Here is a 113,400-nt window from a genome sequence, read left to right on the forward strand (position 1 = left end):
AGCCTTTCGCGATCAAGGACTTGACCGCACTGGACCCCGGATCAAGTCCGGGGTGACGGAGTGTGTATATCGCCCTCTGTCACCAATCCCACATGCAAATAACCACCCTCAATGCCCCACCGTCTTCGAAAACACATTCACAATCACCACGCCGGTGATGATGAAGCCGAGGCCGACCACGGCGGCGAGATCAAGCGTCTGGCGGAAAACAAAATACCCGATGCCGGAAATCAGCACGATGCCGAGCCCGCTCCAGATCGCATAGGCCACACCGACCGGCAGCGCCCGCAGCGTGAATGACAGCAGATAAAAGGCCGCACCGTAAAACAGCGCCATCAGCACTGTCGGCAGCAACCGGGTGAATTGCTGCGACTGCTGCAGGAAAGAGGTGGCGATGACCTCGCAGACAATGGCCGCGACGAGCGCCCCATAGGTGAAGATTGCCGCGTTCATCGTTCCATTTCCTTCTTCGTCTGGGCGATCATCCGGGCCTTGAGAGCCGCCCTGTCGCCACCTGCCCTGCCGTCATCGGCCAGAAGATCGGCAAACCAGATGCCGTCAGCTGCAAGCCTTACGAGCTCCAATACCACCCCCTCATCCGTTTCCTTGTGACGGATGAGACGTCCTTCGTACCAGCTGGTCCACATGCGCCGAAGCGACGGTTCACCGACCATCGATACCGATAGCGCAGCCCACTGCCTGCCCGATTCCCGGTCGCGATCGGCAAAAACCGCGTTCACATAGGCCCGGGTGAAGCATCCATGGGCTTCACGATCCTGTGAGATGAGCACGTCGATTTCCGCATCCAGCGCCGAAAGAAGGTCCGCCATGACAGCTTCCAGCAACGCCTGCTTGGAGGCGAAATGGTGAAACAGCCCACCCTTCGTCACCCCCGCCGCGTCCGCCACCGCCTGCACGGAAAGCGCCGCAACACCTTGGTCAGCAGCAAGTTTCGCCGCGCAATCGAGAAGATTGCGGCGCACGATCTCAGGCTGCTTTTTGCGTTCATGTGCATTTGTCATGGCGATAAACATACCGGATGGTTGGTTTCTTTTCAAGAAAATTGTGAGGGCAGCCATCGGGTTGAATTTCATACTTAATTAAGCATGAAAGCGATCTCTAAAGTTTTAGCGGTTTTGTTGCCGGAAAGTGTCAGTAGAACTTCGCTCATTGCGGCGATCGAACAAAAGGGGTGGATTATGTCGGGAACGGTCAAACGGGGAATGGCGGGTGCATGGGTCTTCGCACTCACCTTCTTTTGCGCGATCCTCTCATTGCAGGCATCGCCTGCGCAGGCCGGCTATGCCCATTTCATCATGGACGCCAATACCGGCAAGGTTCTGGCCGCCCGCAATGCCGATGTGCTGAACCACCCGGCATCACTCACCAAGATGATGACGCTTTACATGACCTTCGAGGCGCTGCACGCCGGGCGGCTTCGCTGGGACCAGAAGATAACGATGTCCAAGAATGGTGCAGCCGTTATCCCCTCGAAGCTCTATGTGCGACAGGGCAAGACCTTCACCGTGCGCGAGGCCGTTTATGGTATGATCGTCAAATCCGCCAATGACATGGCCGAAGGTATGGGCGATCACCTCGGCGGCTCCGAAGCGCGGTTCGCCGAGATGATGACCCGCAAGGCCCGCCAGCTCGGCATGACGAAGACGGTGTTCCGCAACGCCTCCGGCCTGCCCAGCAAATCGCAGGTGACGACTGCGCGCGACATGGCCAAGCTCGGCCTTGCGCTGCAGCGCGACTTTCCCAAGGAATACGGCCTCTTCGCCATGGAATCCTTCAGTTTCCGGGGAAAACGCATCCGTGGCCACAACAATCTGATGTATCGTTATCAGGGCATGGACGGCATCAAGACCGGTTATACCAATGCATCAGGTTTCAACCTCGTCAGCGCCATCAATCACAATGGCCGCCGCGTCGTCGGCGTCGTGCTGGGCGGCAAGACCGCGCGCAGTCGCGATGCGCAGATGGCCGCCCTTCTCGACAAGGCCGTGCCGCAGGCATCGAGAAGCCGCAATACCGAACAGCTCGTCGCCAGCGCCAGTGTCAGCCGCACCTTCGATGTGCCGCCCGCAGCCGTGCCGCTCCCCATGTTCGCCGAACGCCGCTCCGACCCGGTCGCCATGCAGATCGCCACGGCCAACAACCAGATGGCCGACATGATCCAGGTCTCCGCCATTCCGAAACCCGCACCCGCCGCTGCCATTGGCCAGCCCACGGGCCAGAGAAGCCGCTGGGAAGTGCAGATTGCCGCAACCGACAGCGAAGCCGCCGCACGCTCGCTGCTCGCCAATGCCCGTTCCAACATCGGCAGCTATGCCGGGATCGCTCCCTATACCGAAGCAGTACAAAGCGGATCGGCGACGCTCTACCGCGCCCGGTTCACCGGCTTCGAAGATCAGTCTTCGGCCGTTTCCGCCTGCAAGGAACTGAAGGCGCAATCCTACGCCTGCGTGGTGATGACCAGCGAGGGGTGATGCCTAGCGCTTCAGCCAGCCGTTCTCCAGTGCATCAGCCAGATAGGGAATGCCGTTGACCCGCGCCATTTCGGACATGGCCAGATTGTCGTAACGGATATTCCGGAAATAGACCTGCCAACCGCGCCCGGTCTCTTCCAGCACGGCATAGGTGGCGAGCGGATGACCGGCCTCGACGTGATGGTCGAAAGGCGTGTCGTCCTTCCAGCCGGGGCAGCCGACGCTGCCGGGATTGACGATCAGCCGGCCATCGGAAAGCTGCACGGCACGGGGAATATGCGTGTGGCCGCACAGCATCAGCGGCTGGGTGATACCATCAGCCATGGCTTCGATTTCGGCGAGCGGCCGCAATTTCAAAACGCCTTCCGGCGAAAGCGTCTCGAGCCAATATTCCAGATCGCCGCGCGGTGAGCCGTGGCAGCAATAGGCGACGTCCTTGAACACCATGCTGAACGGCAGCGTTTGCAGCCAGTCCATATGGGCTGGGCTCAGCTGCGCGTGCGCTGGCCTTTCCCAGCTCCCCATCTCCTCCGGCGCGCGCTCGATCAGCTCGCGATCATGATTGCCGCGAATGCTGGGTATCCAGTTGCCAACAAGCACATCGCCGGTAAATCCCGCTTCCAGCGGACCGCTGAAACAATCACCGAGATTGACGATATCCTTGATGCCAAGCCTGGCGATATCCTCCAGCACGGCTTCGAGTGCGGCGCAGTTTCCGTGAATATCGGCAATGGCGGCAAAGATCATGGCGATCAGCTTCCTCGATAGGTCGAATAGCTATAGGGCGAAAGCAAAAGCGGCACATGGTAATGGCCGCTCTCATCGGCAATGCCGAAACGGATCGGGATAATATCGAGAAAGGCCGGCTCCGGAAGCGCGATGCCCTTGCCGCGCAGATAATCACCGGCATGGAAAAGCAGTTCATATTCGCCGGCCTTGAAACTGTCGCCGACAAGCAGCGGCCCGCCATCGACACGGCCGTCGTTATTGGTCTTCACCGTCTTCAGCTTCTCGCGGCGATCACCGGAGAGCCGGTAAAGCTCGATCACCAGCCCTTCGGCGGGTGTGCCATGGGCGGCATCGAGGACATGGGTTGTCAAACCGGTCATAGGCTGGGCTCCGCGATCATATAGGGCTTATCGAAAAAATACTCTTCCAGATTGTTGCCCGGTCCCTCGCGGTCGGCAACCAGAAAATCCGAAACCGCCTGCAACGGCATCAGCGGATAATGCCAGACATTGCGGCGGTAATTCACGCCCTGATCGCCCCGCGCCAGAAACACCTGCGGCCGCGCCGGACGGCCTCCGTCATCTTCCGCAACGACGACGAGGAAAGGCCTGCTGGACAGCGGCGAAAAACTCTGGCTGCCGAGCGGATGCCGCTCCATCATCTCGATGTTATGCGGGAACACCCGCGGCTGCCCCCGGAAGATGTTGAGGATGATGCGTGCGCCCTCGCCCGCCGCCTCGGGTGCGGCAAGCGCATGATGCCGTTCGGTCTGGCCGCCATTGATGGCCCGCATGGAGGAAGGCGTGATTTCGATCACATCGCCGAAGGATGCGAAAGCCTCTTTGGTGAGAGGTTCTATGTCGAGAAAATCAGTCAAATGTCATTCACCTTGGGCATGCCAGTTTTGCAGAAGTAAGAGTCTGTCCAGAAGATCCGGTATAGCCGTCTGTGTCGTATCCCAAACGGTTTCCAGATTGATGCTCAGATATCCGTACGCGATCCTGTTCCGCATGCCGCGCATCTTGACCCACGGGATATCCGGAAAATCCGCCACGAAAGCCGGAAACTCGTCCATTATCCGCGCCGTCGTTTCGCCGATAATCAGAAGGTTCATCGCCACCGCCCGTTGACGGACCAGGTCAGCCAGAAATTCGTCCTTTGTCTTCAATCGAACGAAGTCGATGGTTTCCGAAGCAATCTGTCTGATGTCCTGAAGATAAACATGCAGTCGCTCGGCGCTCATACGGGCTTCGCTTCCTGCAGAACCTTCACACGAACACGCTCGGGAAAATCCCCTGGCGTCAATAGATGAATTTCTGTGCCGCGCATGATGGCTGATAGCTCTTCCAACAAGCCGCCCAGATCAAACAAGGTGGCACCCGGCAATGCATCCACCAGAATATCGAGATCGCTGTCCGGCCGGTCCTCACCGCGGGCGACGGAGCCGAACACGCGCGGGTTCGCCGCGTTGAAGCGCTTCGTCGCTTCGCGGATCGCTTCCCTGTTCTTTTCCAGCACCTCGGAAGGTCTCATGATCTCCATCTCCAGTCAGCGCGATTCTAACAGAACGACCCCAACTCGCCAATTCAGCCTTCCGGCAGCATCGCGGAAAGACGCAGCCAGGCGATCTTTTCCACCTGCGCCGTCGCAGTCTCAAATTCTTCGGCCGCATCATTGCCGATACGTGTCTCGAACGCCGAGAGAATATCGTGCCTGTTCAGCCCCTTGACCGCGATGATGAAGGGAAAGCCGAATTTTTCGGTATAGGCGCTGTTCAATTCGGTAAAACGGGCATGTTCTTCCGGGGTAAGACGGTCCAGCCCCGCACCGGCCTGTTCGTTGCGGCTGTCGGCTGTCAACTCGCCCGCGATCGCCAGCTTGCCGGCCAGATCGGGATGCGCCCGCAACACGCCGAGCCTTTCCGCCTCGGAAGCGGCGCGAAACTGCGCACAAAGCGCGGCATGAACCGCCTTCGCCGTCAGTTCCAGGCCCGCTCCGCCGGCATCGTAGGCCCGTTCGGCGATGAAGGACGAATGTTCAAACACGCCGCCGAAGCGGGCGACAAATTCCTCACGGGTCACCATCAGAGCGCCTCCGGCTTATGATGTTCGTGCCAGTGACGGGCGATCTCGATGCGCTGCGGGATCCACACTTTCTCGTGGCCGAGCACATATTCGATGAAACGGCGAAGCGCCGCCGCACGGCCGGGGCGGCCGACAAGACGGCAATGCAGGCCGACGCTCATCATCTTCGGCGCGCCTTCAATACCTTCCTGATAAAGCACGTCGAAAGCATCTTTCAGATAAGTGAAGAACTGGTCGCCGGAATTGAAACCCTGCGGCGTGGCGAAACGCATATCGTTGGTTTCAAGCGTATAGGGAATGATCAGGAAAGGCTCGTCCTTCACGCCCTTCACCCAATATGGCAGATCGTCGGCATAGGAGTCCGACGAATAGAGGAAACCGCCATCTTCCATGACAAGACGCAGCGTGTTGTCCGAGGGCTTGCCCTGATACATGCCATAGGGACGCTCGCCGGTAACCTCCGTGTGCAGACGCACGGCCTCGACTATATGCTTGCGCTCTTCCTCTTCGGAAAAATCCTTGTATTCCAGCCAGCGGTAACCGTGGCTGGCGATTTCCCATCCCGCTTCCTTCATCGCCGCAACGGCTTCGGGGTTGCGGGCCATGGCTGCCGTCACGCCATAAACGGTGGTGGTGACGCCGAGACCGGTGAACATGCGCCACAGCCGCCAGAAGCCGGCGCGCGAGCCATATTCATAGATCGATTCCATGTTCAGGTTGCGCTGGCCGGGCCAGGGCTGCGCACCGACGATTTCCGACAGCAGCGATTCCGACGCCTTGTCATTATCGAGAATGCAGCTCTCGCCGCCCTCCTCGTAATTGATGACGAACTGCACGGCGATGCGCGCACCGCCCGGCCATTTCGGATCGGGAACATTGCGGCCGTAGCCCACCAGATTACGGGAGTAATTTTCGGAAATCATGCAGCCACCCAGAACATCTCTCCCAAAGCGGAAACCGATTAGGGAGACATAAAACAGACCTCCAAAACGCGACGACCCGGAAAGGGCACAACAGACGCTTCAGATATGCGATATCCGAACGGTAGCATCCGCATCCGGAATGTCGAGATCAATCTTGCCGACATTCCGATGCTTTTTTGTATACGATTACCGCAATGTGCTCTTCAGGCAATCTTCCGGGCGGAAACGCGGCCCATGGGGTGAAGCGAGTGTACGCGGAAAGGCGCGCCCGGTTCATCCTCGATGAAGAGCGCAAGGCTGGAGAATTGCAGGGACCGGGTCAGCAACGGCTCGAAAACCTTGCGCACGGCCCGTTCGATCCTCTGGCTGCTGGAAGCTTCCACACCGCCCGTCAGCGACATCTGGAACCGGAACTCGTCCATCACATGCGGGCTGCCCCAGCGATGCAGATTGGTGAGCTGTGAGGCCGAAAGCCGGTCCGGATCCGCCCGCTCGATTTCCGCCTCGGAAAGCGGCGCACGGTAGCGGTCGAATTCCTGCACCACGCGGGCGGCAAAAAAATGCAGCACTTCGCAGGGACGCTCGGGAACAAGACTGAAGACATTATCGTGCCTTGCCACCACCAGTTGTGGCAACGTGAAAGGATCCTGCCTGCCGGAAAAATACATCAGGTCCCGCAAAAGCGCTGCTTCGGAATGGCCTTCGGCAAGGCGGAAAGGAGCCTTGATCGTGCCATGGAAACCATACCGGCGCGGCAGGGCCGTATGGTAGGAAATCTCCTGCATGCCGAGGTCGATCGTGCCGGGAGGCTCCACCGCCTGACCGGAATAGACATCGCGCCCCAACCACGCGGCGGCCGCCTGCGTCAGGGGGTCATTGGGGGAAGGCGTGAAATGAATGGCGTATCGCATGCGCTGTCACCTCGCCGCAAATGCGGACAAACCGGCCTCTTTGCAGGCCAGCAGATAAGTGATTTGCGTGACAGATTAACGACGTGGGCGGCCTGATCAGAACTTTCTAAAGTCCGCGACGGCAATACTCACGTGTTCTTGAAGGTGAAAGCCCGAGGGGATGACAGGCGTGTGACCACACACGGTCTGCAATGCCGCATCGGCAAGAAAATGTGCAAGACCGAAGCTGACCTTGAAGCCGCCGGTCAGCGCAACGATCCTCGGATGGCCGGGGATCGCGCCCACCATCGGGTCCCTCCCCACCGCCTTCGGCCGCAGCCCGGCCCAGCGTTCCAGCACCGGCGCGCCGGTAAGCGAGGGAACAACGGCAGACGCGTCGGCAAGCAGTTTTTCAAGCTTTTCATCGGTACTTAAGGGATCGGAAAAACAATCTTCGCTGGTACTGCCGATCGCAACGGTGCCGTCTTCATGCGGCACGATATAAAGACCGTTCAGAAACACGACCGGCATCGCCGGGTCGGCCGCCGCGTCGAGAAGCGCTGCCTGTCCCTTCACCGCCTGCCCGAGCGTAACGCCCGCCTCCAGACCGAGAGCATCGCGGATCAAGGGGAAAGAATCATGTCCGTTGGCAACGATGACATGGCCGAAAGAGACCTCGTCGCCCGACGACAGCACCGCCCGCCCGGCTTCAGCGTCAAGCGAAAGGACGCGGCAACCCTGCGCCAGCCGCACATGCCGCGTCTTGCCAAGAAAAGCCGAAAGAAGGGCGATCATCGCACGCGGCGAGACCCGCGCCGCCAGCGTATCGAACACGAAACCCGCCTCACCCGCCGCGTCATCCACCCAGCCCGCAACCGAAGGGCTGTCGCCGACATGCCAATGGAACCGGCGCTCACCCGACACCCAGTTCTCCAGCGCATCCAGTTCATGCCGCTCGGCAATGGCGCGCAGATGCGGCTTCGGCAGTGGAATGATCCGGCCTGAGCGGCGGTAGCCGGCGGAAAGCCCGGTCTCCGCTTCCAGCCCGGCGATCTCTTTTTCCAGCGCAACGAGGGCATCGAACTGGAACTGCTTCTTGTCCGACCAGCGATCCGGCATATGCGGCATCAACGCGCCCAGCAGCCCGCCGCTGGCGCCGCCGCCGGGGCGACCCGCCTCCACCAGCAATGTATCGATGCCGAGCCTTTCCGCCTTGACGGCGGCCCACAGCCCCATGATGCCGCCGCCGACGATGAGGAGCGGCACGGAAGCCGGCAATCTTGGAGATTGACCCTGTTCGAAAGCGGGATTATCGGCTTTAGCCATGAAACATTCCAACGACACTTTCACAGATACTGGCACAGATACTGGCACAGATACTGGCCCAGAAACTGGCGCTGCGACCGGCTCACCGGCCGGAGAAACCCCCACGGCGCTCGACTGGCGTGACGGGGATATGCCCTATTCACTGGCCTTTGACGACCATTTTTATTGCCAGACGGACGGCAGGCTGGAATGCGGCCATGTGTTCCTCTCCGGAAACGGCCTGCCAGAACGTTGGCTCGAACGGGAGGGTGTCTTCCGCATCGGCGAACTCGGCTTCGGCACCGGGCTTAACCTCTGCGAGACATGGCGCCAATGGAAAGAGGCCCGCAACGGCCGCTCCAGGCTGCATTTCATCTCCTTCGAACTCTACCCGATGAAGGCGGAGGAAATCGACCGGGCGCTTTCCCGCTGGCCGGAAGTGGATGCCGAACGCAAGGCGCTCACCGCCCTCTGGCCTGCCGAGCCGAAAGGCCGGGTCGAGATCCAGCTCGATGACGAAACGCAGCTGACGGTGGTTTGCGGCGAGGCGCTCGCCGGCATTTCCGCAAGCGCGGAAAGTTTCGACGCCTGGTTTCTCGATGGCTTCGCACCCGCGCGCAATCCGGACATGTGGTCGCTGGAGATCATGCAGGCGCTTTTCGCAAAGACGACGCCGGGAGGCACATTCGCCACCTATGCCGCCGCCGGATTCGTTCGCCGCAACCTCATCGCCGCCGGTTTTGAGCTGGAGCGCCGGAAAGGATTTGCCGGGAAGCGCGAGATGCTCTGCGGCACCAAGCCCTTCGGCTGACGCCAGGCAGAAGCATATTCTAGTCGGAAACTCAGACGCCCGGCGCGTCGCGGCGCGGCATGTTTTCGCCCAGCCATTGCGCGATCTTGTCTTCAAGCGTTTCCGGGCTGATGGGCTTCGACAGATAATCATCCATGCCCGCCTCCAGGCATAGTTCCCGATCCGCCTCCTGCGTATGGGCGGTAACGCCGATGATCGGTACATGCCTGCCGTCGGCGGCGGTCTGTTCGGCCGCGCGGATGGCCTGCGTCGCCTGATGCCCGTTCATGACCGGCATCGAGACATCCATCAGGATGATGGCAGGATTTTTCTCCTGCCACGCCTGTACGGCTTTCTTGCCATTACCGACGATCAGAAAACGCAGACCCGCCTGCTGCAATATCTGGGTGAAAACAATCTGGTTGACGTCATTGTCCTCGGCCACCAGCACATCGACAAGGCTGGGCCGATGCCGCGCCGGCACCGCCGTTGATATATCAGCCCGCTGTTTCCTTTCGACGGCGCCGTTTTCCGGCCGGATGGCGCCCTCACCGCGGCCTGCCTCACGCGGGGACGGAGCCTGCCGGGCGCGTTTCAGCCGCACATCCCGCACCACATCGAACAGAGTGGAGCGCAGGAGCCGCGCCCGCGCCGGCTTCATCAGATGCGCCTGCACGTTGAGATCGGTAAAGAGCGTCTCGTCACCGACAACATCCATGGAGGTCAGGAAAACAATGGCGATGTCGTCAAAGCGCGCATCCGCCCGGATGCGCTCCACCACATCCAACCCGTTCATGACGGGCATATGATAATCGAGAATGATGGCGTCGAGGGAAAATCCGAGCGAGGCTGCCTCCTGCAGCACGGCGATGCCGGAAGGCCCGTCTTCCACCGCATGGCCGTCTACGCCCCAGCTTCTCAGCTGCTCCGTCAATATACGGCGATTGACATCGTTGTCGTCAATGACGAGCACACGGATATCGTCGATCGCCACGGAAAGAAGCGGGAGGTCGCGCTGTCTCTCGGTCACCTGAAACGGAATATTGACCTCGAAGGCCGATCCCTTGCCGACGTCGCTGACGACATTGATCGCGCCATCGAAAAGACCGACGAGGCCGACCGTGATCGCCAGCCCCAGTCCCGTTCCTTCGTGCCGACGCGTCGCGGAGCCATCAACCTGGCTGAACTTGTCAAAGATGGTTTCGAGCTTGTCTGCCGGAATGCCGATGCCGCTGTCTTCGACGCGCAATGACAGAATGGCCTCGGACGCTTCCGCCGACCGCGCCGAAAGCTCGACCAGCACATGCCCCGTTTCCGTAAACTTGACGGCGTTTCCAACGATATTGGTGACGATCTGCCGAAAGCGTCCGGCATCGCCGATGACCTTGCCGAAGACAGAAGCATCGATCCGGACGATCAGCTCGATGTCCTTTTCCAGCGCCGCCGAGGACAGCAGCGACACCACATCCTCGACCGCCTCCGCCGGATCGAAAGGCACGCTGCGCAGCTTCATCTGCCCGGCCTCGATCTTCGAGAAATCGAGAATATCATTGATGATCGTCAGAAGCGCATTGCCTGACTTGACGATGATATCGGTAAAGGTCTTCTGCCGCGTATCGAGATTGGACTTGGCCAGAAGCTCCGCCATGCCGAGAACGCCATTCATCGGCGTGCGGATTTCATGGCTCATATTGGCCAGGAATTCCGATTTGGCCCGATCGGCCGCTTCCGCGCGTGACAGCAGCCGCTGTAATTCCTCTTCACGCAGCTTCATCTCGGTCACATCGGTAACGATGATGAGCCAGTAATTGCCGGAACTGTTGGTGGCTTCCAGATTGAGCCAGCTTTTGCCGGCGACATGGATGAGCCAAGAAAACGGCCGGTTGGCGGCGATATTCTCCCTCCAGGCGGCAAGCGTCCCGGCCGCTTCGTCAGCCGTGCCGAAATCCCCGCGCCCGGCGCAATGGGCGAAGAAACCCGACCAGTTGCAGCCCTTTTCCAGGAGATGCGGCGGCACGTCGAACATGCGCGCCATCGCCTCGTTGGACATGATGATCGTGCCCTGCTCGACCAGCACCAGCCCCTGCGCCATGGCGCGCGTGGCGCCCTGCATATATTCGCCGACCCGCTCCAGTTCGGCCTTTGCCTTGCTGATCTCAACATCGCGCATGCGCACATCGGTGACATCGGCATAGGTGCTGAGGATTTTCCCGCCTTCGAGCCGGGTTTTCGAAATGACGGTAACCTTGCCGCTTTTGCTGCGCACCTCACGTGGCGCAAAGACCTCCTCCTGCAGAAGCCGCTGCACCCGCTCGCCATAGACCTCATCGAAAGGTCTGTCGCCATAGTCATAAAGGCCGCTGTCGAAATTCATCTCCATGAATTCGCGATAGCTTTTGCCGACCAGCGACTTCTCGCCGCCGATCTCGCCCCAGACCTCATAGAAGAACGGATTGACATATTCGATGACGAGATCGGCGCTAAGCAGCAGCACGCCCACCGGCAGGGCATGGAGAACCGCTTCGAGCTGGCGGTGCAGCGCCTCAGCCTCGGCCTGCGCCGCGATCAGCGCCTTTTCCCGGTCCTGCAACAGGCTGGCATCGGTGACCGAGCCCACCAGATAATATTCATCGTCAGGCGTCGCCACCCGGCCGAGCCTTGTGATGACGGGAACGACCCTGCCATCCGAAAGCGGAACGCTTCCCGTCTTTTCAACGGCCTCTCCGGTTCGCAGAATATGCTCGTTTTCCCGCTGGAACTGCAGGCCTTCCTCCGGAAACATCTCGCATTCGGTCTTGCCGATATGGTCGGCGAGGCTGCCGCCCAGATATTTCTCATAGGCCGCATTGGCAAAGGTCAGCCGCCTGTCCTGATCCCTCAGGAACACGCCGACCGGCAATTGCTCCAGTGCGGCGCGCAGAAGCCAGGTCTCGCGAATCTGCGTGCTCAGAAGCGTCTCATGCGCCTTGAACTCGGTGACATCCACCCGCAGCCCGACAAGCATGCCGTTTTCCAGCCGCTTGTTGACCATGCGCACCCAGCGGCCATCGGCAAACTGCTCCACCCTTTCGAGATAGGGCAGGGAAAACTCCCGCAACTGCTCCTGCATCCACCCTTCGAATGCCGGATCGTCTTCTTTCGCGTCGCGGTAGCCGCTCGAAAAATAAATGGCCCTCATCAGCGTCTCGAGCGGGACGCCGGCCTTCAGTTCGACACCGAGGGCGCTGTAGAACTCCCTGAACCGGGCGTTGCAGTAGACCAGCCGGTTTTCGCGGTCATAAATGACGATACCCGCATCAACGAGATCGATCACGCCGCTGTCAAACAGCAGGTCCGAAGCGCTGCCGGCGTCAGGAAAAATCTCCACGACGGCGGACGGCATGTCCTCGAACACCTCGAACAGGAACAGATTGCCGTCGTCACCGGTGAAACGTTCGCAACGAAGCGTATATGGCCCGGACGAATCCGCGCCATGGCAGGCGATCATCTCATCCGTGGCGAAGACCAGCGAGCGGCGCTCCCTGTCCTCCCGCTCGGCATCGCGAATATCGGCGGAAAGGGAAAGGCTGGTGTATCCTTTGAACGCTCCGGACGGGCGTCCCATGACCCGGCCATAGGCGGCGTTGACCGCGACATAGCGCAGCTCGCTGTCCTTGATGCACGCGGGCAGGTCCAGGGCGGCCACAGCCCTGCAAGCCTTTTCCAGCAACCCGCAGCCTTCGGTCAATCGATACTCCACACCCTGCAGTCCATTCTTGTCGAATCAAATAGTTCTGGACGCCGTCGCAAAAACGTTATGTGAGAAAATCGATCTTTGCTATGTATCCGACGGTGCCGTTACCCTTTTTTAACCATAATTCTTCGCCTGCGCCTGTGCCGTCACGGTATTCGCCGGCCACCGAGATGCATGGCTGCCATGCGCCCTCCTGCGGCCGTGTTACAAAACTATTGCTTGACTTTGACGCACAAAACGCCCACATGCCCCTCAAGCTTTCACCTTTGGCAGCCGCGTGAGCTGCAGCGTATGACCAGAAAAACTTCCTTAAAAAAGGAATCTGGCCCGCATGAAGGAAAAGCGCAAAGAATACAGAAGACGGCATGTGCCGCACTGATGCGCAGAAAGTTATTCCAACCCACAAGTTCCCAATTCACGCGGGGTTCTTGACGCCGAGACCACCGGACAGCAGCCCTGCTCCGGATGAGTTTGTTTTGGCGCCCCGAAAGGCATTATATTGACCAGTTTTAGCGAACTCGGCCTCTCCGAAAAGATCGTGGCCAGCGTTACCCAGCTTGGCTATACGACCCCTACTCCCATTCAGGCAAAGGCCATTCCGCTGCTGCTCGAAGGCCGCGACCTGATCGGCCTCGCACAGACCGGCACCGGCAAGACCGCCGCTTTCGGCCTGCCCATCATCGAAATGCTGATGAAGCAGGCGGACCGCCCGGCAAACCGCACCTGCCGCACCCTTATCCTCGCCCCGACGCGCGAGCTGGTGAACCAGATCGGTGAAAACCTGCGCTCCTTCGTGAAGAAGACGCCGCTGCGCATCAACCAGGTGGTCGGCGGCGCATCGATCAACAAGCAGCAGCTCCAGCTCGAAAAGGGCACGGACATTCTGGTGGCGACCCCCGGCCGCCTGCTTGATCTCATCGCCCGCAACGCCATCTCGCTCTCCAAGGTCACCTATCTGGTGCTTGATGAAGCGGACCAGATGCTCGATCTCGGCTTCATCCACGACCTGCGCAAGATTTCCAAGATGGTCCCGGCCAAGCGCCAGACGCTTCTGTTCTCGGCCACCATGCCGAAGGCGATCGCCGATCTGTCGCATAACTACCTGACCGATCCGGTCAAGGTCGAAGTGACGCCTCCGGGCAAGGCTGCCGACAAGGTCGAGCAGTACGTGCATTTCGTGGCCGGCAAGAACGACAAGACCGATCTCCTGAAGAAGTCGCTCAACGAGAACCCTGATGGCCGCGCCATCGTGTTCCTGCGCACCAAGCACGGCGCCGAGAAGCTCTACAAGCATCTCGAACATATCGGCTTCAAGGTCGCCTCCATCCACGGCAACAAGAGCCAGGGCCAGCGCGAGCGGGCACTGAAGGGCTTCAAGGATGGTGAGATCAAGGTACTGGTCGCAACCGACGTCGCTGCCCGCGGCATCGACATTCCGGCCGTAACGCATGTCTTCAACTATGACCTGCCGGAAGTGCCTGACGCCTATGTCCACCGCATCGGCCGTACCGCCCGCGCCGGCCGCGACGGCATCGCCATCGCATTTTGCGCACCGGACGAAACCCGTCTGCTGCATGACATCGAAAAGCTGATGAAGATCGATATTCCGGTCGCATCCGGCGAACGTCCGGCCGGTCTCGCCAGCCCGACGCGCCCCAACAACAACCGCGGCGGCCGCAACAACAATGGTGGCCAGCAGCGCGGCCCGCGTGAAGGCGGACGTCACAATGGCGAATCCCGCCCGTCCCGCCACCATGCACCGCGCGATGCCGACAACGATCTGGAAGTCACCTCGGACTTCAAGCGCGTAAAGCAGGCCGAAGGCGATGCAGGCCGCCCGGCCGGCCCGCGCAAGCAACGCCGCCCGGCCCGCAAGCCCGGCGGCAGCGGCGCCAACCGCCACGCCCCTGCTGGCGGCAACGGCCAGGAAAAGCGCGCTTCCGGCAACGGCCATCGCGGCCGCAACCGCTAAGTTGCACGGAGTGGATTGAGGACGCGCGGCATTGCCGGGCGTTCTTCTCCCCGACGGGGAGAAGGTGGCCCGAAGGGTCGGATGAGGGGGTAACGTTGCCGTATCTCACCACCCTTGCCCCCTCATCCCGCTGCCGCGACCTTCTCCCCGGCGGGGAGAAGAAACAAGCGGCACGCACTCGCCAATAATCTAGCCCCGCAGCCACAGCCGACCAGCGGATCTTTGCTTTACCCTCACCCGCCCTGCGCGACCGGACGACGCCTTGACGGCAGGGTCATGGCCAGCACACCGGCAATGACGCAGACAAGACCCACCCACATGGCAGGCGTCGGCATTTCCCCCAGAAACGCCATGCCGATGGCGACGCCGACAGGCACCCTGAGATAGGCCTGCGAGGTGGTGCCGACCGAACCGAGCGTTTGCATCAGCCGGAAATAGATCATGAAGGCGAGCGCAGTCGAAAAGACGCTAAGGCACACCAGCGCGGTCAGTGACGCCGCCGAAGGCGACAATGTCCAGGGCCGGTCGACAATCAGGCTCACGGGCAACAGCAGGACAGCACCGCAGATAAGCGAGCCGGCGGCTGGCATGATCGGATCAAGCCCTTTGAAATTTTTACTGAAAATGGCCGCGCAGGCATAGGAAAAAGCGGCCGTCAGCACGGCGAGCTGGCTCCATATCGCCTCCCCCGCACCGCTTAAGGCCTCTACGCCGATGATGAGGCACACACCCGTCATGCCAGCGATGGTGCCAAACAGCTTGCGCCCGCTGACCGGCTCATGCCGGATGACGAGCGCCGTGAGAAGAAAGGTGAAGATCGGCGTCGTCGCATTGAGAATGACGGCGAGACCGGCATCGATGCTCTGCTCCGCCCAGGCAATCAGCGTGAAGGGCAGAACGCTGTTAATGCAGGCCTGAATGAAGAACAGCCGCCACGTCGCAAAATCCGTGGGCAGGCGCAGCCCACGCAGCCGGATCACCACGTAGAGCAGCAGACCGGCAATCAGCGTGCGCAATGCGATGAAGGTGATGGGCGGTATCGTCTCCACCCCGATCTTGATGAAAGTGTAGGATGCGGCCCACAGCGTGGACAGCAGGGCGAGAAGCAGCAATTCGCGGGTGATGGTGTTCTGAGGGGTCACGGATCGATTTTCCTACTGCGTTCAGGATGGCGCGTTCTAACCCGAAAACAAGCTTCGATGCTTCGGCCGCGGCCGAAGTTTCAATCCTTTTCAAAAAAAGAAGCTCCGCATGGCGTGACCATGCGGAGCTTCGGCAAAAGAGATCGATGACAGTTCGGGCAGATCAGGCCCGGCGCTCATCCACCGAGAAAGCACCCGGACCGGCAACAAACAGATAGAGGAAGATGAAGCAGAACAAGATGGCGGCATCACCACCGTTCAGGGCCGGGAAGAAGTTGCTCGGCGCGTGCGCCATGAAATAGGCGACCGCCATCTGGCCGGACAGGATGAAGGCGACCGGGCGCGTGAACAGGCCGATCAGCACGAGAATGCCGCCGATGAGTTCCAGAAGCGCCGCCACCAGCAGCATCGTCGGCAGGGAGCCATCCATCTGCGATGCCGGAAAACCGAACAGCTTCTGCGTTCCATGCGCAATGAAAAGCAGCGCCGTCATGATGCGCAGCGCCCCGAGTGCCTGCGGGCGATAGCGGGAGAGAGAGTCGAAAGTTGCCATGGTCATGTGTCCCCGTTGAAGTGATGCCGCGCTCGATACAGCGCATTTAAGCCTTTATGGATACACGTCTCGAACACCGGAAATCACGTTTCCGATATAGCAGAACTCCCTTAAATACCTAAAGGGAGGCATTCTACACATGGTTGATTTTCCAGCATAAAATTGGCCTTCCGCCGAAAAAATCAACTCAAGGGTACAGGCATTTTCTTGCGTGGAAAAGGCGGAAAAATCCGCCTTTACGTCACGCCTGCAAGACGACGACCTTCGAACCCACCGGCACGCGGCTGTAGAGATCGATGATATCGTGGTTCAGCATGCGGATGCAGCCGCTCGACATGGCGTGGCCGATGGATTGCGGCTGGTTGGTGCCATGCAGACGGAACATGGTGTCGTTGCCGCCGCGATAGAGGTACAGCGCGCGCGCGCCGAGCGGATTGCTGGGGCCACCGGGCATGCCGGCGGCGAATTTCAGATTGCGCGGATCACGGCGCATCATATTGGCGGTCGGCGTCCAGGACGGCCATTCCGCCTTGCGGCCGATATAGGCATCGCCCTTCAGCGCAAGGCCCTGACGACCGACACCGACGCCGTAGCGCATGGCGCGACCATCGCCCAGAACGTAATAGAGCCGCCGCGCCGGCGTATCCACCACAACCGTTCCGGCCGGGTGTCTGGTGTCGTAAGTGACTTCCTGCCGGCGGAGCTCCGGCTTGACCTTATCGAGATGCATGGCGGGAAGCGGGAATTTCTCTTCCGGCTTTGCCCCATAATTCAGCCTTTGCTGGCCAATACCCGTATTGGCGCAGCCGGCCAGAAACAGCGGCAATCCGAACAGAACACCACGACGTGAAATAGACATGTAACCCCCGCCAAATCTTTGGATTAACGAGAGGTATAATTTTATGGTTAACAAACCCCTAATATGCGGTTGTAGTAATTAACGTACAACAACCGTTGCGGCAGGTTTGCGGTTGGCGAGATAGACCCCCGTCACCGCCAAAACAGTGCCGGCAATCATGGCTGGTGTCAGTGTTTCGCCGAAAAGCAGCGCGGCTTCCACGGCCGCAAGCGGCGGCACGAGATAGATCAGCGAAGCGGCCCGCGAGACCTGCCCGCGCCGGATCAGATAAAGAAGCAGCGCCACGGCGCCAATGGAGATCGCACCCACGGACCAGGCGAGCGTGGCAGCAAGGCCGAGGCTCCAGTCCACATGCCCATCCTCCAGCAAAAGCGCGAAGGGAACCGTCACCAGCAGCGCACCGACATATTGCAGCGTTGCCACCGCCATGATGTTTCCGCCATGGACATATTTCTTCTGGTAGAGGGTGCCATAGGTAACCGACGTCATGCCCAGCACATTCACCGCCACGGCAGAAAGCGGCACGGAGAGGCCAAATGCGCCCGTCGCCATGACCTTCGGCAGCACGGCAATGGCGATGCCCACAAATCCAAGCAATAGGCCCGCGCGCTGCAAGGGCGAGATTTTCTCGCCGATCATATAGCGGGCAGCCACCGCCGTCATCAGCGGCTGCAGACCGGCGATGATGCCGCCGATCGCCGCCGGCACGCCCTGCCCGATCGCCCACCAGATCATGCCGAGATAAAGACCGTGCAGGAAGACGCCGGACAAGATCGCCCGGAAAAGGTCGACGCGCCGCTGCGGCCACTGGATGGAGGAAAAACGGCAGATCGCCCACAGCAGCGCTCCCGCCAGAAGATAGCGCAGACAGAGAAAGGTCAGCGGCCCGGTATAATAGACCGCATATTTGGCGGTGACCCAGCCGGTCGACCAGAGAAAGACGAAGATGGCCGGAGCCAGACGGTCGAGCGACATGGGAACATCCACTGTGCCGCATGATGCCGTAACCGGGACAGGCGGCGAATTGATATTTCTGCGGCTTCACGCAAACCGGCGAGTGATCGAACCGGGTGTTCAGCATGGCGGTATCCGCATCCCGACCCAAGGTCAAAGGTGTTTTCGTGATCGCATCTTTCAGATTTTCTGATGTGATGCCGGATATTCATCAACCGAAAGCGAACGAACAAAATTTATGCATTCGCCCACGGCGCACACAGCGCCACCACGCCATTACACCCCTCGTCACCGCGCAACCAATTTGCCGATGCCGCATTTATAGGCTGAAACCGAAAAAACGCTTCTTTTTTAAAACTCTAGGGCGGTAAAAAATCTTCTCGGGGAGGCCTGCATAGTTCTTGCATTGCATTTGGCGTTGTATTCATATGGCAAAAAAGGGGACATCGAAGTTGGCATTTGACGAAATGATAAATGCGGACGACACGCCGCGAAGCCCATATGAAAACTATAACGAGTGGTACAGCCGACAGGACAGGGCTCACCTGATCCAGAAATCAAAAGACGCGGAAAACATCTTTCGGAAAACCGGTATTACTTTCGCAGTCTATGGCCATGCCGATAGTTCAGAAAAACTGATCCCCTTCGATATCATCCCGCGCATCATCTCCGGCCGCGAGTGGCGCAAACTGGCCCAGGGCATCGAACAGCGCGTTCTCGCCCTCAATGCTTTCCTCGACGATATCTACCACAAGCAGGAAATCATCCGCGCCGGGCGCATTCCCCGCGAAATCATCGAGAAAAACGAAGCCTTCCTGCCGGAAATGATCGGCTTCACTCCGCCCGGCGGCGTCTACACCCATATTGTCGGCACTGACATTGTCCGCACTGGCGAAGACCAGTTCTACGTTCTGGAAGACAATGCCCGCACCCCCTCCGGTGTCAGCTACATGCTGGAAAACCGCGAGACGATGATGCAGATGTTCCCGGAACTCTTCCACGAAAACCGCGTGCGCCGGGTGGAGGATTACCCCTATCTGCTGCGCCAGTCGCTCGCTTCGCTCGCACCGCCCGGCTGTTCCGGCAAGCCGCGCGTCGCGGTGCTGACGCCCGGCATCTATAATTCCGCCTATTACGAGCACTCCTTCCTCGCCGACATGATGGGCGTGGAACTGGTGGAAGGCTCCGACCTGCGCGTCATGGACGGCAAGGTCAAGATGCGCACCACGCGCGGCTACGAAGCGATCGACGTGCTCTACCGCCGCGTCGATGATGATTTCCTCGATCCGCTGACCTTCCGGCCGGATTCGGCGCTCGGCGTGCCCGGCATCATGGATGTCTATCGCGCCGGCAACATCACCATCGCCAATGCGCCCGGCACCGGCATTTCCGATGACAAGGCTATCTATTCCTACATGCCCGAGATCGTCGAATTCTATACCGGCCGCAAGCCGCTGCTGGAAAACGTGCCGACCTGGCGCTGTTCGGAGCCGGACAGCCTGAAATACGTTCTCGACAACCTTGCCGATCTCGTCGTCAAGGAGGTCCACGGTTCGGGCGGTTACGGCATGCTCGTCGGCCCCACCGCATCGAAAAAGGAACGGGCGCTTTTTGCCGAAAAGCTGAAAGCACGCCCCTCCAATTACATTGCGCAGCCAACACTGTCGCTCTCCACCGTGCCGATCATGGTGAAAAACGGCATCGCGCCGCGCCATGTCGATCTGCGTCCCTATGTGCTTGTCTCGGACAAGGTTCAGATCATTCCCGGCGGCCTGACCCGTGTTGCCCTCAAGCAGGGCTCACTCGTGGTCAATTCCAGCCAGGGCGGCGGCACCAAGGATACATGGGTACTGGAGGATTAAGCCATGCTGGGCAGAACGGCAAACGGGCTCTACTGGATGTTCCGGTATATCGAGCGCGCTGAAAACATCGCCCGGCTGATCGATGCGGGCCTGCGCGTTTCACTGACGCGCAGCGGCAGCGGCGATGAGGACTGGGACGGCGTGTTGCAAAGCGCCGGCGTGCACGACGAATTTCTCGAAACGCGCGAGAAGGTGACGGCGGCGAATGCGATCGATTATCTGTTGCGGGACAAGGCCAACCCCTCCAGCGTCATGTCGTGCATCGAGGCGGGCCGTAACAATGCTCGCATGGTACGCACGGCGCTGACGCGCGAGACATGGGAAGCCACCAACGAATTCTGGATCGAGCTGAAGAACATCCTCGGCCGCAAGCTCAGCCACGCCGAGCTGCCGCAGACCATCGATGTCATCAAACATCGCGCCGGTCTGGTGCGCGGGGCTTTCCACGGCTCGATGCTGCGCAACGATCTCTATAATTTCTCCCGTATAGGCACCTTCATCGAGCGCGCTGACAACACCGCCCGCATTCTGGACGTGAAATATTACGTGCTGCTGCCGGCGGTGGCGCATGTCGGCTCCTCGCTCGACAATGCGCAGTGGGAATCCATCCTGCGCTCGGTCTCGGCGCACCGCTCCTATGGCTGGGTTTATGACGCGGAATACAAGCCGTCCAATATTGCCGACTTCCTCATTCTCAACGGCCGCATGCCGCGCTCGCTTGCCTATTGTTATGAAAAGATCGCCAGCAACCTCAACTACATCGCCGAGGACTACAGCGAGAGGCACAAGGCGCATGACACGGCCGAGAGCATTCGCGACAGCCTGCGCACGACCACCATCGGCCGGGTGATGGATGAGGGCTTGCACGAATTTCTGGAGAGATTTGTCAACCGCAACGGACAATTGGGACAGGAAATCACGGAAGGCTACCGCTTCTATCAATAAGCGCGTGGACGGGGACAGCTTATGCGTCTGAAAATCACCCATACGACGGAATATGTCTATGACGAGCCGATGCCCTATGCATTGCAGCGGCTGCGCCTGACACCGCAGACCGGCCCGAGCCAGACGGTGGAGGACTGGGATGTCTCGGTCGATGGCGCCACCGTCGAAGTGACCTATGACGACCATTTCGGCAACCGTGTCGCGCTGGTGGAAACCGAAGGCCCGCAAAAGCGGGTGAAGGTCGTGGCAAGCGGCACGGTGAGCACGCAGGACAAGGCCGGCGTTGTCGGGCACCACATCGGCAATGCACCGCTCTGGCTGTTCCTGCGGGAAACACCGCGCACGAAACCGGGAAAGCTTGTGCGCGAACTGGTGAAGGTGAGCGTGGGCGAAACCGAGCTTGCCCGGCTGCATAACCTCATGGAGAATATTCACGACAAGGTGGACTATGTTCCCGGCTCGACCGACATCGAAACCACGGCGGAAACGGCGCTGGAAGCGGGCAAGGGCGTCTGCCAGGACCATGCCCATATCCTGATTTCCGCCGCCCGGCTGATGGGCCTGCCCGCGCGTTATATTTCCGGTTATCTGATGATGGAAGAGGTAGAGGAACAGACCGCCACCCACGCCTGGGCCGAGGTGCATCTTCAGGGGCTGGGCTGGGTGGGCTTCGACGCCGCCAACAATATCTGCCCCGACGACCGTTATGTGCGCATCGCATCCGGTCTCTGCTACCGCGACTGCGCGCCGATATCAGGCATGCGCATCGGCCCGGCGGGCGAGACGCTGAGCGTTTCGGTCACCGTGCAGCAGTCGCAGAGCCAGTCACAGAGCTGAGATGATGGCCGGCAAGGACGACGATACAATCGGCTTTTATACTGATAACGCCGCGGCCTATACATCACGGGGACAGGCGGCGGACCGCCCGCATCTGGAGACATTTCTGGCGCGCTTGCCAGAGGGCGCAAGCATTCTCGAACTGGGATGCGGCGGTGGTCAGGACAGCGAATTCATGCTGGCCGCCGGTTTCGACGTTCATCCCACCGATGGAACGCCTGACATCGCGAAAGCGGCGGAAATCCGGCTCGGCATTCCCGTCAGGACATTGCTGTTCGAGAATATCGATGAGCGTGAGCGATATGACGGTGTCTGGGCCAATGCCTGCCTGCTGCATGTGCCCCGTCCCGCCCTGCCGGGCATTATCGGCCGCATCCACACGGCGCTGAAACAGGTCGGCGTTTTTTATGCCAGCTTCAAGGCGGGAGAGACGGAAGGACGCGACATGTTCGGCCGTTACTACAATTATCCTTCGAAGCCTTGGCTGAAAGACGTTTACGGACAGTTTGACTGGACGGCGGTGGAGATTGAGGCGCGGCAGGGCAGCGGTTACGACAATCTCCCGACCGCATGGCTGCATGTGACGGCAACGAAATCCTGATCCGGCGCGACAAGTTGGCGGTTGCGAAACCCCTTCCTACCCGGTTTAATCTCCGCATCGATTTGAAAGCATGATCCGGCTTCCGCCCGCGGGAGGAAAGCCGGCCAGGAGACGGCCTTGTACAGCATTTCCGACTATCGCGACTGCCAGTCGCATGGACCCGTCATCGCCGAGCGGGTCTGGACGGCATGGTGGCAGGATAGCGGTCTTCAGGTGGGCGACGTCGCCGAGCACCTGAAAGACATGACCAACCCCCATACGCTGCCCACCGGTTTCGTTGCCCATGACGGCGACGACTATGTCGGCTCCGCCTTCCTCATCCATTGCGATCTGGAAGAGCGGCCGCAATATCTTCCCTGGGTCGCCGCCCTTTGGGTGGAGGAAGATCGCCGGCGCTCAGGCGTGGCCCGGGCGCTCATGCAGGCGGCAACACAAAGGGCCGCCGAACTCGGCCACGAGACCAGCTATCTCTGCTGCCAGCGCGGTCTGGAAACTTATTACACCGGTTGCGGCTGGACCGTTCTGGAACGTGGTGTCGGCAAACACGATCTGACGGTGCTCACCTACAGCGCGAAAATTTAAAGCCGTCTGTCCCCGCGCCGGACAGCCCATGGACTACCGGAGGAAACCATGCGCCCACCAGCCGCCCTTATGGAAACCGCGATTTACGCCGATGATCTCGATGCCACCGAGGCCTTTTATCGGGATGTCTTCGGGCTGGAGGTGGTGCGCAGGCTGCCCGGGCAATTCATCTTCTTCAGATGCGGGCAGCAGATGCTGCTGATCTTCGACCCGCAGCAATCCCGCCGGGCCGACCCCGACAATCCGATCCCCCGCCACGGTGCGGTGGGGCAAGGCCATTTCTGTTTTTACGCGAAGGACAAGTCGGAAGTGGACGGCTGGAAGGCTCGTTTCGAAGCGCTTGGAATTCCCGTCGAGCACTATCACCGCTGGCCGAATGACAGCTATTCCGTCTATATCCGCGATCCCGCGGGCAATTCGGTGGAGGTGGGTGAAGGCAAGCTATGGGGGATTGGGTGAGCCCAACTAATACGCGGAAGAAGCGCTATGAAGAACATTTTTGTCGTCACGCACACTCAGTCCGTCCACCATGTCGAGAACAAGGTCGGGGGCTGGTATGATACCGAACTGACACCCAAGGGCAGGGCCGATGCGGAAGCGACAGCCGCCAGACTTGTGGCCTTGATCGACAGCGCCTCAATCGAAATCTTCAGTTCCGATCTTCTCCGGGCCTCCCAGACTGCGGCAATCCTTGCTGAACACCTCAAGCGCCCTTTTGAAACCACACCTGACCTACGGGAAATCAGCTACGGTTCGGCCGGCGGCATGCCACAGGAATGGCTCGACGCCCGTCAAATACCCGCCCCTGAGCACAACCGGATGGATCACCGCGGCGGAATTGCTGATGGCGAAACGAGACGTGAGGTGGCGGAAAGAGTGTATCGCTCTGTAAACACCATTATATCGCGGCCATGCCCCACGCAGGTCATCGTTACCCATGGCTTCGCTCTTACCTTCGTCATCGCGGCATGGATCAAGATGCCAATAGAAAGCGTCGGCTATGCCAGCTTTCCGGCGCGTTCTGGCTGCATTACGCACCTAAGACAAGACGACTACTGGCAAAGTCGCTCCGTTGTTGCTTTAGCGGATGTTTCGCACCTGAAGGCAAGCTGTGGGAGTTCGGCTAAGGCAAGCGCTTGAAAGTTGCGAACGGGATAATGCTATGAAAAAGCTCTCATCAAGTGTCATCTTCGGGCTTGACCCGAGGATCTATCCACGTCGCGTAAAATCGATCGGATGTGGATCCTCGGGTCAAGCCCGAGGATGACGCCGAGGGAGAGCAAGGCGCCCCCTCGACCAACTTCACGTAACGCGCAGATCAAATCTGCCGAACAGTGATCTCTTCTTCCGCATCAACCGCAAGCGGGTTCTTCAGCGGCAAGCCGAAACCGGCGGCCTCGATTTCGAAGACATCGCCCGCTTCCGGCTTGATGCCTTCGGCAAAAGAGAGCGTCGCGGTGCCGAACATGTGCACATGCACATCGCCCGGTGCACGGAACAGGCCGTATTTGAAGTGGTGATATTCAAGGTTCGCGAAGGTGTGGGACATGTTGTCCTCACCCGAAACGAACGGCTTTTCGAAAATCACCTTGTCGCCGCGGCGGATGCGCGAGGTGCCGCGAATATCGGACGGCGGAGCACCGACGCGGATTTCCGGGCCGAAGCTTGCCGGGCGCAGCTTGGAATGGGCGAGGTAGAGATAGTTGATCCGCTCGGTGACGTGATCGGAAAACTCGTTCGAGACGGCAAAGCCGATGCGCACCGCCTCACCCTTGTCCGAGATCACGTAGATGCCGGCCATTTCCGGCTCTTCGCCGCCATCGAGCGCAAAGGACGGAGAGGTGAGAGCCGCGCCGGGCGCCGCCGCCACATGGCCGTTGCCCTTGTAGAACCATTCGGGCTGAACGCCCTTTTCGCCGGCCTTGGGCTTGCCGTTTTCGAGACCCATGCGGAACATCTTCATGGAGTCCGTCAGGCTTTCCTCGGCGGCTTCCGTGGTCTTCTTGTGCATGCTGTCACGGGTCGCAGCCGAACCGAGATGGGTAAGGCCAGTACCGGTCAGATGCAGGTGCGCCGGATCGGGATGGGTGATCGGCGGCAGGAAGCGACCTTCGGCGTAGGCCTTTTCAAGATCGACAGCATCGCCCAGACCATGGGCGGAAATGACATCGGCAAGGCTCTTGCCGCCATTGGCGGCTTCCATGGCGAGTGCGTAAACCGACTCCGCACCTTTGACGGCGTGCGCCTGCCCGCCCTCTTCGCGAACCGCTACGGTGATTTTGCCACTGGCATCTTTGATCTGTGAAATGAGCACGGGATTTCCTTCCTCCGGCGCAAAGCGCCTTGTCTCTTCTACGCGGCGCATAACGCCTGCATCTTATGAAAGTGGCCGGAAACCGGCCACTTTTTTGACTGCGATAGGGTTGGGGCCGATCAGCCCTTGTTCTTGTTGTAGACGTCGAAGAACACGGCGGCGAGCAGCACGAGGCCCTTGACCATCTGCTGGAAATCGATGCCGAGGCCGACAATCGACATGCCGTTGTTCATGACGCCCATAATGAAAGCGCCGATAACCGCGCCGGTAATCTTGCCAACGCCGCCGGAAGCCGAAGCACCGCCGATGAAGCAGGCCGCGATCACATCGAGCTCGAAGCCCACGCCAGCCTTCGGCGTTGCCGAATTGAGGCGTGTCGCGATGATCATGCCGGCAAGACCGGCCAGCACGCCCATGTTGACGAAGGTCAGGAAGCTCAGGCGTTCGGTGTTGATACCGGAAAGTTTAGTCGCCTTTTCATTGCCGCCCATGGCGTAAACGCGGCGGCCGATGGTCGTGCGGCGCGTCACGAAGCTGTAGAGCGCAATCAGAACCAGCATCACGATCAGAACGTTCGGCAGGCCGCGATAGGTGGACAGCTGGTAACCCAGGAACAGGATAGCACCTGAGATCAGCAGATTCTGCACAATGAAGAAACCGAACGGCTCGACGTCGATGCCATGCTTCACATTCACCACGCGACGGCGCCAGGCCAGATAGAACAGCACGACCGTAATCAGCAATGTCAGGATCATCGAGGTGGTGTTCAGACCTTCGATACCACCGATATCAGGCAGGAAGCCGGTGCTGATGATCTGGAAATCGGTGGGGAACGGGCCAATGTTCTTGCCACCCAGCACGAACAGCGTCAGGCCGCGGAACACCAGCATGCCCGCCAGCGTCACGATGAAAGACGGAATGCGGTGATAGGCGATCCAGTAACCCTGGGCAGCACCGATGATGCCGCCGATAACGAGACAAATCAGCGCCGCAAGAAACGGGTTCATGCCCCATTGCACGGTCAATATGGCCGCGATCGCACCGACGAAGGCGACGATGGAACCGACCGAAAGGTCGATATGCCCGGCCACGATGACGAGCAGCATGCCCAGCGCCATGATGACGATGAACGAGTTCTGCAGGATGAGGTTGGTCAGGTTCACAGGGCGGAACAGGATGCCGCCGGTGTAGAACTGGAAGAAAACCATGATAGCGACGAGCGCGATCAGCATGCCGTATTCGCGGATATTGGAGCGAATATACGACCCGACCGAGATGACGTTGCTTTCTTCGTTTGTGGTGTTTGCCGAACTCATGAGTTCTTCTCCCCTGAGCGCATGATAGCGCGCATGATGCTTTCCTGGCTCGCCTCTCCCTTCGGCAATTCAGCGACGATGCGGCCTTCGTTCATGACGTAGATGCGGTCGCAATTGCCGAGCAGTTCGGGCATTTCCGATGAGATCATCAGAACGCCTTTGCCGTCGGCAGCGAGCTGGTTGATGATGGTGTAGATTTCGTATTTCGCGCCGACATCGATACCGCGGGTCGGTTCATCGAGGATCAGCACGTCAGGATTGGAGAACAGCCACTTGGAGAGCACAACCTTCTGCTGGTTGCCGCCCGAAAGATTGACCGTTTCCTGGAAGATGCCTGAAGACCGGATGCGAAGACGCGTGCGGAAATCGCTCGCCACCTTCATTTCCTTGATATCGTCGATGATGCTGGCATTCGATACGCCGGCCAGATTGGCGAGCGTGGTATTGTGCAGGATGTTGTCGTTGAGCACGAGACCGAGATGCTTGCGGTCTTCCGTCACATAGGCGAGACCGGCATCGATCGCCTTGCGCACGGTGCTGACGTCAACGGGCTTGCCGTCGATCAGCACTTCGCCGCTGATCTTGTGGCCATAGGACTTGCCGAAAACGCTCATCGCAAATTCGGTTCGCCCTGCCCCCATCAGACCGGCAATGCCAACCACTTCGCCCTTGCGCACGGTGACATTGATATCATGCAGAACCTGACGGTCGCGATGCTGCTGGTGATAGGCGTTCCAGTTCTTGACTTCGAGAATGGTCTCGCCGATCGGCACATCGCGCGGCGGATAACGATCTTCGAGATCGCGCCCCACCATGTTGCGGATGATGACATCCTCGCTGATTTCTTCCTCGTGACAGTCGAGCGTCTTCACCGTCATGCCGTCGCGCAGCACGGTGATCTGGTCGGCCACCTTGCGCACTTCGTTGAGCTTGTGGGTGATGATGATCGAGGTCATGCCCTGCTTGCGGAATTCCATCAACAGGTTCAGCAGCGCCTCGGAATCGCTTTCGTTGAGCGAAGCCGTCGGTTCATCGAGGATGAGCAGCTTCACGCTCTTTGACAGCGCCTTGGCGATTTCGACCAGCTGCTGCTTGCCAACGCCGATATCGGTGATCAGCGTCTCCGGCGATTCCTTCAGACCCACCTTCTTCAGAAGTTCGCGGGTACGGTTGAAGGTCTGCTGCCAGCTGATGACGCCGTTCGAGGCGACCTCGTTACCAAGGAAGATGTTTTCCGCAATCGACAGAAGCGGCACGAGCGCCAGCTCCTGGTGAATGATGATGATACCAATATCTTCACTGTCGTTGATGGCGCGAAAATTCCGCACTGCGCCTTCATAGTGGATTTCGCCCTCATAGGTGCCGGCGGGGTAAACACCGGAAAGGACCTTCATCAAGGTCGACTTCCCCGCGCCGTTCTCACCGACGAGTGCGTGGATCTCACCCTCCTTAACCTTGAGGTTGACGTTCTCAAGCGCTTTCACGCCCGGAAACGTCTTGGTGATGTTCCGCATTTCGAGAATGGTATTGGCCATATCGCAATCCAGCGCCCGATTAATTCCGGCGTTTTTATTTTTATGGAAAAACGGGGATGACGCCAAGTCATCCCCGCATGTGTCTTCAGCTTATTTCAGCTGGTCTTCCTTGTAGTAACCGCCATCGACGAGAACCTGCTTGTAGTTCTCCTTGGTAACGGCAACCGGCTTCAGGAGGTAGGACGGAACGACCTTGACGCCATTTTCATAGGTCTTGGTGTCGTTCACTTCCGGCTCCTTGCCCTGCAGAACAGCGTTGACCATGTTCACGGTCACCTTGGCGAGTTCGCGGGTGTCCTTGAAGATGGTGGAATACTGTTCGCCTGCAATGATCGACTTGACGGAGGGAACTTCAGCGTCCTGACCGGAAACGACCGGCAGCGGCTGGTCCTTCGTGCCATAACCAACGCCCTTCAGCGAGGAGATGATGCCGATGGAGAGACCGTCGTAAGGCGACAGAACAGCGTCAACCTTGGCGTCGGTGTAATAAGCGGAAAGAAGGTTGTCCATGCGGGCCTGGGCCGTTGCCGGATCCCAACGCAGCGTACCGACCTTGTCCATGCCGGTCTGGCCGGACTTCACGACGAGCTTGCCGCTGTCGATGTAAGGCTGGAGAACCGACATTGCGCCGTCATAGAAGAAGAACGCATTGTTGTCGTCAGGAGAGCCGCCGAACAACTCGATGTTGAACGGGCCCTTGCCGTCCTTCACGCCAAGCTTGTCGACAATCGAAGTCGCCTGCAGAACGCCAACCTGGAAGTTGTCAAAGGTTGCGTAGTAGCTGACATCGCCGCTGTTGCGGATCAGGCGGTCATAAGCGATGACCTTGATGCCCTGCTCGCCAGCCTGCTTCAGGACGTCCGACAGCGTCGTGCCGTCGATCGATGCGATCACGAGGACCTTGACGCCCTTGGTGACCATGTTTTCGATCTGGGAAAGCTGGTTCGGAATATCGTCATCGGCATACTGCAGGTCGGTCGTGTAACCGGCTTCCTGAAGCTGCTTCACGATGTTGTTGCCGTCGTCGATCCAGCGTGCGGACGACTTGGTCGGCATGGCGATACCAACGGAACCCTTGTCCTGTGCAAAAGCCGGCACTGCGAAAGAAGCAGCACCGATGGCACAAGCCGCCATCAGCGAAATAATGGACTTCATTAACTCTCTCCCTTGAGCCCTTCTCTGGAGCCCGCATGTTGCGGTGCACCATGAAATTCATGCCGTCAGAGGAAGAAGCCGCGTTGCGCTCACCCCGATTTCGCAATTGCGAAATGGAACAGCTGCCGCTCCTCCCCGGCATTCCGCAAATTGTTCTGAATCCATATAACTGTCAAATAGAATAAATCAGTTTCCATATATCAATTATGATATATTAAATCGATACAAAAACCGATGAGGGGTATAAAACCACGAATGAACAACCAAAAAGTGTATGAGCAGGCGCAAACAACAGAGGCCCTTTTCGTCTTTGAGGACAACCCTTTGCTGCGGGCCGGATTGAAGATGAGCCACCTGCGCATGCTGGTCATGATCGAGGAGCACGGGCAGGTCAGCGCAGCGGCGGCCGCCATGAACATGACGCAGCCAGCAGCCTCGCGCATGCTCGCGGAAATGGAGGCGATCGTCAAATCACCCCTTTGTCAGCGGGCCTCGCGCGGGGTGGTGCTGACGAAATTCGGCGAGGCGCTGGCGCGCCGGGCCCGCACCATCTTGTTGGAACTGCGCGAGGCGAGCCGTGAACTGAACCAGATGAAGTCGGGCAGCGGCGGCTCGGTCTATATCGGCGCCGTCACCGCGCCTGCCATCAGCCTCGTGGTTCCCGCCATAAGGCGCGCCATGGACACCTATCCCGGCATTGAAATCAACGTGCAGGTGGAAAGCAGCAACGTGCTGGCGCGCGAACTGCTGGCCGCGCGCCACGATTTCATCATCGGCCGCATTCCCGATGATTTCGACCCCGGCCTCTTCTCCATCCATGAAATCGGCATCGAGCGCGCCTGTCTTGTCGTGCGCGAAGGCCACCCCCTGCTGCGCGGCGAGCCCGTGACCCTGCAGGATCTCTCCGGTTACGACTGGGTTTTCCAGCCGCCCGGCGCGCTTTTGCGCAGAACCATGGAGGATGTCTTTCTGACCCACGGCGTCACCATGCCGCGCAACATCATCAACACGCCCTCCATGCTTTTGACGCTCGCCCTGATCTGCAACACCGATGCTATTGCGCCGATCGCCCAGGACATGGCCGAATTCGTTGCCGGCCAGCAGGCGGATATCGGCCGAACCCGCATATTGCCGACGGATTTCGAACTCGTCGTGAAGCCCTACAGCATCATCACCACCAAGGGCCGGGTTTTGCCGCCCAGCGCCCGCCTGCTCTACGATCTGGTTCTGGATGAGAGCCGCAAATTGACCGGCCCGTGAGGGCGGCAAGCCAGACACCACCTTCATGATCCATAAAGGCCGGATAGTCAGACCGGCGAGGGAAAAGCCGCATGCTCTTCGGACAATCCGTTTTCCAATCGGTCGTCGAAAGGCTGAAACAGGAAAAAGAAGAGGAAGGCGTGGAACCGCCACCGCCCGCCAGTCACCGCATTGCCGGTTTCAGCTCGGGCTTTGTCATCGATACGCATATTGAAACGCCGCCACCGGCGAACGGCAATCTCGATGCCTATCTCGCCTTCATGGCTGAACCCGCGCCACCCGCGGAACCTCAACCGGAGCCCGAGCCGGAAGCGATGCCGGCCCACCTCGAAAAGACCTCGCTTGCCGATGTCTCCGCGGAACTGGCGATCCACGACACCGACACGGCCGCAACGCTTGCGGAAAAGCGCCGCGCCTTTGCCCGCCTCAATCATCCCGACCGGGTGAAGCCGCAATTCCGGCATAATGCGACGCTGCGCATGACGGCGGCCAATCTCCTGATCGACCAGGCGATCCGGATGTTGCGGATGCGGGAGCATTTCCGGTGAAAATGCCGGGCCATCTTATCTCGGGAAATATATAAAACGGAAGATAGGCGGCGCTTCAGCCCGCATCGTTCTTATCGGTGGGCGCGCTTTCGGCGGCGGGCTCATCCGTGCCATTTCCGCTTTTGGCGGCATCGCTTGCGGGTTTGAACTTCAGCAGCAATTCATAGGCCGCATAAGCCCCGATGCCGGCTACGATGGTTCCCCAGAAAAACTCGCGATTGACGAATTCGATGACGGCCCATGCGGCGCAAAAGCCGACAATGAGCAACCGGACCCACAGGGGGCGATAAAGCGGATGACTCGTATCGATATTCAGCATGGCGTTCCCGTCCCGGGCCTTTCCAGTCGATCGCATGATTGCGGCTCCGCGCCACAAGACGTGAAGATGCTTATGCGTCTTGGCGGTTTCACAGAAAAATTGCAACGCAATTCGGCCCGCCGCCGCTCAGGCTGCCGTGAAAGACCAGCGGGAAGAAGATGGTGCCGATGTCGCAGACAATGGACGACAGGCGCAGGCCGCACCCCGCAGCCGCCCGGCACTACTCTGATTGCCCGACGCTCTCTTCGACGGTTCAGTCGCGCAGGCGTCCAAGCAGAGCCAGAAGCTGATCGCGGGCCTTCTTGCCGCCGATCCGGTCGATCAGCTTTTCCTCACGGTCCCGCCAGGTATTGGAAAGCCGGTCGAGAAGGCTGCTGCCTTCCTCCGTCATGTCGAGGAAATGAACGCGCCTGTCCTCTTCCGATTTGCGGCGGACAAGCAGCCCCTTCTCTTCCATGCTGTCGACGATCGCGACGAAATTGGCCCGCTGTATGCCGAGCGCTTCAGCCACATCGCTCTGTTTGAGGCCCGGATTACCGCCGACGATGACGAGCACGGAAAAATCGGCGGGCCGCAATCCCTGCTCGGCCAGCACATCGGCAAAGCCATTTGCCACGGCAAGTTGCGAGTGCCGCAAATGATAGCTGATCGCAGTCGTCAGCAACCCATAGTCGATCGCCGTGATGTGCGCCGCTTCCGCGCTGCCGCTTTCGGCCTTTTCCGTCCGCGGCCCGTTGCTGTGTGCCAATCGCAAAGCCATCCGATCCCCCGCCTGATTCGTTCCTTTACCTTGCCGAAATCATAACCGACAACGTTGCGAAACTGTATCCCAAATAAATGTAGATGATACTAATATTGTATAATAATTTGACAGTTAATCGCCGGCGAAGCAACCACGGACTCCGGATCGCGGTTGGCAAAACAGAAAAAGTATGACTATTTACCCACCAATTTTGAGGGGCTAAAATCGACTCCCGCGCCGTGTTTGAAAGGCATTGCAGCAATCCGGCCGCCACTTCGATAATAGGGCAGGACAACGGTCTGGCTCGGCGATAACATACTACTTATAAGGGAAAATCTATTCCGGTAAAAACACAATACGTCAAACGACGTAACGCCCCGCCGCCACGGAAAAGCGTGCGATGACCTCACAACACGCCCTCACGCCCGGCCCCGCCCGAAAACAGGCTAACTTTCGCAAATCTTTGATTTTTAGACGTTGATGCGGAAACAAAGCTGGGGTATGAACCAACCGCTGCACGCGATTCAAGCGTGACTGCTGCACCCGTAGCTCAGCTGGATAGAGTGTTGGATTCCGATTCCAAAGGTCACAGGTTCGAATCCTGTCGGGTGCGCCATTTATCTTACCCTGACATCGTTTATGGCAATCCTCCACTTAGAAGGCTGCATAAAGCTTGTGCCTGCCTTCCAAAGCGACAAGCCCCTTCGGCGCCGGTTCTGTGAACATATTCCTGTAATCACCCGGATGTATTTGCCGCAATATGGCTGCAATACTCCTGGTCGACGGGTCTGGCTGGGGTGCTCCAGCATGAGCCATCTGGCGGGGTAAAAGGGAAAATTAATCCATGAAAATCAAGGCAATTATTGCTGTATCTGTATCAGTTCTCATCCTTTCAGGGTGCCAGACGAACCCCAATTTCGAAAGGGATCAGGAAGTCATAGGGGGAAGTCCTGCCGTCAAACGCAGGGCGGTTCAAAATTGCTATGAAACGACAAAGAAAAAGTCCAAGAGTTCCAAGATTGCCGTGGCTGAAGCCATGAACGTCAGCCCGAACAGCAACGTCGACATGATCTTCTGCACGCGATTAATCGACGCCATCGCAAGTAAAAGAATTACATACAGTGATTTGAATAGCGGAAGCCCGGCCTTTATTCGCGCCATGCAGGCCAGATAATTTCCGATCCGGCAAATCTTGCGGATAGGAACGGCGGTCTGCGGAAAGTAAATAATTCCGACATGTCGCGCGCAAAAAATGCCGCACGGGAGATCAGGCCCGTGCGGCATTTTTCGTTCTCAGGCGGGCGGGCGATATCAGGCCCGCCAACCCCAGTCATACATAACCCGGCGCCAGGACCATGGAAGCGCCCTGAAATAGCGATCAGAACTCCTGCCAGTCGCCCTTTGTATCGACAGCGGCGTTGCCCGAAAACGCCGAGGCAATCTTGCGACCCAGCGCGCGGACGGGGGATGCCACATATTTGTCGTTGCCGGCGGCGCTGCGAACCGGAGCAGGCTGGCTTTTTTGCTGATAAGCGCCATCGGCGAGCCTGAACTGGGAGAGCAGCTGGTTGAGCGACGCCACTTCCTTGGCCAGGCTGTGGCTCGCGGCATTGGTTTCTTCCACCATCGCCGCGTTCTTCTGCGTGTCCTGGTCCATCTGGTTCACGGCCGTATTGATCTGCTGCAGGCCGGAGGATTGTTCCTGCGCAGCCTCCACGATGGAGACGACGTGCCGGTTGATTTCCTGCACTTCAGAAACGATGGTCTCCAGCGCCTTTCCGGTGTCACCGACCAGCTGCACGCCCTGCTGCACCTGGTCGTTCGATGTGGTGATCAGGGCCTTGATCTCCTTCGCCGCGTTGGCGGAGCGCTGGGCAAGCTCACGCACCTCCTGCGCCACCACGGCAAAGCCCTTGCCGGCCTCGCCCGCACGGGCGGCTTCCACACCGGCATTCAGCGCAAGCAGGTTGGTCTGGAAGGCGATCTCGTCGATCACGCCGATGATGTTGCTGATCTCATTGGCCGATTTGGCGATCTGCTCCATGGCGACCACGGCGCGGCGCACAACCTGGCCGGATTGTTCGGCGCCCGCCTTGGCGCGGCTGACGATCTGGCCCGCCTCCTGCGCGCGTTTGGTGGAATCCCTGACCGTCGTGGTGATTTCTTCAAGCGCAGCGGCTGTTTCCTCCACGGCTGCGGCCTGCTGCTCGGTGCGCTTGGCCAGATCGTCGGCGGCAGACTTGATCTCGTTTGCGCCCGCACCGATGCCGCTGGCGTTCTGCGCCACCTTGGTCAATGCCGCCTGCAGCTTTTCGGCGGACGTGTTGAAATCGTTGCGAACGCCATCCAGCGTCGCGGTAAAAGGCTGGCCGATGCGATAGGAAACATCGCCTTCCGAAAGCTTCGAGAGGCCGGCTGCGAGATTGTCGACGGCGAATTTGACATCGGCCGCCTCCGTTGCCTTCTGCTGCTCCCGCTCGATCCGGTCTTTCTCCGAGAGGCTGCGATTGGCTTCGGTTTCCTGCTCGAGACGAATGCGCTCGACGGCGTTTTCGCGGAACACCTGAACGGCTTTCGCCATCTGGCCCACTTCATCCCGGCGCGCCGTGCCGTCAATCTCCGAGGCCGTTTCACCACCGGCAAGCGACACCATGCGCTCGCGCAGACGGGCGATCGGCGTTGTGATGCCACGAGACGCCACGAACAGCGCCAGAATGATGCCGATCGCAAAAGCAATGCCGACAACCACCAGGGAAGTGAAGATGGTCGAATTGGTCTTGTCGGTCAGATCGTCGCTTCCCTTGACAACACCCTTGGCAAGCTTGTCCAGAAGGGCAGAGATTTCATTCCCGGTCGAGCGGATCAAAGCGTCGGCCTTCATAAGTTCAGCGGCAGATTCCTTGTTGCGATCGGTCGAACCGAATTCCACGGCTTTGTCGGTCGAGGTGATTATGCCCTGAGCCTGGCCCAACAGCTTGTCCAGCGCCGCAGCTTCCTCCGGAAAAATGGTTTTGACATGGTTGAGGCGCGATATCAAAGCCACCTTGTCTGTCTCGTATTCGTGCTTGACGATCTTGAAGTCAGGAATGTTGGTGTCGTAAGCCATGACCTGATAGGCGCCATAAGCCATGGCCTGCAGGTTGCGGTTTGCCCGCGAAAGCTCCACCAGAGCGGCGTTGTCGTTGGCAATAAAATACGAATAGGCCGTGTCCGTCCGCTTGTAGTGCATGGACATGAAGGCTGTGGCGCCAAGGCCGACAATGCAGAGCGGGAGAATGAGCGACAGGATTTTGATGCGGATACTGGCGTTTTGAAGAAAAGACACGGGAACCTCAGGTCATTGAAAAACCGCTCCTTCCCCGTGCCGGAGGTGTTCGGCGAGACTGACATTGCACGTCAAGCGCCTCGATCATCGAAGCTCCGCTAGCCGTATCATCGGCTCTCAACGCATCTGCTTCATGCATGCGCCGGGAAAGCCGCCTGTCCCTTCAAATACGGACAGGCCGCGCCGCCCTAGATGGCATGGCGGCTCCGCAAGCAAAGCGGAAACGCCACGCCGAATTTCGAGGAAGGGAATGAAATCAACCGGTTCTTCAGCCGGCGCGCCTTCCGTTTGTTTTCCAGAAAAATGATTATAGTCAAAAACTTTATAATTCCTTCACGACGACCAGTGTCAGCGGCTCGAGGCAAAAGAACGCGATCTTCGTGCGTCGCTCCGTCGCTGGAAGATCAGGGCGACAAGGGCAAGCCCGGCCATGGCGGCGAATATCATGGCGATGTCGCGATAGGCGCCTGCAAAACCGAAGCGGGCAATCCACGGCTGGCTTGCCAGCGGCGAGATGAAATGCCCGAGAAACATCGAAGCGGTGACGATGCCGGCGATACGCCCGCGCAGGCTGAGCGGCGCCAGCATGATGGTCGTGGACATGATGCCCGGCATCACCACACCGAGGCCAAACCCCACCACCGCAAGCGATGACAGCATGGCAACCAGCCCCTCGGCCATGGCAAGCAGCGCAAAACCCGCCGCCATCAACACCAGCCCGGCGGCAATGATGGCGGTCACGCTGACCCTTGCCCGCAATCGCCCGAAATTGAGCGCCGCCAGCGCCCCGGCCAGATTGAAAATGCCGATGGCGTATCCCGCAATGCTGCCGGAAAACACCCCAAGCTCCCGCAGGAAAAACGGCAGCTGCGAGGGGATGGTGTAAAACAGGGCATTGACGAGAAATACTGCCAACGCCAGCACACCCACCAGCAGCCAGTTGACCGCAAACTCCTGTTCGCCGCCGGCTTTGATCCCGCCATCGTTCCTCACCGGCTCCGTCAGAAAAAACACGGCCGCCGGCAGAATGAGCAGGGCGACGGCATAGACCGCGAAGGGCGCGCGCCAGTGCAGATCCGCCAGCAAACCGCCCGCCACCACAAAAACCACGCCGCCGATCTGGGTAAAGGCCTGTTGCAGGCCGAGATAGCGCTCCCGCGCCGGACCTTCGAAATAATCACCCACCAGCGCCGTGCCGATCGTCATGATGGCGCCGATCGCCAGACCGAGAAAGGCACGCCCCACAAGCAGGCCGGCAAGACTTTCGGCAAAAAGGCCGGACATGCCGGAAAGGCTGTAAAGCAGGATAGCGCCAAGCAGCAGCCGCTTGCGGCCGAAGCGATCCGCCAGCACACCGGCAATGGGCGCGCAGAAAGCCACGAAAACCGAGGGCAATGTCAGCACCATGCGGCTCATGATATCCACATGCGGCGTCGACAGGAAAGTCTGCTCGATGGCCGGCAGCGAAGGTGCGACCGTGGTTCCGGCCATGATGGTGAGCGTGGCGACGAACAGGAGCGTCACTTTCAACGCGAAGGATTTTTCGGTCATTCTCACGCCCCCTTGTAAGGTGTTGCGGACCGCGCCTGTTTCAGCGCCCGCGCCCACCAGCCAAGCTTGTTCATCATCGTCTCCAGCGCGCCTGCCGCCGCCGCGCCGGCATCGAGCTGGCCGGCGGCATCGACACGATCCCAGGGATTGGCGAAGCTGACGACATCGCGGATCGTTACCGCATGCAGTTCCGCAAAGACGGGGCGAAGCTGCTCGGTGGCGCGCAGGCCGCCGGAAATCCCGCCATAGGACACGAAGGCCACCGGCTTGGCGCCCCATTCGTCATAGGCGGAATCGATCAGCACCTTCAGCGCGCCGGGGTAACTGCGGTTATATTCCGGGGTGACGACGATGAAGGTATCGGCGCCATCGAGGCTTTGCCGAAGCTGCCGCACCGAGGCGCGCTCGGGTTCGTGGTCCTGCGGCAGATCGAGTTCGCGCGGGTCGATGACCGCCAGCTCCAGTCCCGGCAGAGCCCTCAGCTGGTCAAGCAGCCATTGGCCGACAACATCGCAGAAGCGCGGGTTGCGGGCGCTGCCAAATATGATCCGTATGGAAAGTGTATCATCGCTCATGGAACGTCCTTCAACAGTGTTCCATGTCCTGATAATTCCTCAACTATAGTTGAGGTCAATAGCCGCGTACAAAAAAAGCGGCAGGTTTTGAAACTGCCGCTTTGATTTATGATGGTGGCGTTGAAAAGCGACGCCGGGCTTCAGGCCGCCGCGCGCCGCAACGCTGTGGCAACCTTGTGGATATGCGCCGCACCAATGCCGCAGCAGCCGCCGATCATGGTCGCGCCCGCATCCGCCCAGGAGCAGGCAAAACGGGAATAAACATCGTCTGTCAGATCGGCGCGCGTGTCATGCAGCCCTTCATTGGCGGCGGAATCACCCTGCTCGCCTTCAAAGGCATTGGCATAAACGCCGATTTCCAGTGACACACCCTTTTCCGCGAAGACGGCGGCGGCCGTCTCAACCGCGGCTTTCATGACTTCCGGCTTGCTGCAATTGAACAGAAGGGCGGCCGCGCCCGATTGCGCCGCCCATTCGGCGGCCGCCTTGACCGTTTCACCGGAGCGAAGCGCAGGCTCGCCGCCGGTCGCAGCCGCATCATCATTGAGCGTGAAGGAAATCCAGAACGGTTTGCCAGTCGCGGCAACGGCTTCACGCACCGCCTCGCCCTCGGCGATCAGGCTGAGCGTCTCGCCGAGCCAGACGTCGACATGAGGCGCGAGATTGTCGACCAGCACCGTCAGATAGGCCTGCACCCGGCCCGCATCGAAATTCTGCGGCTCATAGGAACCGAAGATCGGCGGCAGCGAACCCGCCACCAGCACCTTGCGGCCGGAGGCATCCACCGCTTCGCGCGCCAGCTTACCCGAAAGGGCGATCAGCGATGCGCCGTCCTTCTGGAAACGCTCTTCGCCGATGTGGAAGGGCACCAGCGCATAGGAATTGGTGGTGACGACATCGGCACCGGCTTCGATGAATTCCTGGTGCACCTGCCGCACGATCTCAGGCGCGTCGATAAGCGCCAGCGCAGACCATTCCGGCTGTTTCAGCACGGCGCCGAGCCGCTGCAATTCGCGGCTCATGCCGCCGTCGAGGATACGGATTGTGCTCATGGTCATAACTCCCTGAATATTTATCGCCGGACGGGCACCTGCTGTTCGATAAGACCGAAACAGCGGGCGATGATGGCGGTGAGAATGAGATAAAAGACGGTGACGACGATCAGCGGCTCATAGACGAGCAGCGTGTCCTGCCGCACCTTGTAGGCGACGGCGTAGAGATCCATGACAGTCACGGTGAAAGCAAGCGGCGTCGCCTTCAGCTGCATCACCACCTCGCCGGCAATGGTCGGTAGCGCAATGCGGATGGCGCGCGGCAGCCAGATGCGGCGAATGAGGGTGAAACGGCCCATGCCGAAAGCCCTGCCCGCCTCCAGCTCGCCTTTCGGCACGGCCAGCAGCGCGCCGCGCAGAACTTCCGCCTCATAAGCCGCATAATTCAGCGTGAAGCTGACGGCCGCGAAGAAGAACCCTTCACGCAGCACCGGCCACATGAAGCTTTGCCTGATGCCGGGGATCATCGGCAGAAGCGAGCCGACGCCGTAATAAAGCAGCCAGAGCTGGATAAGCAGCGGCGTGCCCCGGAAGAAGGTGCAATAGGCCCGCGCCAGGATTTTCGTCGTCCGCCCGCCGCTCACCTGCGCAAAGGCGAGCCCGATGGCCAGAAGAAACCCGATGCTGACGGAGATGACAAGCAGCGCCACCGTCTGCCATGCACCCGAAAGAAGAAGCGGCCAATATTTCGCGACCCATGAAAAATCCATGCCGTCCCCTCCTCAGGCCAGGGCCGGCTGGCCGCGCCGCACACGGCGTTCGACCAGCGAAAAAACGAGGTTCGAAACAAGCGTGATGGCAAGGTAAAGCAGGGCGGCGGCAAGGAAGAACAGGAAATATTGCTTGGTGCTGGCCCCGGCCAGCCGCGTCGCGAGCGCCAGTTCCTGATAACCGACGACCGCCACCAAGGCGCTGTCCTTGGTCACCGCAAGCCAGAGATTGCCAAGCCCCGGCAAGGCGTTGGGCAAAAGCGCTGGCAAGACCACCCGGCGGAACCGCAAGGCTGGCGACATGCCGAAGGCGCGCGCCGCCTCGATCTGCCCGCTCGGAATGGCAAGGATCGCACCGCGCAGCACCTCGGTCATATAGGCGCCCTGCACGAAGCCCAGAACCGCAACGGCGGCAACGAAACCGTTGACCTCCAGCGGCGGCATACCAGCCAGCAGCAGCAGCCGGTTGAGACCGTCAGTACCGGCATAATAAAGCCCGACGATGAGGATCAGCTCGGGAACTGCGCGGATCGCGGTGGTGTAGAGGCTGAGCAGCAGGCCAAGCGGCCTGTTGCCCGAAAGCTTGCCGAGCGCCCCCGCCATGCCGATGGCAAGGCCGATCAGATAGGCGCCGGCGGAAATGGCAAGCGTCGACGCCGCACCCTTCAACAGGGTGCCGCCCCATCCCGGAGGATAGGGAGACAGAAGTTGCAACGTGGTTTCAAGGCTTGCCATATGCGTGACCGATCAGATCGAATTACTGCCCGTAAATATTGAAGCTGAAGTACTTCTTGCTGATCTCGTCATATTTGCCGCTGGCGCGTACGGCGGCGATTGCCGCATTCAGCTTGGCCTTGAGTTCGGTGTCTTCCTTGCGCAGGCCACCCGAAACGCCGAGACCGAGGATTTCCTTGTCGTCGGCGACATCGCCCATGTCGGCGCAGCAATCCTTGCCCGCATCGCTCTTCACGAAAGCGTCGAGGACGATGGAATCGCCGAAGACATAGTCGATACGGCCAGCCGCGAGATCCTGAAACGCCTCGTCCAGCGTCTGGTAGGTCTTCTCATCGGCGACACCGGCGAAGTACTTCTTGTAATATTCAGACTGGATCGTGGCCACCTGAATGCCGATGGTCTTGCCCTTGACGTCCTCGGCCGTCGCACCCGCCTTTTCGCCCTTGGCGCCGATCAGCTTGCTCGGCGTGTTGTAATATTTATCGGTGAAATCGATGATCTTCTGACGCTCTTCCGTGTTCGACATGGAGGACCAGATGACGTCGAATTTCTTCGTCTGCAGCGCCGGGATGAGACCATCCCAGGACAGTTCCACGATCGAGCATTTTTCCTTCATTTCGGCGCAGACGGCGTCCATGAGGTCGATTTCCCAGCCCTGCCACTTGCCGCTGGCGTCCTTGGCGAAGAAGGGCGGATAGGCCTCGTTCATGATGCCGAAGCGCACATCGGCGCTGGCGGTGAAGGCGGAAAACGCAAATGCCGTTCCGGCAAGCAGCGTGGCGAAGAATTTCATTCAAGTCTCTCCTGTTAAAACGGACTGTCAGGCAAAAGGGTCAATTGGCCAGCGCGCCGGTGAATTCCCGGCAGCGGGCGCTCGTGGGGTTGCCGAACACCTGCGCCGGCGGCCCCACCTCCTCCACCCGGCCCTGATGCAGAAACACGACCTGGGAGGACACATCGCGCGCAAAGCGCATCTCGTGGGTGACGAGCAACATGGTGCGGCCTTCCTCGGCCAGATCGCGGATGACCTTCAGAACCTCTCCCACCAGTTCCGGATCAAGCGCCGAGGTGGGTTCGTCGAACAGCATCACCGCCGGTTCCATGCAGAGAGCACGCGCAATGGCGGCGCGCTGCTGCTGTCCGCCGGACAGGAATGCCGGATAGGCGTTTTTCTTGTCGTAGAGCCCGACCTTGTTCAGCAGGGCTTCGGCCTTTTCAACCGCCTCCTGCCGCTTGACGCCGAGAACATGAACGGGCGCCTCGATGACGTTTTCCAGAACGGTGCGATGGGCCCAGAGATTGAAATTCTGGAACACCATGCCGAGACCGGTGCGCAATTTTTCCACCTGCCGCCAGCTTTTCGGCACGGCCTTGCCGTCGCGGCCGGTTTTTGTGGCGATTTCCTCGCCATTGATGATGACACGGCCGCGATCCGGCGTTTCGAGAAAATTCATGCAGCGCAGAAAGGTGCTTTTGCCGGAACCGGAAGACCCGATGATCGAGATGACATCGCCCTTATGGGCCTGCAACGAAACGCCCTTCAAAACTTCATGCGTGCCGAAGCTCTTGTGGATGTCATCCGCTTCGAGCGCGCAGGCGCCTGTATCTGCCATCGATTGACCTAGCCGATCCGTTTTTTAGTGCCGCCGCGTCGATACCCCCGGGGGTTGCGATGCGACTTGCACAATAACAAAGACTTGAGCCGCGCATGTTTAGCGAAAATAGCTGCAGACGCGCGCAACAATCGGCTCTTTTACATATTCGCAACGAAAAATCATTTCAAAATATCACCTGGAACGAACAACCGGGGAAACCTGCCGCCGTTGGGGTATCGGGGCCGCCCCAGTTCTGTCCGGCTCCCCCTCCGCCTCGTCCTCCACGAGGCTGGCATTGGCCTGCAGATGCAGGCCCATCACCGCCACGATGAGGAAGAACCAGACGAACCCGGTGCTGAGGAAAAACAGCGTTTCCAGAAAGCCGTAGAGCAGCACGTAAAGCCATACACCGACATAAAGCCGCGTCAGCGGACTGTTGCGCGTGGCGTCATTCATTTTGCCGAGATACTGCAGCGGCAGGAGATAGATCCACACCATCACCAGCATCAGACCCGGCACGCCGCCGGCCAGCAGAAGGTCGAAATAACCATTGTGCGAATCCGGCGCGGTCGTCGCCCAGGTATTGTTCTCGGTAAAACTCGACATCAGGGCGTCGCTGCGCCAGAAGGCCTGATAGCCATATCCGAGGAGCGGGCTTTGCCTGATATAGTCGATGGCGACGGTCCAGATATCCCTTCTGCCGGTAAAGCTGGCATCAAGCCCCAGCTTCGTCAGCATCTGCGAAAAGACAGGATCGACGGTGGTACCGACGGTCACCAGCGCGAAGACCGCCAGAAACAGGGTTACGACCGGGTAGCGCCAGCGGGGCCAGCGCAGGATGAACCAGCCTGTCGCAATGATGATCGGCATCAGCCCAAGCGCGGTCTTGCCGCCGGACTTGACCAGAAAGACCAGCGACAGCAACAGCACCGACAGCCCGCCGATGAAAGACCAGCGCTTGCTGAGATAAATGCCGACGATGATCAACACCGCCATGACCGAGGCGGCCTCGTTCTTGTGGCGGAAAACCCCGCGCCAGTCTCCCGCCAGAAGCGGTTCCAGCGCATCGCTTGCCTGGTGGATCGAGCGCGAGGGCAACACGGTGATTCCGAAATAGCACAGGAACAATATGATCAGCGCGCATGTGGCGAGCAGCGTCGTGAAATGCCGCTCCGTGCGCGGCAATTGCAGGAAACCGCCGGCAAGCACACAGATAATGGCGCACATGACAAGCCGCCTGAGCGAAAACAGCGGCGCTTCGCCCGCCACCGAAGTCAGGACAAACCAGCCGAAAATCGCCGCCATCAGCAGGCGCGGCATGAAGAGGATGGAAAACGACCGCTCCTTCGCCATGAAGGCCAGGAAACTGAAAAACAGGATGATCGCCGTCAACTGGTTGAGCAGGTTGGACCCGGCCGCCATGGCGGAGCCCTGATAGGTCGATGAGAGCGAGATATAGGGCGAAAAGCCGACCGTGAAATACAGGAAAGTCACGTAAAACAACGCGTCCCGCCAATAGCCCCGCCGCTGTTCTTCATGCGCTGCATCCATAAGGGGTTTTTCTCTCCCTCTTTCCTGAAGCCACCCGCATTAAAACTCGTGCTTCTCATATTCGATAATACGAATATCCCCCGCAAATCCTATTTTTTAGTTATCCGTGATGCACGGGCAAATAGCACCGCGATCGTCCGCTTTTTTCTCAGGAAACCGAAAGCGGGAGGCAAAGGACAAGACAGTCATTTTTAAAAGTTAAACTTCAAAACCCAAAAAAGCGTCCGCGAAAATTGGTCCATATTTCATCCTTCGGTTGCTTAACTAAGTATATTTTGTTAACCTCAAATGAGGCAGGGCCAGCAAAGTAACAGGCTGATATAATAACATTTTATCTTAATACGAACATTTCCGGACCAAGTGGATTGCCGGTTTTATATCTATATTAATACATTCAAATATACGCTTCCTATGGTTGATTTCATCAATGCGCGAAAGCTGGAGGCCGAGGGTGGACGTTCCGATACACACCAATATGGGCGATGGCGATAGTGGGCAGTCGCCACAACGCCCGGTTCAGCCAGGTGTCTCCGGTGTTCGCCCCATGCGCAGGGACGACGTTCCCGCAGTCGAGGCCGTGCTCAACAGCGCTTTCAAGAAGAACGGGCAAGAACGGAACTTCAATTTCCGCTCCTATATCGAGAAACTGTTTTTCGGCAGTCCCGCCTTCAGCCCGGAGAACGGCAGCGTTGTCTACGACGCCGGGGAGAACAGGGTCACAAGCGTCATCCTCGCCGTGCCCATGCGTTTCGTCGCGAACGGGAAAACCATTACCGCAAGGCTGCTCTGCGCCTTCGCATCTGATGGGAAACAGGGTGCGCTCGGCGCGGCGCGCCTGTCTCGGGGCATGCGGGCATCCAAACACGACATGCTGTTCTCGGACACGGCTTCACCCGTTAGCGCCGATCACTGGGTGGCGACCGGGGGCAACATGTTGCCGATTGAAAGCCTGCAATGGCACAAGGCGCTCAAGCCCTTCTGCACCATTGCCCTGCGCATGCCGCGCCGTTCCAAACTGGCCAAAACCACACTTGCCCTGACCACGCTCGGTTTTGTGGATGGAATCCTCAGACGCTGGAAAAAAGGTCTGAGACCGCAGGAGGCGGCCGGCGCCACGGTAAAAACCGTTGACTACGAAACCTTCCGCCGCAGGGCGCTCACCATGATCGAGCGTTTTTCCATTCGCCCGGAATGGTCTCACGAGGAATTCCACTGGCTGATAGAGATGAGCAGGGCCAATGAAAGCCTCGGTGAACTGAAGGGCGTGATGATCGAGAATGCCGAAGGCCATGCCATGGGCGCCGCGCTGTTTTTCGGCCAGCGGGGACGAACGGCCTATGTGCTCAATCTCGTCTGCGATGCCGGCTGCGAAAACGATGTGCTCAACACCCTGTTCCGCCATTTCGATGACGCGAACTATGCCCATGTCACCGGCATGTCGCAGCCGTTTCTCATCAATGCGCTTTACCGCCAGAACCACATGAGCTTCCGCCATGACGGTTATTTCTGCATGGCGACCCGGGATGACGAGCTGAGGGAAAAAGCGCTGGCCGGCGATATCTATATTGGCGGGCTGTGCTCTGAAAGCTGGAGCAAGCTCATAACAGACTATTGAGGCCTCCACCCGGCAACGGGACGGAGCGCCGACCGGGCACCCTCAAGCCTAGCTGAACCGCCCGACATTGGCCGAGATGAGATGGCGCAGCGCTTTCGCATAACGTTTGGAGCGCGTCTTGGCAGCCAGCGCGCTGGTCCAGTCCACCATCGACCCGTTGATATCGAAATCGCCGAGCTGTCCCTCGGGAATATCGCCCTTTTCGATGCGCTCGACGATGGACGCGAGTGCCGCATAAAATTCCGGCGAGCGATAGGGCGGATGCAGCGAATACATGCCCTTGCCCGTGCCGAGAAAATCGAGCCGGTGGACGCCGCTGCGCATCATGTTGGTGCTCAGCACTTCCTCGGCGGGCATGGAGACCGGCTGCTGGTTATAGGCATAGGAGCGGATGCGCCGTTTGACATCGGGCCGCAGCAACTCCAGCGAACCGATCCGCTTCGCAAAACGATCCATGTCGATCAAGAAAAGGCGGGTGGACACCGTGGCGAAACGCCAGGTGGGAATGCGTGACGGCAACTTGCGCGGCTCAGGGATGTTCTTCACGCCGGGCATGCCGACATGGCGGGAAATATCGAGATCGCCGCGCACCGTCGGCGGCCCCGAAAAGGGCGTGATGCACAGCGCATCCGGATTGGCCTTCTGCAGCGCGATCGCCTCGGCGAACCAGCTCTGGCTGCCGCCGCCGAACATCATGTCGCTGTCCATATGCAGCACATAACGGGCATTGGCGCGTTTGATACCATGGAAATAGACATGGAAAGGCCCGCCGTCGAAAGCCTTGGCGGGATAGGGAATGGGTGAGCGGGAAAAGAAGGTCTGCGTCACCGCGCTGCGCGCCGCATCGCTGTAATCGACGATATCCACATGCAGATGCGGATAGTTGGTCTGCATTTCCTCCAGCATGTCGAAGAGACGCTGGCGCGCCGCATCAAAACCGTTGCCCTTGTAGCGGCCTGCCCCCACCTGGCCCGTATCGACGGTCAGGAGAATGCGATCCACCTGTCCGCCCCAGACCCTGAGCTGATGCGGCAGGGTCAGGGCCGCATGCGGAGCATCGAAGGGATGGAGGTTGATTTGCAGCGCCTTTTGCACGGGAGGAAGCGGCATTTCAGCATTCATAGTCATGCACCACGGTTCCGGAATTCATTGATGACGGCCATCATGGGTTTTTCGTTGAAACTCCAGTCGAGCGGCAGCGGCCGGTTGGCGGTGCCGTCGCGGCGCGGATAGGCCCAGCGGATCCAGCTATATTGATCCGAGATGCCCCATGTGGTGATGGAGGAAAGCGGGCCGCCTGCAGAAGCTGCTTCCAGAAACTCGCGGACCTGGCCGGTGATCAGCATGTCGCGCTCGGCCTCCGGCGCCGGCAGCGTCTGGTCCATCACGTCAAGTTCCGTCACCAGAACGGCAAGACCATAACTGCGCATTTCCGTCGTGAAGGCGGCAAGCTCGTCCTTGGCGATCGGCCAGCCGCCGCGCAAATGCCCCTGGAGGCCGATCGCGTTGATCGGCGCGCCCTTTTCGAGCAGTTCGAGGATGAGATTGCGGAAAGCGGCGCGTTTGGCCGGCGATTTCTCGGCGGCAAATTCGACGTCATATTCGTTGAGCACGAGCTGCGCCTTCGGATCGACCGCATGGGCGATCTCGAAAGCCTTCTTGATGGCATCAGGCCCCGCGCCATAATACCAGGCATCACGCCGCGCACGCACATTGCCCGGCACGTCGGGGATCGGTTCGTTGACCACGTCCCAGCTGTGGATCACGTCCTTGTATCGCTCCATCACGGTAACGATATGGGTCTCCATCAGCTTTTCGACCTTCATGCCGCCGCCGATGCTCGCAAGCCAGGGCGCGTTGGAGGCATACCAGATCAGCGGATGGCCATGCATGGAAAGCTTGTGCTGACGCGCGAAGTTGGCGATTGCATCCGCAGCGGTGAAATCGAACGCTTCAGCCGAAGGCCGCAGAACCTCCCATTTCATTTCGGTGACGGGGGTGATGCGCGAGCAATATTTCACCACCGCCTCGCCGATGCGGCTATCGGCGGTGAGGTCAGGCAGGTAGACGGCCGCGCCATATGGGGCGGTTTTGATCGTGGCTTTCTTCTGCGCGGCAAAGGCCGGGCCGGCCACGGCATGCAGCAGGCCAGCGCTTGCCGCACCACCCAGAAAATTCCGCCGCCCGATCCGCATCAACCCGCCTCCGCAACCCCGGCGCATCGGCGTCCGGAAGGACGCACCGCGCTTTCATTCTCAAAACATAACATTCCAATCATGCCAAAAGGATATTAAAGATTTGCAAGGTTAACCGACGCTATACCACGTCATAATTGGTGAGCCCCGCTTAATGCGGTAGTAACTTCACTGTGAGAATGCTTGGGCCGCGCCTCATGGAGTTGAAAAGCTTGGTCTCCGTTTCGATTGTCATTCCCGTTCGCAATGGCGAGCGTTACATCGTGGAAGCGATCGAAAGCGTGTTGCTGCAGGGCGAGACCATCCGCGAAGTGCTTGTTGTCGATGACGGCTCCACCGACACCACCGCGCAAAAGGTGGAAGGTTTTTCCGATCCGCGCGTGAAACTTCTGGCCCGGCCGCAGGGAAGACAGGGTGTTTCCGCCGTGCGTAATTTCGGCCTGTCGCAGGCGCGCGGCGAATGGACGATGTTTCTCGATGCCGACGACCGTCTGAAACCGGGCGCCATCGCAGCGCTTTGCGCCGGCATTTCCGGGCAGGATGTCGTCGCCGTCTATGGCGATTACGAGCGCATCGATGAAAACGGCGTCAAGATCGGCCGGCGCAATCTCATTCGCCGCCGGGAAAAGCCTGACGGTTTTATTCTCCAGCCGCTGCTCGGCGGAAACTTCATCGTCAACGGCGGCATCATGCTGGTCAGGACCCGCATCTTTCAGGACTTTGGCGGTTTCGACGAGACGTTGCGTTATGCGGAAGACTGGTACGGCTGGTGCAGGCTCGCCGCCGCCGGCCGTTTTGTCTATCTGCCCGGCCGCCATGTGCTCGACTACCGGGTGCACAGGACGAGCGTGATGATGAACAGGCTTTTGACCTTCCGGGATTGTGAACCGGCCATCGAAGCCGTGTTTTCCGATCCCGCCATCATCGCAGCCGTCTCCCCGCAGGAACTGCGACGGCTTCGCCGCAAGTCCGAAAACCACATGAATGCCTATACCGTGGCGCAGGCCTTTCGCGCCCGCCGCTACCGCGAGGCCTTTTCGGCGCTTGCCGATACCTTCCTCAACCGCCCGCGCCAGAGCCTCAGGGCCGTCGTTTTTTCCGCCGCCGCACTTGCCGGAATTTAGGAGTTTCCATGTCCGAGATCATGCCGGAAGCGGTGGTGTGCATTCCAAGTTTCCGCCGGCCGGAAGGCCTGAAAAAGACGCTCGCATCGCTCGCAGCCCAGAAGGTCGATTTTCCCTTCGCCGTCGTCGTTGTCGATAATGATGGCGCAGGCCAGCAGGGTCTCGCCGTCGCGCGCGCCTTTTTCGCCGAGAGCGGCATGGCCGGTCAGGCGCTGGTGGAACCGACGCAGGGCAATTGTTACGCCATCAACACGGCCTTCCGTACCGCCCGGCAGACTTATCCTTCGGCTGAGTGGTTGCTGATGATCGATGACGACGAGGCCGCCTCCCCCCAATGGCTTGCCGAAATGGTTTCGGCTGCAAAGTCCTTCGGCGTCGATATCGTCGGCGGACCGGTCAACCGCGAATTCGACGCCCCGGCTTCGAAGGCGGTTTTATCGCATCCACTGTTCGGCTCCATCGAAGCGCCGACCGGCCGGGTCGAGCAAATCCACGGATCGGGCAATTGCCTGATCTCCCGGCGGGTGTTCGAAACCCTGCCGAAACCGGAATTCGACGTGCAGTTCAACTTCCTCGGCGGCGGCGACATGGACTTCTTTACCCGCTGCCGCAAGGCCGGTTTTAAATTCGCCTGGAATGCGCAAGCCGTCATTATCGAATATGTGCCGGAAAGCCGCATGGCGCCGCGCTGGATCATGGAGCGCTCGCTCCGCACCGGCATCATCAATTACAGCATCGACCGCGCCCGCCGCCCCGGCCTGAAAGGCGGACTGCAGCTTGCCGCCAAAAACGCCGTCAGCCTGTGCCTGTCGCTGGTGCGCGCCGTTTCCGCCGGGTTGAAAACCGGCGCACTGCTGCCCGCCACCCATCCGCCGCTGATGTCCATCGGCCGGGTGATGGCAAGCCTCGGCATCACGCTTACGCCTTACAAGGCGCCGGCGAAGAAGACCTGAAGTCTCCAATCACTCCAGCCGTGGTTAGCTCAGGGTCTTTTCCCTGCCGAGCGAGATTGTATTTATAAGCCGTTTCTGCAAACCGAACGACGAAAAGGCCGTCGCAAGGACGAGCAGCGGCACGAGCACCGGCCAGAAGAAACAAAGGACAATGCCGGTTACCCGATAAAAATCCCAGCTCTTATCGCGGCGGGCGCCTTCGATATAGGTCATGGCGAGAGAGGTAACGGTGCCAATTCCATATATGAAAAGAGAAATGGACGTAATCACCATTGGCGGCCTCGAAATATCTCTGATTCGAATAAATTTATAATATTTGTGCAGTGTAGCGCACCCGTTCGCAGTTGCAACGGGTTTCGGCGGCGAAGCGCATCGATTCAATATGTTAGAGAAATCTCAAATTATCGGGCGGGAGAGGCGCAATGCTCTAGCGATTTTGCCCCGACGCCCCGAAGCGGTACTTCAGCAGCGAATATATGGCGATCGGATTGGTCAGCAGGTAACGTTTTCCAAGACGCTTCGGCTCAAGCATCGCCCGGTAGAGCCATTCCAGCCCCATATCCTGCATCCATTGCGGCGCCCGGCTGTTCTTGCCGGCGAGAAAATCGAAAAGGCCGCCGCAGGTCTTGATGACAGCGATGCCGGAAAGCCTGTCCAGATTGCGCGAAACGAAACGCTGCTCCAGCGGTATGCCGAAACCAACCCAGAGAATATCGGTCCCGGATGCGGCGATATCGGCGAGGATCGCCTCTTCCTCGGCCCGGCTGAAATAACCGTTGCGCCGCCCGGAAAAGACGAGGCGCGGATAGAGCCTCTGCATTTCCTCGACCGCCGCACGGTTCACCTCTTCGGAGCCGCCGAGGAAATAAAACCGGCTGCCCGTCTCTTCGGCGCGCTTCGCCACCGCATGGACGAGATCAGTCGTCGCGACCCGTTCCCTCAATGCCCTCGGGCAGAATTTGCGGGAGAAGATCACCAGCGACATGCCATCGGCGTGGATCTGGTCCGCCTGCCGCAGCATGGCGTCGAATTCCCGATCGTGATGGCAGAGCGCAATGACCTGGCCGTTCGCCGACGTCGAATAAAACGGCCTTGCACCGGCGGCGCGCGCCGTCGTCGCACGCAGGATGAAATCCCGCGCCGTTTCATCGATGGTCGCGTCAGTGATGGGCAACGCCGCAAGCGGAATAACCGGCCAGACCTGACCAGTCCCCTCCGCATCCGGCATCTCTCTCCCTGTCATGATCTGTCCGGTGTCCAATATAGGCATCGTTTCATTGTTATATTCACGCTTATGCATAGGGTATAAGGCTTCAAACACTACGAAGAACTATCATTAATATTTTTATAAATCCCCGTATGCGGCAGGCATTTTACACGCCTGAAGGTTGTGCGCCACATTTTCTGCCTATTCCGGTTTTCCAGCCGATGGGTTAAGGGACGCGGAAATCAAACCACGGAAGGGCTCCGGCCATGGAAACAATCTCGATCGACAATCGCGGCGATTTCGGCCTCTGGGCGATAGAACGGGCAAAAGAAATCGTGGCCAACGAGGCCTCCGATCTTGCGATTTCGGTTCGCGACGGTGACGAGGCCGGCATTCGCGATGCCGGCAATGCGCTGGGTGCTGCCATCGCCGCCGCCCTGCTCGAAGTTTATGACGGTCTTATCTCGGAAGAATAACTCGGCACGAGCCGCCTTACGGCTTAACGCGCCACGGCTTCCGCATGATCGTCCCGGCGCAGATAACCCCAGAGGCCGAGAGCCACGGCAATTCCGAGACCGAGGAACAGGCCCCCGACGCCACCGGCAATCAGGAAGGTCAGCTTGCCGGGCGGCCAGCTTCTGGAATTGGGTGCGACCGGCTGCGAAATCACCCGCACATTGGTGGAATCGATCGACTGCTGTTCGGCCAGCTGGCGCGAGCGGGTCAGATAGGTCTCGTAGATCGCCGCCGCCGAGCGGGCGTCGCGATCAAGATCACGCAGCCGCACCTGGGCGTCATTGTCGGTAAAGACATTGGCGCGTTCCGCCACGGCCTTCAGCCTCAGCGCATCCAGCGAGGAGCGCGCTTCGGCGACATTGATCTTGGCCGCCTGCAGGATGCGCCGCGCCTCGTCCGCCATGCCGCGTTCCAGCATTGCCCGCTCCGCACCTGCGGTTGCAAGACGCGGATGGCGGGCGCCATAGGTCAGCGTCATCGCGCCGATCTGCTGCTGCAGGGTGCTGTATTGCGCGCGGATGGTGTTCATGGTCTGGCTGTCGAAGATGGCGTCGCTCTGGGTGCGGTTCTGGGCAATCGCCGCCTCCATCTGCTTGAGACGCGATTCTTCCTGAATGAGCCGCTGCTGGGTCGCAAGCACCTGCGCATTCAGCTCGCCGGATGCGAGATTGCTGACGAGCTGGCCATTGTTTTCCTGCAGGCCGTTCTCGCGACGGAAATCGGCCACGCGCTTTTCGGCGATGGTGACATTCTCGCGCATTTCCTCGAGCCGCTTCTTGAGATCGTCGACGACGCGCTGGCTGCTGTCGGAGGTCGTCTGGAACAACTCGCTTTCGAAGGCCTTCACGATGGCCTTGGAAACCGTCACGGATTTTTCCGCATCATTGGTCCAGACCGAAAGCGTCACGACAAAGGAACGCGGATCGCGTTCCGCCGCCACCCTGTCGCCAAGCGAGCGAAGCGCACCGACCCGGTTGTCGCCATCGTCAGGCGCGGAAGAGAACATCGCCTTCAACCGGGCAAGCAGTGGTGGCGTTATGAATTCACGGTCCTGATCGAGCTTCAACTCGTCCACCACCCGCGCCAGCACGTTGCGTGAGGTGATGGTGCGCAGCTTGCTTTCCACCTCGAGGATCTGCGTGTCGCGCTGCTGGTTGGGTGAAAACACCCCGTCATTGACGACATTCAGATTGGAGGGATTAACGACGATATCCGTATAGGCCTTGTAGCGCGGCGGCGTCATATAGGCGTAGGTGAGTGCGCCGGCGACGCAGAGAACAATCGCCAGCACAATCCAGATGATGCCTTTGCGAAGCCAGAGGATGACGTCATCCACACCGATCCTGTCGATATGTTTCAGGCCGGGCAGCGCAGCCGCCAGGCTGCCGCTCGGCGAAGCCGTCTTCACCGGCGTCTCGGCCGGAGCCGGCTCGGCAGCAGTCGCCGCCGGTTTCGGCTCAAGATGCTCCTTCAGCACCGTGCGCTCGAAAACCTCATCCTCATCCACCAGATCGTCCAGCAGGGAACCATGGGGTTTCGCGGCGGGCGCCGTTTTTTCATCGAGCGGACGTGCCTGCTTATGTCCCGCCTTTTGAAGCCTGTACATCAGCCAATCCAACTCGAACGAACCACAAAAAAGGCCGGCAACACATGGTTCTCATCGTCGCCAGAGCCGCTATCGACAGACAAGTTTAAATATGACGGGTGAATTTTAGGTTACCCGCATCATTCCCCGCCATCATCGCCTATTCGCGGCCGCCATGAAAGGGATGATTGACTTGAATGGATCGATACGGTTCTTTCAGGCGTTATATTTTTACATTATCCATTTGACCCTCAAAAGATTTTATCGAAACGGAGTTTGGCATGAGCCTGAAATTTGGAACGAGCGGCCTTCGCGGCCTCTCCGTCGATCTGAAAGGAAAGGCCTCGGCCGTCTATGCCACGGCATTTGCAAGGCATCTTCTCACATCGGGCCAGGCAAAGGCGGGTGATCCCATTCTCGTCGGCCGCGATTTCCGTGATTCGAGCCCGGATGTTTCCGCCACCTGCATCGCTGCGCTGAAAAAAGCCGGCCTGACGCCGTTCGATTGCGGTGCGGTGCCGACACCGGCGCTTGCGCTTTACGGCATGTCGCTGAAGGCAGGCGCGCTGATGATAACAGGCTCGCATATCCCGGCCGACCGCAACGGCATCAAGTTCTACCGCCCGGACGGCGAAATCGACAAGCAGGACGAGACGGCGATTGCCGCTCTCGCTGCCGAAATCGAAGCGGAGGGCGTAAGCGACGAGGCGGCGACGGCGGAGGACCATTCCGGCACCGCAGCCGAACTTTTCTACGAGCGCAACATTGCGCTGCTGCCGGAAAAGGCGCTCTCCGGCCTCAAGATCGGTGTTTACCAGCACAGCACCGTGGCGCGCGATCTCTTTGTCGACGTCCTTGCCCATTATGGCGCTGATGTCGTTCCGCTCGGCCGCTCCGAAACCTTCATCCCCGTCGATACCGAAGCGGTCTCGACGGAAACGCTGGCCCTTCTCAAGAAATGGTCGCCGGAGCATGGTCTCGATGCCATCGTTTCCGCCGATGGCGACGGCGACCGTCCGCTGCTGACCGATGAAAACGGCGTGCCGCTGCGCGGCGACCTCATTGGCCTGATCACCGCCAACTTCCTAGGCGCCGGCGTGGTCGTCACCCCCGTCACCTCCAATTCGGGCATCGAGGCAAGCGGCTCCTTCGACGTTATCCGCACCAAAGTCGGCTCCCCCTTCGTCATCGCCGGCATGACTGAGGCGCTCGCCGCCGGCAGGAACGGCGTCATGGGTTTTGAAGCCAATGGCGGCCTGCTGACGGCCTCGGCCTTCACACTCAACGGCAGGCCGCTTTCACCATTACCGACGCGGGACAGCTTCCTGCCGATCCTCGCCGTGCTGCTTCTCTCGGCAGAACAGAAAAAGCCGCTGTCGCAGATCGCCGCCGCCTATAAGCTGCCGGTCGCCGCCGCCGATCGTCTGGAAAATTTCGCGCAGGAAAAGAGCGCCGCCCTGATGACGCATCTGCGCGCCTCGCGGACCAATCTCGACGCCTTCCTCGCCCCGGTCGGCACCGTCAAAGCGCTGAGCGACATTGACGGCCTGCGCGTGGCGCTCACCGACGGCAGCACCATCCACTTCCGCCCTTCCGGAAATGCTCCGGAAATGCGCTGCTACGTCGAGGCCGCCAATCAGGATGAGGCCGAAACGCTTTTGAACAAGGGGCTCGATCTCATCCGTAATTTCGGGTGATGTTTTGCATGATGCCGGGCTTGCCCGGCATCTGTCCTCTTTGACCTGTCGCAAATGTCGCACCCCGCCAGTGCCCTGTTGCTCTTCCGGCTCTGCGGAGCGATAAGGACCGGAGGGCCACGAGAGGCGGATTATGAGCGGCGAGACCATTACCCTTTATGAAGCGATCGGCGGCGATGCGACCGTCAGGGCGCTCACCCGGCGCTTCTACGAATTGATGGATACCCTGCCGGAGGCAGCGCGCTGCCGCGCCATCCACCCTGCCGATCTCTCCGGCAGCGAGGCGAAGTTCTACGATTATCTGACGGGATATCTTGGCGGACCGCCCGTCTATGTCGAGAAACACGGCCATCCGATGTTGCGACGACGCCATTTCGTCGCCCCCATCGGCCCCGCCGAGCGGGATGAATGGTTGCTCTGCTTCCGCCGCGCCATGGACGAAACCATCGAGAACGTGAAGCTGCGCGAGATCATCTGGACGCCGGTGGAACGGCTGGCCTTTCACATGCAGAACCAGGAGGCAGACAGCCAATGACCACGCAGAGCGCGACCATCGCAAGCGTTCCCCGTGAAAGATTGCGGGCCTTCATTCTGTTGCTGGGCGGCCTGCTGGGCGCGGCCGGGGTCATGCTTGCAGCCGCAGCCACCCATACCGGCGAAACCTATATGCTCGGCAATGCCTCGGCGATGGCGCTGGCCCATGCGCCGGTGCTGGTGGCGCTGCATATCGGTGCGGGTCGCATCAGAACCGCCATTCCGGCGGGCCTGATCCTCGGCCTCGGCACGGCGATCTTTGTCGGCGATCTCGTTGTCAGGCATTTTTCCGGCCACAGCCTGTTTCCCTACGCTGCACCCACGGGCGGCCTCGGCATGATCGTCGGGTGGCTGGTACTCTGCGCGGGAGCGTTTCTGAAGCCGAAGGGCTAGCTTTCAGCCCTAACGCCGCTTCCAGCGAAACGATAGAATATTGCGGCCCTCTTCAGCCGCCGCGCCGATCTCGAAGGACGGTGTTTCACCCGGCTGGCGGGTGCGCAGATGGGGAAAGGTCACAACATTGCCGCCGCTTCTGGCAACACGGTTGCGTCTTTCCCGTTCACCGACGATTTCATAGATGTCCGTCAGGACGGGGTCGCCGGCCTGCTCGGCCATCTTGTGCAGTTCCACACGGCAGGCTTCCGCTACCGCGGGATCTTCATCGTGGAAATTACTGCGCTCGTCGCTCATCGCTGGAGGTCCGTTCATTCATCGTCTGCAGCGCCCGCTCCAGACTGGATTTGCTGCCATTGCGCAGCGGAATGAACGTCTTGCCGAATTTCTTGCAACCCGACTTCACCCGCAGACACGCATCGTGGCTGATACAGTCGATCGGGCAGAAAACGCAGTCGACGGAGGGAAGGACGGTATCGATGCGGGAGACGGCCTCGCGCAGGCCGCCATCATGATGAATGAGTTCCGCACCGAAATTGCTGGCGATCTGGCGAAGATGCGCAACCTGACAGTCACGGCCGCCGACATAAAGAAAGCTTTTCGGACCGGAAAGCTGCTGTTCGGCCACGTCCTTTTCGGTCTGTGGCGCGCCCTTGCCCTGCTTGCCGCCGCGTTCGGCCTTCTTCTTTTCCTTGCGTGCCATTCCCTCACCTGCCGGTTGATTTTTCAATGCCCCGGACGTTCGGGATGCCGGCACCATAATAAAGATGAGTTTTGGAGTAAAGTATAAAGGTGATAATTTTCCTCATGTTTTGACATAAAGAATCGATCACATATTCGCGAGAACGGTCCCGTTCAGCCGTTTATCCGCAATCCGCCCATGAAAAGCTGCTCCAGATGCCGGGCCGCATCTTCGAAACGGCCTTCGCCGCCATTCTTGTCACCCAGCACCGCCCGCACCTGCACATCAAAATCCGCATAATGCTGCGTGGTCGACCAGATCGAGAAAATCAGGTGATAAGGGTCGCATTTGGCCATCCGCCCGGCCTTCACCCAGGCGCGGATGACCTCAGCCTTCTCATCCACCAGTTGTTTCAGCGGTCCTTTCAGCTCGTCCTCAATATGCGGCGCGCCCTGCAGGATCTCATTGGCGAACAGGCGGCTCTCACGCGGAAAATCGCGCGACATTTCCAGTTTGCGGCGAATATAGGAGCGGATTTCGCTTTCAGGATTGCCCTCGGCATCAAAAGCCCTGAGCGGATCCAGCCAGGTATCCAGCACCCGCTCGATCAGCGTGCGATGCATCGCCTCCTTGGTGCGGAAATAATAAAGCACGTTCGGTTTCGACATGCCGGCCGCCTCGGCAATCTGGTCGATGGTGGAGCCGCGAAACCCGTTCGTGGAAAAAACACTGAGCGCAGCTTCAAGAATCGCTTCCTGCTTTTCTTCCTGAATGCGGGTCCGCTTCTGTGTTTTCGCTGCTCGCGGTATGGCCATTCTCAGCTCTCTGTTTCTTTTCAATGCAATTGCCGTTACAGTATGCTTAAAAAATAATCGCCGCGTACAGTTTAGGCAAAATTAGTGCGATTCGTCACGAAAATCCCTTGCTGACGCCATGGCGAATTTGCAATGTTTACCAGCCGGTCAATTTATCCCCCATCGCCATCACAAGGCAATGGCTGTTATCTTAACCGGCAAAAAAGGGAACGGCACAAGCTTTGCTTCGATAAAAACAAAACAGGTGAGGACGACACTGCATGACGGCGGGTAAAAACTTGACGGTCAATGGCGACCGTCTGTGGGACAGTCTGATGGACATGGCGAAAATCGGCCCCGGCATCGCCGGCGGCAATAATCGCCGCACGTTGACGGATGAGGATGCGGAAGGCCGCCGCCTGTTCCAGCGCTGGTGCGAGGCGGCGGGCCTGACAATGGGCGTCGACCGCATGGGCACCATGTTCGCCACGCGCCCCGGCGAGGACCCGGAGGCTTTGCCGGTCTATATCGGCAGCCATCTCGACACCCAGCCGACCGGCGGCAAGTTCGACGGCGTGCTCGGCGTGCTGGCCGGGCTGGAAGTGGTGCGCAGCCTGAACGATCTGAACATCAAGACCAAACACCCGATCGTCGTCACCAACTGGTCCAATGAGGAAGGCGCGCGCTTCGCGCCCGCCATGCTGGCCTCCGGCGTCTTTGCCGGCATTCACGATCTCGATTACGCCTATAGCCGCACCGATACCGACGGCAAGACCTATGGCAACGAACTGAAACGCATCGGCTGGCTGGGCGAAGAAGAGGTGGGCGCACGCAGGATGCACGCCTATTTCGAATATCATATTGAACAGGGGCCTATCCTCGAAGCGGAAGGCAAACAGATCGGTGTCGTCACCCATGGTCAGGGCCTGTGGTGGCTGGAAGTTACGTTGACCGGCAAGGAGGCGCATACCGGCTCGACGCCGATGGCGATGCGCGTCAATGCCGGCCTAGCTGCCGCCCGCATCCTCGAAAAGGTGCAGGAAGTGGCGATGGCCCACCAGCCGGGCGCTGTCGCCGGCGTCGGCCAGATGATCTTCACGCCCAATTCCCGCAACGTGCTGCCCGGCAAGGTAGTCTTCACCATCGACCTCAGAACGCCTTCACAGGCGAAACTCGACAGCATGCGCGCCATCTTCGAACGCGAGGTGCCCGCAATCGCCGAAGAACTCGGCGTCGGCTGCTCGATCGAAGCCATCGGCCATTTCGATCCCGTCACTTTCGACGCCGTTCTGGTCGGCCGCGTGCGCGCCGCCGCCGAAAGACTGGGCTACAGCCACATGGATATCATCTCCGGCGCCGGCCACGATGCCTGCTGGACGGCAAGGGTCGCCCCTTCCACCATGATCTTCTGCCCCTGCGTGGACGGGCTCTCCCACAACGAGGCGGAGGAGATTTCGCCGGAATGGGCAGCAGCCGGCTGCGATGTGCTGCTGCATGCGGTGCTGGAGACTGCGGAGATCGTACAATGACCGCCACCATCATCAAGAACGGTATCATCGTCACCGCCGACCTCACCTACAAGGCCGATGTGAAGATCGAAGGCGGCAGGATCACCGAGATCGGGCCCGATCTGACCGGCGGTACGGTGCTCGATGCCACGGGATGTTACGTCATGCCCGGCGGCATCGATCCGCATGTGCATCTGGAAATGCCCTTCATGGGCACCTATTCCGCCGATGATTTCGAGAGCGGCACGCGGGCGGCCCTTGCCGGCGGCACAACCATGGTGGTGGATTTCTGCCTGCCCGAGCCCGGCCAGTCGCTTCTGGACGCGCTGGCGCGATGGGACAACAAGGCGACCCGCGCCAATTGCGATTATTCCTTCCACATGGCCGTCACCTGGTGGGGCGAACAGGTCTTCGACGAAATGAAGACGGTGGTCCGGGAAAAGGGCATAAACTCCTTCAAACACTTCATGGCCTATAAAGGCGCGCTGATGGTGAATGACGACGAGATGTTCGCCTCCTTCTCGCGCTGCGCCGAGCTTGGCGCCATTCCCTTCGTGCATGCGGAAAACGGCGATATCGTCGCGCAGATGCAGGAAAAGCTGATGGCGGAAGGCAATGTCGGGCCGGAAGCGCATGCCTATTCCCGCCCGCCCTCGGTGGAGGGCGAGGCCACCAACCGCGCCATCATCATTGCCGATATGGCGGGCGCGCCGCTTTATGTCGTCCACACCTCCTGCGAGCAGGCGCATGAAGCGATCCGCCGCGCCCGCCAGAACGGCATGCGGGTCTATGGCGAACCGCTGATCCAGCACCTGATCCTCGATGAAAGCGAATATGCCAACCCCGACTGGGATCACGCCGCCCGCCGCGTGATGTCGCCGCCCTTCCGCAACCGGCAGCATCAGGACAGCCTCTGGGCGGGTCTGGCTTCCGGCTCGCTGCAATGCGTGGCGACCGACCATTGCGCCTTCACCACCGAGCAGAAACGCTTCGGCCTCGGCGATTTCCGCAAGATACCGAACGGCACCGGCGGGCTGGAAGATCGCATGCCGCTGCTCTGGACCCATGGCGTAACCACCGGCCGCCTGACGATGAACGAATTCGTCGCCGTCACCTCCACCAACATCGCCAAGATCCTCAACATCTATCCGAAAAAGGGCGCGATCCTCGTCGGCAGCGATGCGGATATCGTCGTCTGGGATCCGCAGCTGGAAAGGACCATCAGTGCGGCAAGCCAGCAATCGGCCATCGATTACAATGTATTCGAAGGGCGGAAGGTCAAAGGCCTGCCGCGCTACACCCTGTCGCGCGGTCTCGTCAGCATCGAGGAGGCAACCATCGAAACGCAGCCGGGCCACGGCCAGTTCATTGCCCGCGACGCTTATCCAGCCGTCAGCCGGGCGCTTTCCACCTGGAAGGAGCTCGTTTCGCCGCGCAAGGTGGAACGCACAGGCATTCCGGCATCGGGTGTATGACCGTGAACACTGAGCCCAAACGCGAAATCGTCATCGCCGCAGCCGTTCTCCTCAACGAGCGGCGGCAGATGCTTGTCGTGCGCAAGCGCGGCACCACGCAGTTCATGCAGCCGGGCGGCAAGATCGATCCTGGCGAAACGCCGGAACAGGCGCTTCACCGCGAACTTGCCGAGGAAATCGGCCTGACGCTTCCCGAAAATGCCGTGCGTTATGAGGGCGTCTTTCGCGAGGAAGCCGCCAATGAGACCGGCGCCGACGTCGTCGCCCATGCCTTCATCGCAAGGCTTTATGCCGATGTCACACCGCAGGCGGAGATAGAGGAAGTGCGCTGGCTCGATCTCGACCGCCACCCGGGCGTGGTGATCGCCAGGCTTACGGAAACCCAAATGCTGCCGCTGGCGCGCGCGGCGCTCACGGAAAGCGACAATCAGCCAAGATGAACCAGGCCTCTCCCTATTCCGTCGTTTCCGCCAGAAAACTGGGCCTCACCTTCGAAACGGGGGATGGCCCGGTCCACGCCTTGTCTGATGTCGATCTGGATGTGGGAAAGGGCGATTTCGTCTCCTTCATCGGCCCTTCCGGCTGCGGCAAGACCACTTTCCTGCGGGTCATCGCCGATCTTGAAAAACACACGTCAGGAGAAATCACCGTCAACGGCACGACACCGGAAAACGCCCGCAAGGACCGCTCCTATGGCTATGTCTTTCAGGCCGCCGCGCTTTATCCCTGGCGCAGCATCGAAAAAAACATCGCCCTGCCGCTTGAAATCATGGGTTACAGCAAGGCGGAACAGCGCGAGCGCATCGACCGCACGCTCGATCTCGTCAACCTCAACGGTTTCGGCAAGAAATACCCCTGGCAGCTCTCGGGCGGCATGCAGCAGCGCGCCTCCATCGCCCGCGCGCTCGCCTTCGATGCCGACCTGCTGCTGATGGACGAGCCTTTCGGGGCGCTGGATGAGATCGTCCGCGATCACCTGAACGAACAGCTGCTGAAGCTGTGGGACAGGACCGGCAAGACCATCTGTTTCGTCACCCACTCCATTCCCGAAGCGGTCTATCTCTCGACGAAAATCGTCGTCATGTCGCCTCGGCCGGGGAGAGTGACTGACGTGATCGAATCCACCCTGCCGCGGGAAAGGCCGCTGGAGATCAGGGAGACGCCAGAGTTTCTGGCAATTGCGCACCGCGTGCGTGAAGGGTTGAAGGCGGGGCATGGCTATGAGGGGTGAGGTCAGCGCCAGCATTGCCCCCCTCTGCCCTGCCGGGCATCTCCCCCACGAGGAGGGCGATCGGCAGGAGGCTCGATCACCGCTTCATTCGCAAACATTGAGATGGTTGAGACCCAACCGCGAGTCGATCTCCCCCCTTGAGGGGGAGATGCCCGGCAGGGCAGAGGGGGATAAGCCGCACCCACGGAGTAAGCGTAAATCCCACCCACAGAGGGCTCCCCAATGACCCTCCTCCGCCACCGCATCCTCCCCATCCTCACCGTCCTCCTCGCCATCCTCATCCTCTGGCACCTCGCCGTCATCTACCTCAACATGCCCTTTGCCCGCGACCAGGCCACCCGCGCCGGTCAAACGCCAAGCTTCTCCGAACTCCTGCCGCAAACCTTCGCGCAGGAACGTCCGGTCCTTCCCGCCCCGCACCAGATCGTCGCGGAACTCTGGGACACCACCGTCAACAAGGCCATCACCTCCAAGCGCAGCCTGATCTACCACGCCGGCGTCACGCTCTCCGCCACCCTGCTGGGTTTCGCCATCGGCGCTGTCCTCGGCATCCTGCTCGCCGTCGCGATCATTCATAACCGCGCCATGGACCGCTCCGTCATGCCGTGGATCATCGCCAGCCAGACCATCCCGATCCTCGCCATCGCGCCGATGATCATCGTCGTCCTGAATTCCATCGGCATTTCCGGGCTGTTGCCCAAGGCGCTGATCTCCACCTACCTTTCCTTCTTCCCCATCGTCGTCGGCATGGTGAAGGGCCTCAGAAGCCCGGAAACCCTCCAGCTCGACCTGATGCACACCTATAATGCCTCACCGGCGCAGATCTTCTGGAAGCTGCGCTGGCCCTCGGCGCTGCCCTATCTCTTCACCTCGCTGAAGATCGCCATCGCCATTGCGCTGGTCGGCGCCATCGTCGGCGAATTACCGACCGGGGCTGTCGCCGGGCTCGGGGCGCGCCTGCTTTCCGGCTCCTATTACGGCCAGACGGTGCAGATATGGGCGGCGCTGTTCATGGCAGCCGGCGTCGCGGCCCTGCTGGTGTCGATCATCGGCATCGCCCACGCCGCCGTCCTCAAGAGAATGGGAGCCCGGCCATGACGAATCCCTTCTGGTTTTCTGGCGCGATCCTGTTCTGGCTTGCCGCCTGGGCCTTCAATGAATGGCTGGTGCGCCACAGCTTCTCGTCACCGGCGGCAAAGCGCATGAGCCGCATGGCAGTACCGCTCCTCTTCGGGCTGGCCATTCTCGCCTTGTGGGAAGGCGTGGTGCGCGGTTTTGCCGTACCGCCAATCCTCTTGCCGGCACCGAGCGCCATTCTTGCCCGCCTTCTCACATCCCTGCCGATCCTCTGGGCCGATTTCCGCCAGACCTTCCTCAAATCGGTGCTGACAGGCTATGTGCTCGGCTGCGGTCTTGGCTTCATCGTCGCCATCCTCATCGACCGGTCTCCCTTCCTCCAGCGTGGGCTGCTGCCGATCGGCAATTTCGTCTCCGCTCTGCCTGTTGTCGGCATCGCGCCGATCATGGTCATGTGGTTCGGTTTCGACTGGCAGTCGAAAGTGGCCGTCGTCGTCATCATGACTTTCTTCCCCATGCTGGTGAACACGGTCCAGGGGCTTGCCGCTTCCAGCCACATGGAACGCGACCTGATGCGCACCTATGCCGCCGGCTGGGGACAGACGTTGATAAAACTGCGCCTGCCCGCCGCCTGGCCTTTCATCTTCAACGCGCTGAAGATCAATTCCACGCTGGCGCTGATCGGCGCCATCGTCGCGGAATTCTTCGGCACGCCGATCGTCGGCATGGGTTTCCGCATCTCGGCGGAAATGGGCCGCAGCAATGTCGATATGGTCTGGGCCGAAATCGCGGTCGCCGCGCTTGCAGGCTCCGGCTTTTACGGTCTGGTGGCGCTCGCGGAGCGTGCCGTCACCTTCTGGCATCCGTCCGTCCGTGGGGGACGAACGTAAATAACGAAAAAGGGAACAGCGATGAAAATGAAACTTGCATCCATGCTTCTTGCCGGCGCGTCACTTCTGACGGCGGTGAGCGCCGAGGCCGCCGACAAGATCACCCTGCAGCTGAAATGGGTCACCCAGGCGCAATTTGCCGGTTATTACGTCGCCAAGGACAAAGGATTTTATGAAGCCGAAGGCCTCGATGTCGATATCAAGCCCGGCGGCCCTGATATTGCGCCGGCGCAGGTTCTGGCCGGCGGTGGCGCGGATGTCATCGTCGACTGGATGCCCTCGGCACTTGCCACCCGCGAAAAGGGTGTTCCGCTCGTCAACATCGCCCAGCCGTTCAAATCGTCAGGCATGATGCTGACCTGCCTGAAAGAAACCGGCATCACCAAGCCGGAAGATTTCAAGGGCAAGACGCTCGGCGTCTGGTTCTTCGGCAACGAATACCCGTTCCTGTCGTGGATGGCGCACCTGAAAATCCCGACCACCGGCAGTGCGGATGGCGTCACGGTTTTGAAGCAGGGCTTCAACGTCGATCCGCTGCTGCAAAAGCAGGCCGCCTGCATTTCCACCATGACCTATAATGAATATTGGCAGGTCATCGATGCCGGCATCAAGCCGGAGGAACTCGTCACCTTCAAATACGAGGCGGAAGGCGTGGCAACGCTGGAGGACGGGCTTTACGTTCTCGAAGACAAGCTCAAGGACGCCAAATTCAAGGAAGACATGGTCAAATTTGTCCGCGCTTCCATGAAGGGCTGGAAATGGGCGGAAGAAAACCCAGACGATGCCGCCGATATCGTTCTCGAAAACGACGCCTCCGGCGCCCAGACCGAAAAGCACCAGAAGCGCATGATGGGCGAAGTCGCCAAGCTGACGGCCGGCTCGAAAGGCGCGCTGGACAAGGCGGATTACGAGCGCACCGTCAAGACGCTGCTCGGCGGCGGCTCCGATCCTGTCATCACCAAGGAGCCGACAGGCGCCTACACCACCGAAATCACCGATGCGGCGCTGAAGTAGTCGAATTTACCCTGGATGCATGGAACGCGCGGCACCGTCCGCGCGTTTTTTTCACTGGTAACCCTTTTGATGAATTACAATATCCCGACCTATACAAAAATGTATATCAACCATCGCGGCTATGCGGATTGATTTGTACGACAACAAGAATTACAGTCCCGCCCACAAGACTGCCAAATTTGATCTTGTAAAGAAAGCACTCGGCAAAGGTGCTTGAGATTCGCGTTGAGGGGCGTTTGAATCGGGAGGATCGAAAAGGAAGTATTGTGATCCCTTGTTTCACATTCGCTATCGCATGACCTTCTAATATACGCCGCAAGGCTGCAGGACATGCGATCGAATATTGCGCGAGCCAAGACACATGCAGCATAAAGTCACGTTTAACCGCTTTGTATTCCTTCTTCTTTCCGCAACGGCGCTCCCCCTTTCCGCAGCAGCCGAGGGAGAGGCGCAGGCACCGGTCAAACAGCAGAACCTGCCTTCCATCGTCGTCGCACATGCCGCAAAACGCGATCTCGTGGACCGTATCATCGCGACAGGCACGATCCGCCCCGTGGACGAAATCTACGTCCAGCCGCTGGTCGATGGCCTGTCGATCGACACGCTGAACGTTGATATCGGCGACAGGGTGGAAGCGAATGCGGTTCTGGCCGTGCTTTCTTCCGACAGCCTCATCCTGCAGAAAAGCCAGCTGGAAGCCAACAAGGCAAAGGCAGAAGCTGCCGTCGCCCAGGCCAAGGCGCAGGTGCTGGAAGCCGAAGCGAGCGCGAGCGACGCGAACCGCCAGCGCGACCGCGCCGCAAAGCTCGGCCAGAGCGGCTCCGGTTCGGTTTCGCAGGTGGAACAGACCCAGGCACAGGCCGAAGTGGCCGCCGCCAAGCTCAACGCCGCCCGCCAGGCCGTCTCCGCCGGCGAGGCCGACATCAAGGTGGTTGACGCCCAGATCGCCGACATTGATCTGAAGCTGACGCGCACCGGTGTAAAAACCCCGGTCACCGGTATCGTCTCGGCCAAGAACGCCAAGGTCGGCGCGATTGCCAGCGGCGCCGGAAACCCGCTTTTCACCGTCATCAAGGACGGCGCGATCGAACTCGTCGCCGATCTGTCCGAGACCGATATCCAGAAGGTGAAGGTCGGCCAGAAAGCTTATTTGACGGTTGCCGGCGGAGCTGAGAAAATAGAGGGCAAGGTGCGCCTCGTTTCGCCCACCGTCGATCCGACGACGCGCCTCGGTTCCGTGCATGTCGTTCTGCCCGAAAACAGCCCGGCGCGCTCGGGCATGTATGCCAGCGCGGCGATCATCGTCGAGGAGACGAATGCGCTCGCTTTGCCGCTGTCGGCCGTCACCTCCGGGCGCGAAGGCTCGACCACCCGCAAGGTGGAAGGCGATATCGTCAAGCAGGTGAAGATCGAGACCGGCATTGAAGACGGCGGTTTTATCGAGATTGTCAGCGGTCTTGCCGCTGGAGACAAGGTTGTCGAGAAAGCTGGAGCATTCGTGCGTGATGGTGACCGGATAAGACCGGTGGAAGCCCCTGCGGCTGTGTCCAACTGACTGAGGGAATGAAATGAACTTCTCCGCATGGTCAATCCGTAACCCGATTGCGCCGCTGCTTGGCTTCGCGCTTTTGATGATCCTCGGCATGCAGGCGTTCAACACCCTGCCGATCACCCGTTTTCCGAACATCGACGTTCCCGTCGTGGCCGTCACCGTGACCCAGAGCGGCGCTTCGCCCTCCGAGCTGGAAATGCAGGTGACGAAGGAGATCGAGGATGCCGTCGCCGCCATCAGCGGCGTCGACGAAATCCAGTCCACCGTGGTCGACGGCCAGTCGACGACGACAGTTGTCTTCCGCATCGAAAAGCCGACGGAAGAAGCGGTTCAGGACACCAAGGACGCCATCGACAAGATCCGCAGCGATCTGCCTTCCGATATCGAAGTGCCCGTCGTCAGCAAGATCGACGTCGAGGGACAGGCGATCCAGACCTTTGCCGTCTCCTCACCGAACATGACGCTGGAAGAACTGTCCTGGTTTGTGGATGACACGATCAAGCGCTCGCTGCAGGGCCAGTCCGGCATCGGCAAGGTCGACCGCTATGGCGGCGCCGACCGCGAGGTGCGCGTTTCGCTGAGCCCCGAAAAGCTCGACGCCTATGGCATCACCGCAACCGAGGTGAACAGCCAGCTGCGCGGCACCAATATCGACCTCGGCTCCGGCCGCGGCCAGGTCGGTGGCAACGAGCAGACCATCCGCACGCTCGGCGACACACGCGATGTGAGCCAGCTTGCCAACACCACGATTGCGCTTTCCAACGGCCGTTTCGTCAAGCTTTCCGAGCTCGGCACGGTCACAGACACCTATGAGGAGCAGAAGTCCTTCTCGCGGTTCAACGGCAACCCCGCCGTCACCTTCGCGGTGTTCCGCTCCAAGGGCGCCAGCGAGGTCTCGGTCGCCGAAACCGTGGCGGCAAGCCTCGATCAGGTGCGCAAGAACCATCCTGATGTCTCGATCGAAATGGTCGATGACGCCGTCTATTTCACCTATGGCAACTACAAGGCGGCGCTCGACACGCTGATCGAAGGCGCTATCCTCGCCGTCATCGTGGTCCTGCTCTTCCTCCGCAACTGGCGCGCAACCCTGATTGCCGCCGTGGCGCTGCCGCTCTCCGCGATCCCGACCTTCTGGATCATGGATATCATGGGCTTCTCGCTCAACCTCGTCAGCTTCCTCGCGCTCACGCTCGCCACGGGTATTCTCGTGGACGACGCCATCGTGGAAATCGAGAACATTGCCCGCCACATCAAGATGGGCAAGACGCCCTATCGCGCGGCACTGGAAGCGGCGGACGAAATCGGCCTCGCCGTCATCGCCACCAGCTTCACCATCATTGCCGTCTTCGTGCCTGTCTCGTTCATGCCCGGCATTCCGGGCCAGTACTTCATCCAGTTCGGCCTGACGGTCGCCTTCTCGGTGTTCTTTTCGCTCGCGGTCGCCCGTCTCATCACGCCGCTGATGGCGGCCTATCTGATGCGCGCCGAAGACGCGATGGACGATCACCACGACAATGACAGCCGGCTGATGAAGGCCTATACGCGCATGGTGACCGCCACCACCCGCAAGTGGTGGGCGCGGTATCTGACGCTGCTCGGCGCGATCGCGTTTCTCGTCGCCTCCGTCATGCTGTTGAGCCAGGTACCCGGCAGCTTCCTGCCGCCGGACGACGCCTCACGCGTAACGCTTTCGGTGGAACTGCCGCCCAATGCGACGCTTGACGAGACAGATCGGACGACGACGCAGATCTATCACGCGCTGCGGGACATCAACGGCGTGGAAAGCGTCTTCATCCTTGGCGGCGCGTCGCCCAAGGGGGACCTGGAGCTTCGCCGCGCCACCGTTAACGTCATTCTGCAGCATATCGACCATTCGCTGCTCAAGCTGGTGGTCAACAAGGGGCTCGGCTCCATTCCGCTCATCGGCCAATATCTGCCGAAGGTGGAGGAAAAGGGCCGCGTACGTCCGCAATGGGATGTGGAACGGGATATTTTCGCGCAGGTTCGCGGCATTCCGGATGTCCGCATCATCAAGCTGAACGACCGTGCGGAACGCGAACTCTCCTTCAACTTCCTCTCCACCAATGAGAAGGACCTGAACGACGCCGTCGGCATTCTCGAAAGCCGCCTGCGCGCCTCGCCCATCCTTGCCAATGTCAGCTCGGAAGGTGCATTGCCCCGCCCCGAACTGCAGATCCGCCCGCGCAAGGACGAAATCGCCCGCCTCGGCATCACGCCGCAGCAGATTTCGCAGACGGTGCGTGTCGCCACCATCGGTGATATCGACGCCCAGCTGACGAAGATTTCGCTTGATGACCGGCAGATCCCGATCCGCGTGCAGGCCTCGCTCGATACACGTCGTGATCTCGCCACCATCCGCGCGCTGAAGATCAAGACCGCCTCCGGGTCGCTGGTGCCGCTCTATAGCGTTGCCGATATCGACTATTCGGAAGGTCCAAGCTCGATCAAGCGCAACGACCGCAACCGCGTGGTCTCCATCGGCTCCGACGTCCCGTTTGGCACGGCGCTCGATACCTCGACGGCTGAGTTCAAGCGCATCGTCTCGGAAACCGACCTGCCGGCAAGTGTTCGCCTTGCCGAAAGCGGCGACGCCAAGGTGCAGGGCGAAATGCAGCAGGGCTTCGTAAACGCCATGCTGCTTGGCCTGATGCTGGTGCTGGTCGTGCTCATCCTGCTGTTCAAGGATGTCATCCAGCCCTTCACCATCCTGTTCTCGCTGCCGCTTGCCATCGGCGGCGTGGCCGTCGCACTCATCATCACGCAGAACGCGCTCTCCATGCCCGTTCTCATCGGCATCCTGATGCTGATGGGCATCGTGACGAAGAACGCCATCCTGCTGGTGGATTTCGCCATCGAAATGCGCCGACACGGCATGGAACGGGTGCATGCCATGGTGGAGGCCGGCCGCAAGCGCGCCCGCCCGATCATCATGACCTCCATCGCCATGTCCGCGGGCATGTTGCCCTCGGCGCTCGGCGTCGGCGAAGGCGGTTCGTTCCGCGCGCCGATGGCGATTGCGGTGATCGGCGGCATCATCGTTTCGACGGTGCTGTCCCTGATCGTGGTCCCAGCCTTCTTCCTGATCATGGACGACCTGTCGCGCCTGCTCGCCCACCTCTTCGGCCGCTTCGTCGGCAAGAAGGAAGAGGAGGAAGAAGCGCTCTCCAACGAGAAACTCTCGGAGATCGCCCGCGAAAACAGCCTCGCTCTCTCTTCGCTGGAGGCACGGGTGGCCGGCATGGAAAAGGGCAGCGGCGACAAGGCCGGTGACAAGGGCAGCAATATATTGCGGTTGCCGCCGCTTGCTGCGGAGTGAAGTTTGCAGCGTAACGATTGAGACGCCGGGCCATGTGCCCGGCGTTTCTTTTTGGGTGGACGTTTAAGGGCAAAGCGCCGCCGCTTGTTTCTTCTCCCCGGCGGGGAGAAGAAATATGTGGCACTCGCTCGCTCCATATTCCTCCTCACATTCTTGAGCAGGAATGGCCTCGCCGCATTCCCGCTGTCCCAAATGACAACTCAAATCCTGTTTGATCGAAATCAATTCGCTTTCCAGGTGAACTGCTAATCTCCCTCGCATCGGGAATTGCCGGTCGAGGGATAATGCGATGAGTTCTGTGCAGATAGGCGTGAGGGAGAAGGAACTTCCCCGGTTTCGTATCGCTTCGGACAGCCCGGCAAAAGGTTTGAGCGGGAGCCGAATGGACGTGAACAAGACCGTGAAGCTGAGCAACAGGGACAGGAACATTCTGCTGCGCGCGCCCTTGATCGGGATAGCGGATGATGCAGCGGCGCTGAAGCTGATGGAAGCGGCGACCATCACCAATGTGAACGCCCGCCATGTGCTCTTCAAGGAAGGCGAGGCCGCGCAGCATTTCTACTGCGTGCTGTCGGGTTACATCAGGCTTTACCGGCTGGACAGGCACGGGCGCGAGGCGGATGTGCGCGTCAGCGGGCCCGGCGATACCTTCAACGAATGCCTGATTTTCGGCAGCGATACCTATCGTTACAGCGCGCAGGCGGCGGAAAGCTGCACCGTGGCGCGGTTCGAACTCACAAGAATCCGCAGCCTGATCGATCAGGAACCGGCAATCGCCAAGGCCGTCATGCGCTGCCTGTCCAACAGCCTGCTGGCCACCATGGACTGCATCGCCAATGACCGGTTGCAGACAGCGCCGCAGCGTGTCGCCCATTACCTCATCAATCAGGGACCGCGCGACGCCACATCCTTTTCGCTGCGGCTGCCGTTCCAGAAAAGCCTGCTTGCCGGCAAGCTTGGCCTTGCACCGGAAGCGCTCTCACGCGCCTTCTCGGCACTGAAGAAAGCTGGCGTCACCGTGCGCGGCCGCATCGTGCAGGTCAATGATGTTGCGGCGCTGAAGCAGATCTGAAGACACCGGGAGAGGACGAAGGGCGGGATGCCTTAGGGTATTCCGCCCTTCTGCATGTCCGAAATCGAAAAATCAGTCCGGCTGCGACACAAAGCGAAAGCTGTCACCCTGCCGCTCGACACGGAAAAATCCGCCGAGATGACCGCCGGAAACCAGCCAGCCGTGATCGGCGGCCTCGGCCAGCGCCTCAAGGCGTGTTTGGTAAGCAAGCGCAGAATCGATATCGTAGACGAAACCGACACCGGGGTCCTTCACCTGCAAGTCGCTCACATGCAGCACATCGCCCCATAATAACAGCCGCTCATCACCATTGCCGATCAGATAACCGGTATGTCCCGGCGTATGGCCGGGCATGGCGATGGCTTCCACGTCCTCGGCAATCCTGCCTGTCGGGATCGGCCGCAACATCGGGCCACAAATGTCGAGCAGCCGCGCGGCAAGATCGAAGCCGCCCTGCCGGGCCGGCGGCAGGGTCTTGCGCGCCTCCGCACTGCTGAAAAATCCGAGATCGGCCTCGGGCACCCAGATATCGGCATTGGGAAAATAAGGCCGGTCGCCATCGATGAGGCCAAGCGCATGATCGCCATGAATATGGGTGAGGATGACACGCCCTACATCGGCCGGCTGAATACCGGCGGCAATCATCGCCGCGCGGGCATAGCCATAAGCAGCACCCCAGGCGGTGCCGCAACCGGCATCGATCAGCCAGATGCCCTCAGGCCCGGACAATGCGAAACAGTTGACGTCCATATCCACCGTTTCGCCCTGATGGCCGGCAAGGGCAGCGGCCAGCGCTTCGGCACCCTGACGGTGGATGAGATGGCCGACCGGCGCCTTGTAGACACCGTCGACAAAACGGGAAACCTCATAAGCGCCGAACCGGCGGGACATTGCCATATTTCAGAGACCGCCCTGCTCTTTCAGGAAACCGACGATACGCTCCACGCCATCGCCGCGTTTCATATCGGTGAAGACGAAAGGCATGGCGTTGCGCATGCGGGTCGCATCGCTGTCCATGACGGACAGATCGGCCCCGACATAGGGCGCTAGGTCCTTCTTGTTGATGACCAGCAGGTCCGAGCGGGTGATGCCCGGCCCGCCCTTGCGCGGAATTTCCTCGCCCTGACAGACGGAGATGACATAGATGGTGATATCGGCAAGGTCGGGCGAAAAGGTCGCGGCGAGATTGTCGCCGCCGGATTCGATGAAGACCACGTCGAGATCGGGAAAGCGCGCATTAAGCCCGGCAATCGCCTGCAGATTGATCGTCGCATCCTCGCGGATGGCCGTATGCGGGCAACCGCCCGTTTCCACGCCGACGATACGCTCGGAAGGCAGCGCCTGCAGGCGCACCAGCGCCTCCGCATCTTCCTTGGTATAGATATCATTGGTGACAACCGCGACGGAATAATCGGCGCTCATCGCCTTGCAGAGCTTTTCCGTCAGCGCCGTCTTGCCCGAACCGACCGGCCCGCCAATACCGACGCGCAGCGGGCCATTGCCCGATTTCATGCCCGATTTCACCACTCTGTTCCCTTCGATATGCTTTGGTATTATTTCACAATAGTCCGCCAGCCGGACGCTTCAAGATATGCAAGGATCGTGCCGCTTGTTTCTTCTCCCCGCCGGGGAGAAGAAACTCGTGGCGCCCGCTCGCTCTTCAGGACCGGAAAAGCCGGGTGCCCTGCGTTTCATGCCGCATGGCCGCCGTGTCAGCGATGATCGTCGCACTGCCGAGATCGTCGAGCGTGGATTGCATCGCCCGCGCCGCCATCTCCGCGATGATCGCTTCACTTGCGGCCAGAATGGCGACACCATCCTTCTGTCCCGCGACCCCGAGGCGGATGCTCGCCGACACGATCTGCGAGACGCCGGCATGCAAAAAGGCGGCAATCGTGTCCCTGAGCGGCACCGCATGACCGGCGGCAACTGCCCCGACAGCGATGGGATAGGGAACGTCTTTGGGCAACGCCTCCAGAACCACATGCGGCCAGGCGCCGGCGGCGGCAACGAAGGCATCGCCCAGAAGCACCGTCTCGCGGTATCGCTCCGCCGAACCGGCCAGCGCTCGCGCCAGATCGGCCGTTTCGCTCAAGACGGCGGCGTCCTCGGCATTGCACCAGGCATGTGCCAGAAACACCGCATCGTTCCACAGGCTGCCGCAGCGCAGAAGCGTTTCGAGCCAGTCGCGCAGAGCCGCCGCATCCCCGACGCGCCGATCCTCCACCGCCTTTTCAAGTCCACCGGAATAGGAAAAACCGCCAACCGGAAAGGCAGGCGACATCCAGGCCATGAGCCGCAGCAGCGCGGCAACGCCGCGATCTTCGCTCACGGCTCAGCCGTGATCGTGATGGCTGTGGCCGTGATCATGGCCGTGGGAATGACCGCCATGGGCATGATAAGCGCCGCGCGCCGGCTGGAAAGGCTCTTCGACATCACGCACGGTGGCGCCAAGACCTTCCAGCATGGCGCGGATGACGTGGTCACGCAGGATGAGAATACGCTCCTCCTCGATCTGCGCGGAAAGATGCCGGTTGCCCAGATGCCAGGCAAGCTCGATCAGGTGAAGGCGATCCTTCGCCTTGATTTCGAAGAGCTTTTCGTCAGCCGCGCGGACCTCGATCAGGTCGCCGTTTTCCACCACGAGAAGATCGCCATGGGCAAAAAGCACGGCTTCCTTCAGGTCGAGCATTACCATCTCGTCATTCTGCAGATGCAGCAGCTTGCGGCGAAGATGCCGCTGGTCATGCGCAAGAGTGACATAACCGGAAGGTTCGTCGGCGGGGGTTCCGGCCGGATGATAGGAGGTGACGCGCAGCATGGGATGATCCGTTTCAGAAACAGTCTTGGGGTTACGATTTTTGACGGATAGACGGGGGGATTTCAAGGCACGATTTTGGGACACATGGCCGCCAGAACGACAAAGCCCGGCGTTGCTGCCGGGCCAAGCGTAAACCTTTCTCCGCCTTCGACGTCATCCTCGGGCGCTTATGGATCCTCGCCTCAACGGCGAGGATAACGGAGGAGAGATTTTCGCCTCCTGCCGATAGCCCGAAGACACGACATCGCTGCCGGGCCTGCGCAAACCCACAATCAGGCCGCAGCGCGGCTCTTGAGGTTTTCCAGAATGTTCTGCGGCGCGGAAACGCCATAGGGGTCGGATTCGCAATTGTCCTGATAGCCCTCTTCCTCGAACCACTGCTCGACGACGCCATCATTGACGACGGCGGCGTAACGCCAGGAGCGCATGCCGAAACCGAGATTGTCCTTGGCGACCAGCATGCCCATCTTGCGGGTGAACTCGCCCGAGCCGTCAGGAATGACCTTGACGTTTTCGAGGTTCTGGCCCTTGGCCCAGGCATTCATGACAAAGGCGTCGTTGACCGACAGGCAATAGATTTCATCAACGCCGAGCGCGCGGAATTCCGGCGCCAGCTTTTCGAAATCGGGGAGCTGGTAGGTCGAGCATGTCGGCGTGAAAGCGCCGGGCAGCGAAAACAGAACGACCTTCTTGCCCTTGAAATAATCGTCGGAGGTCATGTCCTGCCAACGGAAGGGGTTCGGGCCACCAACGGCCTCATCACGAACGCGCGTGCGGAAGGTAACGGCGGGCACTTTTTTGCCGAGCATGTCTTGTCTCCTGTTCTGGCGTTTTACAGGGATCACTTGGGATCGATCCCTGCATAATTCTTTTGCCGTTTCCATAACGCAAGACGCGCTGCGGTGCAGCATAAAAATAGGCTTTGCCAGAGGAAAACCACGGCTTGCGAGGATCAATCATGCAGCGCCACCGACCAGCGCAGAAACGGCGGCAATGGTGTCCACCAGCCGGTGCGAATGCCGGCCTCACGCAACATGGCAGCCGACCATGTATTGCAGCCGACAAGGGCATTGAACCGGCCATTCGCCTCGAAAAACGCATCCGTCAGGCCATAAGCGACACCCGGTATCAGCCGCACCTTGCCATTGTCGCGCGAAAAGCTGGCACGAATGGCCGCCACGAGGCGCTGATACCCGGCTTCGGAAATGCGAAGGCGCTTTACCCCGGCAAGATCGGCGGGAAAATCTCCCGTCACATCCACATGCATGACCGACTGGTCAAGCGTCAGCGAGCGCAAGACCGGCATGGGCTTCAGATCGGCCCAGGTGGGTGTCTCGGTATAAAACGACCGGCCGCCCCAGCCGAACACCAGATGGGCGGCCGCCGGGTGGTTGACGGCAATGCCGTCCTCCTGCAATTCGGAAAAGACCCGCCGCAGATCGTCATCGATCGGCAGAGCAATATCGGTGTGGATCGGGTTGGATAACAGCAGGATTTCGCGGTCTGTCACGCCCCCGCTCACCTCATCGGCGAAAAACGGGCGCGGCAGGACAGTACCGAGCAGAAGGAGCAGGAGGATCAGCAGCATGCCGCCGCCGATCCACCTTGTGATAAATCTCACCATGAAATGCCGTTAGAACAGGAAATAACGCTGCGCCATCGGCAGCACCGTGGCCGGCTCGCAGGTCAAAAGCTCGCCATCCGCCCTCACCTCATAGGTTTCCGGATCAACCTCGATATGCGGCGTCAGCGAATTATGGATCATCGACGCCTTGGAAATGCCGCCGCGTACATTCTTCACCGGCAGCAGCTTTTTCGCCACGCCGAGACGCTGGGCAAGACCGGCATCGAGCGACGCCTGCGAAACGAATGTGACCGAGGAATTGGTGCGCAGCTTGCCATAGGCGGCAAACATCGGCCGGTAGTGCATCGGCTGCGGTGTGGGAATGGAGGCGTTCGGATCGCCCATCGGGGCCGCGGCAATGGAGCCGCCGAGCAGCACCATCTCCGGCTTCACGCCGAAAAAGGCCGGGTTCCACAATACCAGATCGGCGCGCTTGCCGACTTCGATCGAGCCGATCTCATGGCTGACGCCCTGGGCGATGGCCGGGTTGATGGTATATTTGGCGATGTAACGGCGGACACGGAAATTGTCGTTTTCGCCGGTCTCTTCCTTCAGGCGGCCGCGCTGGCGCTTCATCTTGTCGGCTGTCTGCCAGGTACGGATCGCCACCTCGCCGACACGGCCCATGGCCTGACTGTCGGACGAAATGATCGAAAACGCGCCGATATCGTGGAGAATATCCTCCGCCGCAATGGTTTCCTTGCGGATGCGGCTTTCGGCAAAGGCAATGTCTTCAGGGATTGACGGCGACAGGTGGTGGCACACCATCAGCATGTCGAGATGTTCGGCCAGCGTATTGACGGTATAGGGCCGCGTCGGATTGGTGGAGGACGGAATGACGTTCGGGTTGCCGCAGACCTTGATGATATCAGGCGCATGGCCGCCGCCCGCACCTTCTGTATGGAAGGCATGGATGGTGCGACCTCTGATGGCGGCGACAGTGTCTTCCACGAAACCGCTTTCGTTCAGCGTATCGGTGTGGATCATCACCTGCACGTCGTATTCATCGGCCACCGTCAGGCAATTGTCGATGGCGGCAGGCGTCGTGCCCCAGTCCTCATGCAATTTCAGCGAGGAAGCGCCGGCAAGGATCATCTCTTCCAGAGGCGCTGGCAGCGAGGCATTGCCCTTGCCGGCGAGCGCGAGATTCATCGGGAAGGCATCGAAGCTCTCGATCATGCGCTCGATATGCCATGCGCCGGTGCAGGTGGTGGCGAGCGTGCCGTGCGCCGGGCCGGAACCGCCACCGAGCATGCAGGTGACGCCGCTCATCAGCGCCTCTTCGATCTGCTGCGGGCAGATGAAGTGAATATGCGCATCCATGCCGCCGGCGGTCAGGATCTTGCCTTCACCGGCAATCGCCTCCGTCGAGGGACCGACGATGATCGTCACGCCCGGCTGCGTATCGGGGTTTCCCGCCTTGCCGATGGCGTGAATGCGGCCGTTCTTCAGGCCCACATCCGCCTTGTAGATGCCGCTATGGTCGACGATCACCACATTGGTGATGACGGTATCGACCGCCCCTTCGGCCCGCGTCGCCTGACTCTGGCCCATGCCGTCGCGAATGACCTTGCCGCCGCCGAATTTCACTTCCTCGCCATAGGTCGTGTGGTCCTTCTCGATCTCGATGAAGAGTTCGGTATCGGCAAGGCGCACCTTGTCGCCCACGGTCGGGCCAAACATGCCGGCATAGGCGGCGCGGGAAATCTTGTAAGGCATGGGCTCAGGCTCCTTCGGACGCGGAGAAAATCGATGTGGGAGAAATTCGTGTGAGCTGGCCCTCGCCCGCAAGGGCTTCTACCAGCTGTTGTTCGGCAGCAAATGGATGGCCGCTCCAGCCCTGATGGCCGAAACCGGCAATCGCCACTTCGTCACCATCGCCGCTCACGTTCTCAAGAACATGGGCAATGGTGACAAGGCCTGTGCTGGGGCAGACATAGGGCGCGGGCGCATAGGCTTCTAGCGCAACATCGAGCCTTTCATGCACGCCGCGCGGAATGACGATGTGGCTCTTGCCGGTCTCGCGGGCGATGGCGGCAAAGCCTTCGGTGTAATCGGCGCAGAAATCTGTCAGTTCCGGCCAGCGTGCGCGTATGTCCGGTTCCATTTCTGAAAATTTTGCGGGATCCCGCACGGACCAGATGGCAGCGGCCTGCCGCACACCGTCGCTCTCGCGCCATTCGGTGCCCTCGGTCATCTCGAGGCCCGGCCGCCCGGTGTTGCATACGGCCACCACATCGGTGCGCGTACCGCCCAGCCCCAGCGACCGGCAATCATTGAAGCGGATGACGATGTCGGAACGGTCGATGAAATCAGCCACGCCCGGCGGCAGTTCCCCGTTTCCGACGATCGTGATCCGCCGCCCCATGCGTTCAGAAACCTTCCGACAGCTGACGCAGTTCTTCCGCCCGCTTGCCGCTCATATCGGCGAGGCAGGAGGAAATCAGCATCGGTTCCATCGAGCCGCCACGCGCCTGAAAGCCTGAAAGTGCGCAATTGGAGTCACGAAACGCCACCCAGGCGCGCTGGGCGGCCACCAGAGCGTCGGTTGCACCCTTGCCGTCCGCATCGACTGTCTTGTCGCGCTCCGCGAGCAGCTTGCGCAGCTTCTGATATTCGGCGTTCAACTGCTTGTCGGCCTTTTCGTAATCCTTGCCGGCGCAGATGGTCATGTCCGCCTGCGTCTGCGGCGCCTTGCAGTCCGGCTCGCTCTGCGCTGCGGCCGGCATGGAAAATCCGGCGGTCGCGCTGAGAAGCACGGCCGCCATGAAGACGTTGTTTCGGCTCATCTCCATCGCTCAGGCCGCCGCGCCATCGAAAGCCTGTGGCTTCAGCGCCCGGGGATCAACACCATCGAGACAATTGGCGTTCACTGCCACCATCGGCGTTCCATCCGGCCCGTCGGCATAAGCAAAGCTCTCGATGCCGCAGGTGGAGCAGAAAAGATGATGGATCTTGTGTTTGTTGAAGAGATATTCCGCCAGCTTGTCCTTGCCGGAAAGCAGCGTGAACTTGTCACGCGGCGCGAAAGCGAGCGTGGAGCCAAGACGCTTGCAGCGCGAGCAATTGCAGACAACAGTGTGATCGAGATCGGCATCGACCTCGAAGCTGACGCTGCCGCACTGGCAGCTTCCATGATAATGCGCCGTCGCCATTTCATAACCTCCCCATGACCTGTTGACGGAAACCATAAACCTCACGCTTGCCGGAAAGCGGCACCAGCGTCACTTCCCGCTTCTGGCCGGGTTCGAAACGAACCGCCGTGCCCGCGGGAATATCGAGACGCATGCCGCGCGCCCTGTCGCGGTCGAAGATGAGACCCGCATTGGTCTCGAAGAAATGATAATGGCTGCCCACCTGCACCGGCCGGTCGCCCGAATTGGCCACCTCGATCGTCACGGTCGGCTGGCCGGCATTGAGTTCGATGGTGCCTTCTGCGGCAATGATTTCGCCTGGTTTCATGGTGCTCCCCTTGTCTTTCTCACGCGGCCGTGGCTGCCGCGCAGCCTTCCGCTTTCAGCACCCGCTTCGTCGATGCCGGGTTGTTGATGAGCCTGGCCGCCGGACGAACGGGCCTGCGAACCATCTCACCACCGCAATTCGGGCAGGCGCCATCAAGCACGCCCGTCACGCAGTCGACGCAGAAAGTGCATTCGAACGAGCAGATCATCTCATCCCTGTTATCGGGCGCAAGATCGCGGTCGCAGCATTCGCAATTGGGCCGAAGTTCCAGCGCCATATCAACCCCTCAACGGATCGGTTCGTGAACGGTCACCAGCTTGGTGCCGTCAGGAAAGGTCGCTTCCACCTGCACATCATGGATCATCTCGGCGATACCATCCATCACCTGATCGCGGGTAATGACATGCGCGCCGGCTTCCATCAGGTCGGCCACAGCGCGACCATCGCGGGCGCCCTCGACCACGAAATCGGTAATCAGCGCAATCGCTTCGGGATAGTTGAGCTTCACGCCGCGTTCCAGCCGGCGGCGCGCCACCATGGCGGCCATGGAAATCAGCAGCTTGTCTTTTTCTCTTGGGCTAAGGTTCATCGTGGTCCCGCAGCTTGGCGCCTGCCCCGCAAACAGCGCGATTGCGGCAGGCAGATCCGACGTGTTGACAGACCCCGAAGGACGCCTGTCGCGGGGCAACCTTAAGGGTTTACAGATTCCAGACTTTCGGCACTGGCGCGCCGTTTCGCAAGAGCGAAATGATCGGAAAAAGCAATTTTCTCAAGGAGAAACCATCTTCGGCAGAGACGCGAACGACAAGCTTGCCCTGCCATTCGCTGGCGCCGCCGCTTTCACCGGCAATAGCCCGGATTTTAGGCAGAAGCGCCTCAGCCAGCGGCCCGATATAAAGAAGCGTGGCAAAGGCCACCTGACCAGCCAGAACCGCCGGTTTCGCCGTCAGCGCCGCCACCTCGCCCTGAAGCACAAGTTCTTCCGCATGCACCAGCCTGCCCCCATGGCGAATACGCCAGCGGTCACGAAAGAGACCATGCGTCATCGCCTCGCCCATGGCCTTACGGCCGAGCAGCACGGCTTCGACAGCGATGAATTCGGAGGATTGGTCGAGATCGGCTTCCAGCCGGCGGGTCAAGGAAGCACGGTCGAAGAGGATGGTCTCCTGCGGCAGCCAATGCAGCTTCGCACCCGGCCCGGCGGAAACGCGGGCGGTCACGGCGGCGGTGCCTGATGATGCCTTATAGACCTTTTCGCAGGCCTGCGTGGTCACAACAAGCGAGGTGCCGGCGCCGGCCGTGGCCTGCCATTCGATTTCGTCTCCGCCGGTCAGGCCGCCGGAGGAATTGATGAGGATGGCTTCCGCTTCGTTTGAGAAGGTTTCCGGCAGGCGGATTTTCGCGCAGCCTTCCTGGAACAGTTCGTCCAGCCGGCTGCGGCCTTCAACAGCCTTTGTTACAATGCGTCCTCTGCCACGGGCGCGTTGCTGCCGGACAGGTTGAGCGTCTTGGCGACCGGAAGGGCCGATGGCTTGCTGTTGCTGCTGCACGCGGTCTCCGAAACGGTTGCGGAAGCGGACGAGGTCTTGGCGCCGCAATCCTTCTTGACGACGGCATCCACGACAAGCTGCCCTTCCGTATTGCGGAAGAAATCCCACATTCTTTCGGCCGCATCAACCGTGCGTGTCACTTCGCCTGTGGGCATCTTGCGCTCCACGGCCGGTTCCGCCTTCGGTGTCTGCTCGCCGCCCGGCTTGCGGGTGACGACGGCGTTAGCGGCCAGAACCTCGGCCTTCATGGTGGCGCGCGGCCAGGCATGGTCCCAGTCGTTGATGACATAGGACTGGATGCGTGCGCCAGCCTTGCAGACATCATAGGAATTGACGGTGAAGCTTTCGCCCACCTTGCTTTTGGCAGCGCCCTTGCAGCCATCCATTTCGGCCCAGCGCTTCAACGCCGTTTCGCCGCCATATTGCCAATAGGACTTGCCGCCGCCCTGATAGGGATTGGCCGGGTCTTTCAGCCCGGCAAAGGCGATGATCGACATTGGCCGCACAGGCTGGCAGCTTGCCGCATCCGGTCCCCACTTGCCTTCCGTCTCCAGCGGATAACCGGCGCGCAGCGAAGCAACGAAGCCGGCAGCGTTAAAATCCGCGTTGCCGCTGCAGATGAATTGCGACAGCATGCGCCCGCCGCCGGAATAACCGGAGCCATAAAAACGCTCCTCATCCACGCAGAACTTGCCCTTCACCATGGTGATGGCATCGCGGATGAAACCGACTTCATCGAGCCCGCCCGGCCGCTTGGTGACGCCGGGAACATTCCAGGCATGGGTGCCCGGCAATTCGCCGCTCAGGCTGCCGGCCAGCGCCACGACCATGAGACCGTCACGCTCGGCAAGCTTGTCCCAGCCGCTGCGGTTCAGCTGACCATGCGGATTGCTGTTGGAGCCATGGAAATCGAACACGACCGGCAGCGGCTTATTTCCATCATAGGCCGATGGAACAAAATAGACGCCGTCGCGTTTTTCACCGTTGGAGAGAATGGAAAAATCGTGCCGACCCGATTCCATGCCGGGGCCAATACCCTGACCGCAGGTCGATGCCGACGCTGCGGCCCCTGCGCTTGCGCTGATCACCAGCCCGAGGAACAGGCTGCGTGCGGAACGCACCAACCGGGAAGCCCGGCCCACTGCAAAGTCTTGAATCATTGACACGCCTTTATTGGCACAGTTTCCCGACGATACGTCGAGCGTGCGGGAAATGTAAGGGATCAACAGTCGCGGCGTGCGAATAGACTTCTTCTGTGTCTCGCATGCAGCATTTCATGCGCCCAATACCATAGGCTTTTACTTAATGAAACGCTAAAATTACGCATGAAAGCCATGCACAGGCGCATAGACTTTCAAAATATTAATCGGCCGTTTTTATGCCGTGATCGGCGCACGCAACATTACACCGTCAGATGCCGCCGCGCTTCCGGCGTATCCAGCGTTTCGGCCAGCCCCTCATGCACGATTTCACCGCGGTCCATGATGTAGACGTAATCGGCAAGCTCGCGGCAGAAATCCAGATATTGCTCGACCAGCAGGATCGCCATACCGGTGGAGTCGCGCAGATATTTGATCGCCCGGCCGATATCCTTGATGATCGACGGCTGGATGCCTTCCGTCGGCTCGTCGAGGACGAGGATTTTCGGCCGTGTCACCAGCGCCCGGCCAATCGCAAGCTGCTGCTGCTGGCCACCCGAGAGATCGCCGCCGCGCCGCGACAGCATGGTTTGCAGCACCGGAAACAGGCTGAAAATATCGTCCGGGATGAAACGCTCCCTGCGCGGCAGCGGCGCATAACCGCTCTCCAGATTTTCCTGCACGCTGAGCAGCGGAAAGATTTCCCGTCCCTGCGGCACGTAACCCACCCCGCGCTTAGCCCGCTGGTAAGGTGCGAGCCCGTCGAGCGCCGCATCGCCGAAACGGATGGTGCCGGCGCTGGTGGCCTGCTGGCCGGTGACGGCACGCAAGAGCGAACTTTTGCCGACGCCGTTGCGGCCGAGAACACAGGTGATCTTGCCCATCTCCGCTTTCAGCGACACGCCGCGCAGGGCCTGCGCCGCGCCATAGTGGAGGTTGATGTTTTCGACTGTCAGCATGATAAAACTCCATTGGCGGTATGGTGGGCGGCGTTACCCCCCTCTGCCCTGCCGGGCATCTCCCCCTCAAGGGGGGAGATCAGATGCCGTTCCCGCTCATCCCATCGCCTACTGGTCATGAGGCAGGGTGTTAGCCGCTTGCCGATCTCCCCCCTTGAGGGGGAGATGCCCGGCAGGGCAAAGGGGGGTAACGCCGCAAACACCACCATCACCGCCCCAGATAATTCTCGATCACCTTCGGATCGCTGGACACAAAATCGATCGACCCTTCGGCCAGCACCGAGCCTTCGGCAAGACACGTCACTTTCACGCCCAGCTCGCGGATGAAGCCCATATCGTGCTCCACCACCACAACCGAACGGGTCTTCGCGATCTCCTTCAAAAGCACGGCGGTTTCCGCCGTTTCCGCATCCGTCATGCCGGCGACAGGCTCGTCCACCAGCAGCAGCTTCGGTTCCTGCGCGAGCAGCATGCCGATTTCCAGCCACTGTTTCTGGCCATGCGAAAGGTTGGCGGCGAGATCGCCGCGGCGGTGGCCGAGACGCACGGTGGCGAGGATTTCCTCGATGCGCACCTTGTCCTCCTCCGTCAGCCGATAGAACAGCGTGGCGAAGACGCCGCGCTTGCGGTTCAGCGCCAGTTCCAGATTGTCCCAGACGGTATGGCTTTCAAACACCGTCGGCTTCTGGAACTTCCGCCCGATGCCGAGCTGGGCGATATCCGCCTCATCCTTTTTCGTGAGGTCGATACTGTCTTCAAACAGCACCCTGCCCGTGTCCGGCCGCGTCTTGCCGGTGATGATATCCATCATCGTCGTCTTGCCCGCGCCATTCGGGCCGATGATGGCGCGGAGTTCACCCGGCTCCACCACGAAGGAGAGCGAGTTGAGCGCCTTGAAACCATCGAAAGAAACGGAAACGCCATCAAGATAAAGCAGGCTTTTGGTTCTGTTTTCGGAAACCGTGTTCATGGGCTTACTCCGCCGCCTGTTGCGCAACCGCGCTGTCGTTGCCGGGCTGCTGAGCAGCGCCTGCCGCACGCGCGACCCGCTTTTCACGCCGCCCGACGAGATAATGCTGCACGGTGCCGACAATGCCCTTCGGGAAGAACAGCGTCACCGCGATGAAAAGGCCCCCCAGCGCAAACAGCCAGAATTCGGGGAAAGCGCCGGTGAAATAGCTCTTGCCGCCATTGACCAGAACAGCGCCGATGATCGGCCCGATCAGCGTGCCGCGTCCGCCCACCGCCGTCCACACCACCACTTCGATGGAGTTGGCGGGGGAGAATTCGCCGGGGTTGATGATGCCCACCTGCGGCACGAACAGCGCCCCGGCAATGCCCGCCATCATGGCTGACACGACGAAGGTGAAGAGCTTGATGTTCTCCACCCTAAACCCAAGGAAGCGCACCCGGCTTTCGGCATCACGCACGCCCACCAGCACCTTGCCGAATTTGGAATTGACGATGCCGGATGCAATCAGCAGCGATATCGCCAGCATCACGGCCGTCATCGCAAACAGCACGGCACGCGTGCCATCCGCCTGCACGGAAAAGCCGAGGATATCCTTGAAATCGGTGAGGCCATTATTGCCGCCAAAACCCATATCGTTGCGGAAGAAGGCGAGCAACAGGGCATAGGTCATGGCCTGGGTGATGATCGAGAGATAAACACCATTGACGCGCGAGCGGAAGGCGAACCAGCCGAACACGAAGGCGAGCAGGCCCGGTACGACAAGCACCATCAACGCCGCAAACCAGAACATGTCGAAGCCGTGCCAGAACCACGGCAGTTCCTTCCAGTTGAGGAAGACCATGAAGTCAGGCAGCACGGGATGGCCATAGACCCCGCGCGTACCGATCTGCCGCATCAGATACATGCCCATGGCATAACCGCCGAGCGCGAAGAAGGCGGCGTGGCCAAGCGAGAGAATGCCGCAATAACCCCAGACAAGATCAAGCGCCAGCGCCAGCAGCGCATAGGAGAGATATTTGCCCAGCATCGACATGATGTAGGTCGGGATGCGGAACGCGCTATCTGCTGGCAAAAGCAGGTTGGAGGCGGGCACCAGCACGGCGATGGCCAGGATGATGCCGATGGCGATGGAAATGCGGCGATCGAGCGCGCGCAGGAGGAAGCCGGTAATCATGCTTCGATCGCCCTTCCCTTGAGTGCGAAGAGACCACGCGGCCGCTTCTGGATGAACAGGATGATGAGGACGAGCACAAGGATCTTGCCAAGCACGGCGCCCACCGTCGGTTCAAGGAACTTGTTGAGCACGCCGAGCGAGAGCGCCCCCACCAGCGTTCCCCAGAGATTGCCGACACCGCCGAACACCACCACCATGAAACTGTCGATGATGTAGCTCTGGCCGAGATTGGGAGAGACATTGTCGATCTGCGAAAGCGCCACACCCGCAAGACCGGCGACGCCGGAACCGAGCGCGAAGGTGAAGGCATCCACCCAGGGTGTGCGGATGCCCATGGAAGAGGCCATGCGGCGGTTCTGGGTCACGGCGCGCATCTGCAACCCGAAGGAGGAGCGCTTCAAAAGTACCAGCAGCGCGAAGAAGACCGAGAGCGAGAAACAGACAATCCAGACCCGGTTCCAGGTGAAATTGAGATAACCGACGCTGAAGGAGCCGGACATCCAGCCGGGGCTGCCGACTTCCCGGTTGGTCGGGCCGAAGATGGAGCGCACGCCCTGTTGCAGGATGAGTGAAATGCCCCAGGTGGCCAGCAGCGTTTCCAGCGGCCGCCCGTAAAGGAAGCGGATGACGCCACGCTCCATGATGAGCCCGACGAAGGCCGTCACCAGAAAAGCAGCTGGCAGTGCGATGGCGAGCGACCAGTCGAACAGGCCGGGGAAATGGCTGCGGATCAGCTCCTGCACCATGAAGGTGGAGTAAGCGCCGATCATCACCATCTCGCCATGCGCCATATTGATGATGCCCATGACGCCGAAGGTGATGGCAAGACCGATGGCGGCCAGCAGCAGCACGGAACCGAGCGACAGGCCGTACCATACATTCTGTGCGTAATCCCAGAAGGCGAGCGCGCTTTCGATGCTCGCAATGGCGTTGTCGATATCCGGCTTCAGGCTCTGATCCACCGACGAGGACGCCGCCATGAGGATACCGATGGCATCGCGGCCACCAAGGTTCTTGATGGTGGCGATCGCTTCTTTCTTTACCTCGACGGGGCGGTCGGAGGAGAGCAGCGAGACGGCCCGCGCCTCCTCCATCCGGGTCCGCACCTCATTATCGGTTTCCTTGGCTATGGCGGCTTCCAGCAATTCGAGATTTTCCGCGCTCGGCGCTTTCAAGACGGCATCAGCCGCCGAAAGCCGCACGGATTTTTCCGGGCTTAGCAGGGTCAGACCGCCGAGAGCGGCACGGATGACGCGGCGAAGATTGTTGTTGATCTTGATCTTGGAGACAGCGGCCTTGGGGGCTTCACCGGCGCTTTCGCCGCTCAGCGGATCGATCAACGTGAAGCTCGACCCTGTCGGTTTCGTCATGAACACCAGATTATCGGTCTTGCGCACGTAAAGATCACCCGCCGCGAAAGCCTCGAGCGCCGGCACGACCCGCGCATCGCCGGTGGCGGCGATCTGCCCGATCAGCGTTTCGGCCTGTTTGAAGTCCGCCGTGCCGAGTTGGTCGATCAGCGCCTTCGGATCGCTTTGCGCGAAGGATTGCGCCGCGATCCCGAGGGTGAGCCAGAGAAAGATGGCTCCGAGAAAAGATCGGATCGTCATGTCGGGTTCCTTGGAGCGTTTCCGATAAAAGCGCCGTCTGTGGGTGCCGCCACCCCCCTCTGCCCTGCCGGGCATCTCCCCCACAGGTGGGGAGATCGGCAAGGGGCGCCTGCATCGCTCTATCTCAACCGATGAGGAGGGCGGGGCGCCTTGCCGCGAGTCGATCTCCCCACCTGTGGGGGAGATGCCCGGCAGGGCAGAGGGGGGCATGCTTGTTCAGTTCGGGCGATAGGAGTGCAAAGTCACCGCCCCCGACAAGGGGGCGGCAACCAACCGTCGCTAATCAGCTACCCTTGCCGCCGCACTTGCCACTGGCCACATTGAAGTTGCCGCAAGACATCGGCTTCCTCCAATCCGAGATCAGATCCTTCGAGTCCGGCAGGTAATCCGACCATTCATCACCCACCACCTGCGGTGTCTGCTGCACGATCTCAAACTGCCCATCGGCCTGGATTTCGCCGATCAGCACCGGCTTGGTGATGTGGTGGTTCGGCATGACGGTGGAGTAACCGCCCGAAAGGTTCGGCACCGAAACGCCGATGATCGAGTCCAGGACCTTGTCCGTATCGGTCGTGCCGGCGGATTCGACGGCCTTTACCCAGGCGTTGAAACCGATATAGGCCGCTTCCATCGGGTCGTTGGTCACGCGCTTGTCGTTTTTCGTAAACGCGTGCCAGGTCTTGATGAACTCGGCATTGACCGGAGCATCGACAGACTGGAAGTAGTTCCAGGCGGCAAGGTGGCCGACGAGCGGTGCGGTATCGAGACCGGCAAGCTCTTCTTCGCCAACAGAGAAGGCGACGACCGGAATGTCTTCCGCCTTGATGCCCTGGTTCGCCAGTTCTTTGTAGAACGGCACGTTGGCGTCGCCGTTGATGGTGGAGACCACGGCGGTCTTCTTGCCGGCCGAGCCGAACTTCTTGATGTCGGACACGATCGTCTGCCAGTCGGAATGACCGAACGGCGTGTAGTTGATCATGATGTCCTCTTCCTTGACGCCCTTCGACATCAGGTAGGCCTTCAGGATCTTGTTGGTGGTCTGCGGGTAGACATAGTCCGTACCGGCCAGAACCCAGCGCTCCACACCTTCGGTGCTGGCGAGATAATCGACGGCCGGAATGGCCTGCTGGTTCGGTGCCGCACCCGTATAGAAGATGTTGCGCGAGGATTCTTCACCCTCGTACTGAACCGGGTAGAACAGGATCGAATTCAGTTCCTCGAAAACCGGCAGCACTGATTTGCGCGAGGAAGACGTCCAGCAGCCGAAAACGGCGGCGACCTTGTCCTGCGAAATCAGCTGGCGGGCCTTTTCGGCAAACAGCGGCCAATCGGAGGCCGGATCGACCACGACGGCTTCGAGCTTCTTGCCGAGAACGCCGCCCTTCTTGTTCTGCTCGTCGATGAGCATCAACATGGCGTCCTTCAGCGTCGTCTCTGAAATCGCCATGGTACCGGAAAGCGAATGCAGCACGCCGACCTTGATCGTGTCATCAGCTGCAAACGCGCCGTGGAAGGCGGTGGTGGACAGGATCGCGCCAAGCAGCGCGGCACTAAGCGTCTTGCGGAACATCATCGGAAGAACCCCTCTCCTTGTTGGCCTCTCATCGAGGCTCAGCGGCATCTGCGGCCGCTGCTGGGAGGGACTATCGATCTCGCGGACGCGAAACCGTATACGTCAATTGACGTAGGCGGGGTGGCGAAAGATGCAGGGAAGGAGATTTGGGAGAAAGCTCGGCTTAAACATCCGCCGGCTTTTATGTTCGACCGTCCCGCCTATTCGACGTCATCCTCGCCCTTGAGGCGAGGATCCATAGGCGCTCCCATCGTGGATCCACGGGTCAAGCCCGAGGTTGACGCAGAGTGGGCCTGAAGAGTTGAAGACGCAAACGTGGCTAGGCCCACCGCAATCGGTAAAACTTCACAAGAAGCCAGATCAGGAATGCGGCTTGTCGTTCCGTTCTTCGTCGCGGATCGCATCATCGTGATACCAGGAACCGAAGTCGATATGCGGTTCCTGCGCCTGGCGCTCGAGGTCGTTCAGGCCGCTGCTGCGGAACTTCGAAAGACCCGCGCGCCCGCCGACCGGGAATTGATAGATCGTTGCCGTCTCGCGATGAATGCCAGTTGCCATTTCGATCATCTCACTTTGTTTGCATCGAAGCACTTTTTGTATGGAGCAAACCCGCAAGCGCCGGATTCGCTCCGTTTGATTAAAAAAAAATCACGTTGCGAAAAATATAGGCATTAATCGCCTCATCTACAAGAAAAACCATTCCGAAAGCGCCGGTTTTTGGGGCAAATGCCGATCCCTCGCGCGCAATTGAAATCATTGCACCGCAGCAGGGCATTTCCCCGCAAGACGTCGGCTATCTATCAGGATTCAATGATGAAACATGAGGGGTGAATTTGCCTGCCGCAGTGCAGCAGAAGCGGACCGAGGTGATACCGCAGCCCCTGCATGACAGGGCCCCTGAAAGATTTTTCGAAGAATTCGCCCGATATCGCCAATCTGGCACGCGGCATGCATCTAACCCGTCAGCCCTTGAACGCGAATGCGCTTCCGGTGGTCAAAGCCACGGGAGGCCTCAAGGCTTCGCATTGTTACCTATGAGAGGTTCGTAATGACTAAGTTCAAACTCGAGTACATCTGGCTGGACGGATACAAGCCGGTCCCCAACCTGCGCGGCAAGACACAGGTCAAGGAATTCGACGAGTTCCCGACGCTCGAGCAGCTGCCGCTTTGGGGTTTTGATGGCTCGTCCACCCAGCAGGCCGAAGGCCACTCGTCGGATTGCGTGCTGAAGCCCGTTGCGATCTATCCCGATCCGGCCCGCACCAACGGCGTACTCGTCATGTGCGAAGTCATGATGCCTGATGGCGTCACCCCGCATGCATCGAACAGCCGCGCGACCATCCTCGACGACGAGGACGCATGGTTCGGCTTCGAACAGGAATATTTCTTCTACCAGGACGGCCGCCCGCTCGGCTTCCCCGAGCAGGGTTACCCGGCTCCGCAGGGTCCGTATTACACCGGCGTCGGCTTCAAGAACGTCGGCTCGGTTGCCCGCGAAATCGTTGAAGAACATCTCGACCTCTGCCTCGAAGCCGGCATTAACCACGAAGGCATCAACGCCGAAGTGGCCAAGGGCCAGTGGGAATTCCAGGTATTCGGCAAGGGCTCCAAGCGCGCCGCCGACCAGATCTGGATCGCCCGTTACCTGCTGCTGCGTCTTTGCGAACAGTACGGCATCGACGTCGAATTCCATTGCAAGCCGCTCGGCGATACCGACTGGAACGGTTCGGGCATGCATTGCAACTTCTCCACCAAGTTCATGCGTGAAGTTGGCGGCAAGGAGTATTTCGAAGCCCTCATGGCAGCTTTCGCCAAGAACTGGCAGGAGCACATCGACGTTTACGGTCCGGACAACCACCTGCGCCTGACCGGCAAGCACGAAACCGCTCCGTGGAACAAGTTCTCCTACGGCGTTGCCGACCGTGGCGCCTCGATCCGCGTTCCGCACTCCTTCGTCAACAACGGTTACCGTGGTTACCTCGAAGACCGTCGTCCGAACTCGCAGGGCTGCCCTTACCAGATCGCTTCCGTCGTTCTGAAGACGATTGCAGAAGTGCCGCTCGCAAAGTCGGCTGCTGCCTGATAACCCAAGACATGGCGTCGCCCGCAACCGGGCGACGCCATTTTTATGTCCACCGAACGGCCGGACCGGACAGGCGACCTTTCGCCCTCTGCCCTGCGTGGAATATTCTTGCCTATGCGCAAACTCGAAGACGTTGCGTGGCTTTGACCAACCGCATCGGCTTTTCCGAACCGCGACACGGTTTTCGGTCCGATGCTCTAAAGCAAGAAGGTGAGCGATGGGCATTCTCAAAAAATTCTCTCTCGAAAACCGCATCGCCATCATCACAGGCAGCGGCCGCGGCCTCGGTTTCGAAATCGCCAGGGCCTTTGCCGAGGCTGGGGCCCATGTGTGGCTGACCGGCCGTAACGCCGAGGCGCTGGAACAGGCAGCAGGCACACTTCGGCAAGCCGGCGGAAAAGCCGATTATGCCGCTTTCGACATTGCCGATACCGCCGCCGGAACTGCCCTCGTCCACCGCATCATGGACGAATTCGGCCATCTCGATATCCTCGTCAACAATGTTGGCGCACGCGACCGCCGCCCGCTTTCCGAATTCAGCGACGAGGACGTGCTGGAGCTTATCCGCACCGACCTCACCTCCTCCGTCTCGCTGTCGCGAGACGCCGCGCAAGCCATGAACACCAACGGTTACGGCCGCATCATCACCATCACCTCCATTCTCGGCCACATCGTCAGGCCGGGCGATGCGATCTATCCCGTTGCCAAGCAGGGGCTAACCGGGCTGATGCGCGCAATAGCTGTCGAATATGGTGCGCGCGGCATCACCAGCAACGCCATTGCACCCGGCATGTTCGCCACGGAAACCAATGCGGCCCTTGCCGAAAACCCTGACATGGTCGCCTTTGCCAAACTGCGCGTGCCGCTGGAACGCTGGGGCAGGCCGGATGAAATCGCCGGTGCAGCCCTGTTTCTGGCCAGCGACGCCTCCTCCTTCGTCAACGGCCATGTGCTGACGGTGGATGGCGGCATGTCGGTGCGGCTGTGAGAATGGCAAAACACCTTTTGCGGAAAGGGGCTGGATCCTAGGCATGGCCGCACGGCAACGCATCATCCCCGTCAGGCGCGAATATAACCGCTGGGTCGCCAACCAGACGCTGGAAGATTATGCGCTGCGCTTCACCGCTAAAAGCGCCCGGCAATTTTCGTCCAACCGCATCTCCCACACCGCCATCGGCGCTATTTCCTTTCTGGCACTGGAAGCCATCGGCGGCGCGATCACGCTGTCATACGGCACCACCAACGCCTTTTACGCCATCATCGTCGCGGCCATTGCCATGCTTGCCGTCGGCCTGCCGATCAGCCGTTACGCCATCCGTCACGGCGTCGATATCGATCTCCTGACACGCGGCGCGAGCTTCGGTTACATCGGCTCCACCATCACCTCGCTGATCTACGCCGCCTTTACCTTCATGCTCTTCGCCATAGAGGCGTCGATCATGTCCGGCGCGCTGGAGCTGGCGCTCGGCATTCCCCTGTGGATCGGCTACATCATCTCCGCCGTCATGGTCATTCCGCTCGTCACCCACGGCGTGCGCCTCATCAGCCGTTTCCAGATCATCACCCAGCCCTTCTGGATCGTGCTGAATGTATTGCCCTTCATCTTCATCGCTTTGATGGACTGGGAAAAATACGATCTGTGGCGGGCCTTTTCCGGCATTCATCACGCCTCCGGTCCGCCGGGCACCGTGGCCCATTTCAATCTGGTGGAATTCGGCGCGGCGTCTGCCGTCATCCTCGCGCTGATGTCGCAGATCGGCGAACAGGTGGATTTCCTGCGCTTCCTGCCCGCCGAGGGCCAGAGCCGTCTGCGCCATCGCATCGCGGTCTTTCTGGCCGGTGCTGGCTGGGTCGTCGTCGGCGTGCCGAAGCTGCTGGCCGGTTCCTTCCTCGTGGTCTTGACCTTCAGTTCCGGCGTCTCGGTGGACCGCGCCGCCGATCCGGCCCAGATGTACCTGACCGCCTTCGGCTACATGATCCCCAACCATACGGCGGCCATGCTGCTGATGGTCGCCTTCGTGGTGGTCTCGCAGCTGAAAATCAACGTCATGAACGCCTATGCGGGCTCGCTCGCCTGGTCCAACTTCTTCTCCCGCCTCACCCACAGCCATCCCGGCCGCGTGGTCTGGCTGGTCTTCAACGTGGTGATCGCGCTGCTGTTGATGGAACTCGGCATCTATCGCCTGCTGGAAGAAACGCTCGGCATTTTTTCCATCGTCGCCATGGCCTGGCTCTGCACCATCTCGGCCGATCTGTTCATCAACAAGCCGCTCGGCCTTGCCCCACCGGGCATCGAGTTCAAGCGCGCCCATCTCTACGATATCAATCCCGTCGGCGTTGGCTCCATGGCGCTTTCGGCCACCATTGCGCTGATGGCGCATTTCGGCACCTTCGGCGCACTCGCTGCCTCGCTAGCGCCCTATCTCACCCTCATCGTCGCCTTCATCGCCTCGCCGCTGATCGCCTGGGGCACGAAGGGCAAATTCTATCTGGCCCGCAAGCCGCGCCAGAAATGGCGCGAGCTGAGCGCCATCACCTGCTCCATCTGCGAACACCCGTTCGAGCCGGAAGACATGGCATGGTGTCCGGCCTATGCGGCGCCGATCTGTTCGCTCTGCTGCTCGCTGGACAGCCGCTGCCATGACATGTGCAAGCCGAAGGCCAAGCTCAACTATCAGGTCGCAACCGTCGCAAAGACCTTCCTGCCGAGGCAACTGGTGGCAAAGCTCGCCACGCGTCTCGGGCGTTACGGCATGGCGGCGGCCATTGCCGTCACCGCCATCGGCGGCATTCTCGCCTTGATCGCCCATCAGGTCGGCACCGCCTCGCCGGCGACCGCTGACGTGGTCAACCGCACCATCCTCATCGTGTTTTTCGTCTTCGCCGTCATTGCCGGCATTGTCTGCTGGTTTCTTGTTCTCGCCCATGACAGTCGGGTGGTCGCGGAAGAGGAATCCTCGCGCCAGAACACATTGCTGCTGAAGGAAATCGCCGCCCACAAGAAGACCGACGCCGCCCTTCAGGACGCCAAGGAAACGGCTGAGGCCGCCAACCGCGCCAAGAGCCGCTACGTCGTCGGCCTAAGCCACGAGCTGCGCACGCCGCTCAACGCCGTTCTTGGTTACGCTCAGATCCTCGAGCGTGACGAGACCATTCCCCCTCCCCGGCAATCGGCCATCAAGGTCATTCGCCGTTCCGCCGACCATCTCTCCGGCCTGATCGACGGGCTTCTGGATATTTCCAAGATTGAGGCTGGCCGCCTGCAGGTCTATTCCAACGAGATCAATATTCAGGATTTCCTCGACCAGATCGTCGATATGTTCCGCCCGCAGGCGCAGGCCAAGGGTCTGGAATTCCGGCATGAACGCGCCCATTCCCTGCCGCAATATGTGCGCACGGATGAAAAGCGGCTGCGCCAGATTCTCGTCAACCTGCTCTCCAACGCCATCAAGTTCACCGATGAGGGCAGCGTCACCTTCGATGTCGCCTATCGCAGTCAGGTGGCAAGCTTCACGGTTTCCGATACCGGGCGCGGCATCACCGAAAAAGATCTCGCCCGCATCTACGAGCCTTTCCAGCGTGGCGAGGCCGAAAGCGTGCGCCCTATGCCGGGCCTCGGCCTGGGGCTGACAATCACAAGGCTTCTGACCAATACGCTGGGCGGTGAGATTTCCGTTTCGAGCGAGAAGGATCAAGGCTCCACCTTCCGCGTCCGCTTGATGCTCTCCGCCGTGCACCGGCCAAGCACCGCGCCTGCGCCGGAAAAGACCATCCGCTCCTATTCCGGCCCACGCCGCACCATCGTCGTGGTTGATGACAACGAAGACCATCGCGAGCTGATGCGGCAGGTGCTCTCGCCGCTGGATTTCGTAGTGCTGACCGCCCAGAGCGGACCGGAATGCCTGACGCTGATCGAAGGTGTGAAGCCCGACCTTTTCCTCATCGATATTTCCATGCCCGGCATGACCGGCTGGCAGCTCGTGACGAAACTGCGCGAAGCCGGCCAGATCGCCCCGCTCATCATGCTCTCGGCCAATATCGGCGATGGAACCGTTGCGGGTGCGGGCGAGGACAATCACAACGACGCCATCGCCAAGCCGGTTGATATCCGCCATCTCTGCGACAGGCTTGCCGTGCATCTCGGCCTCAAATGGATTTACGATACGGACTTGCCGCCGGCGCCCACACCGCAGCCCCCGGCGCAGATCGTTCATCCGGGCGCGATCCATATTCAAGATTTGCAACGGCTCGGCGAAATAGGTTACATACGCGGCATAGAGGCGAAACTCGCCGATCTTGCCCGCAACACGGATAACCTGCCTTTCACGCAAGAGCTCGGCACCTATGTGCAGGCTTTCGATCTGGCCGGTTACGCGCATTTTCTCAAGCGGTTTTCAGATAGCGACAGGGGAGACGGCAAGGCATGAGCGGGCCAGGCGCAGCACTGCCGAGAGACATCGTATTGCTGGTGGATGACAGCCCGGAGGCGCTTGGTTTCTTGACCGATGCGCTGGAACAATCAGGCTTTTCGGCGCTGATCGCCACCTCGGGTCAGGCCGCCCTCAACATTGCCGAGCGCATCACGCCCGATATCATCCTGCTCGATGCCGTCATGCCTTCGATGGACGGTTTCGAAACCTGCCGTCGCCTGAAGGCCAATGCCGCCGTGGCGCAGGTGCCTGTCATCTTCATGACCGGGCTGACGGAGACGGAACATGTGGTGCGGGCGCTGGAATCCGGTGGTGTCGACTATCTGACCAAGCCGATCAATATCGACGAGCTGCGCGCCCGCATCCGCGTGCATCTCTCCAATGCCCGCTCGGCGCAAAGCGCCCGCGTGGCGCTCGATGCCGCCGGACGCCACCTGCTCGCCGTGCGCGCCAATGGCGCCATCCACTGGTCAACCCCGCAGGCGACGCGGCTGGTCAATGCGGCCACCGGCCGCGATGATGGGCTGGAAATCGTCGTCAGCCATATTGCCGGCTGGCTGGGCAACCGGGCGACGGCGGATACCGCCCGCGACACACCGCTGACAATCACACAGGCCGGGCGTCCCGCCCTGCAACTCTCCTTCCTCGGCGCCATGGGGCCGGACGAACATCTCTTCCGCCTGACCGCCGCCAACGAGAAATCGGACGACCATCTGCTGAAAGAACATTTCGCGCTGACGACCCGGGAATCGGAAGTGCTGCTGTGGATCGCCAAGGGTAAATCCAACCGCGATATCGGCGATATTCTCGGCCTTTCCGCGAGAACCGTGAACAAACATCTTGAGCAGATCTATGTGAAGCTCGGCGTGGAGAACCGCGCTTCGGCGGCCGTCAAGGCGGCGCATATTCTGCATCAGGGATGACGGCTGCATTTCGTGCGGCCAGGTTCAAAAAACATATATTTTCTGCGTGAGCGCAGAACACCAATTTATTGACCGAGCGAGTGCCGCTTGTTTCTTCTCCCCGCCGGGGAGAAGGTCGCGGCAGCGGGATGAGAGGGCTAGGGTAGCGATATCCGGAGAGCTTGCCCCCTCATCCGACCCTTCGGGCCGCCTTCTCCCCGACGGGGAGAAGAAACAAGCCTCAACCCCCGCCTCCCAAAAATCACCTCTCAATCAACCTGAACCCAACACAGGAGAAACACCCATGGACCGTTTCATCATCCTTTCCGGCTGCTCCGGCGGCGGCAAATCCACCCTCCTCACACAACTTGCCCGGCGCGGTTTCGCCACCGTCGAGGAGCCCGGTCGGCGCATCGTCATCGAAGAAACCCGCAATAACGGCACCGCCCTGCCCTGGATCGACATCGAGGCTTTCGCCCGCCGGGCGATCGCCATGGCGCTGGAAGACCGGCAAAAGGCGCCGGCGGAAGGCCTCGTCTTTTTCGACCGCGGCCTGATCGACGCCGCATCCGCGCTGAGCCATGTCAGCGGCGATGGCTTCATCGATACGCTGAAAAACACGCACCGCTATAACCCTCTGGTTTTCCTCACCCCGCCCTGGCCTGAAATCTATCAGGGCGACGATGAACGCCGGCATGATTTCGACGCCGCGGTCGAGGAGTATGATCGTCTCGTCCGGGACTATGAAACGCTTGGCTACGATAGTGTCGTGCTGCCAAAATCAGGCATCGAGGAACGTGCCGACTTTATCCTGGCGCGGATCGGCTGACAGCGACAGGTTCGGCCTCGGCGATATCAGAGCAATTGCGCAACGGTGACAAACTCAAACCCGCGTTGACGAAGGCTGTCTATGATCAGGGGCAAGGCCTGCCGGGATACCTCGCGGCTTCGATACATGACATGCATGATGATGATCGAGCCGTTTCTCGTTTGCTCGATGACGTGACTGGCGAGGGCGGCCGCATCGTCGGCGACATCGGGAAACGATTCCGGTTCGACATCCCACATGATGGTTTTCCGGTCATGCCGTGAAAGATACCAGGGCAAGGTGAGCAGCTTCTTGCCATAGGGCGGCCGGAACATGATCTCGCCTTCGTAGCCCGCAGCGCGAATAGCCGCATCGGTGCGCTCGATCTCCTCCCTGATCCGCGCCGGCCCCATGAACATCATGTTGGAATGCGCATAGCTATGGTTGCCGAGCTGATGCCCCTCGCTCACGATCATGCGCGCCTGCGGCAGGTTTTCTTCGGTCTCCTTACCGGTCAAAAAGAAAGTCGCTTTTACCCCGCGCTCCCTCAGGATCGTCAGGACATCAGGCGTAAAACGCACCGACGGCCCATCGTCGAAGGTCAGCGCCACCACCGGCCTTTCCGTTTCGACCCTTGCGATGATGCCACCAAATAATTGCGTCGTTCGGGATTTGCTGAAGAAATGCACGCCTATCAGCACCGCCGCCAGCCCAGCAAGAACAAGGAATAGAGACACGGTTCGCTTTATCGTCATTGCTACCCCTCATTGCAGTTTTCCCGAGAGGCTTTGTTTCCCGCCTTGTTGTCTCCAGTATGGCAAGCCGGACCACAAAAAGAAAAAGCCCGGCATCGCTGCCGGGCTTCGATAGGAAGTCACAGAAGAGCTTAGCTGCCCTGCTGGATGTAGGTGAACTTGCCGTCCGGACCCTTCTTCCATTCGTACATGACGTAGCCGGGAAGCTTCGGGTCGCCCTTCTCGTCGAAGGAGATGTCGCCAAGCGCGGTCGGGAAGGTGCCGGACTTCAGGGCCTCGGCAACCTTTTCCGGCTCCACGGAACCGGCAGCCTTCGCCGCACCGGCAATCGCCTGCATCGCGGCGTAGGAGTAGAGCGTGTAGGCTTCCGGGTTGAAGCCGGCGGCCTTGAACTTCTCTACCAGCTCCTTGTTTTCCGGGCGCAGCGTCGGATCGGGGCCGAAGGTGTTGAGCGTGCCTTCAACGGCGTCGCCGGCGATGGAAGCAAGTTCGTTCGAGACGATACCGTCTCCCGAAACGAGCTTCGCCTTCAGGCCCTGGTCAGCCGCCTGGCGGATGATGAGACCGGCTTCGGTGTGCAGGCCGCCCCAGTAGATGATGGAAACGCCGGCTTCCTTCATCTTGGAGATCAGCGCGGAGAAGTCCTTGTCGCCGACGTTCACGCCTTCATACATGACCTCAGTCACGCCGGCGGCATTGGCAGCCTTCTTGGTTTCATCGGCAAGGCCCTGACCATAAGGTGTCTTGTCGTGAATGATGGCGACCTTGGCGTCCTTGAAATGATCGGCCAGGTACTTGCCGGCGATGCCGCCCTGCTGGTCGTCACGGCCGCAGGTGCGGAAAGTGTTCCACAGGCCGCGTTCGGTGAAAACAGGGTTGGTTGCGGCAGGCGTGATTTCGAGAATGCCGTTTTCGGCGTAAACTTCAGAGGCCGGAATGGAAACGCCGGAGTTGAAGTGACCGACAACGAATTTCACGCCGTCAGCAACGAATTTGTTGGCAACCGAAATACCCTGCTTGGGGTCGGATACGTCGTCGCCCAGCACGATCTTGATCTGCTCGCCATTGATGCCGCCGGCGGCATTGATGTCTTTCGCAGCCTGTTCGGCACCCTTCTGGATCTGAGCGCCGAAAGCAGCGTTCGGGCCGGTCAGCGGTGCGCCGACAGCGATCACGACATCGGCCCAGGCCGAACCGCCAAACGCGACCATGGCGGTCAGCGCAACAGCGGAAAGAAGAGACTTCTTCATTACTTTACTCCCAGTTCCTTTGGATGGGTTGATTGCAAGGACCTGTTCAGTACCCACCTTCACTGAACAGGAAACCGTTCCACTCTGACGAGCATTGTGCAGTCGGAAAAATCCGCCTGTCAATCTTTCTTCTTGTAGGAAAATGCCGACGTCCGGTCGTAGAGCCAATAGTAATTATTGACCATCTGGCTCGTCCTGCGCATGCGGAAACCGATGCTGGAAAAGACCAGAAGAAGAACGACGTCAAACACGTAATAGAAGCCGTTGATGAACGGCCCGTTGAAGAGCGCGTAATGCAGAAACCGCATGACGAGCCCCAGTGCGAGCGTATAGATCACCACCCGCGTATAACCGCCCCAGCCATCGGCCACCGATCTGCCCGTGCGCCACGCCGTCCAGAAACCCAAGAGAACAACCAGTGCGCGCAGAACATAACGCACGCCGTTATCGGTTTCGAAAAAAAGGCCCTGCATCTCTTTCCCCATCAGTGCCGGGCGGAAACGCCCTGGCCCTGCCTTGTCTGTCGTCCCGTCGTTTCCCGCCGGGCATTTTATTGTTTACGCCCCGCCAGGGATCCTTAAGGTTTGGCCGAAAGGACGGCAGGCCGCCGTTTGCAGTCTTGCGCCGCAAGATTTCCGGCGCAAGTAAAATCTTTCAGTGCCGTCCGCCTTCGAGATAGGCGGCGCGCACCTGCGGATCGGCGAGCAGTTCCCTGCCCGAACCACTCATCGTCACCTTGCCGTTGACCATCACATAAGCGCGGTCGGAAAGCTTCAGCGCGGCAAAGGCGTTCTGCTCCACGAGGAAGACGGTCAGCCCCTCTTCCTGGTTGAGTTTCTTGATCGCCTCGAAAATGCCCTTGACGATCAGCGGTGCAAGACCGAGTGACGGTTCATCAAGCAGCAGCAGCTTCGGACGCGCCATCAGCGCGCGGCCGATGGAGAGCATCTGCTGCTCGCCGCCGGAAAGCGTGCCGCCGCGCTGGCTCTGGCGCTCTTTCAGACGCGGGAACATCGTGAAGATCTTCTCGACGTCCTCTTTGAAATGCTTGAGATTATCGAGATTGGCGCCCATCTGCAGGTTTTCCAGCACTGTCATGCGCGGGAAAATCCGGCGGCCTTCGGGAGACTGGGCGATGCGCTTGCGGGCAATCAGATGCGTCGGCAGATGGGTAATGTCCTCACCGTCGAAGATCACCTGACCGGCGCGCGCCTGCGGGCTGCCGCAGATGGTCATCATCAGCGTCGACTTGCCGGCGCCATTGGCGCCGATCAGGCTGACGATCTCACCCTTGTTGACCTCGACATCGACACCGGCCAGAGCCCGGATATTGCCATAATAGGTTTCGACACCCTGGACTTTGAGAAGCGATTCACCGGGCATCAGGCCGCTCCTCCGTCGAGTTCTTCCGCAATCACGTCTTCCACTTCATCATCCTCGACACCCAGATAGGCGGCGATGACCTTCGGGTCGTTCTTCACATGGTCCGGCGAACCGTCGGAAATCTTCTGGCCATATTCCAGAACCACGACATGGTCGGAAATCTGCATGACCACGGACATGTCGTGCTCGATAAGAAGCAGCGACGTGCCTTCGTCGCGAATGCCGCGCAGCAGCGCATTGAGCGCCAGCGATTCCTTCGGATTGAGACCGGCGGCCGGCTCATCTAGGCACAGAAGCTCCGGCCCCGTGCACATGGCGCGGGCGATTTCCAGACGGCGCTGCGCGCCATAGGGCAGATCGCCGGCCGGATCGTCGGCGCGGTCGGTCAGATCGGCCTTGTCCAGCCAGTATTTGGCCTTTTCGATCGAGTCGTCCACCGCCCGCCGGTAAGCGGGCAGGCCGAGAAGACCGAGAATGGTGTAACCCGAGGCCTTCATCAGTGCATTGTGCTGCGCCACCAGCAGGTTTTCCAGAACCGTCAGACCCGAAAACAGGCGGATGTTCTGGAAGGTGCGCGCCACCTTGGCCTTCTTGGTGATCTCGAAATCCGGCAGGCGCTCGAGAAGATGCGCCTCGCCACTCTGCTGGCGCATGGTGATCATGCCCATGGTCGGCTTGTAGAAGCCGGTGATGCAGTTGAAGACCGTGGTCTTGCCCGCACCGTTGGGGCCGATCAGCGCCGTGATCTCGCCGCGCTTCGCCTCGAAGGAGAAGTCGTTGATGGCCATCAGGCCGCCGAAGCGCATCGAGAGATGTTCGACCTTGAGGATCGTATCGCCAGTGGTGTTTGGTGTCATGTTCGTCATTCCGGAAGCCATCAACCGTGACCTTCCTTGGTAAAGCTGCCGGAGACGGCCTTGCGTTCTTTAAGGAAGGCCGTGGGTTCACGCGAGCCGACGAAACCGCGCGGCTTGAACAGCATGACGATGACCATGGCGAGACCGAAGAGCAGCATGCGGTAAAGTTCCGGTGTGAAGTCAGGCCCGAAGACATGCTTCAGGAACTCCATCTCACGCAGAAGCTCGGTGCCGCCGACCATGACGAGCGCCGCAATGGCGATACCTGTCAGCGAGCCCATGCCGCCAAGTACGACGATGGCGAGGATGACGGCCGATTCCAGGAACACGAAGCTTTCCGGCGAAACGAAACCCTGCCGCGCGGCAAAGAACGAACCGGCGAAACCGCCGAACATCGCGCCCGTGGCAAAGGCGGTGAGCTTGGTGATGACGGTGTCGATGCCGAGCGAACGGCAGGCGATTTCGTCCTCGCGCAGCGCTTCCCATGCACGGCCGATCGGCATGCGGCGCAGCTTGATGGTGACGTAAGCCGTCAGCATGCACAGAAGCAGGATCACGTAGAACAGGAAGATCTTGTAATAGGCCGACGACATCGACAGGCCGAAGGCCTTGGCGAAATTGTCCGGCGCAGCGACATCGAAGGACCAGATGCCGAAGACCGAAGCCTTGGCGATGCCGGAAATGCCGAAGGTGCCCTTGGTGACGGCCGTCCAGTTCAAAAGCACGAGGCGGATGATCTCACCGAAGGCCAGCGTGACGATCGCCAGATAGTCGCCGCGAAGGCGCAGAACCGGGAAACCGAGAATGATGCCCCAGAAGCCGGCGAGAATGCCCGCGACCGGCAGGAGCACCCAGAAGGACAGGCCGAAATGGCTTGACAGCAGCGCGTAGGAATAGGCGCCGACCGCGTAAAAGGCCACATAACCGAGATCGAGCAGGCCGGCGAGGCCGACGACGATGTTCAGGCCCCAGGCCAGCATCACATAGATCAGGATCTGGATGCCGAAATTGTCGACGAATTTCAGCGAGCCCTGAAAGCCGAACAATTGCACGGCGATAACAGGATAAAGCAGCAGCAGGACGAGCGCCAGCTTCAGGAAGTGCTTGTGGAAAAATCCTTTTTCCTCGGAGATTTCCAGAATGCCACTTTTCGCCTTGGCAAGCCGGCGGCGGTCCAGCGACGGCTTGATGAAGCCGACCACGAGAAAGCGGCCGACCGCGGCAATGCCGACGAAGATCGCCAGAAGCCCCCAGCGGGTGCCCCAGATCAGCTGGTTGTTGATATCCTGATAGGTGACGATGCCGACATAAAGAATGAACATGCCGAACGAGATGAGGCCCGCAATCAGGCCCTCCTTCACGGCCGTCGCCATCAGGCTCGGGCTGGAAGCGGCGTTTTCGGAAGCGATATTGGTCATGGGATCACACCTTCTCGACTTCCGGACGACCGAGAATACCGGTCGGCTTGAAGATCAGCACGAAAGCCAGAATGCCGAATGCCGCGACATCCTTGTAGGCGATGGAGAAATAGGCCGACCACAGCGATTCAATGAGACCGATCAGCAGACCGCCGAGAACAGCGCCCGGAAGCGAGCCGATGCCGCCGAGAACGGCCGCGGTAAACGCCTTGACGCCGGGAATGAAGCCGTCGCTGAACGAGGCAACGCCATAATACATCAGATACATGGTGCCCGCGACCGCAGCCAGCGCCGCACCCATGATGAAGGTGATGGAGATGGTCTTGTCGACATCAACGCCGAGCAATGCGGCCATCTTGCGGTCCTGTTCGGTGGCGCGCTGCGCCCGGCCGAGCGGGGTCTTGTTGACGATATACCAGAAGGCGAAGAGCAGCACCGAGGTGACGACCATGATGATCAGCTGCTTCAGCGAGACGGTAATGGCGCCGAAATGATAGCTTTCCGTCACCATGGACGGGATCGGCTTGTTGCGCGGACCCTGGGTGACCTGGATGAAGTTGGACAGCGCGATCGACATGCCGATGGCAGTGATCAGCGGTGCAAGACGGAACGAACCTCTGAGCGGGCGGTAGGCGACGCGCTCGATCACCCAGTTCCACAGGCCGGTCATCAGCATGGCGACGACCATCATCAAAAGCAGAAGAAGCGCCACCGGAATGCCGGCGACAAAAGATGTCACGATCAGGAAAACGATCAGGGCGGCGAAGCCGCCAAGCATGAAAATATCGCCATGGGCGAAGTTGATCATGCCGATGATGCCGTAAACCATCGTATAGCCGATAGCGATGAGGCCGTAGATCGATCCAAGAGTCAGCCCGTTGATGAGCTGCTGGATAAAATACTCCATGTCTTTCCCCCGGGCACGACCTCGAATGGGTCACGCCTCGTTATGTTAATTATAGGGGAAGCCTTTCAGGCAGACCCCCACCCTCAAAATGCATATCGTGTTCGTTAAAAATGTGAAGTCAAAAACGGGCGATCCTGCACAAAATTTGGAATTTCCACATGGACTGCCGCTTTCCCGGTCAAAAGAGCCATGATTTTGGCAGGAAGTGCTGAAAAAATGACGGTTGGATGCTTATTTTAGCATTGTCCAATGCCATTATTTGACGGGCAGCGGGCAAAGGAGTAGCGAATATCGGAACGGCGATATCCCGCAGACGGGATACAATTGGCAAAGAGATGATCGACATATTGACGAAAGCGGCGCTGGACGCCGGGCAGGCCATCATGGCGGTCCATCGCGCCGGCCCACATGCGTCATACAAGGACGACTGTTCGCCCGTGACCGAGGCCGACCAGCGTGCCGAGGTGATCATCCTTGCGGCGCTGGCCCTCCATTTTCCTGACATCCCCGTGGTGGCCGAAGAGGCTGTCTCAAACGGCATCCTGCCGGAAACCGGTGCGGAATTCTTTCTCGTCGATCCGCTTGACGGCACCAAGGAATTCATTGCCGGCAAGGACGATTTCACCGTCAATATCGCGCTCATCCGCAATGGCGTTCCGGTGGCCGGCGTCGTTTACGCCCCCTGCCGTGGACAGGCGTGGACGGGTGAAGAAAACGCCGCCGAAAAGCTCGCAATATCAGGCGAAGGCGCAATCCTTTCGCGCCACCCCATCCGGGCGCGTCAGCGCGGCGCTTCGCCCGTGGCGCTGATCAGCCGCTCGCATTGCACGGCGAAGACGGAAGCCTTCGTGGCCGAACACGGGCTGAAAGACTGCATTTCCGTCGGCTCCTCGCTGAAATTCTGCATGCTGGCGGAAGGCGCTGCCGATATCTACCCCCGCTTCAGCCGTACCATGATGTGGGACACGGCCGCCGGCGACGCCGTGCTGCGCGCCGCAGGCGGCAGGACGCTCGATTGCGAGGGCAGGCCCCTTGTCTATGCGGTGAGGGGCGATGGCGAGGATGCGCTGGCCAATCCGGACTTCATTGCCGAGGGGGCGATGGCGGTGGAACACGCGGGGTAACAGGCGCTCGGCGTTTCCTGCGGCTCTTGCAAAGCGCGGATCGATCCCTGCTTCGGCGTATGAGGCTTCCCCCCCTCTGCCCTGCCGGGCATCTCCCCTCAAGGGGGAGATCAGCCGGAGGCACTACCACCACTTCATTCGCAAATGCTGAGATGGGCGAAGCCTGCCCGCGAGTCGATCTCCCCCTTGAAGGGGAGATGCCCGGCAGGGCAGAGGGGGGGGTGAAGCCTCGCCCACCAAGGCCCAACAAAAAATAATCCATCCCCACTCATCCCCACCCCACGTCCCCCCGTCACAATGCCCCGCAAGGAAACACCACAACGCGGAAGGCACATCATGACGGAACAGACGGCGAGACTTCGGCTTCCTTACATCCTGCCCTCACAGGCCCAAAAACACGTCACCCACAACGAAGCCCTGCAAAGGCTGGATGCAATCGTGCAGCTCACCATCAAGGCTGCCGTTGCCGCCCCGCCCGAAAATGCGGCCGAGGGCGATTGTTTCCTGCTGACGCCGGACGCCGCCGGCGACTGGGCCGGCAAGGGCGGCAGGCTCGCGTTCCGGCAGGATGGCGCGTGGCTCTTTATAGTACCGCAGCCGGGCTGGACGGCATGGTTTGCGACCGAGAGCAAATATCGCCTGCTGCAAGACGGAAGCTGGCGCGACATGCCGCTGCCGGCCACCGGCCGGCAGGAGCGGCTGGGGATCGGCGCGGAGGCCGATGACACCAACCGGCTGGCGCTTGCCTCCCCCGCCAGCCTCTTTACCCATGCCGAGGAAGACGGCAGCCACCGCATGACGATCAACAAGGCGGCAAAAGCCGATACCGCCACGCTGCTGTTCCAATCCGGCTGGAGCGGCCGGGCGGAAATGGGCCTTGCCGGCCATGACGGGTTTTCGATCAAGACCAGTGTGGATGGCACCTCCTGGCACACGGCGCTTCTGTGCAGCGGCGATGGCCGGGTCTCGATGCCCAACCGCCCACTCGCCGTCGCCGGCCTGCCCTCGGGCACGACGAAACCCGCCAATGGCTCGGCGGCGGGTTTTTCCGTGCTCTTCATCGCCGAGGGTGGATTTGCGCTCGGGGAAACCCTGGGAACCGACGGGCGTGAACTCGTCGTTCCGGCAAAGGGCCTTTATCTGGCAGCATTGTCGCTCGCCGTGGTCTCCTCCTCCGGCCACCGGGTGACGCTTTTCATCAACGGTGCGGCGGCCAGTTTCGGCATGACAGGAAATGCATCGACCTCAGGCACACAGCAGTCGGCAACATCGATCCTTCCGCTCGATGCCGGCGACCGCCTGCGGCTGCAGCATGAGGGAACGGCGGAATTTACCCAGGGCAGCGGGAAAACGTGCCTTTCGCTTGCGGCACTCTGACGGAAACAACCGATGAGAGAGAAAAATTGCGTTTTTTGGAAAAATTTTTTCCCGGCAAAATAAGGCGACTCGAACAAATCAGGCGAAACCGTTCAAATTCTTAATAAATTGTCACGAGCTGCTTAGGCAATTTTTAAAGGTACCGGGATAGAGTTCCCGTCATATGGTCTTGAGTTTGTATAGAGTGTCCAATGACCGAAATGATACGCCCACGAGTTAAATATGTCATCGGCCCCGATGGCAGCCCTCTGACGATTGCGGATCTTCCGCCTGCCAATACCCGTCGCTGGGTCATTCGCAGAAAGGCGGAGGTGGTTGCCGCGGTACGCGGAGGACTGCTGAGCCTCGAGGAAGCCTGCGAGCGTTATACGCTCACCGTTGAAGAATTCCTGTCCTGGCAGTCCTCGATCTCCGATCATGGCCTCGCCGGTCTGCGCACCACGCGCATTCAGCAATATCGCCACTAAACAGTGCGCCGGCGCGGTAACGCGCCCCCAAACCGAATTCCAGAACGCCCCGCCGGATCATCGACGGGGCTTTCGGTTTGATTTCGGATTTCTCCTGAAAACTGCCCGACAGAGCCGGTGATTGTCGCCGGTTTGTGTCCGCTGCGTTCGCTATCGCGCTGTTTCAATTCAGGCGCAAGCCGTTAGAGTGGCGAAAACGAACAGCAATGCGGAGGCAGAGACCATGGACATCAAGACCACCGAAACCGGATCGCGCGGCGAATATTCGGCGACCATCGACGGCCACAAGGCGGAGATGACCTATTCGCGCACCTCCCCTTCCCTCATCATCATCGACCATACCGGTGTGCCCGATGCGCTGCGCGGCAAGGGTGTCGGCCAGACGCTCGCCGCCCATGCGATTGATGAAGCCCGCAAGGGCGGCTGGAAGATCATTCCGCTCTGCCCCTTCTTCAAGGCCCAGACATTGCGCCATGCCGAATGGGCGGATGTGATCCAGGGGTAAAATGGCAGACATAAAGAGCGTAATGGCAGCTATCTACGGGTGTTTTGGCCAAAACGGAGCATCCACACTCCGTCACCCCGGCCTTGAGCCGGGGTCCAGCAAGCTCAGTCATTGAGCTGAAAAGACACTTCTCGTTGCGCAGGCGCGCGTCGGCTGGATGCCGGATCAAGTCCGGCATGACGGCGGAGAGATTTTCAGGTGTGCCAGCAATCACGCCACCTTCAACGGCGGCGTCCCGGCATGCATGCTCCGGCGGACTTCTTCACGGAATTCCAGCGTATCCTCTGCGCCATGCACCGCCACGGCATGTTGCACGGCCGCTTCCATAAGCTCTTCTTGAGAATCGGCGGAAATGGCAACGGTGCATCTGCTGTCACTGGGGAATTCACGGCAATCGATATATTGGCGGGCCATTTTTTCCTCCCTGCAATAGCCGCCCGCGCCTGCACGGGGCGCGTGCGCGTAAAAGCCTCCGGCTCACGGTCGGAACCCCCGTAAAATACGCCTTTCCCAACTTCCGGACAATCGAAATCGGGCATGACCGTCCCGGCGGGAAACACCGGCGACGCCGCAAAACAAAAGGCCGCCCTTAAGGAGCGGCCTTTTAAAAAAATGCACGGCGTCCCGTCATTGAAAGCCGCCTCCTGATCCACCGGCAGCCGTCAATGAGGACGATCATTCGTCAGCTTTTGCGCCTGCGGTCAGGCGCGGGCGCGGATGGCTCCGTCGCGGTTTTCCAGTGCGGCGGCCTTTTCATATTCGGCCTGCACCTCTTCCAGCGAAGCCTCGGCGGCCTCCTGCTGGGCCTTCAGCTCCCGGATCGAGACCTGAAGATTATCCGCCCGCTGGCGCGCGGCCTTGGCGAAGGTCGGATAGGCGAAATGTGTCGGATCGGTAATGCCCGACTTGCTCTCTTCCAGAGAGATCTGATGCACCAGTTCCTTTGCCATCCGCTCAAACTCGGACATCATCTGCTGCAGCTGGTTAAGCTGCCGGCGTTTTTCATTGACCTGAAATTCCTTCAGGCGAACCAGGCTGTCACGCGACTTCATACGCAATACTCCATGGATAGCGAGACCCGGATCAAAAAGGCACTATGCCCCCCTGACCGGCCCGTTTAACCCGCCCGTTTTTCCGTAAGGGTTGACCCCTGTCCCGGAATGATTCCCAAAAGTTACCCGGCGTTAATAAAAAACCGCCGCCGTTAACCTTTCGTTTACGGGCATCGTTAATGATAAACACGATCATTTAAGGGTCGGTAAATGCCAGGTCCAAAAAAACGGGCCAGACGATGTAAGAGTCGATTGAATCACTTAGCGGGAAATCCTCACGTTGAGCTTCAATTTTGGCGATGGTGGATTCACGTGCAAAAACAGCGAAATGCCTTCTTTGCTTAATAAATTCGATACACCTTGCCAAAGGCAATTAGAATTTGTTAACCATTTGGTGGCAGCCTGCAAATCAGGCAACGTCTGGATCCGCATCGCGCGAGGCAATGATTTACCGGTTCGCGGGCGGCAAAGGGGATAATTATGCGGGTTCTACTTATTGAAGACGACAGCGCGACAGCGCAGAGCATTGAACTGATGCTCAAGTCGGAAAGCTTTAACGTCTACACGACCGACCTCGGCGAGGAAGGCGTGGACCTCGGCAAGCTCTACGATTACGATATTATTCTTCTCGACCTCAACCTGCCCGACATGTCGGGTTACGAGGTTCTGAGAACGCTTCGCCTCTCCAAGGTCAAGACGCCGATCCTCATCCTGTCCGGCATGGCCGGTATCGAGGACAAGGTTCGCGGCCTCGGCTTCGGCGCAGACGATTACATGACGAAGCCGTTCCACAAGGACGAACTTGTTGCCCGCATTCATGCCATCGTCCGCCGTTCCAAGGGCCATGCGCAGTCGGTCATCGCCACCGGCGAGCTGATCGTCAATCTCGATGCCAAGACGGTTGAAGTGGGCGGCCAGCGCGTTCACCTGACCGGAAAGGAATATCAGATGCTCGAGCTGCTTTCGCTGCGCAAGGGCACGACGCTGACCAAGGAAATGTTCCTGAACCACCTCTACGGCGGCATGGACGAACCGGAACTGAAGATCATCGACGTCTTCATCTGCAAGCTGCGCAAGAAGCTCGCAAATGCTGCAGGCGGCGCAAACTACATTGAAACCGTCTGGGGCCGTGGCTATGTTCTGCGCGAGCCTGACGGCGCCACGGAATTCCTCGAAACCGCCTGATCCAATCCGGAACAGGACAGTTTTTAAAAGACCCGCTGGAAACGGCGGGTTTTTTGTTGCGATTTTCTCTCCTCATTGCTGTGCCTGTCACAGGAATCCAGCCAGCCCAAGTCCTTGGGTTGAAAGGACTCTCCGCCGCGCAGACGCGCGTCGACCGAATTCCTGTGACAAGCACAGCAATGAGGAGAGAAAGACCTGGCCACGCATCGCCAAAGGACGCCGGTACATGAACCACGCCATCCCAACCCTCAAGACGGATCGCCTGACGCTGCGCCCGCTGACCATGGCGCATTTCCCCGCCTATCGGAACTTCATGACGTCGCCGCGCTCCATCGGTGTCGGCGGACCATACGACCTGCCCTCAACATGGGGCGTGTTCTGCCACGATCTGGCCAACTGGTACTTTTTCGGCCATGGCGCGCTAATGATCGAGCTTGGCAAAACGGGGGAATGTATCGGCCAGGTCGGCATCAATCACGGTCCGCTGTTTCCGGAAAAGGAACTTGGCTGGCTGCTTTACGAAGGCCATGAGGGGCGCGGTTATGCCGCTGAAGCCGCCTCGGCGCTGCGCGACTGGGCCTTCAGGACCCTGAGCCTGCCCACGCTTGTCAGCTACGTCTCGCCGCAAAACCGCAAATCAGCGGCCGTCGCCGAACGAATCGGCGGAAAGCTCGATCCGGCAGCACCTCGTTCCGATCCCGAAGACCTCGTTTATCGGCACTATCAGGTAAACCCCGTTTGAAAGAGGGACGCCTTGCGGCCATTACGGTCGCGAGGCGTCCCGAAAATCCAACCTAACGCATTTCCACTTTCAGAAAGCCGAGGATTGCCTCCGTGATCTGCGCATGGATAGCCATGCGGTCCCTGCCGCCGCCATCCCGGCAGACGAAACCCTCACCCGGTGAAAGTTCCTCCACGATCTTTTCGCCGTTCGGCTTACAAATCTGCATGAAGCTGAAATGGCTGGCATCCGGTATGTCCCGATAAACCGTCGTCGCCTTTGGCAAATGCCGGGCGATGTATTCGGAATCGGCCTTGATGGCGGCGATCTCTGGTGTCTCCACACCTGCCGCCAGAACCAGAACCGGTACGCTGACGGCCTGCAGCGTTTCCGGCAGGAAACCCGCAGCCGGCCCGAGATCCAGCGCGATGGCGGCGCGGATGCGGGTATCCTTCAAATCCATCGAAAGGCGCGGATCGGCCTTGCCGTCACCGACAACCCCGACTTTGGCGAGCAGCCGGGGAGCCTTGCATTGCGGCGGGCGCTTCTCTGCGCCGCAATCCCTCAGGGCAAGATCGGCGCTGTATCGCGCGCCAACCAGTTCCATCGCGGTCCAGCCGCCGAGGGAATGGCCGATAACCGCGATGCGCGTCCCATCGATCCTGCCGGCGAATCGATCATCGCCAAGCAAGGCCGTCAGCGTTCTGCTGATGTCGCGCGGCCGTTCCCACAATGGAACGATCTCGGTCGCATTTTCTTCGGTAAATGATTCGCCGCCGTGATCCGGAGCGGCCACGACATAACCTTCCCGAACAAGCTCGCCGGCAATCCAGTTCAGATTGCGCCAGCTACCGCCAAAACCGTGCGACAGCAACACGAGCGGACGGGAACCGTTAAGGAAAGAGGCACCCGGTTGAACCTCAAGACCGTAAAATGCGGCATTTTCGCCGACGATCTCGCTTTTGCCCGAGGGCGCGGCCGGGTACCATAATGAAACGGCAAGCGTTCTCGCGCCCCCCTCATCCGGCAATTCGATCTGTTTAAAGCCGATACCGCTTTCCGCCCTTGCGGCCTGAGCAGTGGAAAAGATGACGAGTATCGCCAGAATGAAATAGCGCATGGGATGCTCCAGGAGTTGATATGGACCAACCCTTGGTTCAAAACGCCGCCTGCCGAGACCTCAAACAGGTTTCAGGTCGTCCTGAAACGCAATCGAGACAGCGACTCGCTCGCAAACGCTTCCTGTTATGCCGAGCGCTAGATATCCGCGATCCGCTCGAAAAGCCGCACGGGACTGTCGCGGAAGGTCGTTTCCCGGAAAGGACAGAAGCCGAAACGGGCGGCGATCGCGAGCGAGGGCGCATTCAGCGGATCGATCATGCAGACGATCCGGTTCGATATGCCCTTGGCATCAAACCAGCCAAGGGCGGCCTGCACCGCTTCGCTGGCTACACCCTTGCCCGTCAGATCCCTGTCAATCTTCCACATGGCCTCCGGCGCGGTGTCGAAATCCGCGCCATGTCCACGGCGCATATGGGCCAGCCCCACCTCGCCGACGATTCGTCCCGTGGCGGTTTCCTCCACAACGAAGGGGCCGAAACCGAAGACGGACCAGTGGCCGATGAAACGCAGAAGCCGCGCGAAAGCGAGTTCGGGATCGAGCGGCGCGATCGAGCTCACGCCCGGGATCGGATGAACATCCGCGCTCCAGAAGGAGCAATAACGTGCTTCGTCCTCGATGGCATGCGGCCGCAGCAGGAGACGCGCGGTTTCGACACGGATCATGAGACCTCCTCCTCTGAAAAGAAAAAGGCCGGGCACTGGCAAAAGCCGGCCCGACCCCTGATGGCGTCACTGTCGCATCGAAACGATCACTCCGTAATCGTCTTCGCCGTAAACACGATGCGATCGTCATGCACCTTGTATTCCACCGCCATATTGGCCTCTTCGGCCAGAAGCAGCGTGTAATAAGGCTGAACGGAATGGGCATCGACCGCCTCTTCCAACCTGCCTTCGTAAATTTCCACGAACTTGGCCGGCACGCGCATCATCCGGCCCTTGACGGTGATTTCGAACCTGGCGTCGCCGTCTGGGCTTTCCAGCAGCACATCCACATTGCCGCCGCGCGGAATGGCGCCGTAAGACACGAGGAAGAGGTTGAGCAGAAGTTTGACACGATTCTTCGCAACGATGGCGCGCGGGCCGTTCCAGCTCACTTCCGCCTTCTTTTCGGCGGCGGCGAAATCCTGGGCGGCCTTTTCGGCCTCACCGGTGTCGATCGACGCGCCGGCGGAGCCGGAAGCACCGAAAGCAAGGCGGGCGAACTTCAGCCGCACGGATGCGTTAAGGGCTGACGTGCGGATGAGATCGAGCGCATCGTCATCCGTGCCGCCCTCGTCCAGAAGTTCGAGGCCGTTATTGATGGCGCCGACAGGAGAAATAACGTCATGGCACACACGGCTGCACAGAAGAGCCGCCAGATCGGGACCGGACAGCGTGATATTGAGTTTGCTGGTCATAAAATTCTCTCCTGCGCAAGGGAGGCGCGGACGGTGTGGAAATTGTTAAGCCATAATGACACCATATTTGGTAAACCGATTGTTAATAGGATGGTTTCAAAATGCCAAATGCCTTAACAGGCCACACTGGAGCCCCGTGTATCCGCAAGGATGCGCGAAACATGCTGTAGAACTTTGACTCTGCGCGACCGGCCCTTTCGAAAACCGATTCGGATTTTCGGGCTTATGCGCTAACGAAACAGACGGACGGACATGACGATGCGCCTTACGAAAACCCGCACCATTGCACGCCTCGGACTGGGAAAGATTGTCGCGCTCCTTGCGAGCCTCTTGATGTGGGTCGCACCGGCCTCGGCCCAGAACAGCGATCAATATTCGTTCCAGGAAGTCGTGGATGCAGGCCACGGATTCTTCGGTGAAACCACCGGCGGTCTTGCCAAGGTGGTGGAGCGCGCCTTCCAGCAATACGGTCTTCCAAACGGTTACATTCTCGGGCAGGAAGGCTCCGGCGCTTTCGTCGCGGGCCTCACCTATGGCGAAGGCACGCTTTATACCAAGAACGCCGGCCAGCACCCCGTCTTCTGGCAGGGCCCGTCGCTCGGCCTCGATTACGGCGGCCAGGGCACCCGCGCCATGATGCTGGTCTATAACCTGCCCTCCGTCGATGCGCTTTACCGCCGTTACGGCGGTGTGAGCGGCTCCGCCTTCATCGTCGCCGGCGTCGGCATGACCTATCTGAAGAGCAGCGACGTGACCCTCGCGCCCATCCGCACCGGCATCGGCGCGCGCCTCGGCATCAATGTCGGCTACCTGAAGCTCACCCAGCAGCCGACCTGGAACCCCTTCTGATTCGCTAAAGCCGGGGCGGGAGGAAATAACGGGCCGGTTTTGACGGTGCGACACCCCTCCCCACGGTTGCAATAATAGCGTAACGTGCTTTCGCGCCCCTCTTTCCGAATGCGCGCGTATCTGAGTTTCGGAGACTGTCCCGCGTGATCGAATATGCCATTCTCTTCGGATTGGGTTTTCTCACCGCAACCCTGCTGGCCCTGCTGATCGCACCCGCGATCCATCGCCGCATCGTCGCCTATACGGAAAACCGCATACGCGCGACAATGCCCATCAGCCCGCAGGAAGTCCGCGCCCAGAAGGACATGGCGCGTGCGCTCTACGCCGCCGAAAACGCCAAGGTCCGCCAGGAACTGGATACGGAACGGGAAAAGAACACCTCGCTGCGCCTCGCCAACGAAGCCGCTTCCAGCGATGCCTATCGCCTTGGCGAGCAGAATCGCAGCTTCTCCCTGAAAATCGAGGAGCTGACGCTGGAAATCGGCGAATTGCGCGCAGCGCTTGATGCCAGCGAAGAACGCGCCGGCATCATACAGGCGAACCTCGCACAACAGGAGCAGGCCGCCAACGAGCGCGCCAGCCAGATGTCCGATCTCACCGCCCGCCTCACCAATCTGACGCGCGAACTGGATGATTCGAAAATCCTCGCTGCCACCCGCGATCTGGAGGCAGAACAGGCCAAGCAGAGCGCCACGCGCTTCCGCAAGGAAGGCGAGACGGCGACCCGTGAACTGCAGGACGTGGCGGCCCGTAACAAGGAAGCCATGACGGCGGTTGCGCGCGAAAGCCGCAAGGTCACCCGGCTGGAAGAACAGGTCGCTACGCTCATGGCGAAAAACGCCGATCTCGACACGATGCTGACGCTGCGCAACCAGGAAGCCGCCCGTCTCAAGGAACAGCTTGCCGCAACCGGCGGCCGCGCCAACGACATGATCATTCGTCTGCCGAACCCTGCCGTGCCGGTTGAGAAGGCGGTAAACCCGCCGCCACAGCCGGCCCCAGCCGCCGCGCTTGAAGTCGCACCCGTCGCCGAAGCAGAGGCGACACCGGCGGTCGCCGCCGAGGAGGCAGCCATCTCACCGGTTGAGAAGACAACGGCGCCGGCGTCAGAAGGTCTGGAACAGGAAATCGAGGATATCCGCAATCAGGGCACCGCGCTCACCGAGCGCCTGCTGAATGTGCGCGGCACCGGCAATGACGAACCGATCCGCGGCGAAATCGCCCGCATCGCCGCTGAGATGATCGCGCTCACGGCGGCGCAGGAGGGCGAGACATCGCCCATTCCAGGGCTGCTTGCCAAGGCCTCCGGCTCATCGGGGCGGGACAGCCTTGCGAAGCGGGCGAAGGTGGTGATGGAGAAGCGGAAACACTGAGGGTGTGGTTTTACCCCCCTCTGCCCTGCCGGGCATCTCCCCCTCGGGGGGGAGATCGGCAAGAAGCACTAACATCACTTCATTCTCAAACGTCGAGATGGCCGAAACCTGGCCGCTTGTCGATCTCCCCCCTTGAGGGGGAGATGCCCGGCAGGGCAGAGGGGGGTAAACCACACCCACCGATGGCCTAAACCCGCCCGATCACCCCCGCCATCTGATAAAGCGCCAGCCCCGAAGCCGTCCCCGCATTCAAGCTATCCAGCTGCGGCGACTGCGCGATCCGTGCCGTATGAAACCGCGAGAGCACCGATTGCGGCAACCCCTCGCCTTCCGTGCCGATGACAAGCGCCATGCGCTCGGAGCGGGGGATATTGCGGATCTCGGTCTCGCCACCAGGCGAAAGGCTCCAGATCGCAAACCCGGCCTCAGAAAGCCGCTCCAGCATCTCCACCGCACCGCCGCCGCGATGATAGGGAACCGAAAGAACTGATCCGACGGAAACACGCAGCGCCTTGCGATAGAGCGGATCGCAGCAGGTCTCGTCGAGAAACACCGCATCGGCA

At 60.0% G+C, this 113,400-nt stretch carries 115 protein-coding genes, 1 tRNA gene and 1 pseudogene (1 of these 117 cut by a window edge); 44 read left to right on the plus strand and 73 right to left on the minus strand.

The window, feature by feature from the left end; genetic code table 11:
• Positions 1-108 precede the first annotated feature (108 nt).
• Positions 109-453, minus strand: coding sequence for a DMT family transporter (locus tag QRN60_RS11435; RefSeq protein WP_003509523.1), 345 nt, complete (start codon positions 451-453; stop codon positions 109-111).
• Positions 450-1,034 (minus strand): TetR/AcrR family transcriptional regulator, encoded by a 585-nt coding sequence (locus QRN60_RS11440; RefSeq protein WP_035213485.1) that lies wholly within the window; start codon positions 1,032-1,034, stop codon positions 450-452. The genes QRN60_RS11435 and QRN60_RS11440 overlap by 4 nt, the downstream gene beginning before the upstream one ends.
• 189 nt (positions 1,035-1,223) lie before the next feature.
• Between QRN60_RS11440 and QRN60_RS11445 the strand changes: the two genes are divergently transcribed.
• Positions 1,224-2,492 carry a D-alanyl-D-alanine carboxypeptidase gene (locus tag QRN60_RS11445; protein ID WP_162692610.1) on the plus strand — a complete coding sequence of 423 codons (1,269 nt, stop codon included), beginning with the start codon at positions 1,224-1,226 and terminating at the stop codon, positions 2,490-2,492.
• Positions 2,493-2,495: 3 nt separating this feature from the next.
• Here QRN60_RS11445 and QRN60_RS11450 read toward each other — a convergent pair whose 3' ends face one another.
• The 9 genes from QRN60_RS11450 to QRN60_RS11490 all read right to left on the minus strand — a co-directional run bounded on the left by QRN60_RS11450 (position 2,496) and on the right by QRN60_RS11490 (position 8,444).
• Complete coding sequence (locus tag QRN60_RS11450; RefSeq protein WP_060725201.1) at positions 2,496-3,239, minus strand: metallophosphoesterase family protein; 744 nt, start codon at positions 3,237-3,239, stop codon at positions 2,496-2,498.
• Between the two features lie 5 nt (positions 3,240-3,244).
• Positions 3,245-3,601, minus strand: coding sequence for a hydroxyisourate hydrolase (uraH, locus tag QRN60_RS11455; protein WP_112293578.1), 357 nt, complete (start codon positions 3,599-3,601; stop codon positions 3,245-3,247).
• Positions 3,598-4,098, minus strand: coding sequence for an ureidoglycolate lyase (locus QRN60_RS11460; RefSeq protein ID WP_129564937.1), 501 nt, complete (start codon positions 4,096-4,098; stop codon positions 3,598-3,600). The genes uraH and QRN60_RS11460 overlap by 4 nt, the downstream gene beginning before the upstream one ends.
• Positions 4,099-4,101: 3 nt before the next feature.
• Positions 4,102-4,464 carry a HepT-like ribonuclease domain-containing protein gene (locus QRN60_RS11465; RefSeq protein WP_112293581.1) on the minus strand — a complete coding sequence of 121 codons (363 nt, stop codon included), beginning with the start codon at positions 4,462-4,464 and terminating at the stop codon, positions 4,102-4,104.
• On the minus strand, positions 4,461-4,754 hold the full coding sequence (locus QRN60_RS11470; protein WP_003509513.1) for a nucleotidyltransferase family protein: 294 nt from the start codon (positions 4,752-4,754) through the stop codon (positions 4,461-4,463). Before QRN60_RS11470 ends, QRN60_RS11465 begins: the two co-directional genes overlap by 4 nt.
• A gap of 53 nt (positions 4,755-4,807) precedes the next feature.
• The gene (gene uraD / locus QRN60_RS11475) at positions 4,808-5,305 is read right to left on the minus strand and encodes a 2-oxo-4-hydroxy-4-carboxy-5-ureidoimidazoline decarboxylase (protein ID WP_003509512.1); all 498 of its coding nucleotides are present in this window, start codon (positions 5,303-5,305) and stop codon (positions 4,808-4,810) included.
• Complete coding sequence (gene puuE / locus QRN60_RS11480) at positions 5,305-6,228, minus strand: allantoinase PuuE (protein ID WP_111834848.1); 924 nt, start codon at positions 6,226-6,228, stop codon at positions 5,305-5,307. The genes uraD and puuE overlap by 1 nt, the downstream gene beginning before the upstream one ends.
• 203 nt (positions 6,229-6,431) lie before the next feature.
• Positions 6,432-7,139: a DUF1045 domain-containing protein gene (locus QRN60_RS11485; RefSeq protein ID WP_080866361.1), complete on the minus strand. Its 708-nt coding sequence runs from the start codon at positions 7,137-7,139 to the stop codon at positions 6,432-6,434.
• Positions 7,140-7,235: 96 nt separating this feature from the next.
• Positions 7,236-8,444 carry an NAD(P)/FAD-dependent oxidoreductase gene (locus QRN60_RS11490; RefSeq protein ID WP_129564938.1) on the minus strand — a complete coding sequence of 403 codons (1,209 nt, stop codon included), beginning with the start codon at positions 8,442-8,444 and terminating at the stop codon, positions 7,236-7,238.
• On the opposite strand from QRN60_RS11490, the gene mnmC2 reads away from it, so the two are divergent.
• Positions 8,443-9,234, plus strand: a complete 792-nt coding sequence (mnmC2, locus tag QRN60_RS11495; protein WP_129564939.1) for a tRNA (5-methylaminomethyl-2-thiouridine)(34)-methyltransferase MnmC2 — start codon at positions 8,443-8,445, stop codon at positions 9,232-9,234. The genes QRN60_RS11490 and mnmC2 overlap by 2 nt on opposite strands.
• A 31-nt stretch (positions 9,235-9,265) precedes the next feature.
• Here mnmC2 and QRN60_RS11500 read toward each other — a convergent pair whose 3' ends face one another.
• Entirely contained in the window at positions 9,266-12,940 is a 3,675-nt protein-coding gene (locus QRN60_RS11500) for a PAS domain-containing hybrid sensor histidine kinase/response regulator (RefSeq protein WP_165000642.1), read from the minus strand.
• 505 nt (positions 12,941-13,445) lie between these two features.
• Between QRN60_RS11500 and QRN60_RS11505 the strand changes: the two genes are divergently transcribed.
• Positions 13,446-14,918, plus strand: a complete 1,473-nt coding sequence (locus tag QRN60_RS11505) for a DEAD/DEAH box helicase (protein WP_020011459.1) — start codon at positions 13,446-13,448, stop codon at positions 14,916-14,918.
• A gap of 233 nt (positions 14,919-15,151) precedes the next feature.
• Here the strand turns inward: QRN60_RS11505 and QRN60_RS11510 are convergent, their stop codons facing one another.
• The 4 genes from QRN60_RS11510 to QRN60_RS11525 all read right to left on the minus strand — a co-directional run bounded on the left by QRN60_RS11510 (position 15,152) and on the right by QRN60_RS11525 (position 18,447).
• Complete coding sequence (locus tag QRN60_RS11510) at positions 15,152-16,060, minus strand: DMT family transporter (RefSeq protein ID WP_129564941.1); 909 nt, start codon at positions 16,058-16,060, stop codon at positions 15,152-15,154.
• A 163-nt stretch (positions 16,061-16,223) separates the two neighbouring features.
• Entirely contained in the window at positions 16,224-16,613 is a 390-nt protein-coding gene (locus tag QRN60_RS11515; protein WP_031233598.1) for a DoxX family protein, read from the minus strand.
• Positions 16,614-16,854: 241 nt separating this feature from the next.
• A complete protein-coding gene (locus tag QRN60_RS11520; RefSeq protein ID WP_003509494.1) occupies positions 16,855-17,472 on the minus strand; it encodes a L,D-transpeptidase in 618 nt (205 codons plus the stop codon).
• Positions 17,473-17,550: 78 nt separating this feature from the next.
• Positions 17,551-18,447 carry a DMT family transporter gene (locus QRN60_RS11525; protein WP_129564942.1) on the minus strand — a complete coding sequence of 299 codons (897 nt, stop codon included), beginning with the start codon at positions 18,445-18,447 and terminating at the stop codon, positions 17,551-17,553.
• A gap of 431 nt (positions 18,448-18,878) precedes the next feature.
• On the opposite strand from QRN60_RS11525, the gene QRN60_RS11530 reads away from it, so the two are divergent.
• The 7 genes from QRN60_RS11530 to QRN60_RS11560 all read left to right on the plus strand — a co-directional run bounded on the left by QRN60_RS11530 (position 18,879) and on the right by QRN60_RS11560 (position 24,393).
• Complete coding sequence (locus tag QRN60_RS11530; RefSeq protein ID WP_020809408.1) at positions 18,879-20,288, plus strand: circularly permuted type 2 ATP-grasp protein; 1,410 nt, start codon at positions 18,879-18,881, stop codon at positions 20,286-20,288.
• A 3-nt stretch (positions 20,289-20,291) separates the two neighbouring features.
• Positions 20,292-21,233, plus strand: a complete 942-nt coding sequence (locus QRN60_RS11535; RefSeq protein ID WP_003509488.1) for an alpha-E domain-containing protein — start codon at positions 20,292-20,294, stop codon at positions 21,231-21,233.
• Positions 21,234-21,254: 21 nt separating this feature from the next.
• Positions 21,255-22,070, plus strand: a complete 816-nt coding sequence (locus tag QRN60_RS11540) for a transglutaminase family protein (RefSeq protein ID WP_020809407.1) — start codon at positions 21,255-21,257, stop codon at positions 22,068-22,070.
• 4 nt (positions 22,071-22,074) lie between these two features.
• Positions 22,075-22,671 (plus strand): class I SAM-dependent methyltransferase, encoded by a 597-nt coding sequence (locus tag QRN60_RS11545; protein WP_129564952.1) that lies wholly within the window; start codon positions 22,075-22,077, stop codon positions 22,669-22,671.
• Between the two features lie 117 nt (positions 22,672-22,788).
• The gene (locus QRN60_RS11550) at positions 22,789-23,253 is read left to right on the plus strand and encodes a GNAT family N-acetyltransferase (RefSeq protein WP_129564943.1); all 465 of its coding nucleotides are present in this window, start codon (positions 22,789-22,791) and stop codon (positions 23,251-23,253) included.
• Between the two features lie 48 nt (positions 23,254-23,301).
• On the plus strand, positions 23,302-23,712 hold the full coding sequence (locus QRN60_RS11555; RefSeq protein ID WP_112591236.1) for a VOC family protein: 411 nt from the start codon (positions 23,302-23,304) through the stop codon (positions 23,710-23,712).
• 27 nt (positions 23,713-23,739) lie between these two features.
• Positions 23,740-24,393 carry a histidine phosphatase family protein gene (locus QRN60_RS11560; RefSeq protein ID WP_080866367.1) on the plus strand — a complete coding sequence of 218 codons (654 nt, stop codon included), beginning with the start codon at positions 23,740-23,742 and terminating at the stop codon, positions 24,391-24,393.
• A 178-nt stretch (positions 24,394-24,571) separates the two neighbouring features.
• On the opposite strand, the gene araD1 is transcribed toward QRN60_RS11560, so the two are convergent.
• From araD1 to chvE, 4 genes are all read right to left on the minus strand, one after another.
• Positions 24,572-25,567 (minus strand): 2-keto-3-deoxy-L-arabinonate dehydratase AraD1, encoded by a 996-nt coding sequence (gene araD1, locus QRN60_RS11565; protein ID WP_162691836.1) that lies wholly within the window; start codon positions 25,565-25,567, stop codon positions 24,572-24,574.
• A gap of 119 nt (positions 25,568-25,686) precedes the next feature.
• Positions 25,687-26,883, minus strand: a complete 1,197-nt coding sequence (gene gguB, locus QRN60_RS11570; protein WP_020809403.1) for a sugar ABC transporter permease GguB — start codon at positions 26,881-26,883, stop codon at positions 25,687-25,689.
• Complete coding sequence (gguA, locus tag QRN60_RS11575) at positions 26,880-28,418, minus strand: sugar ABC transporter ATP-binding protein GguA (protein WP_020011472.1); 1,539 nt, start codon at positions 28,416-28,418, stop codon at positions 26,880-26,882. Before gguA ends, gguB begins: the two co-directional genes overlap by 4 nt.
• A 90-nt stretch (positions 28,419-28,508) precedes the next feature.
• Positions 28,509-29,573, minus strand: coding sequence for a sugar ABC transporter substrate-binding protein ChvE (gene chvE / locus QRN60_RS11580; protein ID WP_060725212.1), 1,065 nt, complete (start codon positions 29,571-29,573; stop codon positions 28,509-28,511).
• Positions 29,574-29,828: 255 nt separating this feature from the next.
• Here chvE and QRN60_RS11585 point away from each other — a divergent pair, with 255 nt between their 5' ends.
• Both QRN60_RS11585 and QRN60_RS11590 read left to right on the plus strand, forming a co-directional pair.
• Complete coding sequence (locus QRN60_RS11585) at positions 29,829-30,833, plus strand: LysR family transcriptional regulator (RefSeq protein WP_003509470.1); 1,005 nt, start codon at positions 29,829-29,831, stop codon at positions 30,831-30,833.
• Positions 30,834-30,904: 71 nt separating this feature from the next.
• On the plus strand, positions 30,905-31,381 hold the full coding sequence (locus tag QRN60_RS11590) for a hypothetical protein (RefSeq protein WP_112278366.1): 477 nt from the start codon (positions 30,905-30,907) through the stop codon (positions 31,379-31,381).
• A 55-nt stretch (positions 31,382-31,436) separates the two neighbouring features.
• Here the strand turns inward: QRN60_RS11590 and QRN60_RS11595 are convergent, their stop codons facing one another.
• Positions 31,437-31,700 carry a hypothetical protein gene (locus QRN60_RS11595; protein ID WP_003509467.1) on the minus strand — a complete coding sequence of 88 codons (264 nt, stop codon included), beginning with the start codon at positions 31,698-31,700 and terminating at the stop codon, positions 31,437-31,439.
• Between the two features lie 253 nt (positions 31,701-31,953).
• A complete protein-coding gene (locus QRN60_RS11600; protein ID WP_003520548.1) occupies positions 31,954-32,460 on the minus strand; it encodes a MarR family winged helix-turn-helix transcriptional regulator in 507 nt (168 codons plus the stop codon).
• 521 nt (positions 32,461-32,981) lie between these two features.
• On the opposite strand from QRN60_RS11600, the gene QRN60_RS11605 reads away from it, so the two are divergent.
• A tRNA-Arg gene (locus tag QRN60_RS11605) sits at positions 32,982-33,058 on the plus strand.
• A 228-nt stretch (positions 33,059-33,286) separates the two neighbouring features.
• Positions 33,287-33,616: a hypothetical protein gene (locus QRN60_RS11610; protein ID WP_162724067.1), complete on the plus strand. Its 330-nt coding sequence runs from the start codon at positions 33,287-33,289 to the stop codon at positions 33,614-33,616.
• Positions 33,617-33,820: 204 nt separating this feature from the next.
• Here QRN60_RS11610 and QRN60_RS11615 read toward each other — a convergent pair whose 3' ends face one another.
• The 9 genes from QRN60_RS11615 to uppW all read right to left on the minus strand — a co-directional run bounded on the left by QRN60_RS11615 (position 33,821) and on the right by uppW (position 43,536).
• Positions 33,821-35,767, minus strand: a complete 1,947-nt coding sequence (locus tag QRN60_RS11615) for a methyl-accepting chemotaxis protein (protein ID WP_129565272.1) — start codon at positions 35,765-35,767, stop codon at positions 33,821-33,823.
• A gap of 348 nt (positions 35,768-36,115) precedes the next feature.
• Entirely contained in the window at positions 36,116-37,318 is a 1,203-nt protein-coding gene (locus tag QRN60_RS11620; protein ID WP_129564861.1) for an MFS transporter, read from the minus strand.
• 2 nt (positions 37,319-37,320) lie between these two features.
• Positions 37,321-37,893 (minus strand): NADPH-dependent FMN reductase, encoded by a 573-nt coding sequence (locus QRN60_RS11625; protein WP_284765552.1) that lies wholly within the window; start codon positions 37,891-37,893, stop codon positions 37,321-37,323.
• Between the two features lie 140 nt (positions 37,894-38,033).
• Positions 38,034-38,945, minus strand: coding sequence for a homocysteine S-methyltransferase family protein (locus tag QRN60_RS11630; RefSeq protein WP_107675938.1), 912 nt, complete (start codon positions 38,943-38,945; stop codon positions 38,034-38,036).
• A gap of 20 nt (positions 38,946-38,965) precedes the next feature.
• Positions 38,966-39,655 carry an ABC transporter permease gene (locus tag QRN60_RS11635; protein ID WP_020809379.1) on the minus strand — a complete coding sequence of 230 codons (690 nt, stop codon included), beginning with the start codon at positions 39,653-39,655 and terminating at the stop codon, positions 38,966-38,968.
• Between the two features lie 12 nt (positions 39,656-39,667).
• Positions 39,668-40,390, minus strand: a complete 723-nt coding sequence (locus tag QRN60_RS11640) for an ABC transporter permease (protein ID WP_035213481.1) — start codon at positions 40,388-40,390, stop codon at positions 39,668-39,670.
• A gap of 22 nt (positions 40,391-40,412) precedes the next feature.
• Entirely contained in the window at positions 40,413-41,183 is a 771-nt protein-coding gene (locus QRN60_RS11645; RefSeq protein WP_003509438.1) for a transporter substrate-binding domain-containing protein, read from the minus strand.
• A 40-nt stretch (positions 41,184-41,223) separates the two neighbouring features.
• Positions 41,224-42,003 carry an ABC transporter ATP-binding protein gene (locus QRN60_RS11650; protein ID WP_111834153.1) on the minus strand — a complete coding sequence of 260 codons (780 nt, stop codon included), beginning with the start codon at positions 42,001-42,003 and terminating at the stop codon, positions 41,224-41,226.
• A gap of 174 nt (positions 42,004-42,177) precedes the next feature.
• Positions 42,178-43,536 carry a Wzy-type polysaccharide biosynthesis protein UppW gene (gene uppW / locus QRN60_RS11655; RefSeq protein WP_020809376.1) on the minus strand — a complete coding sequence of 453 codons (1,359 nt, stop codon included), beginning with the start codon at positions 43,534-43,536 and terminating at the stop codon, positions 42,178-42,180.
• Positions 43,537-44,080: 544 nt separating this feature from the next.
• On the opposite strand from uppW, the gene QRN60_RS11660 reads away from it, so the two are divergent.
• The gene (locus QRN60_RS11660) at positions 44,081-45,151 is read left to right on the plus strand and encodes a GNAT family N-acetyltransferase (RefSeq protein ID WP_165000644.1); all 1,071 of its coding nucleotides are present in this window, start codon (positions 44,081-44,083) and stop codon (positions 45,149-45,151) included.
• A 48-nt stretch (positions 45,152-45,199) separates the two neighbouring features.
• Here QRN60_RS11660 and uppG read toward each other — a convergent pair whose 3' ends face one another.
• Positions 45,200-46,273, minus strand: a complete 1,074-nt coding sequence (uppG, locus tag QRN60_RS11665) for a polysaccharide biosynthesis glycosyltransferase UppG (protein WP_060725221.1) — start codon at positions 46,271-46,273, stop codon at positions 45,200-45,202.
• Positions 46,274-46,275: 2 nt separating this feature from the next.
• Positions 46,276-47,346 carry a polysaccharide biosynthesis UDP-hexose transferase UppI gene (gene uppI, locus QRN60_RS11670; RefSeq protein WP_003509427.1) on the minus strand — a complete coding sequence of 357 codons (1,071 nt, stop codon included), beginning with the start codon at positions 47,344-47,346 and terminating at the stop codon, positions 46,276-46,278.
• A 212-nt stretch (positions 47,347-47,558) separates the two neighbouring features.
• Between uppI and uppH the strand changes: the two genes are divergently transcribed.
• On the plus strand, positions 47,559-48,470 hold the full coding sequence (gene uppH / locus QRN60_RS11675; protein WP_223564870.1) for a polysaccharide biosynthesis endo-1,4-beta-xylanase UppH: 912 nt from the start codon (positions 47,559-47,561) through the stop codon (positions 48,468-48,470).
• An 8-nt stretch (positions 48,471-48,478) separates the two neighbouring features.
• On the plus strand, positions 48,479-49,423 hold the full coding sequence (uppJ, locus tag QRN60_RS11680) for a polysaccharide biosynthesis UDP-hexose transferase UppJ (RefSeq protein ID WP_065695276.1): 945 nt from the start codon (positions 48,479-48,481) through the stop codon (positions 49,421-49,423).
• Between the two features lie 24 nt (positions 49,424-49,447).
• On the opposite strand, the gene QRN60_RS11685 is transcribed toward uppJ, so the two are convergent.
• Both QRN60_RS11685 and uppL read right to left on the minus strand, forming a co-directional pair.
• The gene (locus tag QRN60_RS11685) at positions 49,448-49,696 is read right to left on the minus strand and encodes a hypothetical protein (RefSeq protein ID WP_060725224.1); all 249 of its coding nucleotides are present in this window, start codon (positions 49,694-49,696) and stop codon (positions 49,448-49,450) included.
• Between the two features lie 154 nt (positions 49,697-49,850).
• Positions 49,851-50,651 carry a polysaccharide biosynthesis UDP-hexose transferase UppL gene (gene uppL, locus QRN60_RS11690; RefSeq protein WP_111834154.1) on the minus strand — a complete coding sequence of 267 codons (801 nt, stop codon included), beginning with the start codon at positions 50,649-50,651 and terminating at the stop codon, positions 49,851-49,853.
• Positions 50,652-50,896: 245 nt separating this feature from the next.
• Here uppL and QRN60_RS11695 point away from each other — a divergent pair, with 245 nt between their 5' ends.
• Positions 50,897-51,106 carry a hypothetical protein gene (locus tag QRN60_RS11695; protein ID WP_003509414.1) on the plus strand — a complete coding sequence of 70 codons (210 nt, stop codon included), beginning with the start codon at positions 50,897-50,899 and terminating at the stop codon, positions 51,104-51,106.
• A 23-nt stretch (positions 51,107-51,129) separates the two neighbouring features.
• Here QRN60_RS11695 and uppM read toward each other — a convergent pair whose 3' ends face one another.
• Positions 51,130-52,752 (minus strand): polysaccharide biosynthesis protein UppM, encoded by a 1,623-nt coding sequence (gene uppM, locus QRN60_RS11700; RefSeq protein WP_031233873.1) that lies wholly within the window; start codon positions 52,750-52,752, stop codon positions 51,130-51,132.
• Between the two features lie 260 nt (positions 52,753-53,012).
• On the opposite strand from uppM, the gene uppO reads away from it, so the two are divergent.
• The 3 genes from uppO (at position 53,013) to QRN60_RS11715 (ending at position 55,355) form a co-directional block, all read left to right on the plus strand.
• Positions 53,013-54,428 (plus strand): polysaccharide biosynthesis phosphomannomutase UppO, encoded by a 1,416-nt coding sequence (uppO, locus tag QRN60_RS11705; RefSeq protein WP_129564863.1) that lies wholly within the window; start codon positions 53,013-53,015, stop codon positions 54,426-54,428.
• Between the two features lie 133 nt (positions 54,429-54,561).
• Positions 54,562-54,963: a globin domain-containing protein gene (locus QRN60_RS11710; RefSeq protein WP_060725227.1), complete on the plus strand. Its 402-nt coding sequence runs from the start codon at positions 54,562-54,564 to the stop codon at positions 54,961-54,963.
• Positions 54,960-55,355, plus strand: coding sequence for a DUF423 domain-containing protein (locus QRN60_RS11715; protein WP_060725228.1), 396 nt, complete (start codon positions 54,960-54,962; stop codon positions 55,353-55,355). Before QRN60_RS11710 ends, QRN60_RS11715 begins: the two co-directional genes overlap by 4 nt.
• 9 nt (positions 55,356-55,364) lie before the next feature.
• Here the strand turns inward: QRN60_RS11715 and QRN60_RS11720 are convergent, their stop codons facing one another.
• The 3 genes and pseudogenes from QRN60_RS11720 to QRN60_RS11730 all read right to left on the minus strand — a co-directional run bounded on the left by QRN60_RS11720 (position 55,365) and on the right by QRN60_RS11730 (position 56,852).
• A complete protein-coding gene (locus QRN60_RS11720; protein WP_060725229.1) occupies positions 55,365-55,652 on the minus strand; it encodes a hypothetical protein in 288 nt (95 codons plus the stop codon).
• Positions 55,633-55,956, minus strand: a pseudogene (locus QRN60_RS11725) (DUF2325 domain-containing protein); the annotation flags it as partial. The pseudogene QRN60_RS11725 and the gene QRN60_RS11720, both read right to left, overlap by 20 nt.
• Before the next feature lie 254 nt (positions 55,957-56,210).
• On the minus strand, positions 56,211-56,852 hold the full coding sequence (locus QRN60_RS11730; protein WP_129564864.1) for a TetR family transcriptional regulator C-terminal domain-containing protein: 642 nt from the start codon (positions 56,850-56,852) through the stop codon (positions 56,211-56,213).
• Between the two features lie 260 nt (positions 56,853-57,112).
• On the opposite strand from QRN60_RS11730, the gene QRN60_RS11735 reads away from it, so the two are divergent.
• The 10 genes from QRN60_RS11735 (at position 57,113) to QRN60_RS11780 (ending at position 69,987) form a co-directional block, all read left to right on the plus strand.
• Positions 57,113-58,360 carry a Zn-dependent hydrolase gene (locus QRN60_RS11735; RefSeq protein ID WP_060725231.1) on the plus strand — a complete coding sequence of 416 codons (1,248 nt, stop codon included), beginning with the start codon at positions 57,113-57,115 and terminating at the stop codon, positions 58,358-58,360.
• Positions 58,357-59,814 carry a dihydropyrimidinase gene (hydA, locus tag QRN60_RS11740; RefSeq protein WP_129564865.1) on the plus strand — a complete coding sequence of 486 codons (1,458 nt, stop codon included), beginning with the start codon at positions 58,357-58,359 and terminating at the stop codon, positions 59,812-59,814. Before QRN60_RS11735 ends, hydA begins: the two co-directional genes overlap by 4 nt.
• Positions 59,811-60,254, plus strand: coding sequence for an NUDIX hydrolase (locus tag QRN60_RS11745; RefSeq protein ID WP_162690304.1), 444 nt, complete (start codon positions 59,811-59,813; stop codon positions 60,252-60,254). The genes hydA and QRN60_RS11745 overlap by 4 nt, the downstream gene beginning before the upstream one ends.
• Positions 60,251-61,045 carry an ABC transporter ATP-binding protein gene (locus tag QRN60_RS11750; protein WP_111785537.1) on the plus strand — a complete coding sequence of 265 codons (795 nt, stop codon included), beginning with the start codon at positions 60,251-60,253 and terminating at the stop codon, positions 61,043-61,045. The genes QRN60_RS11745 and QRN60_RS11750 overlap by 4 nt, the downstream gene beginning before the upstream one ends.
• Before the next feature lie 222 nt (positions 61,046-61,267).
• Complete coding sequence (locus QRN60_RS11755) at positions 61,268-62,143, plus strand: ABC transporter permease (RefSeq protein ID WP_003510111.1); 876 nt, start codon at positions 61,268-61,270, stop codon at positions 62,141-62,143.
• Positions 62,140-63,012, plus strand: coding sequence for an ABC transporter permease (locus QRN60_RS11760; RefSeq protein ID WP_003510113.1), 873 nt, complete (start codon positions 62,140-62,142; stop codon positions 63,010-63,012). The genes QRN60_RS11755 and QRN60_RS11760 overlap by 4 nt, the downstream gene beginning before the upstream one ends.
• Before the next feature lie 21 nt (positions 63,013-63,033).
• Positions 63,034-64,026 carry an ABC transporter substrate-binding protein gene (locus QRN60_RS11765; protein WP_060725234.1) on the plus strand — a complete coding sequence of 331 codons (993 nt, stop codon included), beginning with the start codon at positions 63,034-63,036 and terminating at the stop codon, positions 64,024-64,026.
• A 361-nt stretch (positions 64,027-64,387) separates the two neighbouring features.
• Positions 64,388-65,581, plus strand: coding sequence for an efflux RND transporter periplasmic adaptor subunit (locus QRN60_RS11770; RefSeq protein ID WP_003510119.1), 1,194 nt, complete (start codon positions 64,388-64,390; stop codon positions 65,579-65,581).
• A gap of 13 nt (positions 65,582-65,594) precedes the next feature.
• Positions 65,595-68,915 (plus strand): efflux RND transporter permease subunit, encoded by a 3,321-nt coding sequence (locus tag QRN60_RS11775; RefSeq protein WP_060725235.1) that lies wholly within the window; start codon positions 65,595-65,597, stop codon positions 68,913-68,915.
• A 382-nt stretch (positions 68,916-69,297) separates the two neighbouring features.
• A complete protein-coding gene (locus tag QRN60_RS11780) occupies positions 69,298-69,987 on the plus strand; it encodes a Crp/Fnr family transcriptional regulator (RefSeq protein ID WP_003510124.1) in 690 nt (229 codons plus the stop codon).
• A gap of 72 nt (positions 69,988-70,059) precedes the next feature.
• On the opposite strand, the gene aidB is transcribed toward QRN60_RS11780, so the two are convergent.
• The 21 genes from aidB to QRN60_RS11885 all read right to left on the minus strand — a co-directional run bounded on the left by aidB (position 70,060) and on the right by QRN60_RS11885 (position 87,439).
• Complete coding sequence (aidB, locus tag QRN60_RS11785; RefSeq protein WP_129564867.1) at positions 70,060-70,884, minus strand: AidB family quorum-quenching N-acyl homoserine lactonase; 825 nt, start codon at positions 70,882-70,884, stop codon at positions 70,060-70,062.
• Between the two features lie 3 nt (positions 70,885-70,887).
• The gene (gene ureG / locus QRN60_RS11790; protein WP_112978211.1) at positions 70,888-71,499 is read right to left on the minus strand and encodes an urease accessory protein UreG; all 612 of its coding nucleotides are present in this window, start codon (positions 71,497-71,499) and stop codon (positions 70,888-70,890) included.
• 148 nt (positions 71,500-71,647) lie between these two features.
• Entirely contained in the window at positions 71,648-72,319 is a 672-nt protein-coding gene (locus tag QRN60_RS11795; protein ID WP_162724069.1) for an urease accessory protein UreF, read from the minus strand.
• A 3-nt stretch (positions 72,320-72,322) separates the two neighbouring features.
• A complete protein-coding gene (gene ureE / locus QRN60_RS11800; protein WP_031234548.1) occupies positions 72,323-72,808 on the minus strand; it encodes an urease accessory protein UreE in 486 nt (161 codons plus the stop codon).
• Positions 72,809-73,080: 272 nt separating this feature from the next.
• On the minus strand, positions 73,081-73,617 hold the full coding sequence (locus QRN60_RS11805; RefSeq protein ID WP_003510133.1) for a peroxiredoxin: 537 nt from the start codon (positions 73,615-73,617) through the stop codon (positions 73,081-73,083).
• Positions 73,618-73,760: 143 nt separating this feature from the next.
• The gene (locus tag QRN60_RS11810) at positions 73,761-74,432 is read right to left on the minus strand and encodes a TIGR02117 family protein (protein WP_165000643.1); all 672 of its coding nucleotides are present in this window, start codon (positions 74,430-74,432) and stop codon (positions 73,761-73,763) included.
• A gap of 9 nt (positions 74,433-74,441) precedes the next feature.
• Positions 74,442-76,151, minus strand: coding sequence for an urease subunit alpha (ureC, locus tag QRN60_RS11815; RefSeq protein WP_020813390.1), 1,710 nt, complete (start codon positions 76,149-76,151; stop codon positions 74,442-74,444).
• A gap of 4 nt (positions 76,152-76,155) precedes the next feature.
• Complete coding sequence (locus QRN60_RS11820; RefSeq protein WP_020813389.1) at positions 76,156-76,800, minus strand: hypothetical protein; 645 nt, start codon at positions 76,798-76,800, stop codon at positions 76,156-76,158.
• A 4-nt stretch (positions 76,801-76,804) separates the two neighbouring features.
• Positions 76,805-77,227 (minus strand): lysozyme inhibitor LprI family protein, encoded by a 423-nt coding sequence (locus tag QRN60_RS11825; RefSeq protein ID WP_020813388.1) that lies wholly within the window; start codon positions 77,225-77,227, stop codon positions 76,805-76,807.
• A 3-nt stretch (positions 77,228-77,230) separates the two neighbouring features.
• Positions 77,231-77,587 carry a GFA family protein gene (locus QRN60_RS11830; protein WP_129564868.1) on the minus strand — a complete coding sequence of 119 codons (357 nt, stop codon included), beginning with the start codon at positions 77,585-77,587 and terminating at the stop codon, positions 77,231-77,233.
• 1 nt (position 77,588) lies between these two features.
• Complete coding sequence (locus QRN60_RS11835; RefSeq protein ID WP_003510142.1) at positions 77,589-77,894, minus strand: urease subunit beta; 306 nt, start codon at positions 77,892-77,894, stop codon at positions 77,589-77,591.
• A gap of 19 nt (positions 77,895-77,913) precedes the next feature.
• The gene (locus QRN60_RS11840) at positions 77,914-78,171 is read right to left on the minus strand and encodes a DUF1272 domain-containing protein (protein ID WP_129564869.1); all 258 of its coding nucleotides are present in this window, start codon (positions 78,169-78,171) and stop codon (positions 77,914-77,916) included.
• A gap of 9 nt (positions 78,172-78,180) precedes the next feature.
• Complete coding sequence (locus QRN60_RS11845) at positions 78,181-78,483, minus strand: urease subunit gamma (RefSeq protein WP_003510146.1); 303 nt, start codon at positions 78,481-78,483, stop codon at positions 78,181-78,183.
• Positions 78,484-78,592: 109 nt separating this feature from the next.
• The gene (locus QRN60_RS11850; RefSeq protein ID WP_003510148.1) at positions 78,593-79,444 is read right to left on the minus strand and encodes an urease accessory protein UreD; all 852 of its coding nucleotides are present in this window, start codon (positions 79,442-79,444) and stop codon (positions 78,593-78,595) included.
• Complete coding sequence (locus QRN60_RS11855; protein ID WP_003510150.1) at positions 79,351-80,604, minus strand: CE1 family esterase; 1,254 nt, start codon at positions 80,602-80,604, stop codon at positions 79,351-79,353. Before QRN60_RS11855 ends, QRN60_RS11850 begins: the two co-directional genes overlap by 94 nt.
• A 242-nt stretch (positions 80,605-80,846) precedes the next feature.
• Positions 80,847-81,542: an urea ABC transporter ATP-binding subunit UrtE gene (gene urtE / locus QRN60_RS11860; protein WP_003510152.1), complete on the minus strand. Its 696-nt coding sequence runs from the start codon at positions 81,540-81,542 to the stop codon at positions 80,847-80,849.
• A gap of 208 nt (positions 81,543-81,750) precedes the next feature.
• The gene (urtD, locus tag QRN60_RS11865) at positions 81,751-82,512 is read right to left on the minus strand and encodes an urea ABC transporter ATP-binding protein UrtD (protein ID WP_003510154.1); all 762 of its coding nucleotides are present in this window, start codon (positions 82,510-82,512) and stop codon (positions 81,751-81,753) included.
• A 4-nt stretch (positions 82,513-82,516) separates the two neighbouring features.
• Positions 82,517-83,689 carry an urea ABC transporter permease subunit UrtC gene (gene urtC, locus QRN60_RS11870; RefSeq protein WP_003510156.1) on the minus strand — a complete coding sequence of 391 codons (1,173 nt, stop codon included), beginning with the start codon at positions 83,687-83,689 and terminating at the stop codon, positions 82,517-82,519.
• Entirely contained in the window at positions 83,686-85,299 is a 1,614-nt protein-coding gene (gene urtB, locus QRN60_RS11875; RefSeq protein ID WP_003510157.1) for an urea ABC transporter permease subunit UrtB, read from the minus strand. Before urtB ends, urtC begins: the two co-directional genes overlap by 4 nt.
• A 283-nt stretch (positions 85,300-85,582) precedes the next feature.
• Positions 85,583-86,872, minus strand: coding sequence for an urea ABC transporter substrate-binding protein (gene urtA, locus QRN60_RS11880; RefSeq protein WP_003510158.1), 1,290 nt, complete (start codon positions 86,870-86,872; stop codon positions 85,583-85,585).
• Between the two features lie 360 nt (positions 86,873-87,232).
• Complete coding sequence (locus QRN60_RS11885; protein ID WP_003510163.1) at positions 87,233-87,439, minus strand: DUF2735 domain-containing protein; 207 nt, start codon at positions 87,437-87,439, stop codon at positions 87,233-87,235.
• 481 nt (positions 87,440-87,920) lie between these two features.
• Between QRN60_RS11885 and QRN60_RS11890 the strand changes: the two genes are divergently transcribed.
• The 5 genes from QRN60_RS11890 (at position 87,921) to QRN60_RS11910 (ending at position 95,116) form a co-directional block, all read left to right on the plus strand.
• Positions 87,921-88,955, plus strand: coding sequence for a glutamine synthetase beta-grasp domain-containing protein (locus QRN60_RS11890; protein WP_003510168.1), 1,035 nt, complete (start codon positions 87,921-87,923; stop codon positions 88,953-88,955).
• Between the two features lie 217 nt (positions 88,956-89,172).
• A complete protein-coding gene (locus tag QRN60_RS11895) occupies positions 89,173-89,943 on the plus strand; it encodes an SDR family oxidoreductase (protein ID WP_003510171.1) in 771 nt (256 codons plus the stop codon).
• A 43-nt stretch (positions 89,944-89,986) separates the two neighbouring features.
• Complete coding sequence (locus QRN60_RS11900) at positions 89,987-93,382, plus strand: hybrid sensor histidine kinase/response regulator (protein WP_129564870.1); 3,396 nt, start codon at positions 89,987-89,989, stop codon at positions 93,380-93,382.
• On the plus strand, positions 93,379-94,308 hold the full coding sequence (locus QRN60_RS11905; RefSeq protein WP_112355784.1) for a response regulator: 930 nt from the start codon (positions 93,379-93,381) through the stop codon (positions 94,306-94,308). The genes QRN60_RS11900 and QRN60_RS11905 overlap by 4 nt, the downstream gene beginning before the upstream one ends.
• A 283-nt stretch (positions 94,309-94,591) precedes the next feature.
• Positions 94,592-95,116, plus strand: coding sequence for an AAA family ATPase (locus QRN60_RS11910; RefSeq protein WP_099085901.1), 525 nt, complete (start codon positions 94,592-94,594; stop codon positions 95,114-95,116).
• Between the two features lie 26 nt (positions 95,117-95,142).
• On the opposite strand, the gene QRN60_RS11915 is transcribed toward QRN60_RS11910, so the two are convergent.
• From QRN60_RS11915 to QRN60_RS11945, 7 genes are all read right to left on the minus strand, one after another.
• Complete coding sequence (locus tag QRN60_RS11915) at positions 95,143-95,850, minus strand: polysaccharide deacetylase family protein (RefSeq protein WP_129564871.1); 708 nt, start codon at positions 95,848-95,850, stop codon at positions 95,143-95,145.
• Between the two features lie 131 nt (positions 95,851-95,981).
• Positions 95,982-97,100, minus strand: coding sequence for a branched-chain amino acid ABC transporter substrate-binding protein (locus QRN60_RS11920; RefSeq protein WP_004430064.1), 1,119 nt, complete (start codon positions 97,098-97,100; stop codon positions 95,982-95,984).
• Positions 97,101-97,219: 119 nt separating this feature from the next.
• Positions 97,220-97,573, minus strand: a complete 354-nt coding sequence (locus QRN60_RS11925; RefSeq protein ID WP_004430061.1) for a DUF6867 family protein — start codon at positions 97,571-97,573, stop codon at positions 97,220-97,222.
• Between the two features lie 181 nt (positions 97,574-97,754).
• Complete coding sequence (locus tag QRN60_RS11930; protein ID WP_004430059.1) at positions 97,755-98,483, minus strand: ABC transporter ATP-binding protein; 729 nt, start codon at positions 98,481-98,483, stop codon at positions 97,755-97,757.
• Positions 98,483-99,361: an ABC transporter ATP-binding protein gene (locus QRN60_RS11935; RefSeq protein WP_004430053.1), complete on the minus strand. Its 879-nt coding sequence runs from the start codon at positions 99,359-99,361 to the stop codon at positions 98,483-98,485. Before QRN60_RS11935 ends, QRN60_RS11930 begins: the two co-directional genes overlap by 1 nt.
• Complete coding sequence (gene livM, locus QRN60_RS11940; RefSeq protein ID WP_129564872.1) at positions 99,361-100,758, minus strand: high-affinity branched-chain amino acid ABC transporter permease LivM; 1,398 nt, start codon at positions 100,756-100,758, stop codon at positions 99,361-99,363. The genes QRN60_RS11935 and livM overlap by 1 nt, the downstream gene beginning before the upstream one ends.
• A 4-nt stretch (positions 100,759-100,762) precedes the next feature.
• The gene (locus QRN60_RS11945; protein WP_004430050.1) at positions 100,763-101,665 is read right to left on the minus strand and encodes a branched-chain amino acid ABC transporter permease; all 903 of its coding nucleotides are present in this window, start codon (positions 101,663-101,665) and stop codon (positions 100,763-100,765) included.
• 335 nt (positions 101,666-102,000) lie between these two features.
• On the opposite strand from QRN60_RS11945, the gene cysQ reads away from it, so the two are divergent.
• The 4 genes from cysQ (at position 102,001) to QRN60_RS11965 (ending at position 105,138) form a co-directional block, all read left to right on the plus strand.
• Positions 102,001-102,789, plus strand: coding sequence for a 3'(2'),5'-bisphosphate nucleotidase CysQ (cysQ, locus tag QRN60_RS11950; protein ID WP_129564873.1), 789 nt, complete (start codon positions 102,001-102,003; stop codon positions 102,787-102,789).
• 336 nt (positions 102,790-103,125) lie between these two features.
• Positions 103,126-104,166, plus strand: coding sequence for a DUF2793 domain-containing protein (locus QRN60_RS11955; protein ID WP_129565092.1), 1,041 nt, complete (start codon positions 103,126-103,128; stop codon positions 104,164-104,166).
• Between the two features lie 191 nt (positions 104,167-104,357).
• Entirely contained in the window at positions 104,358-104,633 is a 276-nt protein-coding gene (gene sciP, locus QRN60_RS11960) for a CtrA inhibitor SciP (RefSeq protein ID WP_004430042.1), read from the plus strand.
• Positions 104,634-104,856: 223 nt separating this feature from the next.
• Positions 104,857-105,138, plus strand: a complete 282-nt coding sequence (locus QRN60_RS11965; RefSeq protein WP_004430028.1) for a GNAT family N-acetyltransferase — start codon at positions 104,857-104,859, stop codon at positions 105,136-105,138.
• A 210-nt stretch (positions 105,139-105,348) separates the two neighbouring features.
• Here QRN60_RS11965 and QRN60_RS11970 read toward each other — a convergent pair whose 3' ends face one another.
• Both QRN60_RS11970 and QRN60_RS11975 read right to left on the minus strand, forming a co-directional pair.
• Entirely contained in the window at positions 105,349-105,552 is a 204-nt protein-coding gene (locus QRN60_RS11970) for a DUF1059 domain-containing protein (RefSeq protein ID WP_004430026.1), read from the minus strand.
• 287 nt (positions 105,553-105,839) lie between these two features.
• The gene (locus QRN60_RS11975) at positions 105,840-106,190 is read right to left on the minus strand and encodes a flagellar export protein FliJ (RefSeq protein WP_003491821.1); all 351 of its coding nucleotides are present in this window, start codon (positions 106,188-106,190) and stop codon (positions 105,840-105,842) included.
• A gap of 480 nt (positions 106,191-106,670) precedes the next feature.
• Here QRN60_RS11975 and ctrA point away from each other — a divergent pair, with 480 nt between their 5' ends.
• Both ctrA and QRN60_RS11985 read left to right on the plus strand, forming a co-directional pair.
• Positions 106,671-107,375 carry a response regulator transcription factor CtrA gene (gene ctrA, locus QRN60_RS11980; RefSeq protein WP_003522926.1) on the plus strand — a complete coding sequence of 235 codons (705 nt, stop codon included), beginning with the start codon at positions 106,671-106,673 and terminating at the stop codon, positions 107,373-107,375.
• A 226-nt stretch (positions 107,376-107,601) separates the two neighbouring features.
• Entirely contained in the window at positions 107,602-108,117 is a 516-nt protein-coding gene (locus QRN60_RS11985; protein WP_129565093.1) for a GNAT family N-acetyltransferase, read from the plus strand.
• Between the two features lie 52 nt (positions 108,118-108,169).
• On the opposite strand, the gene QRN60_RS11990 is transcribed toward QRN60_RS11985, so the two are convergent.
• The 3 genes from QRN60_RS11990 to chpT form a co-directional block, all read right to left on the minus strand.
• A complete protein-coding gene (locus QRN60_RS11990; protein WP_165000629.1) occupies positions 108,170-109,216 on the minus strand; it encodes an alpha/beta hydrolase family protein in 1,047 nt (348 codons plus the stop codon).
• 137 nt (positions 109,217-109,353) lie between these two features.
• The gene (locus QRN60_RS11995) at positions 109,354-109,881 is read right to left on the minus strand and encodes a GNAT family N-acetyltransferase (protein ID WP_004430003.1); all 528 of its coding nucleotides are present in this window, start codon (positions 109,879-109,881) and stop codon (positions 109,354-109,356) included.
• Positions 109,882-109,967: 86 nt separating this feature from the next.
• On the minus strand, positions 109,968-110,615 hold the full coding sequence (gene chpT, locus QRN60_RS12000; protein WP_004430002.1) for a histidine phosphotransferase ChpT: 648 nt from the start codon (positions 110,613-110,615) through the stop codon (positions 109,968-109,970).
• Between the two features lie 252 nt (positions 110,616-110,867).
• On the opposite strand from chpT, the gene QRN60_RS12005 reads away from it, so the two are divergent.
• Together QRN60_RS12005 and QRN60_RS12010 are read left to right on the plus strand one after the other, a co-directional pair.
• Complete coding sequence (locus tag QRN60_RS12005) at positions 110,868-111,464, plus strand: DUF1134 domain-containing protein (RefSeq protein ID WP_020011624.1); 597 nt, start codon at positions 110,868-110,870, stop codon at positions 111,462-111,464.
• Positions 111,465-111,607: 143 nt separating this feature from the next.
• A complete protein-coding gene (locus QRN60_RS12010) occupies positions 111,608-112,837 on the plus strand; it encodes a coiled-coil domain-containing protein (protein WP_129565094.1) in 1,230 nt (409 codons plus the stop codon).
• Between the two features lie 187 nt (positions 112,838-113,024).
• Here QRN60_RS12010 and QRN60_RS12015 read toward each other — a convergent pair whose 3' ends face one another.
• Positions 113,025-113,400, minus strand: partial view of a TrmH family RNA methyltransferase gene (locus tag QRN60_RS12015; RefSeq protein WP_004429996.1) — the final stretch only. It continues 479 nt past the right edge of the window; 376 of the gene's 855 nt are visible here — the last part of the coding sequence; its start codon lies beyond the right edge, outside the window — the gene reads right to left on this strand; it ends in the stop codon at positions 113,025-113,027.

It is taken from the genome of Agrobacterium sp. CFBP2214 (assembly GCF_030209895.1).
GTDB lineage: Bacteria > Pseudomonadota > Alphaproteobacteria > Rhizobiales > Rhizobiaceae > Agrobacterium > Agrobacterium radiobacter.

Coding starts and splice junctions, on each gene's coding strand:
- QRN60_RS11435 (WP_003509523.1), bottom strand. CDS start 453: ATGAACGCGGCAATCTTCACCTATGGGGCGCTCGTCGCGGCCATTGTC.
- QRN60_RS11440 (WP_035213485.1), bottom strand. CDS start 1,034: ATGTTTATCGCCATGACAAATGCACATGAACGCAAAAAGCAGCCTGAG.
- QRN60_RS11445 (WP_162692610.1), top strand. CDS start 1,224: ATGGCGGGTGCATGGGTCTTCGCACTCACCTTCTTTTGCGCGATCCTC.
- QRN60_RS11450 (WP_060725201.1), bottom strand. CDS start 3,239: ATGATCTTTGCCGCCATTGCCGATATTCACGGAAACTGCGCCGCACTC.
- uraH (WP_112293578.1), bottom strand. CDS start 3,601: ATGACCGGTTTGACAACCCATGTCCTCGATGCCGCCCATGGCACACCC.
- QRN60_RS11465 (WP_112293581.1), bottom strand. CDS start 4,464: ATGAGCGCCGAGCGACTGCATGTTTATCTTCAGGACATCAGACAGATT.
- QRN60_RS11470 (WP_003509513.1), bottom strand. CDS start 4,754: ATGAGACCTTCCGAGGTGCTGGAAAAGAACAGGGAAGCGATCCGCGAA.
- uraD (WP_003509512.1), bottom strand. CDS start 5,305: ATGGTGACCCGTGAGGAATTTGTCGCCCGCTTCGGCGGCGTGTTTGAA.
- puuE (WP_111834848.1), bottom strand. CDS start 6,228: ATGATTTCCGAAAATTACTCCCGTAATCTGGTGGGCTACGGCCGCAAT.
- QRN60_RS11485 (WP_080866361.1), bottom strand. CDS start 7,139: ATGCGATACGCCATTCATTTCACGCCTTCCCCCAATGACCCCCTGACG.
- mnmC2 (WP_129564939.1), top strand. CDS start 8,443: ATGAAACATTCCAACGACACTTTCACAGATACTGGCACAGATACTGGC.
- QRN60_RS11490 (WP_129564938.1), bottom strand. CDS start 8,444: ATGGCTAAAGCCGATAATCCCGCTTTCGAACAGGGTCAATCTCCAAGA.
- QRN60_RS11515 (WP_031233598.1), bottom strand. CDS start 16,613: ATGGCAACTTTCGACTCTCTCTCCCGCTATCGCCCGCAGGCACTCGGG.
- QRN60_RS11520 (WP_003509494.1), bottom strand. CDS start 17,472: ATGTCTATTTCACGTCGTGGTGTTCTGTTCGGATTGCCGCTGTTTCTG.
- QRN60_RS11525 (WP_129564942.1), bottom strand. CDS start 18,447: ATGTCGCTCGACCGTCTGGCTCCGGCCATCTTCGTCTTTCTCTGGTCG.
- QRN60_RS11535 (WP_003509488.1), top strand. CDS start 20,292: ATGCTGGGCAGAACGGCAAACGGGCTCTACTGGATGTTCCGGTATATC.
- QRN60_RS11540 (WP_020809407.1), top strand. CDS start 21,255: ATGCGTCTGAAAATCACCCATACGACGGAATATGTCTATGACGAGCCG.
- QRN60_RS11545 (WP_129564952.1), top strand. CDS start 22,075: ATGGCCGGCAAGGACGACGATACAATCGGCTTTTATACTGATAACGCC.
- QRN60_RS11555 (WP_112591236.1), top strand. CDS start 23,302: ATGCGCCCACCAGCCGCCCTTATGGAAACCGCGATTTACGCCGATGAT.
- QRN60_RS11560 (WP_080866367.1), top strand. CDS start 23,740: ATGAAGAACATTTTTGTCGTCACGCACACTCAGTCCGTCCACCATGTC.
- gguB (WP_020809403.1), bottom strand. CDS start 26,883: ATGAGTTCGGCAAACACCACAAACGAAGAAAGCAACGTCATCTCGGTC.
- gguA (WP_020011472.1), bottom strand. CDS start 28,418: ATGGCCAATACCATTCTCGAAATGCGGAACATCACCAAGACGTTTCCG.
- chvE (WP_060725212.1), bottom strand. CDS start 29,573: ATGAAGTCCATTATTTCGCTGATGGCGGCTTGTGCCATCGGTGCTGCT.
- QRN60_RS11585 (WP_003509470.1), top strand. CDS start 29,829: ATGAACAACCAAAAAGTGTATGAGCAGGCGCAAACAACAGAGGCCCTT.
- QRN60_RS11590 (WP_112278366.1), top strand. CDS start 30,905: ATGCTCTTCGGACAATCCGTTTTCCAATCGGTCGTCGAAAGGCTGAAA.
- QRN60_RS11595 (WP_003509467.1), bottom strand. CDS start 31,700: ATGCTGAATATCGATACGAGTCATCCGCTTTATCGCCCCCTGTGGGTC.
- QRN60_RS11600 (WP_003520548.1), bottom strand. CDS start 32,460: ATGGCTTTGCGATTGGCACACAGCAACGGGCCGCGGACGGAAAAGGCC.
- QRN60_RS11610 (WP_162724067.1), top strand. CDS start 33,287: ATGAAAATCAAGGCAATTATTGCTGTATCTGTATCAGTTCTCATCCTT.
- QRN60_RS11620 (WP_129564861.1), bottom strand. CDS start 37,318: ATGACCGAAAAATCCTTCGCGTTGAAAGTGACGCTCCTGTTCGTCGCC.
- QRN60_RS11625 (WP_284765552.1), bottom strand. CDS start 37,893: ATGAGCGATGATACACTTTCCATACGGATCATATTTGGCAGCGCCCGC.
- QRN60_RS11630 (WP_107675938.1), bottom strand. CDS start 38,945: ATGAGCACAATCCGTATCCTCGACGGCGGCATGAGCCGCGAATTGCAG.
- QRN60_RS11635 (WP_020809379.1), bottom strand. CDS start 39,655: ATGGATTTTTCATGGGTCGCGAAATATTGGCCGCTTCTTCTTTCGGGT.
- QRN60_RS11640 (WP_035213481.1), bottom strand. CDS start 40,390: ATGGCAAGCCTTGAAACCACGTTGCAACTTCTGTCTCCCTATCCTCCG.
- QRN60_RS11645 (WP_003509438.1), bottom strand. CDS start 41,183: ATGAAATTCTTCGCCACGCTGCTTGCCGGAACGGCATTTGCGTTTTCC.
- QRN60_RS11650 (WP_111834153.1), bottom strand. CDS start 42,003: ATGGCAGATACAGGCGCCTGCGCGCTCGAAGCGGATGACATCCACAAG.
- uppW (WP_020809376.1), bottom strand. CDS start 43,536: ATGGATGCAGCGCATGAAGAACAGCGGCGGGGCTATTGGCGGGACGCG.
- QRN60_RS11660 (WP_165000644.1), top strand. CDS start 44,081: ATGCGCAGGGACGACGTTCCCGCAGTCGAGGCCGTGCTCAACAGCGCT.
- uppG (WP_060725221.1), bottom strand. CDS start 46,273: ATGAATGCTGAAATGCCGCTTCCTCCCGTGCAAAAGGCGCTGCAAATC.
- uppI (WP_003509427.1), bottom strand. CDS start 47,346: ATGCGGATCGGGCGGCGGAATTTTCTGGGTGGTGCGGCAAGCGCTGGC.
- uppJ (WP_065695276.1), top strand. CDS start 48,479: ATGTCCGAGATCATGCCGGAAGCGGTGGTGTGCATTCCAAGTTTCCGC.
- QRN60_RS11685 (WP_060725224.1), bottom strand. CDS start 49,696: ATGGTGATTACGTCCATTTCTCTTTTCATATATGGAATTGGCACCGTT.
- uppL (WP_111834154.1), bottom strand. CDS start 50,651: ATGCCGGATGCGGAGGGGACTGGTCAGGTCTGGCCGGTTATTCCGCTT.
- QRN60_RS11695 (WP_003509414.1), top strand. CDS start 50,897: ATGGAAACAATCTCGATCGACAATCGCGGCGATTTCGGCCTCTGGGCG.
- uppM (WP_031233873.1), bottom strand. CDS start 52,752: ATGTACAGGCTTCAAAAGGCGGGACATAAGCAGGCACGTCCGCTCGAT.
- uppO (WP_129564863.1), top strand. CDS start 53,013: ATGAGCCTGAAATTTGGAACGAGCGGCCTTCGCGGCCTCTCCGTCGAT.
- QRN60_RS11710 (WP_060725227.1), top strand. CDS start 54,562: ATGAGCGGCGAGACCATTACCCTTTATGAAGCGATCGGCGGCGATGCG.
- QRN60_RS11715 (WP_060725228.1), top strand. CDS start 54,960: ATGACCACGCAGAGCGCGACCATCGCAAGCGTTCCCCGTGAAAGATTG.
- QRN60_RS11720 (WP_060725229.1), bottom strand. CDS start 55,652: ATGAGCGACGAGCGCAGTAATTTCCACGATGAAGATCCCGCGGTAGCG.
- QRN60_RS11730 (WP_129564864.1), bottom strand. CDS start 56,852: ATGGCCATACCGCGAGCAGCGAAAACACAGAAGCGGACCCGCATTCAG.
- QRN60_RS11735 (WP_060725231.1), top strand. CDS start 57,113: ATGACGGCGGGTAAAAACTTGACGGTCAATGGCGACCGTCTGTGGGAC.
- hydA (WP_129564865.1), top strand. CDS start 58,357: ATGACCGCCACCATCATCAAGAACGGTATCATCGTCACCGCCGACCTC.
- QRN60_RS11745 (WP_162690304.1), top strand. CDS start 59,811: ATGACCGTGAACACTGAGCCCAAACGCGAAATCGTCATCGCCGCAGCC.
- QRN60_RS11750 (WP_111785537.1), top strand. CDS start 60,251: ATGAACCAGGCCTCTCCCTATTCCGTCGTTTCCGCCAGAAAACTGGGC.
- QRN60_RS11755 (WP_003510111.1), top strand. CDS start 61,268: ATGACCCTCCTCCGCCACCGCATCCTCCCCATCCTCACCGTCCTCCTC.
- QRN60_RS11760 (WP_003510113.1), top strand. CDS start 62,140: ATGACGAATCCCTTCTGGTTTTCTGGCGCGATCCTGTTCTGGCTTGCC.
- QRN60_RS11765 (WP_060725234.1), top strand. CDS start 63,034: ATGAAAATGAAACTTGCATCCATGCTTCTTGCCGGCGCGTCACTTCTG.
- QRN60_RS11770 (WP_003510119.1), top strand. CDS start 64,388: ATGCAGCATAAAGTCACGTTTAACCGCTTTGTATTCCTTCTTCTTTCC.
- QRN60_RS11775 (WP_060725235.1), top strand. CDS start 65,595: ATGAACTTCTCCGCATGGTCAATCCGTAACCCGATTGCGCCGCTGCTT.
- QRN60_RS11780 (WP_003510124.1), top strand. CDS start 69,298: ATGGACGTGAACAAGACCGTGAAGCTGAGCAACAGGGACAGGAACATT.
- aidB (WP_129564867.1), bottom strand. CDS start 70,884: ATGGCAATGTCCCGCCGGTTCGGCGCTTATGAGGTTTCCCGTTTTGTC.
- ureG (WP_112978211.1), bottom strand. CDS start 71,499: ATGAAATCGGGCAATGGCCCGCTGCGCGTCGGTATTGGCGGGCCGGTC.
- ureE (WP_031234548.1), bottom strand. CDS start 72,808: ATGCTGCGCGTCACCTCCTATCATCCGGCCGGAACCCCCGCCGACGAA.
- QRN60_RS11805 (WP_003510133.1), bottom strand. CDS start 73,617: ATGCTCGGCAAAAAAGTGCCCGCCGTTACCTTCCGCACGCGCGTTCGT.
- QRN60_RS11810 (WP_165000643.1), bottom strand. CDS start 74,432: ATGGTGAGATTTATCACAAGGTGGATCGGCGGCGGCATGCTGCTGATC.
- ureC (WP_020813390.1), bottom strand. CDS start 76,151: ATGCCTTACAAGATTTCCCGCGCCGCCTATGCCGGCATGTTTGGCCCG.
- QRN60_RS11820 (WP_020813389.1), bottom strand. CDS start 76,800: ATGGGGCGGCGGATCACGATCGTCGGAAACGGGGAACTGCCGCCGGGC.
- QRN60_RS11825 (WP_020813388.1), bottom strand. CDS start 77,227: ATGGAGATGAGCCGAAACAACGTCTTCATGGCGGCCGTGCTTCTCAGC.
- QRN60_RS11830 (WP_129564868.1), bottom strand. CDS start 77,587: ATGGCGACGGCGCATTATCATGGAAGCTGCCAGTGCGGCAGCGTCAGC.
- QRN60_RS11835 (WP_003510142.1), bottom strand. CDS start 77,894: ATGAAACCAGGCGAAATCATTGCCGCAGAAGGCACCATCGAACTCAAT.
- QRN60_RS11840 (WP_129564869.1), bottom strand. CDS start 78,171: ATGGCGCTGGAACTTCGGCCCAATTGCGAATGCTGCGACCGCGATCTT.
- QRN60_RS11845 (WP_003510146.1), bottom strand. CDS start 78,483: ATGAACCTTAGCCCAAGAGAAAAAGACAAGCTGCTGATTTCCATGGCC.
- QRN60_RS11855 (WP_003510150.1), bottom strand. CDS start 80,604: ATGATTCAAGACTTTGCAGTGGGCCGGGCTTCCCGGTTGGTGCGTTCC.
- urtE (WP_003510152.1), bottom strand. CDS start 81,542: ATGCTGACAGTCGAAAACATCAACCTCCACTATGGCGCGGCGCAGGCC.
- urtD (WP_003510154.1), bottom strand. CDS start 82,512: ATGAACACGGTTTCCGAAAACAGAACCAAAAGCCTGCTTTATCTTGAT.
- urtC (WP_003510156.1), bottom strand. CDS start 83,689: ATGATTACCGGCTTCCTCCTGCGCGCGCTCGATCGCCGCATTTCCATC.
- urtB (WP_003510157.1), bottom strand. CDS start 85,299: ATGACGATCCGATCTTTTCTCGGAGCCATCTTTCTCTGGCTCACCCTC.
- urtA (WP_003510158.1), bottom strand. CDS start 86,872: ATGATGTTCCGCAAGACGCTTAGTGCCGCGCTGCTTGGCGCGATCCTG.
- QRN60_RS11885 (WP_003510163.1), bottom strand. CDS start 87,439: ATGATCGAAATGGCAACTGGCATTCATCGCGAGACGGCAACGATCTAT.
- QRN60_RS11890 (WP_003510168.1), top strand. CDS start 87,921: ATGACTAAGTTCAAACTCGAGTACATCTGGCTGGACGGATACAAGCCG.
- QRN60_RS11895 (WP_003510171.1), top strand. CDS start 89,173: ATGGGCATTCTCAAAAAATTCTCTCTCGAAAACCGCATCGCCATCATC.
- QRN60_RS11900 (WP_129564870.1), top strand. CDS start 89,987: ATGGCCGCACGGCAACGCATCATCCCCGTCAGGCGCGAATATAACCGC.
- QRN60_RS11905 (WP_112355784.1), top strand. CDS start 93,379: ATGAGCGGGCCAGGCGCAGCACTGCCGAGAGACATCGTATTGCTGGTG.
- QRN60_RS11910 (WP_099085901.1), top strand. CDS start 94,592: ATGGACCGTTTCATCATCCTTTCCGGCTGCTCCGGCGGCGGCAAATCC.
- QRN60_RS11915 (WP_129564871.1), bottom strand. CDS start 95,850: ATGACGATAAAGCGAACCGTGTCTCTATTCCTTGTTCTTGCTGGGCTG.
- QRN60_RS11920 (WP_004430064.1), bottom strand. CDS start 97,100: ATGAAGAAGTCTCTTCTTTCCGCTGTTGCGCTGACCGCCATGGTCGCG.
- QRN60_RS11925 (WP_004430061.1), bottom strand. CDS start 97,573: ATGCAGGGCCTTTTTTTCGAAACCGATAACGGCGTGCGTTATGTTCTG.
- QRN60_RS11930 (WP_004430059.1), bottom strand. CDS start 98,483: ATGCCCGGTGAATCGCTTCTCAAAGTCCAGGGTGTCGAAACCTATTAT.
- QRN60_RS11935 (WP_004430053.1), bottom strand. CDS start 99,361: ATGGCTTCCGGAATGACGAACATGACACCAAACACCACTGGCGATACG.
- livM (WP_129564872.1), bottom strand. CDS start 100,758: ATGACCAATATCGCTTCCGAAAACGCCGCTTCCAGCCCGAGCCTGATG.
- QRN60_RS11945 (WP_004430050.1), bottom strand. CDS start 101,665: ATGGAGTATTTTATCCAGCAGCTCATCAACGGGCTGACTCTTGGATCG.
- cysQ (WP_129564873.1), top strand. CDS start 102,001: ATGATCGACATATTGACGAAAGCGGCGCTGGACGCCGGGCAGGCCATC.
- QRN60_RS11955 (WP_129565092.1), top strand. CDS start 103,126: ATGACGGAACAGACGGCGAGACTTCGGCTTCCTTACATCCTGCCCTCA.
- sciP (WP_004430042.1), top strand. CDS start 104,358: ATGACCGAAATGATACGCCCACGAGTTAAATATGTCATCGGCCCCGAT.
- QRN60_RS11965 (WP_004430028.1), top strand. CDS start 104,857: ATGGACATCAAGACCACCGAAACCGGATCGCGCGGCGAATATTCGGCG.
- QRN60_RS11970 (WP_004430026.1), bottom strand. CDS start 105,552: ATGGCCCGCCAATATATCGATTGCCGTGAATTCCCCAGTGACAGCAGA.
- QRN60_RS11975 (WP_003491821.1), bottom strand. CDS start 106,190: ATGAAGTCGCGTGACAGCCTGGTTCGCCTGAAGGAATTTCAGGTCAAT.
- ctrA (WP_003522926.1), top strand. CDS start 106,671: ATGCGGGTTCTACTTATTGAAGACGACAGCGCGACAGCGCAGAGCATT.
- QRN60_RS11985 (WP_129565093.1), top strand. CDS start 107,602: ATGAACCACGCCATCCCAACCCTCAAGACGGATCGCCTGACGCTGCGC.
- QRN60_RS11990 (WP_165000629.1), bottom strand. CDS start 109,216: ATGCGCTATTTCATTCTGGCGATACTCGTCATCTTTTCCACTGCTCAG.
- QRN60_RS11995 (WP_004430003.1), bottom strand. CDS start 109,881: ATGATCCGTGTCGAAACCGCGCGTCTCCTGCTGCGGCCGCATGCCATC.
- chpT (WP_004430002.1), bottom strand. CDS start 110,615: ATGACCAGCAAACTCAATATCACGCTGTCCGGTCCCGATCTGGCGGCT.
- QRN60_RS12005 (WP_020011624.1), top strand. CDS start 110,868: ATGACGATGCGCCTTACGAAAACCCGCACCATTGCACGCCTCGGACTG.